Below are 114,604 nucleotides of genomic sequence, written 5' to 3'. Positions count from 1 at the left end.
CGGAATGTTCCGTTCTCTCGATGTAAGCTGGCAAGGTGATTGTAAATGCGTCTGCAAACGTCATTACAGCCGAGGCGAAAGTTTGTGTCTTCGTTCAGTAGGTAAAGGTTGGTCATAATCCTCCTGGTTAAAATGGTAGATCTTCGAGGTCGTCGAAGGTTTCATTCGTTGGTACGGTGAAAATAATCTCGCGTCCATGATGTTTGGTCGCGGTCAGGGAAATAAGTCGGTAGGCTTCTTCTTCATCGCCCATTGTCTCTGTTAGCGCCCATTTCAAAGCAGCATCAACGGGTTCACCATTAGGTTTGCCGATAGCAACACCGCCCCAGGGAAGCTCTGGCTTGTCCTGCTGAATGGGGATCGTTGGTGTTGATTGATAATCAGGGTCATCCCAGACACATGGAATGTCATCATTAGGAACTGAATGTTCCTCTGCGGCCTTCACTGGTTCAGGGGCTAGTACTTCGTCAGACGCTGCTACAGGCTGCGCTGTTAGAGATTCTGGTGGGGTAATGTGAGCATCAGTGATCGGAAAAGTCCGGTAAACTTTGGAACGATAGCCTGGGTTTTTCTCTTTCGTGATTAGCCCTGCATCTTGCAGCTTCTTAATGAGTTTGCAGGTTCGCTCCCTGGATAAATCGATCACCTTTCCAAGCTCTTCCTGACTTTCGTAACAGAAATTCCCTGAATTTTCCCACCCCTGAAAATAGCAGTACAGCTTTTGCGCCTTGGGGCAAAAGTCCATGTAACCATTCTCGAGATTGGGTGAATAAATGCGTGGAATGTCTCGGAAGTAATGCGGGGTGTTGATTGTACGATCTTTTACTTCACCAGTAGTTTTGTCTGTGTACTGGTAATCTGCCTTAATCTGGGCGAGGTTTTTTGCCATTGTTGTTTGCTCCTGTGTATGCTCAGTAAGTTACGAATGCTCTTCATTTGGTTTTCTCCGCTTCTCATTCGTGGGTGGGGGTTAATGCTGGAACGTGGTTATTACGCGCCAGCCTTCGAGTATTTGACCGCCAGACTTTGGCATTCTTCAAGAAGAAGTGCGCTTACACTCATTTTTCGGCGCTTTGCTTCTTTGAACAGAATCTGAAATGTCGCATCCGGGATCATTAACGATGTGGACGGCGGTAGTTTGGTTTTCTTCTCGATCATACTGGTTTCTCCTTCTGGGTTATTCGTTGGTTGTCGTATCAGCCTGTTCAGCTTTCCACTGATCGTAAAGTTCGATCCCCTTACGTAATCGTTCAGCATGTTCTAAGTAACCTTGACGCTGTGCTGCTGCTCTCTGGCTGTTCATTGCCTTGCGGGTCTTATCTCCTGCTTTCAGAGCATCGAAGACAAGCTCTGGATTGAAATACTTAATGTTGGTTCTCCTTGCGTTAGATACACGGAAACACCATCCAGGGAGAACGTTATTAACGTTGCCTGATAGTGCGGTGTGATCTGGATTGTTTGGGTCAGGCTGAATGCCTAAGAAGAGGACGGGATGAATGCTTTCATCACCCGACAAAACTTACTATAGCACGGAATGATCTCAAAGTCAATAGCTTAATGTAAAATTATCCCATCACAGACTATAGCATACTCACCAGTTGTGATCAACCTCCAGTGTTCATCACAAAGCCTCCTGTAGCGCTCTCTGCGGCGTTCTGACACTTTCAGGCTATCATTGAATTCCCTGCCCTGTTTAAATCGCTCTACGGGCTTCCTGTGAAGCCTGGCGGCATTCAGGCGCACCTCTGGCATTTATCCCCAACCCCAAGAACCCATAACACGACTACAGGAGGTAGGAGGGTATGTGAGCTTTAGCCCTGACTTACTGAAACCTTACATGTGAACGTCAGTTCATGAATGGATGGTTTAAGTTAGTCAGACTTAGCATGTAGACGATTACACGGTAGTGTAGCCGGATAGATGGTTAGTCAACCCCGCACAGCGCAATGGTATTAGCCCACGGCGAAATGATCATGTGCAACCGTTTCACGGTGGCAAAGCCATTGCACCATACAGAGGGTGTAACTTGCGTAGCGTCGTGAGCGGAACGGGCCAGCCAACGAAGCCCGAAAGGTAGCGGAGTAAGGCTGCTTGCCATGAGTGACGGCGACACACGCCAGCAAAAGAGATGATGAAGAAGATCATTCTTGCGCGGCGTAGCCTGGCATCAGCCAGCGCAAAAGGCCAAACCCACAAACATAGTCTTATAGATCTTAGTATTATAGTTAAGTAGTCTTATAGAGTGACGTTTCGTCACAGATAACTTGCCTCATGTGTGACGCTGCGTCACAGAAGTAGCTTGTTGATGTGACATTACGTCACAGATAGGATGATTCGTATGTGTGACGCTCGGTCACACAGTCGGGTTTTTCCCGTATGTTCTCACGCTGAAAGTGACAAAACGTCACTCCCCAACGGTAGATCGTCGCCCTGCTCACTGCGTGCCGTCCATGTAACTAAACCTAAGATTAATCGGACTAAAGCGGCGATTAATAGCGGTAAAAGCGCTGGTAATTGGCATGTAAAGAAGCACCATTGACACAAGCAAAGTGTAGCCAAAGTGAACAATCAACTTTCATTGTAGAATAGCTACACTTATGTAGAAGCCTTGCCCCGTGCGGCTTGTCACTGATTGTCACAACGATCATCACTTTGATGTAAGCACATCCTGCTTAACGACTTTTTGTTATAAAGTAACAATTCGATTTTTCCATGCCAAAACTCGCCAATTAGTTAGCATTCCAATCATTTCATCATGCAATCAAATTTAAGTGAATAAACACTGCATACTCCGTGCATACTGGCAGGTAAGCGCCGCCCCCGCCTAAAAACCCCACATTTACCGACATAGAATCAATGAGATAGACAACAACCACACACAACCTCTTGTAGTGTGATGTTACGTTGTTACCGCTGTTCTTCGTGCCGATCTGATGATTTGGCAACGTCCAAACACATGTCTATAAATGCCAAATCTATGATTTTATTTAAGATATTTCAAAATTGTGCAGATTTCGATCTGGGTGCGCCTGATCTTCGCGTTCAGCACTGGACACAACCGCATCATTCACCACACACAACACAGATCAATTTTTGATCATTTATATTGCAACTCACTGAAATTGATCATAAAGTTAATTTAACAAGTTTAGATGTGTGACCTTAAAGGAGGGTGAATTGAACAGAGCAATGGTGTTAGACGAACAGCAAGCCAAAGCGATCAGGGAGTGGCTAAACGCTCATAACAAGAGCCTGATTGCTGATGTGACGTTAATGATGCAAGCCGCCGTACTGCGTGTAGGGGATGCCGTCGCTTTGCGCTTTGACGAAGTGATCAACGGTGAGATTGATATCGAAGAACAGAAGACAGGGAAGCGTAAAGCCCTCACCCTTCCGGCTCCAGTGGTGCAGATGATCGCACGTCGCCGTTCTGAGTTTCCCAATGATGTGCATGTGTTCAGAAGCCAGCGTAACCGCTCGATGAACAAGCAAGCGCCTGTGCGACGCGAAGAAGTGAGCAAGCAGATCGCAGAAGCCGCTAAAGCTATAGGGATTCATGGCACTGTATCGGCGCACAGCTTCCGCAAAGCTGGCGGCAATGCCATTTACAAGCGTTCTGCAAACAACATCGCGTTAGCTATGACCGTACTTAATCACAGCAACATCACCGACACCAGGCGCTATCTGGACTTAGACAAGCAAGCCGTTAGCCGGGTGATCAATGAGATGGACTTATAAGGGGGTAAACATGAAAAACAATTTACTGGTGCTGACGCTGGCACTATTGCCAATAACCAATCGGAGGCGAATTGCCCCCGATGATCTTTAACCGATTAATCGCCTTCAGCTTCAATAAATTTCTGAGCCAAGCAAGGCGGCAAATTCTGAAGATACTGTACAGAATCACGAATCAGTTCATCTACAGTTTCATCACGCTCACGTAAATTTTGAGCCCATCCTCTCCCTGGGTGCATAAAGTCCCAGCGAGGACGTAAGCCAGTGTAACGATGCTTACCTGGATCATGATTGCCAAAACCATCAATAGATGAATTCCAAATCGGTTTAAAGCGAGAGATAACCAGCGATTCTCCCAACGGAATCCAAATGTCATCAACAACCAAAAATCGACAATAAAAATCTTCAATCGAAAGATTTTCGGCTGCACGAAGACTTTCAGCATGCTCTTTCAAGCGTCTAAACAGAACGTTTCCAACCTTATCTGGATTAGTAAGTCCCATCCTCGCTCCTGCTGGTACGGCTTTACCAACATAGATAGGCAATCGAAATTGCCCATCACGATTCAGTTCCGCCAGTTGTCCGTAAGCAGGATGATCGCCAGTGTAATAAATCGCGTAAATCCCTGCTCCTGGAAATGAGGTTAACTCTTCCAGAGGATGAGCATCTTTGCTCAACAAGGCTTCCGCAACACTGGCACCTAAATTTTGCTTATCAAGTGGATTAAATGGAATGACCTTTCCTGTCATGCAGAAGCCCTTTTATTATTCCCACCCTGCTTGAGGATGTTTCCAATTTCAGAGGTCAGTAGCTTTTCCGCTACACTGCTGGCAACGCAATACGCCAGGTGAACCGGCACAGCGTTACCCAACTGCCTCATAGTTTCAGTCCAGCTCCCGTGAAAACGATAACTATCGGGAAACGTTTGAATTCTGGCACTTTCTCGCACAGTAAAATAGCGTACTGAGCCATCATCACGCACGAGCATGTTCTCACCCCCAGGAACACCATGAGCACCTGCTTTGAGCGTTTTAGCTGGCAGATCTAATGGGCTTCCCGTATGACCGGGATAAGTTCGCGCTCCCGCCTGGAACGCATGATTCCGGATCATATTTGCCGCCTTTGTTTCAGGATCTGGCAAATCTGCAATAGCATCTCGAACTGTTTTCCACGGAAGTGTATCGGGCGGATTTTTACGCAATTTTGCGATACGGCTAACCATCTGGCTTGGAACAACTGGCATTTCTAAACCGTGTCGCTTCCAATAATCACCAGTAACCCACTGATCATAAACAAGTGCATCATAACTGTGAGTTGGTTTAGGGAACGACCACTCAATTTCAAGATCATCGCGGAAACCAACAATGAAGACACGCTCACGCTTTTGTGGAATACCGTAGTCTGCTGCATTGACCAACGTAGCCAGAACGTTATACGTAAGCCCCTTCCCTTTGTTCTTTCCACTGGTTTTTTCTTCCTGCAAGCGTTTCAAATGCTCGCTCCAGTCTTCGCCATTTCGCGGCGCTACTTCAGGAAATTCAAGCTGCAACTGGATGTACTGGAAATAACTCGCAAAGGTTGCCCGAGTTAGCCCTTTCACGTTCTCGACGATGAAAGCCTTAGGACGAATTTGTCTGATCGCTTCCGCTGTCGCTGGAAACATATCTCGCATGTCGGAATTAGCCTTGTGCTTACCACCAATTGAAAATGGCTGGCAAGGCGGCCCCCCTGCAAGAAGGTCAATCCCTTTAGGGATTTTTGACCAATCAAATTCTCTTACATCGCCCTCAAAAAGATCCCAATCACACAACAGCGGAAAACCGTTCTTTTTGTTTTCTCGGACGGTATCACAGGCCCATTTATCCCATTCAACAACCGCAAGATGCTCAAAACCAGCAATTTCACAACCCATAGCCAAGCCACCAGCACCGGCAAATAGCTCTACAGATTTCATACTTAATCTCCGCCTCATGGCTTATGGTCTGCATCTTAGCAATTTAATCCGTTCATCGAAACCAGCAGACCAGACCTCATACAGCTGACAATGCCAATCAATGTATGGGCCAAAATTAAACGATAGACCGCCTTTGCGCCGTGTTGGGTACATCAACAAAAGCGCCATAGGCGTATCACCAGGGGTTTTGTCAGTTAACCGCTCTCTTATCGAGTACCGTTCATTTATGGCACGGTGGACACCACGGCAGAGCCAGATCCTTTCCCGATCTGGTTAGGCTTCCCAACATTTGCTCGTTTATCCGTGGCGTGTCATCACGACAGGCTGGAACGGGACACCGCGCTAAGTGTGGAACGGTTAAAAGTTTTTGGTATAGGGTTTAGAGACGGCGGCGCGTCTTCCGGCTTCAAAGGGAAAAGCGATACAAGGTTGAGCCTGGTAACTACTTGCCACTGCGTGATAACATACCAAAGCCATTAACATTCACAGTGGCTTTTGTACTTGATGAGAAACTGACATTTTCCATTATCAAATGAGGTGGATTTTTCACACTAACTCATTGATTTATAAGAAAAAGAAGTGATTGGTGCCGAAGGCCGGACTCGAACCGGCACGTATTTCTACGGTTGATTTTGAATCAACTGCGTCTACCGATTTCGCCACTTCGGCACTGAAGGGATACGGAAACGTTGTGGATTATACCTGTCGATGGCCGCCATGCAAGCGCCAGCATGTGTCAGACTCGCTAAGTGTTGAAAAAAACAGCATTTAGTCTCTCAGCGCCCCGCAATGTACCGCCGCCGCCATCTCCCTCACCCCTCCTTCTGCCAAGCGCCCACTCGCCCGATGCTCTACACTTTCTGTTTATCTGAACCAGGCCAGACAACGCACACTACGCCAAACCAAGGAAACCGTCATGAGCACCATTAAAAGCTACGCCGCCAAAGAAGCGGGCGCCGACCTGTCGCTATGGGAATACGACGCGGGCGAACTGCTGCCCCAGGACGTCGAAGTGCAGGTTGAATACTGCGGGATCTGCCACTCTGACCTGTCGATGATCGACAACGAATGGGGCATGTCGAGCTATCCGCTGGTTGCCGGCCACGAAGTGATCGGCCGCGTCTCGGCGCTGGGCAGCGCGGCGCAGAATAAAGGACTGAAGATCGGCCAGAAGGTAGGGATCGGCTGGACCGCCCGCAGCTGCGGACACTGCGACGCCTGTATCAGCGGCAACCAGATCAACTGCCTGGAAGGCTCGGTACCGACCATCATCAACCGCGGCGGTTTCGCCGATAAACTGCGCGCCGACTGGCAATGGGTGATCCCTCTGCCGGAAAGCATCGACATCGAATCCGCCGGCCCTATGCTCTGCGGCGGCATCACCGTCTTTAAACCCCTGCTGATGCACCACGTCACCGCCACCAGCCGCGTCGGCGTCATTGGTATCGGCGGTCTCGGCCACATCGCCATCAAACTGCTGCACGCCATGGGCGCGGAAGTCACCGCTTTCAGCTCGAACCCGGCGAAAGAGCAGGAAGTGCTGGCAATGGGTGCCGATCGTGTGGTCAACAGCCGCGATCCGCAGGCCTTAAAAGCGCTGGCCGGTCAGTTTGATCTGATCATCAACACCGTCGCGGTAGACCTCGAATGGCAGCCGTACTTTGAAGCGCTGGCCTACGGCGGCAACTTCCACACCGTCGGCGCGGTGATGAAACCCCTGCAGGTCCCGGCCTTTACCCTGATTGGCGGCGACCGCAGCATCTCCGGCTCGGCCACCGGCAACCCGTCTGAACTGCGCAAGCTGATGAAGTTCGCCGGTCGCAGCAAAGTTGCCCCAACCACCGAACTGTTCCCGATGTCGCAGATCAACGATGCCCTGAAGCACGTGCGCGATGGCAAAGCCCGCTACCGCGTGGTGCTGAAGGCCGACTTCTAAGCGCGACGCTCCCCTGCCGGGCGCCCCTTGCGCCCGGCATTGTGCTGCCACTTCATCAAACCGTCATCTCCCCGCCATCCCTTTGCAGTCATTCGTTCCCACAATCCGGGCTTCCACAAACGCCTGAACGAGACGTCTGCCACCATGAGAAAAACCTGGCTCCCCTGGCTGATACTGTCGCCTTCTCTGCTGTTTTTACTGCTGTTTACCTGGTTCCCGCTCGGCCGTTCGGTGTACGACAGCCTGTTCGACACCCGCATGGCCAGCGACGGCGCGCCCTTCGTCGGGCTGGATAACTTCGCCCGCCTGTTTGCCGATAATGTCTTCTGGCAATCGCTGCTCAATAACCTGCTCTACATCCTGCTGACGGTGATCCCCGGCGTCACCCTGGCCCTGCTGCTGGCGGTAGCCCTCAGCGAAAACCACCGCGTGAACCGCTGGCTGCGCACCGCCTTCTTCTTCCCGATGATCATCCCGATGGTCAGCGCCGCTGCGCTGTGGCTGTTTATCTTTATGCCCGGCCTCGGCCTGCTTGACCACTATCTGGCAAAGCTCTTCGGCCCGATGAACACCAACTGGCTGGGGCACAGCAACAGCGCGCTGCTGGCGCTGGCGCTGATTGGCGTGTGGAAGTTCGCCGGCTACTACATGCTGTTTTTCCTTGCCGGGTTGCAGAGTATCCCGGCCTCCACTCGCGAAGCGGCGATAATGGAAGGGGCCACCCGCAGCCAGGTGTTCTTTAAGGTCACCCTGCCGCTGCTGCGCCCGACTCTCAGCTTCGTCATCACCACCGCACTGATCTACTCCATCACCCAGATTGACCACGTAGCGGTGATGACCCGCGGCGGGCCGGACAACGCCACCACCGTACTGCTCTACTACATCCAGAATCTGGCGTGGGATACCCACGACCTCGGTAAAGCCTCAGCCGCCACCTTCCTGACGCTGGCCGGGCTGTTCGCCTTCTCACTGATCAACCTGAAACTGCTGGAGAAAGGAGCGCACTATGAGCGCTGAAGCCTCACCGCCGCTGCTGCGAGAGCAGCAGCAATCGCACCCGCTGTGGCTGCGCCTGCGTCGTTCACAGCCGTTCACCCTCAGCGTGCTGATGGCCTGCCTGGCGCTGCTGTGGGTCAGCCCGCTGCTGTGGATGCTGGCGACCGCCTTCAGCGCCACCACCTTCGGCGAAGACATGGCCTCGCTGCTGCCGCGCCCGCCGCTGACCCTCGATAACTTCCGCGACGCCTGGGCCAGCGCCGACTGGCTGAGCCTGTACGCTAACACCCTGATCTTCACCTTCGGCACCTTCATCGTGCAGCTGTTCACCATCACCACCGCCGGGTACGTCTTCGCCTGCCACGAGTTCCGCGGCAAACAGACGCTGTTCCTGCTGTTTTTGGTGCAGCTGATGATCATGCCGGTGGTGATGATGGTGCCGAACATGCTGACCCTGAAAACCTTCGGCCTGCTCAACACTCTCACCGGGGTGATGATGCCCTACTTCACCTCGGCGTTCGGCGTGTTCCTGATGCGCCAGGCGTTCCTCGCCATCCCCAAAGAGCTGGAAGAAGCCGCCCTGATGGAGGGCTGTCGTTGGTGGCAGGTGCTGTTCCGCGTGCTGCTGCCGATGTCCTGGCCGTCGGTGCTGGCCTTCGCCACCGTCAGCATTACCTACCACTGGAACGAGTATCTGTGGCCGCTAATGATGCTCAACGATCCCGATAAACAGGTGCTCACAGTGGGACTGGTCTCCTTCGCCATGGGCGCCGAATCCGGCGGCCAGTGGGGCACCATCGGCGCCGGTACCTTAATGGTCTGTCTGCCGCTGATGCTGGCGTTCATCCTTTTCCAGAAACAGTTCCTGCGAAGCTTCGGCTTCTCCGGGATCAAATAAGGAGTTATCTATGCTGTTAGCGCAAATCTCGGATACCCACTTTCGCAGCCACGGTCAGAAGCTGTATGGCTTTATCGATGTGAACGCCGCCAACGCCGACGTGGTCTCCCAGCTGAACGCCCTGCCCGAGCGCCCGGACGCGGTGGTGATCAGCGGCGATATCGTCAACTGCGGCCGCCCGCAGGAGTACGAGGTAGCCCGCCAGATCCTCGGCAGCCTGGACTATCCGCTGTACCTGATCCCCGGCAACCACGACGACAAAGCGCTGTTTCTGGAATACCTGCAGCCACTGTGCCCGCAGCTCGGTAACGATGCGCAGAACATGCATTACGCGGTGGACGATTTTGCCACCCGCCTGCTGTTTATCGACTCCAGCCGCGCCGGTACCTCCAAAGGCTGGCTGACCGACGAAACCATCAAATGGCTGGAAGCCCAGCTGTTCGACGGCGGCGACAAACCGGCCACGGTCTTTATGCACCACCCGCCGCTGCCGCTGGGCAATGCCCAGATGGATCCCATCGCCTGTGAAAACGGCTACCGCCTGCTGGGGCTGGTTGAGCGCTTCCCTTCGCTGACGCGCATCTTCTGCGGCCATAACCACAGCCTGACCCTGACCCAGTACCGCCAGGCGATCATCTCCACCATCCCCGGCACTGTCCATCAGGTGCCCTATTTTCATGAAGACAGCCGCCCGTACTACGACCTGTCGCCAGCCTCGTGCCTGATGCACCGCCAGGTCGGCGAGCAGTGGGTCAGCTACCAGCACCCGCTGACCCACCACGCTGGGCCGTGGCTGTATGACGAAAACATTAGCTGCCCAACGGAAGAGCGTTAATCCTCATGCTTAGTTTGCAAAACATCAGTAAGCGCTTTGACGGCAAACCGGCGCTCAATGCCCTCTCCCTCGACATTCACGACGGCGAGTTTGTGGTGCTGGTCGGCCCCTCCGGCTGCGGCAAAAGCACGCTGCTGCGGCTGCTGGCCGGACTGGAGCCGGTGAGCGAAGGCGAGATCTGGCTGCACAACGAAAACATCACCGCCCTGTCGCCGCGCGAGCGCAACTTCGCGATGATCTTCCAGAACTACGCGCTGTTTCCGCATCTGTCGGTGCAGGACAACATCACCTTCGGCATGAAGGTGCGTAAGGAAGACAAGGCCAGCTGGCAGCCGCGGGTAGATAAAGTCGCGCAAATGCTGCAGCTGGAGAGCCTGCTGGACCGCAAACCGGCGAAGCTCTCCGGCGGACAGCGTCAGCGGGTAGCGATGGCCCGCGCCATCGTGCGCAATCCACGTCTGTTTCTGATGGACGAGCCGCTCTCCAACCTCGACGCACGGCTGCGCAGCGAGGTGCGCGACAGCATTATGGATCTCCACCAGCAGCTGAAAACCAGCACCGTCTACGTGACCCACGACCAGACCGAAGCGATGTCGATGGCCGACCGTATCGTGGTGATGAACGGCGGTCAGGTGCAGCAGGTTGGGCGGCCGGAGCACCTCTACGCCCATCCGGCCAACCTGTTCGTTGCCGGGTTTATCGGCTCGCCGGCGATGAATCTGCTGTCGCTGCCCTGTGCCGACGGCCAGGTACAGCTCGGCGACCTGCGCCACCCGCTGCCGTCGCACTCCCGCGACGAATCCCGCGTCTGGTTTGGCATTCGTCCCGAACATATCAGCGATCGCGTGGAAGAAGGCCATATGCGCCTCTCCGCCACCGTGCTGCAACGCGAACTGATGGGCGCCGATTATCTGCTCCACGTCAGCACCCCCATCGGCACCCTGCGCTTTAGTCGCCGCCACCGCGGCACGGTGCCAGAGAAAGGCGACACGCTGACCCTCGGCTTCGCGCCTGCCGATATTCATCTCTTTCATGCTGAGCACCAGCACAACTTAATGAGCCTGTGAATCAGGCATTTACTCCAGGAGATTGACCATGCTTAAAACCCTGACGGCGGTCGGGCTTTCACTCGCCCTCTGCGGCAGCGCGCTGGCGAAAGAGAAGATCGATTTCATGTTCCCGGCGCCGGTCGACGGCAAGCTGACCATGGAGATGACCCGGGTGATCAAAGCCTTTAACGACGCGCAACAGGATGTCGAAGTGCGCGGGATCTTCACCGGCAACTACGACACCACCAAGATCAAGGCCGAGTCGGCGCAGAAAGCCGGGCAGCCACCGGCGCTGGTGATCATGTCCGCTAACTTCACCACCGATCTGGCGCTGAAGGATGAGATCCTGCCGATGGACGAGCTGTTTAAATATGGCGACCAGAAGGCCGGCGATTTTCTGGTACAGGATTTCTGGCCAGCGATGCACAAGAACGCCCAGGTAATGGGCACCACCTATGCGATCCCGTTCCATAACTCGACGCCGATCCTCTATTACAACAAAACGCTGTTCGATCAGGCCGGGATCAAGCAGCCGCCGCAGACCTGGGCCGAGCTGCTGGCAGATGCCAAAAAGCTGACCGACGAGAGCAAGGGCCAGTGGGGGATCATGCTGCCGTCGACCAACGACGACTACGGCGGCTGGATTTTCTCGGCGCTGGTGCGGGCCAACGGTGGCAAATATTTCAACGAAGATTACCCGGGCGAGGTGTACTACAACGCGCCGACCACCATCGGGGCGCTGCGCTTCTGGCAGGATCTGATCTACAAAGACAAAGTGATGCCCTCCGGCGTGCTGAATTCAAAGCAGATCAGCGCCAGCTTCTTCTCCGGCAAAGTGGGCATGGCAATGCTGAGCACCGGCGCGCTGGGCTTTATGCGTGAGAACAGCAAGGATTTTGAGCTGGGCGTGGCGATGCTGCCGGCAAAAGAGCAGCGGGCGGTACCGATCGGCGGCGCCAGCCTGGTGAGCTTTAAAGGTATTTCCGAGGAACAAAAAAAGGCGGCATATCAGTTCTTAACCTATCTGGTCAGCCCGCAGGTGAACGGCGCCTGGAGCCGCTTTACCGGCTATTTCTCGCCGCGAAAAGCCGCCTACGATACCCCGGAAATGAAAGCCTATTTACAGCAAGACCCGCGCGCGACGATTGCACTGGAGCAGCTGAAGTACGCCCATCCGTGGTACTCCACCTGGGAGACCGTCGCCGTGCGTAAAGCCATGGAAAACCAGCTGGCCGCAGTGGTCAACGATGCCAAAGTGACTCCGGAAGCCGCGGTACAGGCCGCCCAGAAAGAGGCCGACGCGCTGATGAAGCCCTACGTCGATAAAACCGCCCTGGCGCAACAGTAGTAATCCCGCCCCCTGAAACTCCCCCGGTGGCGCCGTGCTTACCGGGGATCCCGCCAGCCGTTTGATTTTTCAGCGTAAAAAGGGTACGTTTTCCCTCTTCCCCCTAGCGTGAGCGGTCGTGCATTATGCCTATTATTCAGTCTGTTGAACGTGCCTTGACGATCCTCGACCTGTTTAACGAACAGGCCACGGAACTCAAGATCACCGATATCAGCAAACAGATGGGCCTCAGTAAAAGCACCCTCCATTCGCTACTCAAAACGCTACAGCTACACGGCTATATCGACCAGAACCCGGAGAACGGCAAATACCGCCTGGGCATGAAACTGGTCGAACGCGGTAATTTTGTGGTGGGGACTATCGATATCCGTCAGAAGGCTAAAAGCTGGCTGACCGAACTGTCACAGCACACCGGGCAGACCACCCATCTCGGTATCCTTGACGGTCGCGAAGGGGTTTATATCGAAAAAATCGAAGGCAAGCTCGCCGCCATCGCCTACTCGCGCATCGGCCGGCGCTTGCCGATCCACGCCACGGCAATCGGCAAGGTGCTGATCGCCTGGCTTAGCGAAGCAGAACGCCAGCCCCTGCTGGAAGGCTATCAGTACACGGCTTTCACTTCCGCGACCATCACCTCCCGCGAGACCCTGCTGGCGGCGCTGGCGCAAACCCGCGCCAACGGCTATGCCCTCGATAGCGAAGAGAACGAACAGGGCGTGCGCTGCGTGGCGGTTCCGGTGTGGAACCATGAATCGCGCGTTATTGCCGCCCTGAGCCTGTCAACGCTCACCTCCCGCGTTGATGACGACGAGCTCGCCCGCTTTCGTGCCTTGCTGGAAACCGCCGGGCGCCAGCTGTCGATCGCTCTGGGCTACCCAGCCTGAGGCGTTATCCAGCAACCGGCTCATAGTTGAAGTAGTCAAAATCGGCGTAGCACCCGTCGCCGCTGATATCCTCGCAGTGCAGGCCAACAAAGGCACCGGTAAAGAATCCGCGCCCGCCGATATAGTCATCCGACAGCTTCCAAGCGGCATAATCAACCGGCACGGTGTGCCACTGCTCACCATCAAACGAGTAGCTGTAGCGATAAACAAGATGGTCAACGTCAACCCGCAGCCACACGCTCTGTGCCGTTTCCGGCACCGCAATCGGCTGCTCGTGCAGCGGCCATGACGGCACGTTGTGGTCCAGCTGCAGCACTTTTATCGTCCGCCCCCGGCCTTCTTCGAAATCCACAAAGCAGTAGCTCCAGTTTTTGCTGTTGTAATAGCAGGTCAGGCCGGCGCTCTGCTGGAAGTTCTCCGGGGAAAATTCCATGCGCGTTTCGGCGCGAAAGGCCGGGTGCTGCCAGCGCCGGGCCACCGTCGACTGAGTAAAGGTGGAGTTTAGCGAATCGTTGCCATACAGCCGCAGAAAGCCCGAACGCGCGCTGAGCGAGCCTAAAGTGTCGTCAAACGGGATACGCAGCGTCTGCAGGTGCGGATCGAGAGTCGGGCCACTGAAATCATCCCGCCAGTGCTCGCTGGCAACGGCGCGGCTTTCGGTCATCTGCGGCCCCTGCACGGTTAGCTGCGCGTGCTTGCCCCCTTCCACCGACGGCCAGCCATCGCGCCAGGCGATGCGCGCGATCCCTGTTTCACGCCCGAGCGAGCAATAGCCGCGCCCGCCGGAAGCCAGCAGCGGCACGCCGGGCAAACGCTGCGGACGGCTGGTGAGATAGGCCATGTACCATTCGCCGGTGTGGGTCTCCAGCAGCGAACCGTGGCCGCTTTTCTGCAGTGGGTTCTCCGGCAGATGCCAGCTGGTCATCATTGTGCCGTCCGGGTGCAGCTCATAAGGGCCGTCGATGTTTTTAGCCCGCAGCACCACCACCGCATGCTCGTAGCTGGTGCCGCCCTCGGCGACCAGCAGATAGTACCAGCCATCTTTCTGGTACAGATGAGCGCCTTCGGTGTAACGCAGCGCCGTACCGGTAAACAGGGTTTTGCGCGTTTTCGCCAGCGTCTGGGTCTGGGGGAAGAACTCCTGCATCACGATGGTACAGTGCGGATCGCTGTGGTGACGCGGCCCCCACGGGCGATAAATATAGTATTTACGCCCGTCAGTATCGTGGAACAGCGACGGGTCGAAACCGCCATTGCCCATGGCGACAGGCTCGCTCCACGGCCCTTCAATGGACGGAGCGGTGACCAGATAGTTGCGGCCGTTTTTCCACGGCGAATCCACAATTTTGACATCGGTATACAGCAGCCAGAACTGCCCGTCGGCATAGCTCAGGCACGGCGCCCAGATGCCGCCGGAGTCCGGGTTGCCCTTCATGTCCAGCTGCGACACGCGATCCAGCGGGGTGCTCACCAGCGACCAGTTTTTCAAATCTCGCGAATGGTAAATGCGCACCCCCGGAAACCACTCGAAGGTAGAGGTGGCAATGTAGTAATCCTCCCCCTGGCGACACATCGACGGGTCCGGGTTAAACCCGGTCAGAATCGGATTGGTAATCGTGTACATAGTGCCTCCTTCTTAGGAATTGGATGTCGCGGCGGCGTTGGCAGGAATACCCTCTTCCTGCACCGAGCGATGCTTACGTAATTGCTGGCTGATGGCCTCCACGCGGGCATCGGTCAGCTTGTAGAGTGACAGCATGATGAACATGCCGACGTAGAGCACCACCGGCACCACGCAGAACAGAATTTTGATGGTGGAAAGCACCTCCACCGGCTGCACGCTGTTGCTGGCGGAGTAGTTAACGAAGGCCAGGATCCAGCCCACCACCGCGCCACCGATCGCCAGGCCAATCTTCAGGCTGAACAGATAGGTCGAAAACACCAGCCCGTCGAGGCGCCGCCCGCTGCGGCTCTCTTCGTAATCCACCACGTCGGAGGCCATCAGCCACTGCAACGGCGTGGTGGTGTTAAAGACAAACAGGAACACAATGTTAAGGGCAAAAATCAGCGCAATATGTTCGGCCGGCACCACAAAAATCAGCAGGCTGATCAGCGAGTAAATCACGATAATCGCTTTAAACGCCTTCACCCGGTCGAAGCGGCCTAACAGGCGCGACGAGGCCAGCGAGCCGAACATGGTGGCAATGCTGCCGTACAGCAGAAACTGCATCGCCAGTTCAGGATGGTCCATCACATATTTGACGAAATAGAGTGTCGCCCCGCCGCGTACCACGTTGGAACAGGTCGCCATCATTTTGAAGGTACACATAATGCGCCACTGGGTGTTACCGAACAGCAGCCGGAGATCTTTCGCCACCGACGAACCAGGCTGCACCTCGAAGGTGTAGCGCTCTTTGGTGGTAAAGAAGCACACGTACAGCAGCACCACGCCGGTCAGCCCCAGCACGCACATCGCGCCAAAGTAGCCCAGCTGCTCGTTCCCTTTACCGATGATGCCCACCAGCGGCAGCGCAATCCCGCTAATTGCCAGAGAGCCTGCCGCGGCGAGGAAGAAACGCCATGACTGTAAGGCATGACGCTCTTTGGGATCGGCGGTAATCACCCCCGGCATCGCGCAATACGGCACGTTGACGAAGGTGTACACCAGCGTCAGCAAAATGTAGGTCACGCAGGCATAGATAATCTTGCCCTGGGCGGAAAAGTCCGGCGTGTAGAAGGTCAGCATGCAGACGATACCGAACGGGATCGCCCCCCACAACAGGAACGGGCGGAACTGGCCGTGGCGGGTACGAGTGCGGTCCACCAGCAGTCCCATCAGTGGATCGGTCACGGCATCCAGCACGCGGGAAACTAAAAACAGGGTACCCATAATGCCCGCGGAGAGGCCAAACACATCGGTATAAAAATAGGCCAGCAGGAACATCGTGGCCTGCCAGACAAAGCCACAGGCGGTATCGCCCAGACCGTAGCCGATTTTATCTTTCATGGTTAATTGCATATTTATCCCCAACCCTAAAGAGTGGAATAGAGCAAACGTCAGAGTCCTGAAACAGGAATAAATTTCTGTTGCCACATCAGGAATACACCCATCATTCGTGTGCTTATGGTTCACGTTTTCGTGTTAACAGAGTGTAAGAAGATGCGCATTTTTACGGCAATGACCATTTTTAATTTATGAATTATGTTTTTTGGTTTTTGTGATTACCATCGTTATAAAATGACGTCACGATAAAATAGTTAAGCTTTTATTTTTAACAAGTTATGAAAGAACCAAAATTCATAAAAATATTTATTTTCAGGCAGAAAAAAGCCGCCCGCGGAATATTTCCGCAGACGACTAACGGGCGATATTTTATTTAAATGCCGAGGGCTTTTTTCCCGGCGTTAATCACCTCGATAATTTTATCGGTGTCATATATACAGCCTTTCCAGGTACCGCCGCTGACCGACTGCAACGCCGCCCATAAACGGGTATCGTCCGGTAAAAAATCGTGGGCATGCAGTTCGGGATGCGCAGCGCGAGCCGCCAGTTCCCGCGCCCCTTCTTCCGGGGTCAGCCGCTGCTGCGCGGTGCCGATAAAGTTCACGCTGCCGGTCAACGCCAGCCTGTCGACCGCAATCTCAATCACATCGTTATCGCGCAGTTTGCCGATAGGCCCGCCCGCCAGCGCTTCCGGGGCAACGTGACCAAAGCAGGCGCCGGTCGATACGCCGGAAAAACGGGCATCGGTAATCAACGACACCGTTTTCCCCCACGACACATGCTTTAAGGCCGAGGTGAGCTGGTAGGTCTCTTCCATGCCGGTGCCGGACGGGCCGCCGCCGATTACCACCATGATATCGCCCTGTTCAATCTCGCCGTTTTTAATCGCCTTGATCGCCCTCGCTTCCGATACAAACACCCGCGCCCGCCCGGTATGACGGTAAACACCATCTTCGCCCACCACCGACGGGTCAATGGCCGTGGCTTTGATCACCGACCCTTCCGGCGCAATATTACCCACCGGGAAAGCCACCGTGGAGGTCAGCCCTCGGGCCTGCGCGCGGGCCGGCGGAAGGATCACATCATCCGGGTCGACGCCATCCTGCTCGCGCAAGCACTGGCGGAATTTCTCACGCCGCTCGGAGGTCTGCCACCAGTCGAGATTTTCCCCGACCGTCTGCCCGGTGACCGTCATCGCATCAAGATGCAGCAGCCCCAGATCGCGTAGATGCAGCATCACTTCCGGCACCCCGCCGGCGAGGAAAGCGCGCACCGTCGGGTGGTAGTCCGGGCCGTTCGGCAGCACGCTGACCAGCCGCGGGACCTTACGGTTGATGCGCGTCCAGTGCTCAACGTCCGGAATAGTACAGCCCGCCGCGTGGGCGATAGCAGGAATATGCAGCAACAGGTTGGTGGAACCACCAAACGCCGCGTGGATAACCATCGCGTTTTCAATCGCTTTGTCGGTCAGAATTTCGCGGGTGGTGATGCCGCGGTTATCCAGTTCACTCACCGCTCTGGCCGACTGACGGGAGATTTCCAACCATACATCCTGTCCCGAAGGCGCCAGCGCCGAGTGCGGCAGCGCCAGCCCGAGCGCTTCTGCCACCACCTGCGAGGTGCCCGCCGTTCCTAAGAACTGGCAGCCGCCCCCGGGTGAAGCGCAGGCCCGACAGCCCAGCTCGGCGGCCTCCTGCAACGACAGTTCGTGGTTGGCGTAGCGTGCGCCAATCGTTTGTACTTTCCCGGCATCTTCCCCGAAGGTTGGCGGCAGCGTCGCACCGCCGGGAACCAGAATGGTCGGCAGATCGTGCATCGCCGCCAGGGCAATCATCGTCGCCGGTAGACCTTTGTCGCAGGTCGCCACGCCAATCACCGCCCGGCGCGTTGGCAGCGAGCGGATCAGGCGGCGGAACACAATGGCCGCGTCGTTGCGGTACGGCAGCGAGTCGAACATGCCATGAGTGCCCTGGGAGCGGCCATCGCACGGGTCGCTGACGAAGGCGGCGAACGGGATCCCACCGTTGCGGGTGATCTCTTTTGCCGCCGCCTGCATTTGCAGACCAATCTCCCAGTGCCCGGTGTGGTAACCCAGCGCCACCGGGCGCCCGTCTCCGGCGCGAATACCGCCCTGAGTGCCGATGATCAGCACCTCTTTGCCGGTAAGCTTGTTGGTGTCCCAGCCCATCCCGGCGTTTTGCGTCATGCCGAACAGATTACCGCTCGGCGACTCCATCAGCATTTGCGGGGTCAGCGGCAGCGCCCCCTGTGGGCCGGCGGCATGGGTGATAACCGCGTAAAAAGCATCGTCCTGGGCCGTGAATATCGTCTCAATCGCCATCTTCTTTTTCCGGTTCAGCAGAGTCTGAGCTGTTGCAGCAAGGTTTTAAGCTGCCTTTTTTTGCTTTCGTCCAGCGCCGAGGCCGGCGGCAGTACATGCGTCGAGATCGGACGTCCGCACAGTACGACCGCCTCTTTAATCACGTTCACGAACGGCGTATCCAGCTGGTACATCTGGGGGATCTGCAGCAGCGTCTGATGATACTGTGCCGCCTGCGCCAGGTCGCCATCACGGAATGCCTGCAGCAGCTTCACCGATACCTGCGGGGCAAAGTTGCCGCTGGCGGAGATAGCGCCGTCGCCGCCAAGCAGCAGGGTGTTGAACAGGTGGTCGTCGTAACCGCACAGCACCGAGAAGTGCGGATGCGCGGCTTTCACCGTCTGGACCATGCTGCGCAGATGCGCCACGGAGTCGATGGTGTCTTTGATGCCGACGATATTGCGCCGCGAGTCCGCGAGGGTTTTGACCAGCGTCGGCGTCAGATCCTGGCCGCTCAGCGCCGGGAAGTTATAGAGGATCACCGGCAGAGTGACGCTGTCGGCTACCTGCTGGAAGTAGTGGATCAGATTCTGTTCGGAGACTTTCCAGTAATAGGGGTTAATCACCACGATGCCGTCGGCGCCCGCCTGCTGCGCGTGCTGGCTGAGCTCAATCGTCTCCCGGGCGTTGGTGCCGCCGGTCCCGATGAGCACCGGCACCCGGCGATCCACGTGGGCGACAGCAAATGCCGCAATGGTTTTACGTTCTTCGGCGTTGAGCTGCGAGAACTCCCCGCCGCTGCCCAGAAAGAACAGGCCGTCCACGCCCGCGGAGATCATATCGTCGATCAGCGCGGCGGTGCCCTGAGGATCGAACTGGCCATCGGCGCTAAAAATAGTGGAGACAGGAGGAATAATCCCCGAGAACTGCGCGGTTTGCTGCATGAGATCTCCTTGCTAAATCATTTTGTTCCACATTATAGAACAGCGTTCTTTTATATAAGATTCATACTATGCCGCCGACAAAGGGAAGGTAAATGGGCTGAAAGCCGGAAGTGTGCATTTTTCAGGCTGGATCACAAAATGCTGCAACGTAGATGATTTATAGCCATAAGAAACGCCCTGCAGGCGGCGCGTGGCGCCAACGGGGGAAAATCGGCTCGGTCTGATTAGCGGGTATTGTGGTGATAAGCGTGAAGGGGAAAAAAGCAGGCCACACCGGGGCGTGGCCTGAAAATGGATCAACGATTAGATTCCTGCTGTTTCACGAATGTACTTTCGTGCCTTCAGCGCATATTCGAACGGGTTTGCCAGCGCCGGATCCTGCTCGGCTTCCACCACCATCCAGCCGCGGTAACCAAAATCATCCAGCAGTTTAAATACCGGACGGAAGTCGATCACCCCGTCGCCAGGCACGGTGAAGGTGCCTTTTTTCACCCCATCAAGGAATGATAGCCCTTCACGACGCACCTGCTCAATCACTGCCGGGCGCACATCTTTCAGGTGCACGTGATTGATGCGCGGCAGGTATTTTTCGAGGATCGCCAGCATCGGCGCTTCGCCACCTTCGGAATACCAGGCATGGCCGGTGTCGTACAGCAGGAACACCTTGTCATCCACCAGCGACATAAATTTGTCGATCTCTTCCGTGGTCTGAATACCGGTTCCCATATGGTGGTGCAGACAGACCTGCATCCCTTTTTCAGCGGCCAGACGCCCCAGGGTATTGTAGCCCTCGGCAACCCGCTGCCACTCTTCTTCGCTGAAGCAAGGTTTGACCTCTCCCAGAATCGGCTTTTCCAGCCCCTGGATGCTGCCGCTTTGCTCGGAGCAGCCAATCACCTTCGCCCCCATCGCATGGAGGAAGTTCATGTGATTCACAAACTCGTCGATGGTCTTTTCCCGCTGCCCGTTGGCAAAAAAGGTGCTGAACCAGGCGTTGCAGATCTGGATACCGCGCAGATCGAGCATCGGCTTCAGGACCGCCGGATCGCGCGGGTACTTGCTGCCCACTTCACTTCCGCTAAACCCGGCCAGCGCCATTTCACTAACCGTCTGCTGGAAGGTGTTTTCGCTGCCCAGTTCAGGCATATCGTCGTTAGTCCAGCCAATCGGGGCAATCGCCAGTTTCACATTATCTTTGTTCATGTTAATGCTCCTGCTGCCGCGTCTTAACGACGCAGCAATTCACGTTCGATGAGTTCACGGGTTTCCACCGCCTGGTATTTCATCTTCTCCGGGTAGCCAAACAGCGACGCGGCAACAATCGGCGGGCCGCCGACCTTGAAGGTCTGTTCAGCAAAGTTCATCTCGCGCAGGGTGCGGAACAGCGCGTCAAAATCAACGTCGCCCTCGCCCACGCCAACATGTTGATGAACCGCAGCATCCACTCCTGGTGGATTGACGATATAGCGGCAGTGCCGGGTATGATTTCGGGTATCAGCAATCAGCACGTGGGAGAGATCGTTGCCGGCATAACGCAACATTTTCTCCACCTCTCCCTTCCCTTTGTCATAAAAGAAAGTGTGCGGAACGCTGTAAACGTACTTCACATTCTCGCTGCGGAACGACTTCACAATATCGACGGTTTCATTGTGCTCTTCACAGAAGTCCCACGGATGGGCCTGGATCTCCAGCCGGATGCCTTCACGCTCAATCACAGGCAACAGCTCTTCCATCGAGCGATAGAACATCTCTTCACAGATTTCCGGCTGATTCGGATCGCCGGAAAATTCGGTGTTGATCACCTGCACACCCATTTCCACCGCCACTTCGATCAGCCGTTTCCAGTTTTTTACCGCCGCCTGACGGCGCAGTTCGTCCGGACCGGACCAGCGGTAAACGCAGATAAACGAAGAGATCTCCACGCCGTTATCGCGCAGCGCCTGTTTATATTCGGCGATGATTTCCCGGCTGGCGCGCGGATGCTTGTAGAACGGGTTAATCTGCGGATGGGGCGACTGTTCAATGTACTGATAGCCCCACTCCGCGACCTGCTGGACCATGCGGGTAATCCCGAGATCCCGAATCACATCAACGTCGAAAGCAATTTTCATCGTCGTTACCTGTTCAAAGACGTTCCGAAAGCGAGAAAGGGATTAGCGTTGGTAGAACGCCGGGCACTCAGGCAACGCGACCGCTACCGGCCCGCTGTTCTCCTGGGCCTGCATGCAGGCATCGGCCGCCACCGAGGCCGCATAGCCATCCCACGCCGAAGGCCCCTGCAGCTGACCGGCCTTCACGTCATTGATAAAGGCCTGCAGTTCCACGTCGTAGGCTTTAATAAAGCGGTCTTTCCAGTCGACGAGAATGGCGGTCGACAGGTTGGCGCTCTTACGCATCTGCACCGCAGACGGCTCCGGCAGACGGGCAATGCCCGTTTCGCCGACCACTTCACACTGGATGTCGTAGCCGTACTGGCAGTTCACAAACACTTCAACATCGATCAGGGTGCCTTTGCGCGTTTCGAACGAGACAATCTGCGGGTCTCTCAGGCGCGGATGGGTATGGGAAGTGGAGCGCGGGAAGCGCACCTGCACCGACAGATAGTCGTCATCCAGCAGCCAGCGCAGCACGTCCAGTTCGTGGATCAGGGTGTTGGTGATCGCCATATCGGTGGTGTAATTCTCGCCCACCGACTGGTTACGGTGCGCGCAGCGCAGCATCAGCGGTGCGCCGATATCGCCATCATCGATGACTTTTTTCAGCGCCAGATAACCTTCATCATAAGGACGCATAAAGCCAACCTGCACCAGACGGCGGCCCGCTTTCATTTCAGCGTCAACGATGCGGCGGCAGCCTTCCGCGCTCATCGCCAGCGGCTTTTCACAGAACACCGGCTTGCCGGCGGCGATCGCCGCGAGGGTATACTCTTCGTGCGTCGGGTCCCAGGAGGTCACCAGGATCGCATCGACATCGCCGGCCTTAATCACGTCATGACCGTCGGTGTAGATCTCCGCCTGTACTCCTGGTAACGCCACTGCCGCACGCGCGCTTTCTGCATTAATGTCCGACACCGCCACCACGGTGGCACCCTGTAAGACCTGGGTGCAACGACGGATATGTTCTTTACCGATGGCGCCAGCGCCGATGACACCTAATTTGAGTGACATAGTGGTTTTCTCCGTGATTCTGTAGGGTTCAAGGTAAGCGTTATAGGTTAGTAATCCCGCGCCTGGGCGCGTTTTTCATTAATTATTTCAGCCACTTTGCGAATACGTTCGGACAATGCCGTTTGGGCGATGCCAACGTTCCACCAGCTGCCGTACGAGTGCACCATGGTTTTCGGCAGCACTTTAATATCAATCAGGGTGCTGACCGTTTCGCGGCGCGCGGCATCCAGCGCATGGCGCAGTTCATCCAGGGTGGTGACGCGCCAGGTTTTGCAGCCGTAGCCTGCCGCTATGGTGGCGAAATCGATCGGGATCAGCCCGCCCTGTAGCTGCCCGGTCTGCGCCGAGCGATAGCGGAATTCGGTGCCGAAACTGCCCATACCGTGGCCGATCTGCAGGTTATTGATGCAGCCGTTGGCCATGTTATCGAGCAGTACTACGTTGATCTTCGCCCCTTCCTGTAAGGAGGTGACCAGCTCGGAGTGCAGCATCATGAAAGAGCCGTCGCCGACCAGCGAGTAAACTTCCGTTTGCGGCTGCGCCAGCTTGACGCCGAGCGCGGCGTTCACCTCATAACCCATGCACGAATAGCCGTACTCCACGTGATAGGTGTTGGTGGCCCGGTTGCGCCATACCCGTTGTAAATCGCCGGGCAGGCTGCCCGCCGCTGCCACAATCACGGCCTCTGCCGGCAGCGTCTCATTGAGCACCCCCAGCACGCTGCTCTGGGTCAGCGTGGAGTCGGTAATCTGGCGAAATTCGCGATAAACCGCGTCGCGATCCAGGCGATCGTCAACCTCCGGCACAAAGCCGCTCTCCTGCCACTGCGCCTGATAGACACGCTGCGTCTCTTTTAACTGGCTGCTCTGAACGCTGGCAATCTGCGCGCCCCAGCCAGCCTGCCAGCCGGCGTCAGCCAGCGCCTCATCCAGCGCGGTCAACGCTTCACGGGCATCGGCCAGCAGCGGAATACCGTCCAGCTTCCAGGCATCGAAGTTGCTGACGTTGACGTTCAGATAACGCACGCCGGGGTGCTGGAACAGCCATTTTGAAGAGGTGGTGAAATCACTAAAGCGGGTGCCGATACCGATGACTAAATCGGCCTCTTTCGCCAGCAGGTTGGCGGCCAGGCAGCCGGTCTCCCCGACGCCGCCGACGTTCAGCGGATGGGATGACACCACCGTACCTTTGCCGGCCTGGGTTTCAGCAAACGGAATCTGGTAATGCTCGGCAAAGCGGGACAGCGCTTCACCTGCACCAGCATATTTCACCCCGCCGCCGCAGATAATCAACGGCTTGCGGCTGGCTTTGATGGCGGCAATGGCATCGGCCAGATGCGCCGCGCTGACCGGGCGACGATCGAGCCGGTGTACGCGTCGCGCGAAGAAGGTCTCCGGGTAATCCCAGGCTTCGCCCTGGACGTCCTGCGGCAGGCACAGCGTCACCGCGCCGGTTTCCGCCGGGTCGGTGAGGACGCGCATGGCGTTAATGCAGGCGCTCATTAGCTGTTCCGGGCGCGTAATGCGGTCCCAGTATTTGCTGACCGCCCGGAAGGCATCATTGGTACTGATACTCAGGTCGTAGCTCTGCTCAACCTGCTGCAGAACCGGGTCCGGCTGGCGGGTGGCAAAGACGTCGCCGGGCAGCAGCAGCAGCGGGATCCGGTTGGCGGTTGCCGTCGCGGCGGCGGTGAGCATGTTTGCAGCACCAGGCCCAACGGACGCGGTACAGGCGATAATCTGGCGACGCAGAGACTGGCGGGCAAAACCGGTGGCGGCGTGCGCCATGCCTTGTTCGTTACGCCCCTGGAAAACCCGCATTTCACCGCTGTCTTGTTCCAGTGCCTGGCCTAACCCCAGCACATTGCCGTGACCAAAGATGGCAAAAATCCCTTTAACAAATTTATGCTCTACGCCATCCACTTCCAGATACTGGTTATCAAGGAACTTCACCAGCGCCTGCGCCATTGTCAGCCTCAGTTTGCCCATCTTGCACAATCCTTATTGTTCAGCTTTTGTCTGTGGGTTCGCCGCGTTTCCCGCGCCGCACGGTTTGCACGGTTGTTGGGAGATCGTTAACGTCCACTGGAATACTTTTGGATTATAGGCAAACATTTTTTTCATTAAATAGGAATACAGAAAAAACATTTCATTTTGCGAGAGGGATCAAACTCTCTCTTCGTTTCAGCCATTTCACCGCCCGTCATCCCCCCTTCAGCGCACTTGCCATGCGGTTTTCCGCGTCACTATCCTGTTAAAAATCAGACACAAAGCATTCTCTCATCTGACCACCCACTCCCCGAAGCCATCACCACCGGCGATCCGTTGCTGAACGCGGGCTGGCGCGGCAGAGTGGTAGATCCTTCACACTTTTGGTTTTTTAATTTCGAACAAGTTTGCAAATGAAATATTTATTTCTCACACTAAGAACAACCGTTCACCTTCAGGCTGTTTGTGGAGACCTTGTCGGAATCCCGACCCTTCCGTACAGCAGATATGCAAAAGGAAATCCTCGCTATGAATGCAGCAGTAAAGCGGCTCGACGTCATCTGTATTGGCCGGGTGGCTGTCGACCTCTATGCCCAGCAGATTGGTGCAAGGCTAGAAGATGTGGCCAGTTTCTCTAAATATCTGGGCGGGTCTTCCGGTAATGTCGCCTATGGCACCGCTATTCAGGGGTTAAAATCCGCCATGCTGGCGCGCGTAGGTGATGAGCACAATGGCCGTTTTTTGCGTGAAACGCTCAGTCGGGCCGGGGTTGATACCGAATTCCTGATCACCGATAAACAGCGTCTTACCGCACTGGTGATGCTGGGGATTAAAGACCAGGAGACCTTCCCCCTCATTTTTTACCGTGATAATTGCGCTGACATGGCGCTGGCGCCTGAGGATATTCACGAGGAGTACATTGCCTCTTCCCGCGCGCTGGCGGTGACCGGCACCCATCTTTCACACGCTAATACCCGTGCCGCCGTGCTGAAAGCGCTGGAATACGCCCGCCGCCACGGCCTGCGTACCGCGCTGGATATCGATTATCGCCCGGTGCTGTGGGGGCTGACCTCGCTGGGGGACGGTGAAACGCGTTTCATTGAATCCGATCCGGTCACCAGCCAGCTACAGGAAGTGCTACATCTGTTCGATTTAGTAGTCGGTACAGAAGAAGAGTTTCATATTGCCGGGGGCAGCACTGATACTCTGACGGCGCTGAAAAACGTCCGCCACGCCACCAGGGCGACCCTGGTGTGCAAACGTGGTCCGATGGGCTGCGTGGCGCTGGAAGGTGATATTCCCGATAGCTGGGACAGCGTGCCGCTCCAGCAGGGCGTGCGGGTTGAGGTGCTCAACGTACTGGGCGCCGGGGATGCGTTTATGTCCGGTCTGCTGCGCGGCTGGCTGAATGATGAAGGCTGGGTTCAGGCCTGCCGCTACGCCAACGCCTGCGGCGCGTTGGTGGTTTCACGCCACGGTTGCGCGCCGGCGATGCCGACTAAAGTTGAGCTGGATGACTATCTGCAACGTGCGGAGTCGGTCCCGCGTCCGGACACCGATGCGCGTCTGAACCACCTGCACCGGGTCACCAGCCGCCGTCAGGCGTGGCCGGAGCTGTGTATTTTTGCCTTTGATCATCGCAAGCAGCTGGCGGATCTGGCCCGGGAAACCGGACGAGATGAGTCCTGTATTCCTCCGCTCAAACTCCTGCTGCTGTCCGCCGCGGAAGCCGCCGCGCAGGAGGCCGGGCTCGACCAGCGCAGCGGGATCCTCGCTGACGGCACCTACGGTCAGCGGGCGCTGAACGCCATTACCGGTAAAGGGTGGTGGATTGGCCGTCCTATCGAACTGCCGGGCTCTCGTCCGCTGCGCCTGGAACACGGCAGTATCGGGTCGCAGCTGATCGACTGGCCGCTGGAGCAGGTGGTGAAATGCCTGGTGTTCTATCACCCGGCGGACCCGGCCTCGCTGCGGGCGGAACAGGATGCGCTGCTGCTGGAGGTCTGGCAGGCCTGCAACAAGTCCGGGCACGAACTGCTGCTGGAAGTGATCCTCCCGGAAAACGGCCCGGAAAAAGACGAACGTCATTACTACACCATGCTGGAACACTTTTATCAGCTCGGTATTCAGCCGGACTGGTGGAAGCTGCCGCCGCTTTCCAGCACCTGCTGGCAGCAGATCAGCGCGCTGATCGCCCGTGAAGATAGCTGGTGTCGTGGGATCCTGCTGCTCGGCCTGGATGCGCCACCGGACCGCCTGCGCGCCGGTTTTGCCGAGGCCGCCGGTCACCCCATCATCAAAGGGTTTGCCGTCGGCCGCACCATCTTTGGTCAGCCTTCGCGTCGCTGGATGCAGGGTGAGCTTAGCGATGAGGCGCTGATCGACGAAGTGAAACGTAACTATCTGACGCTTATCGGCTACTGGCGCGAAGCCCGCGGCTAACGTCGATCCCAGCGGCCCGCCCACTTCGGGCGGGCTTTTTGCTGTTTGTTCGTGAAATGAATCGCGTATTTCATCGCAATAAATGAAAAATTCGCTTCATTTGGTACACTGGAAGTTATATTCCTTTCATTTTATCAGAGCGCAATCTATGGCTAATAATCCGACCCAACTGACCATCCTGCAGGATGAAATTCGGCGTCGCTACGATACCTTAAGCAAACGCTTAAAGCAGGTGGCACGTTATATTCTGGATAACAGCAATAGCGTCGCGTTCGATACCGTCGCGTCCATTGCTCAACAGGCGGATGTCCCGCCGTCAACGCTGATCCGATTCGCTAATGCGTTCGGTTTCAGCGGCTTTAACGAAATGAAGCAGATGTTCCGCCAGCATCTGATGGAAGAGACTGCCAACTATACCGAGCGTGCTCGTCTGTTCCGTCAGACCACCAACGATGAAACTTCCCCGCCGGAAACGCCGACGGAAATCCTCAATATGTTTACCATGGTGAACACCCAGGCGCTGCAGCAGCTGGCGATGCAGACCTCCGGGGACGATCTTGAGCGGGCGGTGGGTCTGCTGGCGGAAGCCGAGAACATCTATGTAATTGGCCTGCGCCGCTCGTTTAGCGTCGCCTCCTATCTGACCTATGCGCTGCGCCACCTTGATCGTAAGGCGTTCCTGATCGACGGCCTCGGCGGAATGTTCACCGAACAGCTGAGCCTGGTGGGACCGAAAGACGTGGTGATTGCCGTCAGCTTCTCGCCTTATGCACGTGAAGTGGTGGAGCTGGTAGAGCTAGGCGCCCAGCGTAAAGCGCGGCAAATTGCCATTACCGACAGCCAGGTCAGCCCGCTGGCGGCCTTCAGCGATGTCTGTTTCGTCGTGCGTGAAGCGCAGGTGGACGGTTTCCGCTCGCAGGTCGCTTCCCTGTGCCTGGCCCAGACCCTCGCCGTTTCGCTGGCGTTGAACAGCAGCAAAGAGCCTCAGGCTCAGCAGAACCTCGCCTGACCCCGGTCACTCGCGATACGCAGGCAAAAAAGGGCCGCTAAACCAGGTTTAGCGGCCCTTTTTACATCAATGATATGTCAGTTGTGGCGGGGATAATCAGGACTGTTAATCCACGCGTGATCCTCTTCCCAGGTGAACAGCCATTTGCGTTCCGGCCCGGCCATCACGTTAAGGTAATAGCTGTCATACCCGGCAATCGCGGCGACCGGATGATAGCCGCGCGGCACCATCACCACATCGTGGTTAGACGGCGCCATGCAGGCGTCCAGGCTACGATCGTCGGTATACACCCGCTGGAATGCAAAGCCCTGCGGCGGATCGAAACGGTGGTAATAGGTCTCTTCCAGCTGCGTCTCTTTGCCCGGCTGCGCGGTATCGTGCTTATGGGACGGCCACGAACTGGTGGCCCCCTCATCGGTATAGACTTCCACCACCAGCAGACAATCGGCCTGCGCATTATCCGGCAGGATATTGTGCACCCGGCGCTGATTGCGGCCTTTACCACGATGCTCGACGCCAACATCCTGCGGGCGAATCACCCGCGCCGGCAGCGTCCCTTTGCCCGGGGCGCTGCAGACCGCCAGCTCGAGATCGGAGTCTGCCGTCACCTCAACCTTGTCCTGCGGCGGCACATACACCGACCACGGAGGCGTGCGTTCAAACGGCGACATTCGCTGTCCCAGGTTGGGGAAATCAGCCTGCGTGGTTTTGACCGAGGCCAGCCCGGCCACCAGCACCAGGCACAGTTCGCGGTCGCCGCTCTCCAGCTGGATAGTTTCCCCTTTTTTCAGCATCCACACATCAAACCCGATATAGCGCCAGCCGGCGCTTTGCGGCGTAATGTGCTGGATCTGCCCCTCTTTGCGTGATTTAGCCAGTAACGACATGGCGCTCTCCTTCGCCGATTAGCCTAATGTCGGCATGCTGAATTCAGATACGGTCTGCTGCCCTTCCGGCCAGCGCACGGTGGCGGTTTTCATACGAGTGTAGAAGCGCACGCCGTCAGGCCCGTGGACGTTCAGAGCGCCAAATACCGAGCGTTTCCAGCCGCCAAAGCTGTGGAACGCCATTGGTACCGGCACCGGCACGTTGACGCCGACCATCCCGGCCTGCACATCATGCACGAATTCCCGTGCGGTATGGCCGCTGCTGGTGAAAACGGCGCTGCCGTTGCCAAATTCGTGGCTGTTCACCAGCGCCAGCGCGCTGTGGTAGTCCGCGACCCTGACAATGCCCAGCACCGGCCCGAAAATCTCTTCGCGCCAGATGGTCATTTCCGGCGTGACGTTATCGAACAGCGTCCCGCCAACATAGTAACCGTCTTCATGGCCGGCCACCCGTAGCTTACGCCCGTCGACCACCAGTTTAGCCCCTTCACTGGCGCCTTTATCGATATAGCCCAGCACTTTTTTCTGATGGGTATCGGAAACCACCGGCCCCATTTCGTTTTCGTCTTTGCCGCGCAAGCAGCCCGGCCCGACCTTCAGCGCTTCCACCAGCGGTTTCAGGCGCGCAATCAGTTTGTCTGCCGTTTCATCGCCCACCGCGACCACGACCGGCAGCGCCATGCAGCGCTCGCCAGCAGAACCAAACGCACCGCCCATAATCGCATTGACCGTGGCATCGAGGTCCGCATCCGGCATCACGATGGCGTGGTTTTTCGCCGCACCAAACGCCTGCACCCGTTTGCCATGTGCGCTGGCGGTTTTGTAGATATATTCGGCAACGCCGGAAGAGCCGACAAAGCTCACCGCCGCAATGCGCGGATCGGTATACAGCTGTTCGGCGTCCTCATTGCTGCAGTGCACTACGTTAAAGACACCGTCCGGCAGGCCGGCCTCTTTCAGCAGTTCCGCCATGCGCACCGCTGCGGTTGGCGCCAGCGCCGGTGGCTTCAGTACGAAGCTGTTGCCGCAGGCCAGCGCCAGCGGGAACATCCACATCGGTACCATCGCCGGGAAGTTAAACGGCGTAATGCCCGCCACCACGCCCAGCGGCTGCATCAGCGAATAACTGTCGACCCCGGTGCCTACGTCCGAGGAGTACTCGCCCTTAATCAGGTGCGGGATCCCGCAGGCAAACTCAACCACTTCCAGGCCGCGCGTCAGTTCACCCAGCGCGTCCGACCACACTTTACCGTGCTCGCTGACGATAATCCCCGCCAGCTCTTCCGCATGTTGTTCCAGCAGCATTTTAAAGTTGAACAAAACCCGGGCGCGGCGCAGCGGCGTGGTACGCGACCAGCTTTCAAAGGCCTCACGGGCCACCTGAATGGCGTCAGAGACTTCCTGCGCGGTCGACAGCGTGACTTCGCGAACCACTTTCCCCGTCGCCGGATCGTAAACCGGCATCGTTTCATTGCTGCTGCTGGTGACGGTTTTCCCGCCAATAAAGTTTCCTGTGATCGTCATGTTCTTGCCTCATGGTGTTGGTAGGCCAACGCTGCGGCCCGTCTCCGATTTTGCTGTTATATAACCGTAGTAAAATGAAATGTATATTTCAATGATGATGTGAAATGAAATTCTATTTTGGTGATGACTGTCGCATTTCCCATCCACAAGGCTTCAGTTTTCAGCGGAAAGCGCGATCGATGCGCTTCAGGCAGCGCGCCAGCTGTACCGGAGGGTCGCCTGAGGCTGAAAGCACGATTAATTGCGAAGCAGCTCAAAGAATCACTATTTCAGTTATTGATAATTTTGAAATAAATGTTTTGACTTAAAGGCAATCGAACGAACCCATCCTACCGTTTCCAGGAGAGCCACATGGCTATCGCACTGCAGCGTTTTTGTCTGAATCGTAAGATCGCCCCTTCCCTGAGCATCGAGGCGTTTTTCCGTCTGGTGAACAGTCTTGGGCTGAATAAGGTCGAGCTACGTAATGATCTGCCCTCAGGTCATGTGACCGACGATCTGAGCCATCAACAAGTGCGCGAGCTGGCCGAGCGCTACCACATCGAGATCCTGACCATCAATGCCGTCTACCCTTTCAACTGCTGCACGGAACAGGTGCGTAGCCTTACCGAATCCTTGCTGCAAGAGGCCCGTGCCATTGGCGCAAAATCGCTGGTGCTGTGCCCACTGAATGATGGCCGCGAGGTGTCCGCCAGCGAGACGCTGAACGCGCTGCGCCAGCTATCACCCCTGTTTGCCTTTTACGGTGTGCAGGGGCTGGTGGAGCCTCTGGGCTTCCCGCAGAGTTCGCTGCGTTCCGCCGCCCAGGCACAGGCACTCATCCGCGACGCGCAGGTGCCGTTTAAGTTGCTGATCGATACCTTCCACCACCATCTTTACCCGCAGGCGGAGGCTGAGTTTGCCCAACTGGATGTCGCGGAAATCGGCCTGGTGCACCTATCCGGCGTGGAGGACACCCGCCCGCGGGAAAACCTCACCGACGATCAGCGGATCATGCTGACGGCCCATGACAGGCTGCAAAGCTGTGAGCAAATCAAGCAACTGGAAGCACGCGGCTACCGGGGCGTGTACGCGTTCGAGCCTTTTGCACCGGAGCTGGCCTCCTGGAATGAAGCCGATATCCGCCGTGAGACAGAGCGCAGCATCGCCCTGATTCAACAGCACTGCGGCTGAGGAAAACCGAGATACTCCGTATCAGGATGTCGATTCTTCCCCTCTTTTTATCGCCAGTTTGCCTATAATCGACGCAGGATAGATAAATGGAGGAATCGATCATGAGCACACCCCTGCTGATTGCCCGCACGCGGGAAACGCAGTTACACCTGTTGCCAGGAATGGCCAACCGTCACGGCCTGATTACCGGCGCTACCGGCACCGGTAAAACCGTCACGTTGCAAAAGCTGGCGGAGTCCTTCTCAGAGATCGGCGTGCCGGTCTTTATGGCTGATGTTAAAGGCGACCTGACCGGGATTGCCGAAGCTGGCCAGTCGTCGGAGAAGTTACAGGCGCGGCTGGAGAAGATCGGCGTCAGCGACTGGCAGCCGCATGCCAACCCGGTGGTGGTATGGGATATTTTCGGCGAGAAAGGCCACCCGGTACGGGCCACGGTGTCGGACCTCGGGCCGCTGCTGCTGGCGCGCCTGCTGAACCTCAACGAGGTTCAGTCCGGGGTACTGAATATTATCTTCCGCATCGCCGACGATCGCGGCCTGCTGCTGCTCGATTTCAAAGATTTACGCGCCATTACCCAGTACATCGGCGATAACGCCAAAACCTTCCAGAACCAGTATGGCAATATCAGCAGCGCCTCGGTCGGCGCCATTCAGCGCGGCCTACTGACCCTTGAGCAGCAAGGAGCGGAACACTTTTTCGGTGAGCCGATGCTCAATATCCAGGACTGGATGCGCCTCGATGAAAACGGTAAAGGGGTGATAAATATCCTCAGCGCCGAGAAGCTGTATCAGATGCCGAAGCTCTACGCCGCCAGCCTGCTGTGGATGCTCTCTGAGCTCTACGAGCGTCTGCCGGAAGCCGGCGATCTGGATAAGCCCAAACTGGTCTTTTTCTTCGATGAAGCGCATCTGCTGTTTAACGATGCCCCGCAGGTGCTGCTGGATAAAATCGAGCAGGTGATCCGCCTGATTCGCTCCAAAGCCGTGGGGGTCTATTTTGTCTCGCAGAACCCATCGGATATTCCCGATGCGGTTCTGGGTCAGTTGGGCAACCGGGTTCAGCACGCCCTGCGCGCCTTTACGCCAAAAGATCAGAAAGCAGTGAAAACCGCGGCGCAGACCATGCGCGCCAACCCGGCCTTCAGCACCGAGCAGGCGATCCAGGAGCTGGGCACCGGCGAGGCGCTGATCTCCTTCCTCGATGAGAAAGGCAGCCCGTCGGTGGTCGAACGCGCCATGGTCATCGCCCCGTGCTCACGGATGGGGCCGGTGACCGACGACGAGCGCAACGGCCTGATTAACCACTCCGCGCTGTACGGCAAATACGAGGAAGAAATCGACCGCGAATCGGCGTTTGAAATGCTGCAAAAAGGGGTTCAGGCCAGCGTGGATCAACAGGCGGCACCACCGGCCAAAGGCCAGACGGTCAGCGATGACGACGGTCTGCTCGGTGGACTAAAAGATATTCTGTTCGGCACTACCGGGCCACGAGGCGGCAAGCGGGATGGCCTGGTGCAAACGGCAGCGAAAAGCGCCACGCGGCAAATCACCAATCAGATTGTGCGTGGCATGCTGGGAAGTTTACTGGGTGGCAGGCGGCGCTAGTCAGACGCACGCCGCTGCCGGGGCGATAAGGGTGCCCTTTTCGCCCCGCAGGATAGCTGGCGCGTCACGCAACGCGCCGATGTACGCCGGGTTGCCTGTCATCTCAACAAACTGGATCGCGGCTTCTGCTTTTGGCCCCATTGCGCCATCCGGCACGGCCAGCGGCCGCAGATCGTCCACGGTGGCAGTGCGTAATGCGCGCGCCTTTGGGGTCCCCCAGTCAAGATAAACGGCATCAGCCTCGGTGAGGATCAGCAGCGCTTGTGCCTGTAGCGACTGAGCCAAAACCGACGCCGCCAGATCTTTATCCACCACCGCCTCCATACCCTGATAACTGCCGTTTTCCTCCACCACTGGCGTGCCGCCGCCGCCCGCACAAACCACCACGTTGCCGTCGGCCAGCAGCTGACTAATGGCCTGCCGCTCAAGGATTTTTTGTGGTCTTGGCGACGGCACTACCCGGCGGACATAATCGCCGTCCTTTTTCATCTGCCAGCCATAACGGGACTCGAGCGCACTTTGCTCCTCCGGAGCCCACACCGGACCGATATATTTCCCGGGCTGGCGAAACGCTGGGTCAGCGGCGTCCACTTCGACTCGGGTCAACAGGGTGATGACCGGTGGGATCCCGGCCCGACTTCCCAGCACCTGAGCAATCATATAGCCCAGCATCCCCTGGGTCTCGGCTACCAGCACATCCAGCGGCCACGCCGGGCTGTCGCTGTAGGCCTGATTTTGCAATGCCAGCAGCCCCACCTGCGGGCCATTACCATGCACAATCACCACCTGATACTCCTGGCTTAGACTGGCCACCACATCGGCAATTTGCGCAATATTACGGTACTGATTTTCAGCACTTAACGCTTCACCGCGTGCCAGCAGGGCATTCCCACCCAGCGCAATGACGATGGTCTTTTTCATGTTATCCTCCGGTTAATAATATGGTCTGAAAACATAACGAAATAATCATCACAAAACGTGAGCAATATCATTATTGACCGACTCAAAAGAACAATTTTAAAATTCAACTTAAGCCCACCATGGTTATTAAATTAATTCTAACAATGGTTTCTTTTAAATATTTTTAATAATCAAGACGGCGCGAAGAAAAAAAATCTCACAATCAGGTGAGTGTGATCTGCCTCACCAGAATACCCCTGTTTCTACTGTAGGTTTAGCCGCAGAACACCCGCTGGTACTGGCGGAAGCAACATTATCTACAGGAGACAAACCATGTCTGCACAACTCAATGATGCGGTGGCCCCACACAAAAGAGGGATCCCCGCCTGGTGGGTGACCATCTTTTTATTCTGGCTCGGCTGGATATTTATGTATGCCGATCGCACGGTATTAAACCCGGTAATGGGGGAACTGGAAAAAGAATTTGGTTTATCAGGAACCCAGCTCGGATTAATGAATTCGGTATTTTATTTCTCTTATGCTTTATTACAGGTTCCGGCCGGGATCCTCGGTGATAAAATAGGTAAGAAAAAAGTCCTTATTCCTGGTTTTTTACTGTTTGGGGCCTTTACCGCCGTCACCGGCTGGGCCAAAAGCTGGAGCACGCTGCTGTTCGCCAGGGTAGTCACCGGCGCTGGCGAAGGTACCTACTACGGCCCGCAGTACGGCCTCTCTTCAGAGCAAATCCCGAAAAAATACCGTTCACTCGGCAGCGCCATCATTAATAGCGGCATGGCTTTTGGTATTGCGCTAGGGCTGATGGCCTCCAGCTGGCTGGTGTACGACCAGGGCTACAGCTGGCGTACACCGTTCTTTGCCATGTCAATCCCTACCCTGTTGACCGGGCTGGCTATCTGGCTGTTCGTCAAAGAGAAAAAGCGCCAGCCCGTCGAGGCAGGCGGGGTGGCGAAACCGAAAAGCAAATTCACCGATTTGTTCAAAAACCGCAATCTGCTGCTGGTCTATCTGATGGTGTTTTGCAGCCTGTTTGGCTTCTTCGTGATCCTCACCTGGCTGCCCTATTACCTGCAAAGCGAGCGCGGCATTGCGGGCAGCGAAACCGGCTTTATCACCTCGCTGGTCGCCTGGATTTCAATCCCTGGCGCGCTGCTCTTCTCCTCGCTCTCCGACCGGCTGGGTAAACGTAAACCACTGATTCTGGTGCTGGTGCCGGTAGCTATCCTCAGCATGCTCTCCATCATCTGGATGCCGAACATGACCGGGGTGATCGTCGCCCTGTGCGTTTACGGCCTGGTGGGCAAGCTGGCGCTGGATCCGGTTCTGGTGGCGCTGGTCGCCGACAGCGTCGATGAAAACAACTACAGCTCCGCCTTCGGCCTGTTCAACTTTATCGGTATGAGTTCCTCCATTCTGGCTCCGGTGATTGCCGGTGCCGCTCGCGATATGACCGGCAGTCTTGCCTCCAGCTTCTACGTCTCCGCGGCGTTACTGGTCGTGGGTCTGGTCGGCATGCTGTTCCTGAAAGAGAAGAAATAACCCGAGGTCTGTGATGATTTACGCATTCGTAAAAAAAGGCAGTTTTCAGGACTCCGTCAGCCTGATGCTCATCTCCCGTAAGCTGAGCGCTATTGACGATGTCGAAGAAGTCTCGGTGATGATGGGCACCCCCGCTAACAAAGCGCTGCTGGAGTCGACGGGCTTCTGGCATGAAGAATTTGCCCAGGCAACGCCAAACGATATCTGCGCGGCAATCCGCACCCGTCAGCCGGTCGCCGATATTCTCACCCTGATCCAGCAGCGACTGGACGACGAACTGAACGCCATTGCCCAAGGGCAGAGCAGCGGCCTGCGTCTGCAAAAGGCGCGCCGCTGGGAGAGCGCCTGTACGAAACTGCCGGAGGCAAACCTGGTGCTGATCTCCGTCGCCGGAGAGTACGCGGCGGGTGTGGCTCGTCAAGGGCTGGAGAGCGGTAAAAATGTGATGCTGTTCTCTGACAACGTGCCGCTGGAGCAGGAGCTGGCCCTGAAACAGTATGCCCGCGATCGCGGCCTGCTGGTGATGGGGCCGGACTGCGGTACCGCCGCCATCGCCGGGGCGCCGCTGGCCTTCGCCAACATTCTGCCTGCGGGCTGCATCGGGGTGATTGGCGCCTCAGGTACTGGCATCCAGGAGCTGACCTCACAGGTGGCGTTGCTCGGCCAGGGCGTGACTCACGCGATTGGTTTAGGGGGGCGCGATCTGAGTCAGCAGATCGGGGGCCTCAGCGCCTTGACGGCGCTGGAGATGCTGGCAGCAGACGATCAAAGCAAGGTGATCGCTTTCGTCTCCAAACCCCCTGCGGAATCGGTCAGGCAGACCATTATCAGCGCCATGAAAAAGCTGTCCAAGCCCGTCGTCGCCTTGTTTCTCGGCAGCAAACCCGCCCGGGCACAGGAGGGCAATATCTGGTTTGCCAGCTCACTGGCTGAAGCCGCGCGTCTGGCCGCCATGCTGGCGAGCGTCGAGCAGATAGCAGCTTCACAAGCACCACAAACCGGTAAGCAGATCCTTGGACTGTATGCAGGCGGTACGCTCGCCGCTGAGGCCGCCATGTTACTGGCGGAGCATCTGGGGGTGAAAACCGACGCTCATCATCCAGACGGGGTGATGCTGGAAGCCCAGGGTCATCGCCTGGTCGATCTTGGCGACGACGCCTGGACTGTAGGACGCCCGCATCCGATGATCGACCCGACCACCCGTTCTCTGGAGCTCGAGAAACTCAGTCATCAGCTGGAAACCGGGGTGCTGCTGGTAGACATCGTGCTCGGCTATGGCGCCTGTGACGATCCGGCGGGCGCATTGCTGGAGGCCATTAACACCGTCCGCGACGCCCGTGGCCCTGAGCACCCCCTGACGGTTATCGCCACCGTCACCGGCACCGAACAGGATCCCCAGCCTCGTTCCCAACAAATCGACGCCCTGCTTAACGGCGACGTCATCGTGATGAACACCTTGCAAGAGGCGGTGCTACTGGCGCATTACCTGGTAGCTCCTCGTCAACACCCGGCTCCTGCCACTCCCCCGGCACTGCTCAACGGCGTGCAGGTGATCAATGTTGGCTTACGCAGCTTTGCCCGTGATTTGCAGCAGGCCGGTTGCCCGGTGGTGCATTTCCAGTGGGCACCGATAGCCGGCGGCAATCCGCATCTGGCGGCCCTGCTTAAGCAACTGAACTTTTGACTCTATTTTTGTAAGAGGTAGCTATGTACACCAGCATTAATGAAGCAAACGACGCGGTCATCGCCCGTATCAAAGCCGCCCGCCCGCACTGGCTCGACGTAAAACCTGCCGCCAGCGTTATCCCTGAACTGCGTGAAGGCCGCGTGCTGCTGCATGCCGGGCCGCCAATCCGCTGGCTGGAGATGACTGGTCCGATGCGCGGTGCCTGTCTCGGGGCCTGTCTGTTTGAAGGCTGGGCTGATGATGAAGCCCATGCTTTGCAGCTGCTGGAGCAAGGAGAGGTCACCTTTATCCCCTGTCATCACGTCCGGGCTGTGGGTCCGATGGGCGGTATTACCTCCGCCAGCATGCCGGTGATTGTGGTGCGCGATGCGGTGCACGGCAATGAAGCCTATTGCAACCTCAACGAGGGGATCGGCAAAGTGATGCGCTTTGGCGCTTATGGCCCTGACGTGCAAACCCGTCTGCGCTGGATGCGCGATATCCTCGCCCCGGTACTCAGCGAAGCGCTAAGCACATTCGAAGAGGGCCTCGACCTGTCGGCGCTGATGGCGCAGGCCATCACCATGGGCGACGAATTCCACCAGCGCAACATCGCCGCCTCGGCGCTGCTGATGCGCACCCTTGCCCCGCGCATCGCCGGACAGGAACGAGATAAAACGCAGACCGGTGAAGTGCTGGAGTTCCTCAGCGTAACCGATCAGTTCTTCCTCAACCTGGCAATGGCCTACTGTAAAGCCACCATGGATGCCGCCGCAGAAATTAAAGCTGGCTCGGTGGTGACCGCCATGACCCGCAACGGCCAGATGTTCGGCATTCGCGTCAGCGGCCTCGGCGACCGCTGGTTTACCGCTCCGGTGAATACTCCACAGGGGCTGTTCTTTACCGGCTACAGCCAGGCAGATGCCAATCCGGACATCGGCGATAGCGCGATAACCGAAACCTATGGCATCGGCGGCGCGGCGATGATTGCTGCCCCAGGCGTTACCCGCTTCGTTGGCGCAGGCGGGATGGAGGCGGCCCAGGAAACGTCAGAGGAGATGGGCGAGATTTATCTTCAGCATAATCCGCTGTTGCAGATCCCGTCGTGGAACTTCCAGGGGGCCTGCCTGGGGCTCGATATTCGTCGGGTCGTGGAAACCGGCATCACACCAATCATAAATACCGGCATTGCCCACAAGGAGGCCGGAATTGGTCAGGTGGGTGCCGGAACCGTCCGCGCCCCACTGGCCTGCTTCGAGCAGGCGCTGGAAGCGCTGGCCCAGGCGATGAATATCCAGGCAGCCTGATATGATCCTGACGCCGCTTGCCTCTGGCTGCAGCCATCCGCTCCCGGACGGCGAGTGGCGTTGCCATAGCCTGTTTAGCCAGGCCATTAATCTGCAGCATGAGGATGGCACGCTGTTGACCCTGCTGCGCGGCGGAACAAGCCTGCCGCCCATGGGCTGGCTGCTGCGCTGTCAGGAGTATGATTATCTGCGCAGCACCCTCTCTCCTGACTCCGTGCTCACCCTGTTCGCAGGCGTTTTACACTGGCGGGCGCTGCGATTGCGCACTCCTCGTCGGCATATCACCCCCTCACTCCCTACTCATCCCTTACAGCCACTAGCGGATTTTTTATCAGCTTATCCCCAGAGGACCGGCCTTTGCGGCAGCCTCTCAGCAGCGGTGTGCCATGCGGATGCGCCACAGCAGCGCCTGTTCGCGCTGCTGGACGACGGCTTTGTCGGCGCAGAAACGCTGATCGGACTCGGCCCCGGTCTGACCCCTTCCATGGACGATATGCTGGTCGGTGCGTTGGCCGTTCTGTACTCCGCCGCACCACTTCGCGAGTTGACTCGCAAAATCGAGCAATTCCCCCCGGCCCGGACGCTGCAACAGCTGACAACGACAGTAAGTGCTTGTTATCTTTTGCACGCCAGTCAAGGACGCTTTTCGACCACGCTTATCCATCTCCTGCGTCACCTGGCTGTTGGTGCTCATAGCACAAGGACTCACCACGTCATTCGTCACCTGCTGGCACACGGACACACCTCTGGCGCAGACACTCTGCTGGGAGTGCATGTTGCACAGCAGTGTCTGGTAACGTATCTATCCGGGGCACACTGTAATGATGGACCATGAAACGATCCGCACCTTTATTCGCGTGGCGGAAACCAGAAGTTTTTCCCGCGCCGCCGAGAGCCTGTTCAAAACCCCGGCCGCCATCAGCTACCGCATCAAAATGCTGGAAGAATCGTTGGGTACACCGCTGTTTCTGCGTACCACACGCTCGGTCAGTCTGACCCCTGCAGGTACCCATCTGCTTGAGCGCTGCCTGCAGTGGCTAAGCTGGCTGGAAGCGATGCCCGATGAGCTAAGCCAGGTCAATGACGGCGTCGAACGCCAGGTGAATCTGGTTATCAACAATCTGCTGTACGATAATCTCGCTGTGGCCCTGCTGCTCAGCCATCTGCATCAACGATTCCCGTTTACCCAGTTTCAGGTCTCCCGCCAGGTCTATATGGGAGTCTGGGATGCCATGCTGTATGGCGACTACCACCTGGCGATTGGCGTCACCGGTTCGGAATCGCTCTCCAACTCAATTAATCTGTTGCCGCTCGGGGAAGTCAGTTGGGTCTTTGTGGTGGCACCACACCACCCGCTGGCAGCCGTCGAAGGGGTGATTAACGATGCACCACTGCGTTCTTTCCCGGCTATCAATATCGAAGATACGTCCCGCAATCTCACCAAGCGCGTGGCCTGGCTGCTCTCAGGGCAGAAGGAAATAAAAGTCCCGGACATGCAGACTAAATTACAATGCCACATCACCGGGATGGGGGTCGGCTTTCTGCCGCGCAATGTTTGTCAGCCGTGGCTTGATAACGGCAGTCTGATAGCCAAAGAGGTGGAGAATCGTCGGCAGCCTTCACCGCTGTCGCTGGCATGGAGTAACGAACGGGATGGTAAGGCGGTGAGTGAGATAGTGACGCTGTTCCGTCATCAGGAAAACTGCGTGAAGGGGTTTTTAAACAATATTGACAGATCGCCGGCTCTGTAGCGGCTCCTCCCGATGGGAGGAGCCGTAAGTCATTTACGCCTTACGCATCATCAGCCAGAGGCTGATCAGGAAGAAGCTGGCGCTTGGCAGCAGCGCACCGATAATCGGCGGGATGCCGTAAACCAGCGTCAGCGGGCCAAAAATCTGGTCCAGCACGTAGAAGATAAAGCCAAAGCTGATCCCGGTGACCACCCTCACCCCCATCGCCACGCTACGCAGCGGGCCGAAGATAAACGACAGGGCCATCAGCATCATCACCGCCACCGACAACGGCTGGAAGATTTTGCTCCACATATTGAGCTGATAACGCCCCGGGTCCTGGCCGCTGGACTTCAGGTAGGTCACGTAGTTGTGCAAGCCGCTGATCGACAGCGCGTCCGGATCCAGTGCCACCACGCCCAGCTTGTCGGGCGTTAGCTTGGTTTTCCAGGTTCCGCTGACCATCTGCGACCCGGTGATCTGTTTCGGGTCGGTCAGGTTTGACTCATCGACCTGCGACAGACGCCAGACTTTGGTCTCGTTATCGAATTTCGCCGAGGCCGCATAGCGGACGGTCTGCAAACGACGCTGATCGTTAAACGCGTAAATACTCACGCCGCCCAGCTCATCGTTGCCTTTCACCCGCTCAATATAAACGAAGTTATGACCGTCTTTCGCCCACAGCCCCTGCTGGGTGGACAGCAACGACCCACCGTACATCTGCTGAGCACGGTAATTACGCGCCATCTGTTCACCCTGCGGCGCGACCCACTCACCGATCGCCATCGTCAGCAATACCAGCGGAATCGCGGTTTTCATCACCGCCAGCGCCACCTGTAAACGGGTGAAACCGGAGGCCTGCATGACCACCAGTTCACTACGCTGAGCCAGCATCCCGAGCCCCAACAGTGCGCCAAGCAGCGCCGCCATCGGGAAGAATATCTGTACGTCTTTCGGTATGCTAAGAATGGTATACAGCCCGGCACCGAGCGCGTCATAGCTGCCCTGGCCGGCCTTTTTCAGCTGATCGACAAATTTGATAATGCCCGAGAGCGACACCAGCATGAACAGCGTCATCATGATGGTGTTGAAAATCGTCCTACCGATATAACGGTCGAGTACGCCAAACGCCTGCATCACGCCGCTCCTTTGTTAAAACGGGCACGGAAGCGGCGCATCGGCACCGTATCCCACAGGTTCAGCAGCACGGCCAGCGCGAAATAGAGCAGGTTGATACCCCACATCCAGATCATCGGGTCGATTTTACCTTTACCGCCATTGGACTTAATCGAGGTTTGCAGCAGGAAGAAGACCAGATACAGCAGCATCGCCGGCAGCATTGACAGCACCCGTCCCTGACGCGGGTTCACCACGCTAAGCGGGACCACCATTAGCGCCATAATGAACACCGTCGCCACCAGCGTGAAGCGCCAGTGCAGCTCCGCGCGGGCGCGGTCAGTATCGGTTTTCCACAGCGTGAGCATGTCCATCTGTTCGGTGTCGTCAGGGTCCGAGGAGACCGCCTGATGGCCGATAATTGCCTGGTAATTTTTGAAGTCGGTGATGCGGAAATCACGCAGCATCGCCGTGCCTTCAAAGCGGGTGCCCTGATTCATGGTCACCACCTGCGAGCCGTCTTTCTTCTGCGACAGTTCACCGGAGTCCGCCACGACGACGGAAGGACGCGCATTACCTTTTGGCTTCAGCTGTGCCAGGAACACATCCTGGAAGCGATTGCCGTTGACGTTCTCAATAAACAGGACGGCGCTGCCATCGCTGGCCTGCTGGAACTGGCCCTGGGCCAGCGCAGCCATACCGGGGTTAGCTTTGGCTTCTGCCAGTACTTCGTCCTGATGGCGGGACGACCAGGGGCCAGCCCACATCACGTTGACGGCCGCCACAGCACCGGTAAACAGCGCGAGGATCATCGCCGCTTTTACCAACACGGCCTTACTCAGGCCGCAGGCGTGCATCACCGTGATTTCACTTTCGGTATACAGTTTGCCCAGCGTCATTAGCAGCCCGAGGAACAAACTCAGGGGCAGGATAAGCTGCGCCATTTCCGGTACGCCCAGCCCTAACAGGGAGAGCACCAGATTTGTCGGGATATCGCCATCTACCGCCGCGCCGAGGATCCTGACCAGTTTCTGGCAAAAGAAAATGAGTAGCAGGATGAACAGGATCGCCAACTGGCTTTTCAGCGTCTCACGAACCAGATATCTTATGATTATCACTATAAATACGCCCGTAAAAACCCGTCTTTGCTTGTTATTCTTCACGTTCCAGGTGCGTTGGCTGCATCCGCTCACCTCAGTCACATAGTTAGCTATGTTCCTGAGGGTTCACGGCCTTGCTGCCTTCCTGCAACGCGAATAATTTAGAGCATAGTTGCTGGAAAATTGCTTGTTTCATGGCTTAAACGTCATTTATTCTCTTTGGTCTTCGAAATCATCGCTAAGATTAAATGACTCATTGGTTCCGTGTATCAGTTTTTTTCTGACGAACCAAAGCCGTAATAACGTTAAGATTAACACGAAGTCACCGCAACAGCGGACATGAGTTACGAAAGCTTTCAATTCTATCCGTAGCCACCGTCGTTGTCTTTAAGATTCAGGAGCGTAGTGCATGGAGTTCAGTGTAAAAAGCGGTAGCCCGGAGAAACAGCGGAGTGCCTGTATCGTAGTCGGCGTTTTTGAGCCGCGTCGCCTCTCCCCGATTGCCGAACAACTCGATAAAATCAGTGACGGTTATATCAGCGCGCTGCTGCGTCGCGGTGAACTGGAGGGTAAACCTGGCCAGACGCTGCTGCTGCACCATGTGCCCAACATTCTGTCAGAGCGCATTCTGTTGATTGGCTGTGGCAAAGAACGTGAGCTGGATGAACGTCAGTATAAACAAGTCATTCAGAAAACGATAAATACGCTGAATGATACCGGTTCAATGGAAGCGGTCTGTTTCCTCACCGAGCTGCACGTCAAAGGCCGCAACAACTACTGGAAAGTACGCCAGGCCGTTGAGACTGCCAAAGAGACGCTGTACAGCTTCGATCAGCTGAAAACCAACAAAAGCGAGCCACGTCGCCCGCTGCGTAAAATGGTCTTCAACGTTCCGACCCGTCGCGAGCTGACCAGCGGCGAGCGCGCTATTCAGCACGGACTGGCAATTGCTGCGGGCATCAAAGCGGCGAAAGATCTCGGCAATATGCCGCCGAACATCTGTAACGCGGCTTACCTGGCTTCTCAGGCTCGTCAACTGGCCGACACCTACAGTAAAAATGTCGTCACCCGCGTAATTGGCGAACAGCAGATGCGCGAGCTGGGCATGAACTCCTATCTGGCGGTCGGCAACGGTTCGCAGAACGAGTCGCTGATGTCGGTAATCGAATACAAAGGCAACCCGTCGGAAGACGCGCGGCCGATCGTGCTGGTCGGCAAAGGGCTGACCTTTGACTCCGGCGGTATCTCCATCAAGCCTGCCGAAGGCATGGATGAGATGAAGTACGACATGTGCGGCGCCGCGGCGGTTTACGGCGTGATGCGTATGGTCGCTGAGCTGCAGCTGCCGCTGAACGTGATTGGGGTGCTGGCCGGCTGTGAAAACATGCCTGGCGGGCGCGCCTATCGTCCAGGCGACGTCCTGACCACCATGTCCGGCCAGACGGTTGAAGTGTTAAACACCGATGCGGAAGGCCGCCTGGTGCTGTGCGACGTGTTGACCTACGTTGAACGTTTCGAACCGGAAGCGGTAGTCGACGTAGCGACGCTGACCGGCGCCTGCGTGATTGCGCTGGGCCATCACATCACCGGCCTGATGTCGAACCATAATCCGCTGGCCCACGAGCTGATTGGTGCTTCCGAACTGGCGGGTGACCGCGCGTGGCGCCTGCCGCTGAGCGACGAGTTCCACGATCAGCTGGAATCGAACTTCGCGGATATGGCAAACATCGGCGGGCGTCCTGGTGGTGCCATCACCGCTGGCTGCTTCCTGTCGCGCTTTGCCCGTAAGTACAACTGGGCGCACCTGGATATCGCCGGTACCGCATGGCGCTCCGGTAAAGCCAAAGGCGCCACCGGTCGTCCGGTCGCCCTGCTGTCGCAGTTCCTGCTCAACCGCGCCGGGTTTACTGGCGAAGAGTAAAATCAAGCGTACCCGGCAGGCCTTGCTTGCCGGATTCAGTGCCCCCATTACATTCTATACCTTCTGGATTTCGGGTTGCGTCGCGGCGGCAACCGCACGAATCCCCAGGAGCATAGATAACGATGTAACTGGGGTGACTGGGATGAGCGAGGGCAGCCAACAAAGAGGCAGCCAGAAAGACAATGGGTATAGATTATGAAGAATGCAACGTTCTATCTGCTCGACAATGACAACACCGCCGATGGCTTAAGCGCCGTCGAGCAGCTGGTGTGTGACGTTGCCGCAGAACGTTGGCGCAGTGGCAAACGAGTGCTGATTGCCTGTGAAGATGAACAGCAGGCCATTCGCCTCGATGAAGCGCTGTGGGCGCGCCCACCGGAAAGCTTCGTCCCGCACAATCTGGCGGGAGAAGGCCCCAGAGGCGGCGCTCCGGTGGAAATCGCCTGGCCGCAAAAGCGCAACAGCAGCCCACGGGATATTCTGATCAGTCTGCGGGTTAATTTTGCAGATTTTGCCACCGCTTTCACAGAAGTGGTAGACTTTGTCCCTTACGAAGATTCTCTGAAACAACTGGCGCGCGAACGCTACAAAGCGTACCGCATGGCTGGTTTCAACCTGAATACGGCAACCTGGAAATAATGGAAAAGACATACAACCCACAAGATATCGAACAGCCGCTTTACGAGCACTGGGAAAAGCAGGGCTATTTCAAACCGAATGGTAATGAAAGCCAGGAAAGCTTCTGCATCATGATCCCGCCGCCGAACGTCACCGGCAGTTTGCATATGGGTCATGCTTTCCAGCAAACCATCATGGATACCATGATTCGCTACCAGCGCATGCAGGGTAAAAATACCCTGTGGCAGGCGGGTACCGACCACGCGGGTATCGCTACCCAGATGGTGGTGGAGCGTAAGATTGCCGCTGAAGAAGGTAAAACCCGTCACGATTACGGTCGCGATGCCTTTATCGATAAAATCTGGCAGTGGAAAGCAGAATCCGGCGGCACCATTACCCGTCAGATGCGTCGCCTTGGCAACTCCGTGGACTGGGAGCGCGAGCGCTTCACCATGGATGAAGGCCTCTCCAATGCGGTGAAAGAAGTCTTTGTACGCCTGTACAAAGAAGATCTGATTTACCGCGGCAAGCGTCTGGTCAACTGGGACCCGAAACTGCGCACCGCGATTTCCGACCTCGAAGTGGAAAACCGTGAGTCCAAAGGCTCGATGTGGCACATCCGCTACCCGCTGGCCGACGGCGCAAAAACCGCAGACGGTAAAGATTACCTGGTGGTGGCCACCACTCGTCCGGAAACCCTGCTGGGTGATACCGGCGTGGCCGTTAACCCGGAAGACCCGCGTTACAAAGACCTGATTGGCAAATTCATCGTGCTGCCGCTGGTTGACCGCCGTATTCCAATCGTTGGCGACGAACACGCCGATATGGAAAAAGGCACCGGCTGCGTGAAAATCACCCCGGCGCACGACTTTAACGACTACGAAGTCGGTCGTCGTCATCAGCTGCCGATGATCAACATTCTGACCTTTGACGGCGATATCCGTGAAAGTGCGGAAGTGTATGACACCAAAGGCGAAGAATCCGACGTTTACTCGAACGCGATCCCGGCAGAGTTCCAGAAAATGGAACGCTTTGCCGCGCGTAAAGCCGTGGTTGCCGCTATCGACGCGCTGGGCCTGCTGGAAGAAATTAAACCGCACGACCTGACCGTACCGTACGGCGACCGTGGCGGCGTGGTTATCGAACCGATGCTCACCGACCAGTGGTACGTGCGTGCCGACGTGCTGGCAAAACCGGCCGTGGAAGCGGTTGAGAACGGCGACATCCAGTTCGTGCCGAAGCAGTACGAAAACATGTACTTCTCCTGGATGCGCGATATTCAGGACTGGTGTATCTCCCGTCAGCTGTGGTGGGGTCACCGTATCCCGGCGTGGTATGACAACGAAGGCAACGTCTACGTGGGCCGTACCGAAGACGAAGTGCGTCAGGAAAACAACCTGTCCGCTGACGTCGCGCTGCGCCAGGACGAAGACGTGCTCGACACCTGGTTCTCCTCCGCGCTGTGGACTTTCTCAACCCTCGGCTGGCCGGAAAACACCGATGCTCTGCGTCAGTTCCACCCGACCAGCGTGATGGTCTCTGGCTTTGACATCATCTTCTTCTGGATTGCCCGCATGATCATGATGACCATGCACTTCATCAAAGATGAAAACGGCAAGCCGCAGGTTCCGTTCCATACCGTCTACATGACCGGTCTGATTCGTGACGACGAAGGCCAGAAGATGTCCAAATCCAAGGGCAACGTCATTGACCCGCTGGATATGGTCGACGGTATCTCCCTGCCGGATCTGCTGGAAAAACGTACCGGCAACATGATGCAGCCGCAGCTGGCAGAGAAAATCGCCAAACGCACTGAGAAACAGTTCCCGAACGGCATTGAGCCGCACGGCACCGACGCCCTGCGTTTCACCCTGGCGGCACTGGCCTCTACCGGCCGCGATATCAACTGGGACATGAAACGCCTGGAAGGTTACCGCAACTTCTGTAACAAGCTGTGGAACGCCAGCCGCTTCGTGCTGATGAACACCGAAGATCAGGATTGCGGCTTTAACGGCGGCGACATGGTGCTGTCTCTGGCCGATCGCTGGATCCTTGCGGAATTCAACCAGACCATCAAGAACTACCGCGATGCGCTGGACAGCTACCGCTTCGATATCGCCGCGGGCATTCTGTATGAATTCACCTGGAACCAGTTCTGTGACTGGTACCTGGAGCTGACCAAGCCGGTCATGACCGGTGGTTCTGACGCTGAGCTGCGCGGCACCCGCAACACGCTGGTAACCGTGCTGGAAGGTCTGCTGCGTCTGGCACACCCGATCATTCCGTTCATCACCGAAACCATCTGGCAGCGCGTGAAGGTGATTTGCGGCGTGACCGCGGACACCATCATGCTGCAACCGTTCCCGCAGTACGATGCGTCTCAGGTCGATGAAGCGGCGCTGGCCGATACCGAATGGCTGAAGCAGGCGATCGTCGCCGTACGTAATATCCGTGCGGAAATGAACATCGCTCCAGGTAAACCGCTGGAACTGCTGCTGCGCGGTTGTAGCGCTGACGCACAGCGTCGCGTGACCGACAACCAGAGCTTCCTGCAGTCGATGGCGCGTCTGGAAAGCATCACCGTGCTGTCTGCCGATGATAAAGGCCCGGTTTCGGTCACTAAGATTATCGACGGCGCCGAGCTGCTGATCCCGATGGCGGGTCTCATCAACAAAGAAGATGAGCTGGCGCGTCTGGCGAAGGAAGTGGCAAAAATCGAAGGTGAAATCAGCCGCATCGAAAGCAAGCTCTCCAACGAAGGTTTCGTGGCCCGTGCCCCGGAAGCGGTTATCGCCAAAGAGCGCGAGAAACTGGAAGGCTACGCGGAAGCGAAAAGCAAACTGATTGAACAGCAGGCGGTCATCGCCGCGCTGTAATCCATCTGCCCCTTGCGCAATCCGGCAAGGGGCGTTTTTTATCCGCGTTCCCCGCTTGCGCTTCCCCCGTACAGGGTGTTATTAACAACACCATCCGCTATTTATTTGCTATGAGTCATCGTATGAATACGATCGCGACCACTACATTGTCGCTGCGCCGCATCACCGCTGAAGATAATGCCGCTATTGCTCAGGTTATCCGCCAGGTTTCTGCGGAGTATGGGCTGACGGCAGATAAAGGCTATACGGTAGCCGACCCTAATCTGGACGAGCTGTTTGAGCTTTACAGCCAACCGGGTTCGGCCTATTGGGTGGTTGAACTGGATGGCCGGGTGGTTGGCGGTGGCGGCGTGGCGCCGCTGGCCCATAGTGAAGCGGATATCTGCGAGCTGCAGAAAATGTATTTTATGACCTCCGCTCGCGGCCAGGGGCTGGCTAAAAAGCTGGCGCTGCTGGCGCTGGAGCATGCCCGCGAGCAGGGGTTCAAACGCTGCTATCTGGAAACTACCGCCTTTTTGAAAGAAGCCGTCGGGTTATATGAACACCTTGGCTTCCAGCATATCGACGCGCCGCTGGGCCGTACCGGCCATGTGGACTGCGAAGTCCGGATGCTCAAAGCGCTGTAGCCTCTCAGCACCGCGATCCTCCCCGGGCTACGGGCTCATTCTCTCAGGCGCTGGCCGGCACGCCGCTGTGGAAGCGAAGCTCGGCTTCTGGTGCGAGAATCAGCGCCGCCTCCGCTTCGCCAAGCTGGCGGATACGCTCGCTGATATCCTCGTCGGCAATCTGCTGCGCTAAATCCAGGTAATCCTGATAATGCCGCGCCTCGGAGCGCAACAGCGACAAATAGAACTTCTGCAGATCGTCGTTCAGCCACGGCGCCAGCGCTGCAAAACGCTCACAGGAGCGCGCCTCGATGTAAGCCCCGCAAATCAGTTTATCGATAAGCATCACCGGTTCGTGAGAACGCACCTCTCTGCGTAATCCGCGCGCGTAGTTGCTGGCAGTCATTTTGACGTAAGGGATATCGTGCGCCAGCATCATCTCCCGCACCTGCCAGAAGTGATGCAGCTCTTCTTTAATCAGCAGCACCATATTGTCCACCAGTTGGCGCCCCCAGGGGTCGCCGGTCTGCGGCATCGTGCTTTTATTGATCTGTTTATGCAGCGCGACAAAATCCGGCTCAGGCCCCCAACGATAGGTAAAGTCTTCATACGGCTTCAGGCAGGCCAGCAGCTCATCGGCCCCACTTTTATCGGCGACATATTTGCGCACCAGCAGCAATGCGTTCTGCGCCGCTTTAAGCTCGCAGACCATGTGGTCGGTCAGCAGCAGCGGCAGGTTTTCTGGCTTACGGGCTTCATCAATCCATGCCTGTGGCGTCGGGCAGTGGAGAAAATTGAGTACAGGGGCGAGTATTTGCGGGTAGTCCATTAAAGTTCCTTGCTCTACGCCAACGATACGCAGGATCGATCAGGTACATTAAGGCGAAAAACCCCGACGGCATAGTCGCTATGTCGCCGGGGTTTCTGAGTATCGCCAACAGAGAAGTGCCTGATGGATGACGTGCAGGCTTACTTAGTGACGAACGCCGTCGTCGTCTTCATCGACGAGATCTTCGTCGTCTTCTTCGTCACCGTCTTCGCCGTTAGGGTCTTCGTAGTAGGTTCCCCAACCGTCATATTCAACGCCGAATTTCTCAGCCAGGTTCAGCAGCTGCTCCACCTGGGCATCAATCAGTTCCACTTTCAACGCACTTTCGCTCAGGATATCGCAGCAGATAACCACTTCGCCTTCTTCGACTTCCAGCTCTTCCGGCTCGGTCACTTCGTAGCCCATTTTGAAAGCTTCTACTGCCACTTTCTCCAGAGTTTCAAAGTCATCGGCGGAGAGATGATGCTCGATAGTGTACAGCGCATCAGGGTCGCTGCCGTCTTCGAGCAGTTCTTCGATAATCAGACGCGTTTCTTCACGCTGTTCTTCCAGTAGTTCCGGGTTTGCCATGGCTCGTTCCTCATAATGTGCGACAGATACTTCTATTGTCACATACCGCCGTGATTGCCTCCACCTTTGTGCAAAAGATTTGTGAAACGGGGTTGCAAATGAATATTCATACATATAAATTGAATTTTAATTCAATAAGTGGCTTAAGCCAGCGAGGGAACCATGTCCGCGTTTTATCAGAAACATTTTTTAAAGTTGCTTGATTTTACCCCTGCAGAAATCACTGCCCTGTTGGCGCTGGCCGCCAGACTGAAAACCGACAAAAAAAACGGCATTGAAATCCAACACCTTGCTGGAAAAAACATCGCGCTCATCTTCGAAAAAGACTCTACCCGTACACGATGCTCTTTCGAAGTTGCCGCATTTGACCAGGGCGCCCGAGTGACCTATCTCGGGCCAAGCGGCAGCCAGATTGGCCATAAAGAATCGATTAAAGATACCGCTCGCGTGCTGGGGCGGATGTATGACGGTATTCAGTATCGCGGTCATGGCCAGGAAATCGTCGAGACGCTCGCCAGCTATGCCGGCGTCCCGGTATGGAACGGCCTGACCAACGAGTTTCACCCTACCCAGCTGCTGGCCGATTTGCTGACTATGCAGGAGCATCTGCCGGGCAAAGCCTTCAACGAAATGACGCTGGTGTATGCCGGTGATGCCCGCAACAATATGGGTAACTCTATGCTTGAAGCCGCCGCGCTGACCGGGCTGGATCTGCGTCTGGTGGCCCCGGCGGACTGCTGGCCGGAAGAGAGTCTGGTGGCCGAGTGCACGGCGCTGGCGCAGAAACACGGGGGCAACATCACCCTGACCGAAGATATCGCCGCTGGCGTGAAGGGCGCGGACTTTATTTATACCGACGTCTGGGTATCTATGGGTGAAGCCAAAGAGAAGTGGGCGGAGCGCATCGCGCTGCTGCGTGCCTATCAGGTGAATAGCGAGATGATGGCGCTGACCGGCAACCCGCAGGTTAAGTTCCTGCACTGTCTGCCGGCGTTCCATGACGATCAAACCACCCTGGGCCAACAGATGGCCGAAGAGTACGGCCTGCACGGCGGCATGGAAGTGACCGACGAGGTCTTTGAGTCGCCCGCAAGTATCGTCTTCGATCAGGCGGAAAACCGCATGCACACCATTAAAGCGGTGATGGTCGCAACGCTGAGTAAATAACGTGGCCTATCCCCGGATGGCGTAACGCCACCGGGGTTAACGCCGTTACGCCATCCGCACCTTCACCACCACTTTACGCACTTTGGCCGGTTCGCCCGCGGCGCACAGCGGTTTGTGAACTTCGCCCGGGTAAAACACCACAAAGTCACCTTCGCTGAGAATCACGGTTTTTTCCTGCTCGCCGGCGGCGAGAAACGCAATGTCTTTCCCCTCCAGCCAGTCGGTGTCCGGCGTGCCAGCAGGCTGCGTACTGAAGGTCATCGCCTCCTGACCGCGTAGGACAATCTGGATATCCAGGTAGCGCGCATGGTACTCGGCGCGACGGGCAGCAAATGGCTCGGTGGTGTCTTCCGAGACCAGGTAAAACACATTGTTGCCGTCAATATCGTATTTTCCCGGCAGCGTCTCCTCGGTGACATGCGCTTTAACATGCTCAATCGCCTGACGCAGCGCGTCCGGCAGCCAGGTTTGCAAATGATGAATGTGACCTACGATCATAATAACCCTCAAATATAAAACAGCTTTTCATTTTTATTTTTATACGCCCCTTCGCACTGCCATACCACTTCTTTTTTATGGTTTTTTGCGCTGACGCAGGCTTCCTGAAGCAATCGTTTTCTTGTTTGTGGACTAATCACTTGATCCGAAATTTGAGCTGCGTATAATGCCGGTCGATTTGCCGGGAGGAAGCATGGTCTACTGCGTACGACATTCTGTCTTACCGCGTCTGAACACAGGCGCTGGCGTAGCGTTTTTCTTTCCGTTGCTCAATGAATTCTCGAAGCCCCTTATTTAAGGGGCTTTTTTTTTGCCCAGGCGTCAGGAGATAAACATGGCTAACCCGCTATATCAAAAACATATCATTTCCATAAACGATCTCAGCCGAGAAGACCTCGAACTGGTGCTGGCGACCGCTGCAAAACTCAAAGCCAACCCACAGCCAGAACTGCTGAAGCATAAGGTTATCGCCAGTTGCTTCTTTGAAGCCTCCACCCGTACCCGCCTGTCGTTTGAAACCTCGATGCACCGCCTGGGCGCCAGCGTGGTAGGGTTCTCTGACAGCAGCAACACCTCGCTGGGCAAAAAAGGGGAAACCCTGGCCGATACCATTTCGGTCATCAGCACCTATGTCGACGCTATCGTGATGCGTCATCCGCAGGAAGGGGCCTCACGACTGGCAACCGAGTTTTCCGGCGGCATTCCGGTCCTCAACGCCGGCGATGGTGCCAACCAGCACCCAACGCAAACCCTGCTGGATCTGTTCACCATTCAGGAAACCCAGGGCCGTCTGGAAAACCTCAACGTCGCGATGGTCGGCGACCTCAAGTATGGCCGCACCGTCCACTCCCTGACCCAGGCGCTGGCGAAGTTTAACGGCAACCGCTTCTACTTTATCGCCCCGGACGCATTAGCCATGCCGCAGTACATCCTTGATATGCTGGATGAGAAAGGGATTGCCTGGAGCGTGCATAGCGCCATTGATGAAGTGATGGAGGAGGTGGATATTCTCTACATGACCCGCGTGCAGAAAGAGCGTCTCGACCCGTCCGAATACGCCAACGTGAAGGCGCAGTTTGTCCTGCGTGCTGCCGACCTCGAAGGTGCCCGCGAAAATATGAAAGTGCTGCACCCGCTGCCGCGCATTGATGAAATCACCACCGATGTTGATAAAACGCCGCACGCCTGGTATTTCCAGCAGGCCGGGAATGGCATCTTCGCCCGCCAGGCATTACTGGCACTGGTACTCAATAGCGAGCTGGCTCTGTAAGGGGAAACGACCATGACACACGATAATAAACTGCAAGTAGAAGCCATCAAACGTGGCACCGTTATCGACCACATCCCTGCACAGGTTGGTTTTAAGCTGCTGACGCTGTTTAAGCTGACCGAAACGGATCAGCGCATCACCATCGGCCTGAACCTGCCGTCAGGCGAAATGGGCCGCAAAGACCTGGTGAAAATCGAGAATACCTTCCTGACCGAAGAGCAGGTAAACCAGCTGGCGCTGTATGCCCCGCATGCTACGGTTAACCGTATCGATGATTATGAAGTGGTAGGCAAACTACGCCCTAACCTGCCGGATCGGATCAACAACGTGCTGGTCTGCCCGAACAGCAACTGCATCAGCCACGCCGAGCCGGTCTCCTCGAGCTTCGCGGTCAAAAAACGTGAAAATGATATCGCGCTGAAGTGCAAATATTGTGAAAAAGAGTTTTCACATTATGTGGTTCTGGCCAACTAATTGAGGTTGGTATTGGCTACCCGGCTCCCTATAATGGCCGGGTTCCATACGCGCAATGCTGCAAGCTGCGTCTTTCCCGGCAGCGCGGGCCATTCGCCGCCTGCCGCGACGAGGCAACTCGCAGGATGAAGGGTATATAATGCTGTTATTAAGGAGAACTCATGTCTAAAACTATCGCGACGGAAAATGCACCAGCAGCAATCGGCCCATACGTTCAGGGTGTTGATCTGGGTAGCATGATCATCACTTCCGGCCAGATCCCCGTCGACCCGAAAACCGGTAGCGTGCCGGAAGATGTCGCCGCTCAGGCGCGCCAGTCTCTGGACAACGTGAAAGCTATCGTTGAAGCCGCGGGCCTGAAAGTGGGCGATATTGTGAAAACCACCGTCTTCGTTAAAGATCTGAACGACTTTGCCACCGTGAATGCCGCGTATGAAGCGTTCTTCACCGAACATCAGGCCACCTTCCCGGCCCGTTCCTGCGTTGAAGTTGCTCGTCTGCCGAAAGACGTGAAAATCGAGATCGAAGCGATCGCTATTCGCCGCTAATCTCTGCGTCACAGCCGGATAGCCTGATGGTTTATCCGGCCTGCATTGTTGGCTCAGGCCGGATACATTCACCCCTTCTCGCGCATTACATCACGCCAAACAGTTTCGGCAGGAACAGCGAGATCGCCGGAATATAGGTCACCAGCATCAGCACCAGGAACAACACCGCATAAAACGGCAGCATCGCCTTCACCACCTGCTCTATCTTCTGCTTACTCACCGCACTGGCCACAAACAGCACCGAACCGACCGGCGGCGTAATCAGGCCAATCCCGAGGTTAACCAGCATGATCATCCCGAAGTGAACCGGGTCGATACCCAGCGCGTTGGTCACCGGCAGCAGCACCGGCGTCAGGATCAGAATCAGCGGGGCCATATCCATCAACGTGCCGACCAGCAACAGCATAATGTTGATGCACATTAAAATGACGTACTTGTTATCCGAGATGCTGGTAAAGGCTTCAGTGATGCGCATCGGCAGCTGCATGTAGGTCATGATGGCGCCAAAGGCGGCGGCAAAACCGATCAGGATCATCACGATCGTCACAGTCTTCACCGTGCGATACATCAGCTTTGGCAGCTCGGACCATTTGTAGTCACGGTAGATAAACATGGTGACAAAGAAGGCCCACAGGCAGGCGATCGCCGCCGATTCCGTGGCGGTGAAAATGCCGGAGAGGATCCCGCCCATGATGATCACCACCGTCATCAACCCCCACAGCGTATCGACAAAGATCGTCAACGCCTGGCGAAACGGCACCCGCTCTCCTTTCGGGTAGCCGCGCTTGTGGGCAAAGCCGACGCACATCACCATCAAAGCAAAACTGAGCAGCAGCCCCGGCAAGATCCCGGCGATAAACAGCGCGGCAATTGACACCGTTCCCCCGGTGGCCAGCGAGTAAATCACCGAGTTATGGCTAGGCGGCGTCAGGATCGCCTGGACCGAGCCGCTGGCGGTCACCGCTGCCGCAAAGTCGCGCGGGTAGCCTTTTTTATCCATCTCCGGGATCATCACCGAACCAATAGAGGCGGTATCCGCCACCGATGACCCGGAAATTGCGCCAAAAAAGGTCGAGGCGACGATATTCACCAACGACAGGCCGCCGCGAATAAACCCGACAAAAATATAGGCAAAGTTCACCAGCCGCCGCGCAATCCCCCCTTCGGCCATGATCGCCCCGGCAAGGATAAAGAACGGGATCGCCAACAGCGAGAACTTGTTCACGCCGCTGGTCAGTTGGATCATCACCGCCTCCAGCGGGATATCAATATACCAGGCGCCAACGATCGCGCTGATCCCCACGGCGTACGCTACCGGCACCCCAATCGCCAGCATGATCGCCAGCGTAAAAACGAGAATAAAGGCATCCATCAGTTTTCCTCTATGCAATCGGATCGACGATCAACTGGTTGAGCCCAGCATGACGATAGGACGTTGATACTGGTCACCACGGCAGATCTTTTCGATGATAAACAGCAGCGTGATCGCCGAGCCAATCGGGAGCGGCAGGTAGTTTTCTCCGGCGGTAAGCAGTGGGAATTCCGCAACCGGTTGTTCCCACAGTTCGATACACAGTGAGGAACCGTACCAGAGGATGAAAATACAGATGGCCATCAGGATAAGATCGGCAACGACAGAGCAGAAACGACGCGCGCTATCGCCCAGACGGTCAGTCACCATGCTGACGGCGATATGTGAACCGGCGCGGTAGCTCACCGCCGCCCCGATAAAGGTGAACGTCACCATGCACAATATGGCTATCGGCTCAGGCCATGACAGCGCGCTGTTCATCACGTAGCGCGCAAATATGCCAACCGGGATCACCGCCACCATCACCAGCAGCGCCAGCCCGGCAATCCACATAGAAATTCGATAAAGTATGTCCATTACCGATGAATAATATTCACCCATCATCATTACCTCGACTGAATAATCAGTTCAGGGCGGATGGAATAATCCATCCGCCTGATGAATTACTTCACATCCTGAATTTGTTTGATCAATTCCTGATGGTCTTTACCGTATTTATCCCGCACTGACTGTGTTGCTTTATAGAAATAATCAGTGTCAATGTCATAAAACTTAACGCCCTGCTGTTTCATGGTTTCCAGCGATTTGGTGTTATAGGCTTCCCAGAGCTTACGTTGCTCGGCCTGGGCTTCTTTCGCCAGTTTGATAATTAATTCCTGATCCTCTTTCTTCAGCTTGTCCCACTTTGGTTTAGAGAACAGAAAAAGCTCAGGAATAATAAAATGCTTACTCCAGGTATAATTCCTGGCTACCGGCAGGTAGTTATGCGCCACGAAGGTTGGCGGGTTATTTTCCGTGCCGTCAATCACCCCGGTTTGCATACCGCTGAAGACCTCGCTGGTCCCCATCGCCACCGCGTTGGCCCCCATCGCTTTTAAGGTATCCAGCGCCACTGGACTGGTCTGTACGCGGATTTTCATCCCCTTTAAATCTTCCGGTTTGGCGACCGGATCTTTGGTAATCAGGTTGCGCGTCCCGGCGTCCATCCAGCCAAGGAACACCAGTCGGGACTTGCTGTTCGCGGTCAGCCGGTCACCAATTTCCTGGCCGATCATGCCGTCCAGCACGTGGTGCATATGGTCTTCATCGCGAAAGACATATGGCAAGGTGAAGACGTTAATCTCCGGTAAGATTGCCGCCACCGGCGCCATCGACACACGAATAATATCGATCGCACCAAGCTGCGCCTGTTCAATCATCTGCTTTTCATCGCCCAGCACGCCGCCAGGGAACGTTTTAATATCCAGCCGTCCATCGGTGGCGGCACTGAGTTTTTCCCCCATGTGTTTTACCGCTACGACGTTAGGATAATCAGCAGGATGAACGTCGGCCGCACGCAGCGTTTGTGCCGCGGTTATCTGCGAGGTCAGCAGGAGTCCACACCCCACGCCCAGACTTAAAAGAGTTTTTCTCAGTTTCATTTACCTTCTCCAGAGATATATAAACGCTAATAGCAAACGGTTTACAGAAACAATGACGGTCTGAATGAAAAGCAGCAGGAAGAATCTTGTTATTGGTAATGCCAGGGCAGGTTAGCCTCTGTAACAAATTATTACGATGATTATGTTCACAAAAGAAGGAATAACCGAGATATTTTCAGCACGCTGTTTCATTTTTGCAACGAAGGTCATTTTACGGAAAAAATAATGTCTGAAAGAGAACCATAGTTGTGATCTCTCACACCTTTATCATTTCAAAAAAATAAAACACAACGCGTTGCGGAGATTATTTTGGTGGGAAAGAAAAGAGAAATGGCTGCCGCAGCAGCCATTATTTGAGATTATTGCCAGCCGTAGCGTCGGCTATAGAAACCTTTCACCATTTGGGTCAGCGTCATATAGCCAACCAGAATAGCAATCAGCCACGGGAAGTAGCTCAGCGGCAGCGCCTGCAGCTGCAAATAGCCCGCCAGCGGTGAGAACGGCAGCGCGATGCCCACCACCATTACCACCAGGGTCATAGCAAACAGCGGCCACGCGGCGCGGCTCTGGATAAACGGAATCCGTCGCGTACGGATCATATGCACAATCAGCGTTTGCGACAGCAGCCCTTCAATAAACCAGCCGGACTGGAACAGCGTCTGGGCTTCCGGCACGTTGGCGTGGAACACCCACCACATCAGGCAGAAGGTCAGAATATCGAAAATCGAGCTGATCGGGCCGAAGAAGACCATGAAGCGCCCCAGTTCCGCAGGGTTCCAGCGCTGCGGTTTGCGGATCTGCTCATCGTCGACGTTATCAAACGGGATCGCCACCTGGGATACATCGTACAGCAGGTTCTGGATCAGTAAGTGCAACGGCAGCATCGGCAGGAACGGCAGAAAGGCGCTCGCCACCAGCACGCTGAAGACGTTACCGAAGTTAGAACTGGCGGTCATTTTGATGTATTTCAGCATGTTGGCAAAAGTACGGCGGCCTTCGATTACCCCCTCCTCCAACACCATCAGGCTTTTTTCCAGCAGAATGATATCCGCCGCTTCCCGGGCAATATCCACCGCACCATCCACGGAGATGCCGATATCCGCCGCGCGTAGCGCCGGAGCATCGTTGATGCCATCGCCCATAAAGCCGACCACATGCCCTTCGCGTTTCAGCAGCGTCACGATGCGCTCTTTATGCAAGGGTGCAAGGCGGGCGAACAGCGTGGTGCGTTTTGCCAGCTGGGCCAACTCGTCATCGCTCAACGCTTCAATCTGGCTGCCGATGACCACCTCGCCGGCGTCCAGCCCCACTTCATGGCACACTTTCGCTGCGACCAGTTCGCTATCGCCGGTGAGGATTTTGACGGTAATCCCGCTGGCCTTCAGCGCCTTCAGGGCTGGCGCAGTGGTCTCTTTCGGCGGATCGAGGAAGGCGATATAGCCTTCGAGAATCAGGTCAGACTCATCGGCCCGCTGGTAGTCGCCTTCTCGGGCGGGCAGATAGCGGGTCGCCACCGCCACCACCCGCAGCCCCTGGCGGTTGAGCGTATCGGTCACGCGTTTGATGCGGCGCAGCATGGTGTCGTCCAGCGGCACGATATCGCCGTTGTAACGCACCTGGGTCGACACATTGAGGATCTCCTGCAGCGCACCTTTGCAGATCAGCTGATGCACCCCTTCCTGCTCGCTCACGACCACCGACATCCGGCGGCGCTCAAAGTCGAACGGGATCTCATCCACTTTCTGCCAGCGTTCGGACAGCTGACGCGCCGCGTCGAGTTCGACTCCTTCCAGCACCGCCGTATCAAGCAGATTTTTCAACCCGGTCTGATAGTGGCTATTCAGCCAGGCGCTGTGCAGTACCCGTTCGCTGACCTTGCCGGAGACGTCGGTGTGGTTCTCCAGCACGATTTTGTCCTGCGTCAGGGTACCGGTTTTATCGGTACACAGAATGTCCATCGCGCCGAAATTCTGGATCGCATCGAGGTGCTTGACGATGACTTTCTGTTTCGAGAGCTTCACCGCCCCGCGCGCGAGAGTCGAGGTGACAATCATCGGCAGCATTTCCGGCGTCAGGCCGACCGCCACCGACAGCGCGAACAGCGCCGCTTCCCACCAGTCGCCTTTGGTGTAGCCGTTAATCAGCAGCACCACCGGCGCCATCACCAGCATAAAGCGGATCAGCAGCATGCTGACGCGGCTGATGCCTTTCTGGAAGGCATTCGGCTCGCTCTCCTGCTCGCTGACCCGTCCGGCCAGCTGACCAAACCAGGTGTTGCCGCCGGTCGCAAAGACGATTGCCTGTGCCGTACCGCTCACCACGTTGGTGCCCATAAAGCACAGGGTGTCGCACTCCAGCGGGTTACTTTGCTGTGGGTCACGGCTGTGAACCACTTTTTCAACCGGCAGCGATTCACCGGTTAGCGAGGCCTGGGCAACGAACAGATCCCGCGCCTGGAGGATACGCAGGTCCGCGGGGATCATATCGCCCGCCGACAGCTTGACGATATCGCCCGGCACCAGCTGGTCGATAGGCAGCTCGCACCAGCGGCTTTCTCCCTGCTCGTTGACCACCCGCAGCACCGTCGCGGTATTGCTGACCATCGCCTTCAGGGCATCCGCCGCTTTGGTCGAGCGGGCTTCCTGAATAAAGTTGAGCAACGTGGAGATCCCCACCATCAGCGCAATCACGCCGGCGGCAAACAGATCTTCCGTTGCATAGGAGACGATACCCAACACGGTGAGCAGCAGGTTGAAGGGGTTGCGGTAGCAGGTCCACAGATGCACCCACCATGGTGATGGCTTCTGCGCCGGGATTTGATTGTCGCCGAAGCGGGCGATTTTCTCTGCGACTTCGCTATCGTTCAGCCCTTCCGGGTGGCTGTCGAAGGCGCGCCAGAGTTCATTGTCGTCCATTGCCGCCACGTTCAGGCAGTGTTTGCCTAACGATTCTGGAATCGGCGTACTGGCCAGATGGCGGGCATCCGGTAACGGGTCGCGCTGAACCAGTCGGCGCGGCAAATGGCGGCTGAGCTGTGCAAGCAGCTGCCGGGTCATATTTTTCAGCATAAACAGTCCCTCCGCGTTCGCCAGGGCGAACGCAGCACAACTGACAGGCGCAACAAAACTCTACCTGTCAGGTATTATTTTTTTATGGCAGGGACATCAAGGACGTCACTGCTTTACGCTTCCGGTAAAGCAGTGCTAAGCAGGCTTACCGGAAAAGAGAGTTACTCCATCGAGGATGAGGAGTGGGATCGGGGTCCATAAAATCTCCGGTAAGTGAGGAAAAACGGCGCAAACTATAGCGCAACCAGCGGGCAAGTTGAAGCCGCTGTCGCCAATGATAACCCCGCGTAACTAAACCAGACGTAAACCAGACTTTGCTCATTGCGGTTTGGTTGAGTAGCATTAGGCTCACTACATCGGATGACCACGAGAACCTTGCATGCAAAACCGGCTGACCATTAAAGATATCGCGCGCTTAAGCGGCGTCGGGAAATCGACGGTATCACGCGTGCTCAACAATGAAAGCGGCGTTAACGAACGTACCCGTGAACGAGTCGAAGCGGTGATGCAACAGCACGGTTTCTCGCCTTCCCGTTCCGCCCGGGCGATGCGTGGTCAAAGCGACAAAGTGGTGGCTATTATCGTTACCCGTCTTGATTCGCTGTCGGAGAACCTGGCCGTACAGACCATGCTGCCGGCCTTCTACGAGCAGGGTTTCGATCCCATTATGATGGAGAGCCAGTTCTCTCCGGCGCTGGTCGGGGAACATCTGCGGATCCTCGCCCGCCGCAATATCGATGGCGTGGTGCTGTTTGGTTTTACCGGCATCACCGAAGAGATGCTGACGCCCTGGCGCGAATCGATGGTGCTGCTGGCGCGCGATGCGCCGGGCTTCGCCTCGGTCTGCTACGACGACAACGGCGCGGTCAACCTGCTGATGCAGCGCCTGTACGACAGCGGACATCGCCATATCAGTTTTCTCGGGGTGCCCCATAGCGACGTCACCACCGGGCAGCGCCGCCATCAGTCCTATCTTGATTTCTGCGCGCAACACCAGCTCACCCCGTCCGCCGCCCTGCCGGGGCTGGCGATGAAACAGGGCTACGACAATGTCGCCAGCGTGCTGACGCCGGAGACCAGCGCGCTGCTGTGCGCCACCGATACCCTCGCCCTTGGCGCCAGCAAGTATTTGCAGGAGCAGCAGATTGCCCATCTGCAGGTTGCCAGCGTCGGCAGCACGCCGCTGATGAAGTTCCTTCACCCGGAGATTGTCACCGTCAACCCAGGCTACGCCGAGGCCGGGCGTCAGGCTGCCCAGCAGCTGATCGCGCAGATCGCCGGCCAGACAGAACCCCGCCAGATCGTGATTCCCGCCGCGCTTATTTAAGCTCTGATGGTGGATTTATGTGATCCTCGCTGCGTTTCGGGAACGTTCCCATTTTGAAATTCCCACGAACCCGTTAGGATTCGTCTCAGGTCATTACGCAATCTCTTCCCTCTGTTTTGAGGCCTCAACATGAGTAAAGTGAATCAGCAGGACATCGATAAATTGATCGAACTGGTGGGCGGGCGCGATAACATTGCCACCGTCAGCCACTGCATTACCCGTCTGCGCTTTGTGCTGAACAATCCGGCCATTGCCAAACCCAAAGAAATCGAACAGCTGCGCATGGTGAAGGGCTGCTTCACCAACGCCGGGCAGTTCCAGGTGGTAATTGGCACGGAAGTGGACGATTACTACAAGGCGCTGCTGGCAACAACCGGCCAGGCATCTGCTGATAAAGAGCAGGCTAAACAGGCTGCGCGGCAAAATATGAAGTGGCACGAGCAGCTGATCTCGCATTTTGCCGAGATCTTCTTCCCGCTGCTGCCGGCGCTGATCAGCGGCGGCCTGATCCTCGGCTTCCGTAACGTGATCGGCGATCTGCCGATGAGCAACGGGCAGACGCTGGCGCAAATGCACCCGTCGCTGAAAACCATTTATGATTTCCTGTGGCTGATTGGCGAGGCCATCTTCTTCTATCTGCCGGTCGGTATCTGCTGGTCAGCGGTGAAGAAAGTGGGCGGCACGCCGATCCTCGGCATCGTGCTCGGCGTGACCCTTGTCTCTCCGCAGTTGATGAACGCCTATATGCTGGGTCAGCAGGTGCCGGAAGTGTGGAACTTCGGCCTGTTCACCATCGCTAAAGTCGGCTACCAGGCGCAGGTTATCCCGGCGCTGCTGGCAGGCCTGGCGCTGGGCTTTATCGAAACGCGCATGAAACGCATCGTCCCTGACTACCTCTATCTGGTGGTAGTGCCGGTATGCTCGCTGATTCTGGCGGTCTTCCTTGCCCACGCCTTTATCGGCCCGTTTGGCCGCATGATTGGCGACGGCGTGGCCTTCGCGGTGCGTCACCTGATGACCGGCAGCTTTGCGCCGATTGGCGCCGCCCTGTTCGGCTTCCTGTATGCCCCGCTGGTGATTACCGGGGTCCACCAGACGACGCTGGCTATCGATATGCAGATGATTCAGAGCATGGGCGGCACCCCGGTGTGGCCGTTGATTGCCCTGTCCAACATCGCCCAGGCGTCAGCGGTCGTCGGCATTATCATCGCCAGCCGCAAACAGAACGAGCGTGAAATTTCGGTTCCGGCCGCTATTTCGGCCTACCTTGGGGTCACGGAACCGGCCATGTACGGGATCAACCTGAAATACCGCTTCCCAATGCTCTGCGCGATGATCGGCTCCGGCCTTGCCGGGCTGCTGTGTGGCCTGAACGGCGTGATGGCGAACGGTATCGGCGTTGGCGGGCTGCCGGGGATCCTCTCCATCCAGCCAACCTACTGGCAGGTCTTCGGGTTAGCGATGGTCATCGCAGTGGTCGTGCCGATTGCGCTCACCACGATCGTGTACCAGCGCAAATTCCGTCAGGGCACCTTACAGATTGTCTGATCTTATCTTTCGGGGCGCAGTAGCGCCCCTTCGTTGTAGCAGGAAAGCGATATGAATACCCTTCCCCATTGGTGGCAAAACGGCGTTATTTACCAAATTTATCCGAAGAGTTTCCAGGACACGACCGGCAGCGGCACCGGCGATCTGCGTGGGGTCACCTCACGCCTCGACTATCTGCAAACCCTCGGCGTGGACGCTATCTGGTTGACCCCGTTCTACGTCTCACCGCAGGTGGATAACGGCTACGATGTCGCGAACTATACCGCCATCGATCCCACTTACGGCACCCTGGATGATTTCGACGAACTGGTGGCAGAGGCCAAAGCGCGCGGGATCCGCATCGTGCTGGATATGGTATTAAACCATACCTCGACCGCACACGCCTGGTTTCGCGAGTCGTTAAACAAAGAGAGTCCCTACCGCCAGTTTTACATCTGGCGCGATGGCGAGCCCACCACGCCGCCAAACAACTGGCGCTCAAAATTTGGCGGCAATGCCTGGCAGTGGCACGCCGAGAGCGGGCAGTACTATCTGCATTTGTTCGCCACGGAACAGGCCGATCTCAACTGGGAAAACCCGGCGGTACGGGAAGAGCTCAAAAAGGTGTGCGAATTCTGGGCCGACCGCGGCGTCGACGGTCTGCGCCTTGACGTGGTTAACCTGATTTCGAAAGATCAGACCTTCCCGGCAGATGACCAGGGCGACGGACGCCGTTTTTATACCGACGGCCCGCGGGTTCATGAATTCCTGCAGGAAATGAGCCGCGACGTCTTCACCCCGCGCCAGCTGATGACGGTGGGCGAGATGTCCTCCACGTCGCTGGAACATTGTCAGCAGTATGCCGCGCAGGACGGCCGCGAGCTGTCGATGACCTTTAACTTCCACCACCTGAAGGTCGATTATCCCGGCGGTGAAAAGTGGTCCCTGGCACGCCCTGACTACGTGGCGCTCAAAGCGCTGTTCCGCCACTGGCAGCAGGGGATGCACAACCGGGCATGGAATGCGTTGTTCTGGTGTAACCACGATCAGCCGCGCATTGTGTCGCGCTTCGGTGATGAAGGTGAATACCGGGTTCCGGCGGCGAAAATGCTGGCGATGGTCCTGCACGGCATGCAGGGAACCCCGTATATCTATCAGGGTGAAGAGATTGGCATGACCAACCCGCATTTCTCGGACATCAACGCGTATCGCGACGTGGAAAGCCACAACATGTTTATTGAGCGCTCGGCGCAGGGACAGGCGCCGGATGAGCTGCTGGCGATCCTCGCCAGTAAGTCGCGCGATAACAGCCGCACGCCGATGCAGTGGGATCGCCGCGCCCAGGGTGGTTTTACCACCGGCGAACCGTGGATTTCCCTGTGCGATAACTATCAGACCATCAATGCCGAAACGGCGCTGGCTGACCCGGATTCCGTGTTTTACACCTATCAGCAACTGATTGCGCTACGCAAGACCACGCCGGTGCTGATCTGGGGCGATTATCAGGATCTGCTGGCGGAACATCCTGCGCTGTGGTGCTATCGCCGCCAGTGGCAGGGCAAAACCCTGGTCGTCGCGGCTAACCTGAGTCGCGAATTCCAGAACTGGCATCACCGCGAGATGGACGGCGACTGGCAGGTACTGATGAGCAACTATCCGGAGGCAGCGAACCGCCCTGCGGCCATGACGCTGCGCCCGTTTGAAGCCATCTGGTGGCTGCAGGAGTAACCTTTCCCCGGCCTGTGCTGCGCTCAACCGGGCTGCGGGTGCCGTTCCTGCAGCCTGGACAAGGGCGAATCACGTGACGCTGGCCGGTGCCAGCGTTTTTGCCTTCTCCTCGCCAATTTCCGCTTGTTTTTTAGTCAGATAAATTTACATTCCGCGCGGGTGCCCAGCCTGCGTACTCTCGACTTTTTACTTTGTCCTGCATCAATAAAATAGCAAACATCTTTGATGCAAATCACTACATATAGAACTTAAAATGCGTCCCGGCCCTACATATGGTATCAATCGTCTATTATGTCACCATAGCCCATCGAACTCTGGCGGTGATGGGATGTGGATAAAAAGGGCCGGAACCGGAGCAACACGGCGGCAGGTATAGCCCCAGTGACTTCGGCAAACTTTCCGCCTCTGTGGATAACCTGTTCTATAAAGTATGGAGTGATCATGACACCGCATGTGATGAAACGCGATGGCTGTAAAGTGCCGTTCAAGTCAGAGCGCATTAATGAAGCAATTCTGCGTGCAGCTAAAGCAGCGGGAGTCGATGACGCAGACTATTGCGCCACCGTCGCAGAAGTCGTTAGCCAGCAAATGCAGGGCCGCGCCCAGGTTGATATCAACGAAATCCAGACCGCCGTTGAGAACCAGCTGATGGCCGGTCCGTACAAGCAGCTGGCGCGCGCCTACATTGAATATCGCCATGACCGCGATAGCCAACGTGAAAAGCGCGGCCGTCTGAACCAGGAGATTCGTGGACTGGTTGAGCAGACCAACTCGGCGTTACTCAACGAAAACGCCAACAAAGACAGTAAAGTCATCCCGACCCAGCGCGACCTGCTGGCCGGTATCGTCGCCAAACATTACGCCCGTCAGCATCTGCTGCCGCACGACGTAGTCATGGCTCACGAGCGTGGCGTGATTCACTATCACGACCTCGACTATTCGCCGTTCTTCCCGATGTTCAACTGTATGCTGATCGACCTGAAAGGCATGCTGACCCACGGCTTTAAGATGGGTAACGCCGAGATCGAACCGCCAAAGTCTATTTCTACCGCCACCGCCGTCACGGCGCAGATCATTGCGCAGGTCGCCAGCCATATTTATGGCGGTACCACCATTAACCGTATTGATGAAGTGCTCGCGCCGTTCGTCACCGAGAGCTTCAACAAGCATCGTAAAATTGCCGAAGAGTGGCAGATCCCGGATGCCGAAGGTTACGCCCATTCTCGCACCGAAAAAGAGTGTTACGACGCCTTCCAGTCGCTGGAATACGAAGTGAATACCCTGCATACCGCCAATGGACAGACGCCTTTCGTCACCTTTGGCTTTGGTCTGGGCACCACCTGGGAATCCCGCCTGATTCAGCAGTCTATTCTGCGTAATCGTATCGCCGGCCTCGGTAAAAACCGCAAAACGGCGGTGTTCCCGAAACTGGTCTTTGCGATTCGCGATGGCCTGAACCACAAGTTTGGCGATGCCAACTATGACATCAAGCAGCTGGCGCTGGAGTGCGCAAGCAAGCGCATGTACCCGGATATCCTCAACTACGATCAGGTAGTGAAGGTGACCGGTTCGTTTAAAACGCCAATGGGCTGCCGCAGCTTCCTCGGCGTGTGGGAAAACGAAAACGGCGAAGAAGTTCACGATGGGCGTAACAACATCGGGGTGATTAGCCTGAACCTGCCGCGCATTGCCCTGGAAGCCAAAGGCGACGAAGCGGCATTCTGGACGCTGCTGGACGAGCGCCTGCAGCTGGCGCGTAAAGCGCTGATGACGCGTATTGCGCGCCTCGAAGGGGTCAAAGCACGCGTGGCGCCGATTCTGTATATGGAAGGGGCCTGCGGCGTGCGCCTGAAGGCCGACGACGACGTTTCCGAAATCTTCAAAAACGGTCGCGCGTCGATCTCCCTGGGCTATATCGGCATTCACGAAACCATTAACGCGCTGGCGGGCGAAACCCACATGTACGACAGCGAAGCGCTGCGCGCCAAAGGCGTTGCTATCGTGCAGCGTCTGCGCGATGCCGTGGACCAATGGAAAGACGAAACCGGGTATGGTTTCAGCCTCTACAGCACGCCGAGCGAAAACCTCTGCGATCGCTTCTGCCGTCTGGACACCGCCGAATTTGGCGTGATCCCGGGCGTGACGGACAAGGGCTACTATACCAACAGCTTCCACCTCGACGTCGAGAAGAAGGTCAACCCGTACGATAAGATCGACTTCGAAGCGGCCTATCCGCCAATCGCCAACGGCGGCTTCATCTGCTACGGCGAGTACCCGAACATCCAGCACAACCTGAAAGCGCTGGAAGATGTCTGGGATTACAGCTATCAGCACGTGCCGTATTACGGCACCAACACGCCGATCGACGAGTGCTACGAGTGCGGCTTTACCGGTGAGTTCGAATGCACCAGTAAAGGCTTTACCTGCCCGAAATGCGGCAACCACGACGCCGCCCGCGTGTCGGTGACCCGTCGCGTGTGCGGTTACCTCGGCAGCCCGGACGCCCGTCCGTTCAACGCCGGTAAGCAGGAAGAGGTGAAACGCCGCGTCAAACACCTCGGCAACGGTCAACTCGGCTAATCTCGCCACCGTCCCCCCGGATAGCGCCGCCAGCGGCCTGTCCGGGATACAAAGCTAATCTCACCATCGTCCCCCCGGAGGCGCCGCCAGCGGCTTATCCGGGCTACAACGCACCAGCGTAGGTTTCCTCAAATCAGTTGGCGTTGTAGCAAGGCGGCAAACGAGTCAGTCCCGGGGAGCTTACTGTAGTAAGTGACCCGGGCGGGCGAGCGCAGCCAACACCGCTGCAGCGTCAAATGAGAAGAGGAAACAATGAATTATCACCAGTACTACCCCGTCGATATCGTCAACGGCCCTGGAACACGCTGCACCCTGTTTGTCTCCGGCTGCGTCCATGAATGCCCCGGCTGCTACAACAAAAGCACCTGGCGGCTGAACTCCGGCATGCCGTTTACCCAGGAGATGGAAGACCGGATCATCGCCGACCTCAACGACACCCGTATCACCCGCCAGGGCCTGTCGCTCTCCGGCGGCGATCCGCTGCACCCACAGAACGTGCCGCACATTCTGCGGTTGGTGAAGCGCATTCACGCGGAATGCAAAGGGAAAGATATCTGGGTCTGGACCGGCTACAAACTGGCGGAGTTGAACGACGCACAGATGGCAGTAGTGGATTTGATTAACGTGCTGATCGACGGCAAATTTGTGCAGGATTTAAAAGATCCGGCGCTGATCTGGCGCGGCAGCAGCAATCAGGTGGTTCACCACCTGCGTTGAGTTAAAAGCGGCTGACGCACTCCATCGCCACCGTTTTAAACTCGTCAAAACTGCGGGTGGTGGCAAGCCGGGCCATGGCGCGTTCGCGCAGGAAGGTCACGAAAATATCATAGATCGCCATCGCCTCTTCATACTCGCTCTTGCTGATCGCCAGCAAAAAGACGATGTGCGCGGTTTCGTCGCCCCAGACGATACCGTTGGGCGCAATCACGGTATAGACCACGGTTTTTTGCGCCAGCAGACCGAGGGCGTGAGGCAGCGCAATGCCGTCCCCCAGCATGGTGCTGACGATCGCTTCACGCTCCACCACCGAATCATGGAACCCGGCATCGACAAAACCTTCCTGCTGTAGCTGCTGGCACAGTTCGGCAAACAGCGTCTGCTGGTCGATCGGTGCATCGATCACCCGGAAATGAGCCTCATCGAAATACTTATTCAGCACCCAGGGGCGAGTCCGATCCACCAGCACCAGCTTGCCGATTTGGTCTAGTTGATAATCCGTCGGGAATGGCGCAATGGTTACTACCGGCTTATCTTTTTCGCCGATCCACACGGTGGAGACCACGAAATCTTCCGCAATGCTCTCCAGCTGCTCATATTCCCGCTGCGATAGCGTGGCGGCAATCTCAAGCTGCGGATACTTGCGCTGCAAAATCGCCTCGATCATCCGCACCATCGCGTTACTGGTGTCGCATACCAGCAGCACCCGCGGCTGGCGCTGATAACCGATGTTGTAATGACGCTCCAGCCCGACGCCGACGTGCAGCACCAGGAAGCCAATTTCGTTTTCGCTAATGGTATAGGGGGTATATTTGCCCCAGCTGCTCACCGCCGCGAGGGTCATATCCCACGACATCGGATAGTGCTGCTTAATGTTATCGAGCAGCGGGTTGGGGATCATTATCTGGTAGCGCACCCGGGTGATCATGGTCTTAATGTGGGTCAGCAGGTCAGCATGCAGTTGGGCGTCGTCCAGCAGGTTGTAGTTATACTGGCTGTTGATGTAGTTCAGGATGTAGTTCACCAGCGCTTCGCCATCGTCGGCGCTGATGGTGCCTGGATCGACGTCCTGGACCTGACGGGCGGCAAGGTGGACGCACAGCCACTCTTCTTCCGCCAGCGAGAGGGTTTTCCCCGCCTGCTGCTGCAGGACGGCAGCCAGATCCCGAGCGGCATCCCGTACGTTTTGCGCCACATCTTCAGCGCTAAATTCGGCCAGCGGATAGCCCTGGCTAACGCGATGGACCACCACAGCGCTGTACAGTCGGATAAAACGCTCCCCTTCATCGGTCAGGCGAACATGGTGGCGGGTCAGGATCTCCTGCAACACGCCCCCAAGCTGTTCCTGGACATCCGAATTTAACGCTTTTTCATCCATCAACGGGTTCAACCCACCCTGCTGCACCTGCTGCCACAGCAGATCGGTCAGGCAGGCGCGAATCGACACTTCGCTGCCGAACAAGCGCATACCGTGACGCGGACGCGTCTCCAGGGCCAGCTGATAGCGCTGAAAACGCTCGCGCACCTCGACCATGTCATTTTGCAGGGTTGCACGGCTGACGAACCATTCGTCCGCCAGGTCTTCAAGCTTGATAGAGAACGCCGAGGTCAAAAAGCGCACCAGCAGAAAGTTGATGCGGTCCTGGGCAGTGCGCGGAATATGCTGCGGTTTCGGCGCGCTGGCCTCCAGGGTCTGATAGCGCGACGGATCGTCGATTTTCAGTTGATAGCCGCTGCCGCGGGTCAGAATAAATTGCGCGCCGTAATGCTCTAACAGCGCGTTAAGCGCGGTGATATCGGCGCGAACGGTACGGGTAGAAACCGACAGCCGCTGCGCCAGTTCATCCTGGGGCAGCGTTTCGTTTTGCAGCAAGGTAAACAGTTGCGCTAAACGTTGGTTGGGAAATCGCATGTCAGTTCCTTCTCTTTACGGCTCACGGTTGAGCGGATATCACCATCTGTGACGGGCTGCCTACCGGGGTGTATTCCGGAGCAAAAGTCAGTTTGCCGCTCCTGGCCGCAACGCTAAAACGGGTAATATTATCACTGCGTTGGTTCATGACGTACAGCCATTGCCCCTGATTATCCAGGGTCAACGTACGGGGGTAGTCGCCACGGGTCCAGATATCTTCCTGATGGCTCAGGCTGCCGTCGGCCAGCACGCTAAAATGCGCAATGCTGTTATGTAGACGGTTGGCGACATACAGCTGCTTCCCATCGGGGCTAAGGACCAGGCCTGCGGCAAAACTGGTGCCTTTGTACTCCTTCGGCAGCGCGGAGATCGTTTTGCCCCCACGCAGCAGCCCACTTTTCTTATCCAGATGATAGAAGGTGAGCGTCGAGGCTTCTTCGTTTATCAGCCACAGGCCGTCGCCCTTCGGCGTAAAGACAAAGTGACGAGGCCCGGCCCCTTCCGACGACGCGGCAATAAACGGCGGATCGTTCGGCGTCAGGGTACCGTTGCGATTATCGAACCGGTACTGATAGATACGATCCAGCCCCAGATCGGTGGAAAACACATATTGCCCACTCGGATCGGCGGCGATCATATGGGCATGAGGACCGTTATGATCGCTGATGGCGAAGCTGCCCTCAACGGCCGCTGCCGGGCTTTCCGCACCGGCCGGGCCTTCGTCCTGGTGACTATCCACCGCCTCACCCAGGCTGCCATCGTCTTTCACCGGCAACACCACAACCGACCCGCTAATGTAGTTCGCCACCAGCAGATGACGACCGTCCGGCGTCAGCGACAAATACACCGGCCCGGCCCCCGCCGAAGAGACCTGATTGAGATCGGTCAACTCACCATTGGATTCAATCCGCCACGCCTGTACCACACCCTTTTCGACTTCGCTGGCGGCATAGAGGGTTTTACCATCCCGCGACACGGTCAACTGTGCGACGTTCTGCAACGAACTGACCAGCGCTTTATCACGGAGCGCGCCGGTTTTCGCGTCGATGGTAAACCGGTACAGCCCCTCCCCGTTGGGATTATAGGTACCGACCCAGGCATAATGGGTTTGCGCACAGGCGGTGGTAGCCAGCAGAGAAAGTGATGCAGCAAGCAGGTGACGAGCGGTTGGCATAGCGACTCCTTGAGGGTGCAATGAGGTGTTTCCACGCGCACGTTTAGCGATCGGTACGTGCGCGCAGCGAGGATGACAATCCTACTTAACGAGCGCTTTAGTCATCTCCAGCAACTGGCGAACGTCCGCCGGGCGGGTATGACCGCTTTCTTTATCAATAATAGAGCTATAAATGTGCGGGATAATTTTACTGACCCCGGCATCCAACGCAATCTGCAGGATCTCACTGTAGTTTTCCAGGTCGATCCCGCCGGTCGGCTCCAGCCAGAAATCATGGCGGGCACAGGCCTGCGCCACTGCCAGAAATTCATCACGGTGCTTCAGGCCGCCCATCGGGAAATATTTGATCGAGCTGCCGCCCATATCTTTCAACAGCGCGATGGCGGTTTCCAGCGGCACGATACCGTCTGGTGCCTTGCTGCTCAGCGGGCCGGTTGAAATTTTAACCATACCCGGCGTGCCGGTCGGCGAGACCAGACCGTTGACCACGGTATCATTCTGCCCCAGCAGCGCACGGCTGGTTGCGACCCCGGTAAAGACCTGGTTCACGTGCTGCGGCTGCACCTGCCGAGAAATTTCACTGACCATCGCCGACTGGTTCGGATCTCCCGCACCCAGACCGACCGACAGCGCGTTATCGATAAGCTGCGCATATTCACGCATATCCGCCACCGCACTCGCCACGTCAGGATAGTTCTTGGAGAGCACCCCCACCAGGACGTGACCTTCTGCCGCCTCGTAAATCTCACGTGCGTTCTCTTTGCTGCCCGCCAGGACGTTCAGGCAGACGCGGTCACGGTAAAAATTTGGGGTCAGTTTCATGCTTTTTTCTCCTTGTTCAGAACCTCGGCGATGCGACGAGCGACAATCTCCAGCTGCTGCGCGTTCACGCTGCGGACATCGGCTTCAATAATCCCTTCGTTAGCTTTGTAGCCACGGAAGTAGATAGCGTATTCACCCTGCTTTAATGCCTCCACCAGCTCGCCGGTGGCGATGCCGGTGACGGCCTCATCAAATTTAATTTCGGCACGGGCGATGTCACGCCCGGCGCTGTCCCAGACCACGCGGCCGGTCACGCCCTCAAGGGTATTGAGCTGGTTAATGAACGGCGTCATTTTGGCCACCATCTCATCACCGCTCTCTTTACGCGCCGTCAGGTAGTGTTCGATGGCGCAGGTCAGACCGAGGATCCCCTCTTTGCCCACTTTCATCGCCCGGCCAATGCCCGCCGACTGACGTTTTACCCACTCGACATACTGGGTTTTACCCACCACCAGACCGCTGGTTGGCCCTTCGATCGCCTTCGCGCCGCTGTAAATCACCAGGTCAGCGCCGGCGCGGTAGTAACACTGTAAATCTTCTTCCGCGGCTGCATCGACGATTAGCGGCAGGTTATGCTTGCGCGCCACCACGACCGCCTGCTCGACGCTGAGCATGCTTTTCTGTACGCAGTGGTGCGATTTAATGTACAGAATCGCCGCCGTACGCGGAGTAATTGCCGCCGCCAGCTGGTCGGCAGAACATTCGTTGGCGTAGCCCGCTTCCACCAGCTTGCCGCCCCCCAGCGCCACCATCGAGCCAACCGGCGCGCCGAAGTTAACGTTGTGGCCTTTCGGCAGGACGATTTCATTGTTTTCAATCGGCGTGACGTGCAGGTTTTCCAGCAGCCAGGCGCTGTCTTTCACCAGCACCGCCGCGACCGACTGGGCAATTCCCGCCGAGGCGCAGGAGACAACGGTAGCCCCTTCTACTTCCAGCAGATTCGCAATGTATTCGCCGGTCTTGTTCACCAGATCTTTCATTTCGAAGTAGTGATTCATGCCGCTCATCACCGCATCCACCACTTCAGGACGCGGCGTGGAAACGCCCAGCGCCGTCATGCGACCGGACGTATTAATGACTTGTTTTAGATTGTATTTCTCAAAAATTGAAGGCATTTTCCGCGCTCCCTTGTTCGGTCAGATAGCCCTTGCCTGCGCGAATCGCGGCAAGCGGCACCAGAATATTGTCAGCCTGCAGGCTCTCTTTTTCCGCGTCGACCAGCAGCGTTGGCGTATGCTCGACGGTAAACAGCGTTAAATCGGCATCGAAACCAACCGCCAGCCGCCCTTTGTGCTTCAGACGCAGCCCCTCTGCGGCCCCGGCGGTCACGCAGTCAATGACCTGCGGCAGCGACATGCCGATGGCGAGAAACTTAGACATCACCAGCGCCAGCGAGCGGACCGGACCGTCGATACGGTTACGGCAGTAGATATCGGAGCTGATGGTGTGCGGCAGGATCCCCATCGCAATGGCCCGACGCGCCACCTCAAAGCTGAAGCTGGCGGTGCCGTGGCCGACATCCAGTCGTACGCCGCGCTGTAGCGCGCGGGTGATCGACGCGCGCAGCTCGCCAGAGGGCGCCAGGATGCGGTTCGGTTTGCCGTTATAGCAGTGGGTGATGATGTCGCCTGCACTCAGCAGGTCGGCAATCTCATCGAGGTTCGGTGGGTTATTGCCGATATGCACCATCAGCGGCAGATCGCCGTTTTCCTGCTGAATAGTTTTCGCCCGCTCAAGCGGGGTAATGCCGTTTTCGCCGACCACGCTGCTGCTCATGCGTGCTTTCAGGCCAACGATAAAGTCCGGGTGGCGTTTGACCGCCTGCTGCACCGCATCGGCATCGATATTGGCCATATTGGCCAGTTCGTTCTGGGCAATCAGTCCGACGCGGGAGATATTGAGCAGTGCGTAGACCTCAGTCGCCGCCTCGCGGGTCAGCTGATAAAAATCATCAACATCGTCCGCACCGGTGCTGCCGGCATCGATCACGGTGGTGACGCCGCAGGCTATGCCAACGCTATCCGGCTGGTCGTGATAAATCGGTGAGCTCGGATAGCAGTGGACGTGGGAATCAATCCAGCCGGAGCTGACATAGTAACGACCCTGCAGCTCGATGGTTTTGTGCGATGGCGCGTTAATCTCGCCCAGCGCGGTAATTTTTCCGTCCTGGATGGCAATATCGGTCAGGGTATCGTCGACGAGGCGCGCACGGCGCAGGAGTAAATCAAACATACGTATCTCCTGTTAAGGCGGGCGCCTGAGCGCCCGTGAATATCAAAGCGCAACCGGGAAGATGGAACCTAAAATCATCGCCCCGAGGATCGCGCCGCCGGTAATCGGCTTCTGCCAGATGTAAAACAGCAGCGCCCCGAGCAGAGAACCGATGCCGATAGGAATAGAGGCGGTCATCGCGCTGAGGATAATCAACGGCCCAAGGAAGCGACCGGAGGCATTACCCGCGCCCATCATGACGTCGGCGCCGTAGGTCGAGTTGCTCTGGTTAACCGTGAATTTACGCGCCAGGATAATGATGTAGCCAATGGCCACGCCGATAATCAGGCCGGTTGCCAGGGAAGCGGCAAAATTCGCCACCGGGAAGATGATGCCCGCACCCAGCAGCAGCGCCGGCACCCCGAGGCCAACCCCGGTCTGAATCGCCCCGCCGATATCAAGAATACCGACCAGCGAACCTTCGATGATGCGGGCAAACAGGAAGCTCGCGCCAAACGCTGCCACCGCACCGTACACGCCGGTGTCGATCCCGGATTTCAGCATCGCTACGAAGGCGACTTCGTTAAACGCGCCGATGCCGTAGAGGTAGTACATGTGTGTCCCGGCGAATACCCCGGAAGAGAGCAGGCCGACAAAGATCGGGAATGACCAGTCCGCGTACCAAAAACCTTTATTCTGTTCCATGCGTTATCCCCTTATTTGCCGCTCAGCGCGCTATGCAGCAGATCCAGCCAGTTCGGCACGGTCATGTGGAAGGACTCAATCATCTTCATGTCGAATCCACGGAAGAAGCCGCTCAGCACGAACAGGGCGATAATGGCCGTCATCATGATTTTGGTGACGCGGTTCCAGCCGGCGTCTTCAACGCCTTTACCGATCAGAATGCCCAGGACCAGACCCGGTACGGCGTTACCCATAATCAGCTGCGCGGCGCCGCCGAAAATAGTGGCCCAGAAGCCCGATTTCTTACCGGCATCGATAGCGGCTAGCCAGAAGATAACCGGCATGATGATGTTCACCAGCAGGTTGGCCGCAGGCACCAGCACTTTTACCGCCGTGACCTGTAGCGCTTCCGGTACTGCGGAGGCCGTGGAGTTAAGGAATGCCACCACCACCATGCCGATGAAGCCGCAGGCAATAGCCATTTTCTTCGGATCGTGTAGCGTTTCTGCCACGTTGCGATTTTTGAGCATCAGGGCTGAGGCGCCCCAGTGCGGGATAATGCGGTGGTCGACGTCCTGGGTGAAAGCACCCGCTGCAACGGACGATGCCCAGGCGTTAAAGAAGAAGCCCAGACCAAAGGAGAAATGGGAAGCCGGATCGCCCTCACAGGAATTCAGCTCGCCCAAGGTACGAAACGCCCCCATCCCCTGGGTGGTAGGCGCATGAAACATGCGTGCCGCTCCGGCGCCCACACCGACGCCGACCAGGCCGCCGATAATGAGCGATTTTATTAAAATTATCAGGAACATAGTTTAACCCTATGATGAGATTCAGGTTTGCGTGACAAAATCCACTTGATCGACATTGATGGCCGTCACGGTGACGGTGACATCCAGCTCCACGCTGTAGGTCCGTCGTTCACGGCGCAGAAAGAAGAACAGAAACGCTTCTTTACGCACCGCTTCACGCGCATGAACAACCTTCACGTCCTGTGGCTCAATACGCAGTAAGATCTGCGGTGAAGTACCCATCACCGCTGCCTGTACATGGTTCAGGGCATCGGCAAAGGCGCGCGTTTTGCTTTCGCCTTTGCCCTTGACGCTCACCGTGGTGGTGAATTGTTGTTTCATACTCACGCGCCGTATTTCTTTTTCCAGGCTTCTACCAGGCGCTCGCCCAGCTCTTCTTTATCCATAAAGCCGAAACCCAGTACGTTGTAGCCTTCGTTGATGGCGGTCACGCCTTCATCCACGGAACGCATGCCATATTTCGCTTTATAGCCATGCTTGTTTTGCGCGGTAATCGCCCCTGCACCACCGCTGCCGCAGAAAGAGATGCCAAAGGTGGCATTCTCGGCTTTCATCACGTCACCCAGCTTCATATCCGCGGCAACGCCCGGAACCACCACGGCACGCGCGCCGGCTTTCTCTGCACCTGCAGCGACTTTTTGGCCTTTTCCCAGACGATCGCCGATTACGATAGTAATTTGTTCCATTTTTTACTCCTTACAGGTTGTCTTTTGCGACTTCGAAGTGGACTGACAGCAGCCAGGACTCTTCTTCTGGCAGGTTGCCAAATTCCGCGACCACTTCGCGAGCAAGCATCATTGAATCTTCTGAAATCTCTTCAAACAGGCTGGCATCTACTTCCGGCAGCGGCTCGCCGCTAATCGACCGGTGGGCCATGGCCCGGACGTGGGAAGTCAGCATCTGCTCCTGGACGGCGTTGGGGATGATATTGCGACGACTTAACAGTGCATAAACCTGCTGCAGCATCTTCTCAGCCAGCTGTTCAGTTTGCGTCGCCTGCTCCCCTACGTCGTTTATTACCGCTCCGTTATTCACTTGTGTTACCCCGTTGATGTCTCTGGGGATAAAACTAGCGCCGGGGGGCAGGAGTTTGTAGCGAGTTGTTTTCCACTTCGAAGTGGAAAGGCGGACGGAGGGCGTGATCGATTGCACAAAATTGCGCTGATCGAGGCATTTTCAGCGAAATCACGTGATGGCTATCACAAGAAAATTCCTGCATAGCGGGTCGCGGCGGCTGGGATAACCATGAAAGAAAAAGGGAAAAGTGTGATGTCGATGGGGTTTTATCGCGAGAAAGGCGCAGGAGGCATCGATGGATGCCTCCTGAAACAGAACTTAGCGGTACTTCTTATGGTAGGTGTTGCGGGTCGTTTTAAACTCTTCCGCGGCGGCCTGCGCCTCTTTCACCTTACCTTCGTTAGCCAGCTTCAGCGCTCCGTCAATCTGACCAATCAGAATATCCAGACCGTGGCGGTAATCTTTCATTTCGGCGCTGTCCGCTGCTTTACCTTCCAGCTTTGGCGGGGTGTCTTGCTGCGCATCTACGGCAGCAGTGCGCATCTTAGTTAGCGCCGCTTTCAGTTCGCCCACATCGGAGGTTTTCTGCACCACCTGCAGGTTTTCTGCAAGAGTATCCATATCTTCGCCCAGGTCCGCCGCGAACGCCGACACGGAGCTCATCGCCAGCGCTGAGACAGCCAGCATTGCTAACAGTTTTTTACGCATTGCTCACTTCCTTTTTTATTATTTAAGCACAAGGAAAAGGCGCCTCATGGGCGCCCCTCTACACCGGATTGTTCAATCTGCATCTCGAATGATCCGGTATATCACGCCGTTACTGCCCGGCGATTTTCATCTCTGGCAGCAGCACGGAACCGCACTGAATATTGCTGCGGGTCTCGATATCGTCACCGACGGTCACGATATTACGCCACATATCTTTCAGATTTCCTGCAATGGTGATTTCACTGACCGGATACTGAATTTCACCGTTCTCAACCCAGAAACCGGATGCACCGCGTGAATAATCACCGGTCACACCACTGACACCCTGCCCCATCAATTCGGTGACGACAAGCCCGGTGCCCATCTCTTTAAGCAACTTTTCAAAACTCAGGCCGCGGCCGTTGATCCGCCAGTTGTGGATACCGCCCGCATGTCCGGTGCTGGTCATCCCCAGCTTACGCGCCGAATAGTTGGTCAGCAGCCACTGCGTCAACACGCCATCTTTAATAATGTCGCGGCGTTCAGTCCGCACGCCTTCGCTATCAAACGGTGTGGAGGCCAGGCCTTTCAGCAGATGTGGGTGCTCTTCAATGGTCAGCCACTCCGGCAGGATCTGCTGACCGAGAGAATCCAGCAGGAAGGTCGATTTGCGATAGACCGCGCCGCCGGCAATCGCGCCGACGAGGTGACCAAACAGCCCGGTAGCTACTTCATTGGCAAAAATCACTGGTGCTTTCATGGTCGAAAGCTTGCGCGGCGCCAGGCGCGACAGCGTCCGGCGGGCGCACTCGTCACCGACCCACTCCGGGGTCTGTAAATCTTCAATCGCGCGACCAATGGTGTAGGCATAATCGCGCTCCATGTCACCGTTCTCTTCGGCGATCACACAGCTGGACAGCGAATGACGGGTTGAGCAGTAGCTCTGCAACATGCCGTGGCTGTTACCGAAAACCTTAATACCGTAGTGGCTGTTGAAGCTGCCGCCTTCGGTATTGGTGATACGTTTGTCGGCCTGGAGCGCCACCTGTTCAGCACGTGAGGCCAGCTCAATCGCCTGATCCGGGGTCACTTCCGCCGGGTGGAACAGGTCGAGATCCGGGGCATCAAAGGCCAGCAGGGATTTATCTGCCACGCCTGCAAACGGATCCGGTGAGGTGTAGCGGGCGATATCCAGTGCCGCCTGCACCGTGCGGGCAATAGCCTGCGGGCTGAGGTCGGTGGAGGAGGCGCTGCCCTTGCGGTTCTGATGATAAACGGTGATGCCTAACGCACCATCGCTGTTAAATTCAACGTTCTCCACCTCGCCGTAGCGGGTGCTGACACTGATGCCGGTGGTTTTGCTGACGGAGACTTCCGCACCGTCTGATTTGCCTGCCGCCAGTTCCAGCGCCGTGGTCACGGCCTCTTCCAGCGTCTTACGCTGTTGTGCAACTTGAGAGATGACTTTCATCGCTAATGCCATAATGTAGGAAGGAGTTAATTGAAGTCTAACAGAGAACCGTTTTTCAGTGCGCGCCTTAACTGGTAACATTAGCCTCTTTTTTTAAGGAGCCTGAGATGACAAAGCAGCCCGATGACTGGCTCGACGACGTGCCCGGTGATGACGTTGAAGATGAAGACGATGAAATTATCTGGGTCAGTAAAAGTGAAATTAAACGCGACGCTGAAGAACTGAAGCGTCTTGGCGCCGAAATGGTAGAGCTTGGGAAAAACGCGCTGGATAAGATCCCGCTCGATACCGACCTGCGTGACGCCATTGAACTCGCCCAACGTATCAAGAAAGAAGGTCGCCGCCGCCAGATGCAGCTGATTGGTAAAATGCTGCGCAGCCGCGATGTCGATCCGATTCGCCAGGCGTTAGATAAGCTGAAGAACCGCCACAACCAGCAGGTTGCGCTGTTCCATAAGCTGGAGATGATTCGCGACCGTCTGATTGCCGAAGGCGATGACGCGGTACCGGAAGTATTGAACCTGTGGCCTGACGCCGACCGTCAGCAGCTGCGCTCGCTGATCCGTAACGCCAAAAAAGAGAAAGAAGGCAACAAGCCGCCAAAATCCGCGCGCCTGATCTTCCAGTATCTGCGTGAGCTGGCCGAAGGCGAAAGCTAACACCGCGTCATGTCCGCCAGATTTTCCCGGAGGCGGCGCTTTGCGCCTGTCCGGGCTACCGGATAACGCTATACCTGTAGCCCGGCAAGCGATAGCCTCGCCGGGAATATCCCCCTCAACGCCAATATTCCTCCGTTATTCCCCCTTGCTGTTCGGTCAATCGTTATGATCGAGCACAGCTGAATCGTTAAAGCTAATAACGTTTAAACTCACATATATTCAGCAACACTAATGGTTATTTTCTTATAAAAAGCGATCTTTATAGCATTTAAAAGTTTAAAATTGCGCATTTACTCACCAGGTGAGGCACTTCACGTTTTAATCAGACACTTACAATTAGATTCCCTTCATCGGAAACACAATCGATTCAGCAAAAGGGATGAAAAATGAAAAAAACACTGATTTTTACGGCTATTTCTATGCTTATCTCCGCTCAGGCAGTGGCGAAAACCTGGGTGCTGACAAGCACTGAAAGCAGTACTGACAAAGGAAACTGGCAGATAACAAGCGATCAGCTGAAGATAAAAGATCATGACTTCAGCATTGAGCAGAAGGTCCTCCACGGCGGCAAACAAGAAGGCAGTAAAATTCTCGTAATCCGCAGTAAAAATGGCCTGACTATCACCCTTAGCCCGACCCGTGGCATGAATCTGCTGAAAATTGAAGGTTTCGGCTCTCGAATGGGCTGGGATTCGCCGGTGAAAGAGGTCGTCAACCCGGCCTTTATCAACCTCGAAAGCCGGAATGGGCTTGGCTGGCTGGAAGGTTTCAATGAGATGATGGTGCGCTGCGGCTACGAATGGACCGGCCACCCGGTCACCGCCGACGGGCAGATTTATACCCTGCACGGTAAAGCCGGGAACACGCCGGCATCGCAGGTCGAAGTTGAGGTTGCCGATAGCGCGCCATATGAAATTCGCGTTCGCGGGTTGGTGAAGGAAAGCACCTTCAAGAAAGCCGATTTGCAGACCATGACCGAATTGCGCTATGTCCCCGGCAGCAACAGCTTCAGCCTGCACGATGTCTTAACCAACCACGCAGATTACCCGCATGACTACCAGATCATTTATCACAGTAATTTCGGTACACCGATCCTGGAGGAGGGAGCGCGTTTTCTGGCCCCCATGTCCAACATCAGTCCGTTCAACGACTATGCAAAAGCGGGTTTGAAGAACTGGCAAACCTACACCGGTCCGACCAAAGACTTCGACGAAATGGTCTTTAACATCCGGCCGCTGGCGGATGACAACCACCAGACTCTGGCCGCCGTGCTCAACAAGGCGGGAGATAAAGGGGCCTCCATTCAGTTCGATACCCGCCAGCTACCGGTACTGACGTTGTGGAAAAATACCGATACCGAAAAACAGGGCTATGTCACTGGTATCGAGCCAGGTACCAGCTATGCCTATCCGGTTACCATTGAGCGCGAGCAAAAACGCGTCAAACAGCTTCAGCCAGGGGCCAGCACTCAGTTTGATCTGACCTATACGCTGCTCCACAACACTGAGCAGGTCGCCGATGTTGAGAAGAAAATATCTGAAATTCAAGGCGATACTAAAGTAGCAGAAGATATAACGCCTATTGCAAAAGAGTAATTTAACGCGTTAATCATGCCCCGGGTTGCGACCTCCGCGTCGGACCCGGGCAGCCTGCCTACGCCATCACCACCTGACGTAAATCATCGGCAAAGCGCCGGTAATGCGCTTCATCAATCGCCTGAGGATAGCTCAGCACCAGCAATTCATGATCGGCCAGCCCCGCATGATAGGTCGGATGACAATGCGGCCAGCGGTTGGCATGAAAACCCATCGTTTCATAAAAACGCAGGCGCTTACGGGCAATCTCCGTCGTTAACGGATCGATTTCCAGAATAGTTAACGGCGCACGCTCGAGGATCCCGGCCAGCAGGCGTTTGCCATAGCCGCGGGAGCGCAAGGTTGCGTCAATCGCCAGATGTTCAACGTAGCAGTAGCCGGTAAACTGCCAGCAGCCGCTCAGACCGATAAACAACTCTCCATCGAACCATGCTTCCAGCGCATAGTGCGGATCGCGCAGCGCCTGCTGCTTTGCCGCTGGCTCCCGCTGTTCATGCCACGGAAACGCATTGCCGTACAGGGCATCAACGGCAGGAAAGTGCGGCGCGTCGGTCGCGGTGATGTGTCGCGATATGAGCATAACGGCATCCATTCCTGAGGGACAAAAAGAAATCTGCCCTCACAGGGAGGGCAGAGAGAGGCGCATGTGGCGGTTATTCTGCCGCCGCGGCCTTGCTTGCCAGTTTATCGAGCAGCTTCTGATGAATGCCGCCGAAGCCGCCGTTGCTCATCACCAGAATGTGATCGCCCGGATGTGCGGTTTTGACCACCATATCGGCCAGCACATCAACATCGGCGCTCCAGTGTGCCGGCTGGACGCAGGCTTCCGCCACTTCCGCCACCTGCCACGGAATATGCTGGGGCTGCAGCAGGAACACTTCGTCGGCGCGCCCCAGGGACGGCGCCAGATCGTCTTTGCAGACGCCCATTTTCATGGTGTTGGAGCGCGGTTCCAGCACCGCCAGAATGCGGGCGGTACCACCGACTTTACCACGCAGCGCCTGCAGGGTGGCCAGAATCGCCGTCGGGTGGTGGGCAAAATCGTCATACACGGTGACGCCGTTGGCTTCACCGCGCAGCTCAAGGCGACGGCGGGCGTTGATAAAGCCGCCCAGCGCCTGGGCCGCATCGGCCGGTAACACACCAACATGACGGGCCGCGGCAATCGCCATCAAACCGTTATGCATGTTGTGTTCACCCACCAGATCCCACTTCACTTCCCCGGCTTTCTCGCCGTCGAGCCACACTTCCCACTGCGAGGCATCGGCGTTCAGTTTCTTCGCCTGCCAGCGGCCCTGCTCGCCCACCAGCTCCTGCTCGCTCCAGCAGCCCATTGCCATGGTCTGTTTCAGGTTGATGTCATTTTCCGGCAGGATAATTTTGCCCTGACCCGGCACGATGCGCACCAGATGGTGGAACTGCTTCTGGATAGCCTTCAGGTCGTCAAAGATATCCGCATGATCGAACTCAAGGTTATTGAGGATCAGCGTGCGCGGGCAGTAATGAACAAATTTAGAGCGCTTATCAAAGAAGGCGCAGTCGTACTCATCCGCTTCGATAACAAAGAACGGGCTGTCGCCCAGACGGGCGGAAACGTCAAAGTTACCCGGTACGCCGCCGATCACGAAACCAGGCTTATAGCCACAGGCTTCGAGGATCCATGTTGCCATTCCGGCGGTGGTGGTTTTACCGTGGGTACCCGCAACCGCCACAACCCAGCGATCGCGCAGAACGAAATCATGCAGCCATTGCGGACCAGACATGTACGGAATGTTGGTTTCCAGCACCGCTTCCACGCACGGGTTTCCGCGCGTCATCGCGTTACCAATGATCACCAGATCCGGCCGTGGTTCCAGCTGACTGGCATCATATCCTTGAATTAAATTGATCCCCTGGTTTTCCAGCAGGGTGCTCATTGGCGGATAGACGTTAGCATCCGACCCCGTTACCTCATGACCGAGGGAGCGAGCCAGCATGGCCAGTCCCCCCATAAACGTGCCACAGATACCTAAAATATGAATGCGCATTCGTCGTTTCCCTTTTTCATCTGGGGCACATTTTACCCATATGTACGGCATCAGAGAAATGCATTTCAGGCGATTCCGTTTTTTGCTGGCGCGATTCACCTGTGCGTATTTTTTTTATTCTTTGTTAAGATTGTTGCGTTCGTTTTACTTCACATAAACATGCAGGGAACGGGTTATGAAAACGTTAGGTGAATTTATTGTCGAAAAGCAACACGAGTTCTCCCACGCAACCGGCGAGCTTACTGCTTTGTTGTCGGCGATAAAGTTAGGCGCCAAGATCATCCACCGCGATATCAACAAGGCCGGTCTGGTCGATATCCTGGGTGCCAGCGGTGCTGAAAACGTCCAGGGTGAGGTTCAGCAAAAACTCGACCTGTTCGCCAATGAAAAATTAAAAGCTGCACTGCGAGCACGCGATATCGTGGCGGGGATCGCCTCCGAAGAAGAAGATGAAATCGTTGTTTTTGAAGGCTGTGAACACGCGAAATACGTGGTGCTCATGGACCCTCTGGATGGATCTTCCAACATCGACGTTAACGTCTCTGTGGGGACTATCTTCTCCATCTATCGCCGCATAACCCCGGTTGGAACGCCGGTCACCGTTGAAGATTTCCTGCAGCCGGGCAGTCAGCAAGTCGCTGCCGGCTATGTGGTGTACGGCTCCTCGACCATGCTGGTCTATACGACCGGCTGCGGGGTTCACGCCTTCACCTACGACCCTTCGCTTGGCGTGTTCTGCCTCTCCCAGGAGCGCATGCGCTTCCCGGAAAAAGGCAATACTTACTCCATTAACGAAGGGAACTACATCAAGTTCCCGATGGGCGTGAAGAAGTACATCAAGTTCTGCCAGGAAGAAGACGCCGGCACCCAGCGTCCGTACACCTCGCGCTATATCGGTTCACTGGTAGCGGATTTCCACCGCAACCTGCTGAAAGGCGGCATCTACCTGTACCCGAGCACCGCCAGCCACCCGGAAGGCAAGCTGCGTCTGCTGTACGAATGCAACCCGATGGCGTTCCTCGCGGAGCAAGCGGGCGGTAAAGCCAGCGACGGTAAAGAGCGCATTCTGGATATCGTCCCGACCAGCCTGCACCAGCGCCGTTCTTTCTTCGTCGGCAACGATCATATGGTTGAAGACGTCGAGAACCTCATCAAAGCGTTCCCGGACGCCTAAGTACTCCCTTCCCCTCCCGTCCGGGAGGGGATATCCGCTAGCGATGTGCCGAACCACTCACCCGCGTGACCGGTGAGTTCTGGCGGTTTTCCCACAACACCGTCAATCCGCGCTGCAGCGCGATAAAAATAAACAGCAGAATGCCGATGGCAATTTTCGTCCACCACGAGCTCAGCGTGCCGTCGAAGTTAATGTAGGTCTGAATCAGCCCCTGAATCGCCACGCCAAACAACGTCCCCAACACCGTCCCCACGCCGCCGCTCAGCAGCGTACCGCCAATCACCACTGAAGCAATAGCATCCAGCTCCACCCCGACCCCGGCAAGCGCATAGCCGGCCTGGGTGTAGACCGAGAACACGATCCCCGCCAGCGTCGCCAGCCCGGTGGAAAGCATATAAATACGAATGGTAGTGCTGCGGGTCGAAATGCCCATCAGATTAGCCGAAGTGGCGCTGCCGCCAATGGCATAAACCTCATTGCCGAAGCGAGTACGGTGCGCCATAAATATTCCCGCCACCACCACCAGCAACATCAGCAACCCCATCGCACTCAGGCGTCCGCCGCCGGGAATCATCCACGCCAGGTCGGACAGCGTGTCGTAGACCGGATGGTTAATCGGGATCGACTCCTCAGACACCAGATAGCTGACGCCACGCAGAAAGAACATGCCGGCGAGGGTAATGATAAAGGCCGGAATTTTTAGCGCGTCGATCAGCAGCCCCATAAAGGCACCAAACGCGCAGCCCATCATCAGCACCAGCGGAAAAGCCAGCAGCGGGTTGATCCCCCAGCTGCCAATGGCTTTTGCCAGGAACACGCCGGTGAATGCGATCACCGACCCGACCGAGAGATCGATTCCGCCAGAGAGGATCACAAAGGTCATCCCGACGGCAATGATGCCAAGAAAGGCATTATCAGTCAGGATGTTGCAGATAACCCGCGTCGAGGCAAACCCCGGAAACTGGGTCAGGCAATACAGGTAGCCCAGCACGAACACGGCCAGGGTGATCATCAACGGTAAATTACGTTTTATCATGGCCGCGCACCCCTTTAAGTAAACCAATAAAGCGCGGCGACTGGACGATCAGCACGCACAGTACCACCACCGCTTTTACGACCTGATTCATCTCCGGCGGGAAACCCGACAGCAGGATCCCGGTATTCATCCCCTGGATGATCAACGCGCCCACCACCGACAGCAGCAGGTTAAAGCGTCCGCCCATCAGTGAACCGCCGCCGATCACTACCGCAAGGATCGCGTCCAGCTCCAGCCACAGTCCGGCGTTATTGGCATCGGCGCCACGAATATCCGCCGCCACGATCACCCCGGCGATCGCTGCACAGATGCCGCTCAGCACATAGGCCAGCATCACGACGATCCGCGTATTCACCCCGGCGTTTTTCGCGGCCCGAATGTTGATCCCTACCGCTTCGATAAACATACCCAGCGCCGTTTTGCGGGTGAACAACCAGAACAGCAGCAGCGTCGCGGCGGCAATCAGCACCGGCGTTGGTAGCAGAAACAGCGAGCCGCTACCGAGCCACGCCAGGTGCGGTGAATCAAAGGTGACGATCTGCCCGGCGGTGATCAACTGCGCGACGCCACGCCCGGCCACCATCAGGATCAGCGTCGCCACAAAGGGTTGGATCTTGAGGATCGCCACCAGAATGCCGTTCCACAGCCCCGCCAACGCCCCTGCCGCCAGCGCGGTCAGCAGCACCACCGGCAGGGCATGCCCGGCGACGGTCATCGAGGCCGCCGTGGCACCAGCAATGGCCATCACCGCCCCCACCGACAGGTCAATCCCGCCGGTCGCGATAACCAGCGTCATGCCGATCGCCAGCAGCGCCACCGGCGCCGCGCGATTGAGAATATCAATGGGGCTGCCGAACAGACGCCCGTCCTGCAGCACAATCTGGAAGAAGTGCGGGGCCACAAGGCTATCCACCACCAGTACCAGCACCAGGGCGATAATTTGTGGCATGCCTTTCGGCCAGTTGAAGCGCCGTTTTGGTTGACCGGTTTGGGGAAGAGATCCTGGCATCATGGGTTACTCCTTATGCCGCAATAGCGTTCATGATCGCCGGGACGGAAAGTTCCGCCAGCGGGATCTCCGCGACCTGCTTGCGATCGCGCATAATAATCACCCGGTCGGCGTAACCCACCAGCTCTTCCAGCTCCGAGGAGATCACCAGCAGCGCCAGACCATCGGCACACAGAGTTTCAATCAGGCGAATAATCTCCGCATGCGCGCCGACATCAATACCGCGCGTCGGCTCATCGAGGATCAGGAACTGCGGTTTGGTCAGCAGCCAGCGGGAAAGCAGCACCTTCTGCTGGTTGCCGCCGGAGAGAAACTCGATCGGCTGTTCCGCGCTGGGCGTGCGGATCCCCAGCTGACGGATAAAGCGTTCGGCAATGTCATTTTGTTCGCGCCGTGGAATCGGTCGTAACCAGCCGCGCTGAGCCTGCAGCGCCAGCACGATATTTTCCCGCACCGATGCCGCAGCAATAATGCCGTCGGTTTTACGATCTTCAGGGCAAAAACCAATCCCCAGACAGGAAGCCTGATGCGGCGATCGCAGCCCCTGCGGTTTACCTTTGATCCACGCCGTTCCGCTGTCCGCCGGTTTAATCCCGAAGATCACTTCGGCGGTTTCGGTGCGCCCGGATCCCAGCAGCCCCGCCAGCCCGACGATTTCGCCGGGGCGAACTTCGAGGTCAAACGGCGTAATAACGCCCTTCTTGCCGTAGCCGGCGAAGGCCGCAACCGGCTTGTCACTAAGCAGAGTGCGGCCCGCGCGGTGCAACGCATCATGCTCCAGCTCGCGGCCAAGCATCATCTTCACCAGCTCAATCTGCGGCAGCTCGCGGGTTTCCCGACAGCCGACAAACCCGCCGTTGCGCAGGACGGTGATCCGGTCACTGACGGCATACACCTGGTCGAGGAAATGGGTGACAAAAATCAGGCTGACGCCGTCGTCGCGCAGCTGGCGCATCAGGGTGAAGAGCATCTCCACCTCCTGGGTATCCAGGCTGGCGGTAGGCTCATCGAGGATCAGCACTTTCGCCGACAGGTCAATCGCCCGACAGATGGCAACAATCTGCTGCATCGCGACCGAAAAGCGGTTCAGGGGTTCGCGAACGTCGAGGGAGAAACCGTAGGACTCCATCAGGGCGGTGGCGCGCCTTTCCATCTCTTTGCGCCGCAGCAGGCCAAAACGACGCGGTTCACGGCCGATAAACAAGTTATCCGCCACCGACATATTCGGCAGCAGGTTAACTTCCTGATAGACCGTGCCGATCCCTAGCTGCTGGGCATGTGCGGTATTTTTCGGCGATATTTCCTGCCCTTCCAGCCAGATCGCCCCTCGATCGGCGTGATAGACGCCGGTGAGGGCTTTAATCAACGTCGACTTACCGGCCCCGTTTTCACCGAGCAGAGCCATGATTTCACCGCGTCGCAGGTTAAAATTGACGTTATCCAGCGCTTTGACGCCGGGGAAAAACTTGCTGAGCCCTTCCGTGCGAAGGATTTCCTGATGTGATTCGCCGTTCATGATCTCCCCTCACCTTTACCCTCTCCCGATGGGAGGAGAGGGCGCTCAGCCGTACTGTCGCTATCGGCAAAATCCCGGAGGCGGCGCTGCGCGCCTGTCCGGGTTACCCGGTCCGTAGACGGCGGTGAACCTGGATCCCGGTAAGCAGAGCGCCACCGGGAACATGGCCTGTTTGAGCTACTCAGTAGCCCATATCTTTCTTCTTCTCTAACTCTTCTTTCGCCGTGTCCGGCAGATACAGCGTCGATTTGGTAATGGTCAGCTTTTCAGGCAGCGTGCCGTCTTTCTTATATTTCTCCAGCGCGTCAAACGCCGGCCCGGCCATATTTGGCGTCAGCTCGACGCTGGCATTCGCTTCGCCGGTCATCATCGCTTTATAAATATCCGGTACGCCGTCGATAGAGCCGGTCAAAATATCTTTGCCCGGTTTCAGACCCGCTTCTTTAATGGCCTGGATGGCGCCAATCACCATGTCATCGTTATGCGCGTAGACCATGCAGATGTTCTTGCCGTTGTTCTCCGCTTTAATAAAGCTCTCCATGACCTCTTTACCTTTGCTGCGGGTAAAGTCGCCGGACTGCGAGCGGATAATCTTAATGTTCGACGCCTTCGCTATCGCTTCGGCAAAGCCTTTCTTACGGTCAATCGCCACGCTCGCGCCCACGGTACCCTGCAGCTCGACGACGTTACACGGCTTGCCGTCGACCGTTTTCACCAGCCAGTCGCCAATCAGCTGACCTTCCAGCACGTTATTGGCGGTAACGGTGGTCATGTAGAGATCTTTGTCTTTAACATCAATCGAGCGGTCGAGCAGGAATACCGGGATTTTGGCCTGTTTGGCTTCTTTCAACACCGGCTCCCAGCCGGTCGCAACCACCGGAGCGATAAAGATGGCATCGACGCCCTGAGCAATAAAGGAGCGGACGGCTTTAATCTGGTTTTCCTGTTTTTGCTGGCCGTCGGCAATCTTCAGAGTGATACCGCGTTTCGCGGCTTCCTCTTTCGCCACGTTGGTTTCAGCGGCACGCCAGCCGGATTCAGACCCGACCTGTGAAAATCCTACGGTCAGAGGGGCAGCCATTGCCATAGACGACATAGCTGCGGAAACTGCTGTGACAAGGAGTAAGCGCTTCCACATAAAAAGATCCTCGTAGGGTAACGTTGAGTGAAATCGTCATCTGCGGACAAACTATAGACAACCCGTGATGTAACTGAATGCGTTACATCACACTTCGAAAAAGTAAATTAAATGTTAAAGAGCGGGGTTTATGGCAGCTGAGAGCAGATAAGGCTTCGCGCAGGGCGCGGCCACCGACGTACACGGTGAAATTTTACCCATCTTGAGAAATCAAACAGATACAATGTAAACGGTTACATTAATTTATTCAGGATGCGGCTATGTTTATGGATTTTCAGGTCGTTTTTTGCGGGAAAATTCAGACAACCGGACGCTGTGCGGAACAAAAAGAAGCGAAGACATTCGATGTGAGTTGGCTATAATACCCGGCACTTGTTTGCCATACATTTTAAAGGAAACAGACATGAGCTTACTCAACGTACCTGCGGGTAAAGATCTGCCGGAAGACATCTACGTCGTGATCGAAATCCCGGCGAATGCAGATCCTATCAAATACGAAGTCGACAAAGAGAGCGGTGCACTGTTCGTTGACCGTTTCATGTCCACCGCGATGTTCTATCCGTGCAACTACGGTTACATCAACCACACCCTGTCCCTGGACGGTGACCCGGTAGACGTGCTGGTCCCGACGCCGTATCCGCTGGAGCCAGGCTCAGTGATCCGCTGCCGTCCGGTTGGCGTTCTGAAGATGACCGACGAATCTGGTGAAGATGCGAAACTGGTTGCTGTACCGCACACCAAGCTGAGCAAAGAGTACGATCACATCAAAGATGTGAACGACCTGCCAGACCTGCTGAAAGCCCAGATCACCCACTTCTTCGAGCACTACAAAGATCTCGAAGCGGGCAAATGGGTTAAAGTTGACGGTTGGGACAACGCTGAAGCGGCTAAAGCTGAAATCGTTGCTTCCTTCGAGCGCGCTAAGAAGTAATTCTGCCGCACTCTGGTTAGCGAAAAACACCGCCTCAGGGCGGTGTTTTTGTTTCTGCCACGAGCCGCTTTCCCGGGTGGCGGCTAACGCCTTATCCGGGCTACAAAAAACAACGCCACCCGAAGGTGGCGTTGTCGTTATTAATACTGGTCTCTGTCTAACCAGTTACCGCTCTCTATCAACGTAAAGCCCTCTACGGGCCGCTGATAGACATACATCCACGCACTGCCATAAGGCGTCTGGATCAAGTGACGTGCGTATTCACCGCCTTTGGTGCGCAGCGCATCCAGTTCGGCCAGCGTTGATGCGTCAATACGATACACTTCACCATGTACTGTGCCATTGCCCGGCACCGCGCCTGGATAGTGGCCCAGACTGTACAGCTGATAATCGTTGACACTATGATCGCCCAGCCACTGAGCGTTAGTCATCCAGTGGCTGTTGCCTTGTTTGCGTCGTAAACTGCCGTAAACAAATATTCGCATTGCTAAAACTCAAACTGATAGAGCAAATCGAGAGCCTGGTCTACGCCAGACACCGCTTCCATATATAGCTTAGGCATCAGACGATAACGTAGAGTCAACGTCGCCAGGGAGTCAAAGATACCGACCCCATATTTTACCTGCAGACCTGGCAGTACATAGCCGCTGACTACGACCTGGGAGGAGTCACCTACCCCCTGGGTATCCAACGCCAAATTGCTTACGCCAAACGTCTCGCCGATTTTACCCACAACCTGACCACTTTGTGCAACCCCCAGGCCAACAAGCATTGATGTCATCGCTGCTCCATCACCCTGTTCGCTACTCAATCCCTGGCCACGCAGCAGGTAAGAAAGTGCTTCCTGTTGCGACATCGCCGGGTCAGAGAAGATTTCTGCCTTCGGCTGATCGGCCAGGCCGGTTACCCGCACCCCGGCCACAACGTCATCTTCTGTTGCATCCGGGTTACGAATCGCTTCGATGTTCAGCAGCGGCTGATCCGGTGGCCCGGAGAACAACAGCTCCCCTTTACGCACGATCAGATCCTGGCCGTAAGCGTGGAAACGACCTTCCGGAATATTGATCTGCCCGTTCAGACCCAGACCTTGTTTATCCTGGGCCACTTTCAGATCGCCGGTCAGACGGGCCTTCAGACCAAAGGCATCCAGGCGCACGTTGTTGCCAACATGAATGGTCAGATTGCTGTTGATCGGGATCCCGGCGCTCTGCGGCTTGACCGGCTGCAGATCGTTATTCAGCATGACCTCGTCCGAAGAGACCCCAACAGCGCTTTCCGGCACCTCATTGACGACGATACGCGCCCACGGTACATCCACGCTGCCATCCAGACTAAACAAGCTTGGCGTGGCGGTAAAGACCACGTCAGGCGATACGTCGAGGCGCACCATCGGCGGCACGGTAATACGAACCCGACTGCCCTTCGCCGCAATCTGCGCCCGCCAGTTGTCAATCTGGGTCCAGTCGGCATTACCGCTCAGGCTAATCTGGCCCTGTTTGGTATTTACCGTGCCCTGCAGCGTGGAACGTGTGCCGTTGAAGTTCATCGCCAGCTGGCTCGGCTGCATATCAAACGGCATAAAGTTACCGTCAATATCGATACCGCCCAGTTGCATCTGACCGAACAGCTGCGGGCTTTGCAGATTGCCACCAAGGCGCAGGTGCGCGTTAAGCTTCCCATCCGCCTTTTCTCCCCGCGAGAAGATAGGGTTAATCATCGCCAACGAGAAGTTGTTGATATTCACATTCCCGCCGAGGTTACGACGCCCCTGCGGATCGCTGATCTGGACCTGGCCATCCAGTTGACCGTTGTTGGTCAGGCGAATCAGCCAGCCGAGCTCCGCGCGGTTGTTATGCAGGTCGGCGGTAAGATTCAGCGTATCAAAAGCCACCGGCAGCGGCGCGTCGTTGACCACCTGCGTCACTTTCACATTGCGTCCGTTGAGCGTCACCTTACCTTGCGGCAGCCCCTCTTTGGTGGTGTCCCAGCTGACATCGGCATTGCCGCTAAACACGCCGCTGGCCTGAGTCGCCTCCGGCATAAACGGCTTCAGCATCGCCAGGTCAAAGCGGTTCAGATTCACAACCGCCCGCCCGCTTGCTCCCGCATCAATAGTTTGCGGTACGCACAGCTCCGCATTCGGGTTGCTCCAGCAGTGCGGCCCGATACTGATTTTTTGCTCAAGGTTGCGATAATCCAGCGCGATGTTGCGCGTCAGGGAGACCGGCCCGACCGGGGTCTGGAAGCGGGTATTACTCAGCGTCCCCTTCCAGCGCTCCTCTTTACGGTCAAAGCTTCCCGCCAGCGACAGCTGCCCGGAAACCGGTTCGCCCTGGACTTTCAGCTGCAGGTCATGTTGCTTCTCGTTACCTTTGGCGTTCAGCTGCACCAGGCTGATATTGACCCCTGGCTGGCTGATACGGTCTACTCGCACATCCAGATTGCCACCAATCTGGTCGCTGGACTTCACATCACCCTTCACATTGACCTGCGCTACCGTCAGTTCCTGCCAGCGTAGCGCACGGGCGGTGATATCAGCCAGCAGCTGCGGCGCGTCGACGGTACCGCGGACTTTCAACAGCCCTTTCGCCGTGCCGCCAAGGCCCGGCAGCGCATTATCCAGATTCGGTGCATCAATGGTGGCGTCGAGGTTCAGATCTTTGACCCCCAGCTCGCCTTTCACGTCGGCGCTGTTCTTACCAAGTGCCAAATGCAGGCCGGGGATTTTCCACTGCATGTAGCTGTTGCCCTGCAAGGAGCCGCTGACGTCGACCTTATTCTGTTTCACGTTACCGGTGATTTTCAGCTCCGGAACCGACATCTGCCAGCTCCCACCGTACAGGCTACCCTGGGTTTTGATCAGCCCGTTCAGTTTTGACGGCCAGTCCGGCACCTCTTTGGCCGTATTAATGCCGTCGAGCGTCAGCTCACCGCGCCAGCTGATCGCCTGCTGCCAGTCCAGCAGCGCTTTCAGCTCGGTTTTCCCTTCCAGCGCCGCCACCGTCAGCTTATCGAGGTTTAGCTGCTGTTCGTTCCCTTTAGCATTGAGGGTGATCTTCGCCGGCGGCAGCGACTGCCCCTTCACCGCGGTACTGAACGCCATGGTGTAGTCGGTCATCTTGCCGTTAAATTTCAGCAGTACATCGTCGGCCTGGAACTGTTTTTCGCCGCTAAATGGCCAGTACAGCTGCTTGCTCTTCAGCTCCATATTCAACGGCAGCCCGGCTTCCGCCAGCTGTGCGTCGGCACGCAATGTCATGGCGACGGAGCCGGCTAAATCTACGGCAACGTCCAGCTTTTTACGCACCTCGCCGCCGACTTTCAGCATCACCTTCTCGCCTTTCAGCGGATCGATGTTCAGCGTGCTGTTGAGGGTGATATCGACCGGCCAGTTATCCTGCAGCTGCGCGCTACCCGAGGCGTTGACTTTGCCCTGATCGGAATCGACATCCAGCGCGTCCAGCTTCATATGTCCGTCGATGCTGCTGACTTTCAACAGCAGGCTGTAGACGGTCATGTCGGTATCGCCGGTGACCCGTAGTTGCTCGCCACGGAACTCCTGAATATTCAGATTCAGCGGCAGATGCACGTCGGCCATTTCCGGCAGCACCGGCTTCGAGAAGAGATCTTTCATCGTCTCGCCGAGCGGTTTTTCTTGCGGCTGCGGGTTGTCAATCTTCGGCTCAACCACCTGCTCCTGCGCCACTTTCGCCACCTTCGGCAGCGCAATCAGCAGCCCCTGCAACGAGGTCGGCGTCAGGGTCAGATTCTTCTCCTGCCAGTTCAGGCCGGTCGAGAAGTCCCGCACCGACACGGCGGTGTTATCAATCTTGACGTTCACGTTTTGCAGCGCAATACGGCTCAGGGTGATGGGATACGGCGTCGAGAGATTCAGCGGTCCCGTGTCTTCTTCTTCCACCGGCGCAGAAGGCGGCATTTTGCTGGTATCAATCGCCACATAGATATCGCGCAGCGACAGGTCATTCACACACAGGCTGCTATCCCACAGGCACCGGACTTTGACCGCCAGGTGGAACTGCCCGGCAGTGACCGCCACGCCCGGTTGTTCAAAGCGCACGTTTTGCAGCGTCAAATCACGCCAGCCGCCGGTGACCTTGCCGATCTCCAGGCCGGGAACCCAGCGGTCCGCCGCCTTCAGCACCAGATGCAAACCGCTGGTCGTACCGACCAGGAACGCCACGGTCCCCAGCAGCAGGACCACAAAGATCAGTACTCCGAGGCTTATCTTCTTCCATAAACTCATAATTCAGGCCCCAGACCGATGTAAAACTGTAAACCATGCTCGTCTTTGTCGCCGACCGGCGCGGCAATATCCAGCTTGATTGGGCCAACCGGCGACTGCCAGCGCACGCCGACCCCGGCACCGGTTTTAAAATCGCTCTTACGGATATCGCTCACCGCTTCGCCGCTGTCGACGAACACGGCACCCCACCATTTTCCGCTGACGTTGTACTGATACTCCAGCGAGCCGGTGGCCAGCTTGGAGGCACCGATTAACTTGCCATCGTCATCTTTTGGCGAGATCGATTTGTATTTATAGCCGCGGATGCTGCGATCGCCCCCGGCGAAGAAGCGCAGGTCCGGCGGAACTTTGTTGAAGTCATCGGCTTCAATCCAGCCGAGATTGCCACGCACCACAAAACGGTGGCGGTCGTAGAGCGTACGGATCCACACATCCTGCGCCTGCGCGACAATGAAGTTAATATCCGAGCCCCACATGGTGTTGGAGTAGTCCACCGAATAGCGCTGAGAGTCGCCCCAGGTCGGCATCAGACCGCCGCGCGAGCGGGTACGGTTAACCGACACGCCAGGATAGATCAGCATCGTGGTGTTGGTCACGTTGGCCTGGGTAAAGTGGTCGAGACTCCAGCGCAGGTTGATGGCGCGCTGCCAGCCGCTGGAGAGCTCCCAGTAACGCGATACCGCCAGCGTTGAGGAGTCAGCTTTGGTGTCGTTGAGGTCCGTGCGCTTAAAGCCCCCCTGCATCAGGTAATACTGTTCAAGCGGGTTTTTTAACAGTGGGACTTTGTAGCTAAAATCGAGCTGCTGTTCCGGTGCGGAGAGGCTGAGGCTGGAGGTCAGGCTATGGCCATAGGAGTTCATCCATGGCTTTTTCCAGGTTGCTTTGACCCGCGGACCGACGTCCGTCGAATAACCAACCCCGGTTTCAACGGTGTTCTCTTTGCGAGGCGAGACCACGCCGTGCAACGGCAGCACTTTGGTCTTACGTGATTTATCAAACTCCGGCGCCACCACCACCGAGCTAAACCAGCCGGTGGCCGCCAGACGGCGGTTAAGCTCTGCCAGATCCTCAGAGGTGTAGTAATCCCCTTGTTTAAAGGGCACCAGGTTTTGCAGATATTCGTCGCGAATTTGCGACCCGCTGAACGTTACGTCACCAAAACGATAGCGCTCACCGCTGTTGTAGTCGATATCCCAGAACGCCTGGTGACGACCAAGCGCGATGCCAAGCTGGCTTTTATTGAATTCGCCGTCGAAGTAACCTTTGCGCAGCGCAACATGGGTCAGGGAACTTTTGAAACCGTCATAATCGCCTTGATTAAGCACGGTGCCGATGGCCGGGCGTTTTTTGAGTAAATCCAGATAGTCACGGTCAGTCCGTGCCCCACCGCGCAGAATCACCTCCGTGCCGCCAATGCGCACGGGTTCACCGGGCGTGACCTTCGCAATCAGCACCTGTCGGCCTTTTTTCGGTGGCGGACGGAGATCGAAGTCGATCGTCGGCTCGTAGTAGCCCAGGGCTTTCAACCCTACGCGAATGGCATCATCCACACGCGCACGAAATCGACGATCCGGCGTAACTTCATCGCTCTGGATCGTAGAAAGTTGAGCCCGGACGTTTTTTTCCAGCTCTCCGGACAACCCCTCAACCTGCAAACGCACGTTTGCGGCGCTAGCGACCCCGCTGACCAGCAAAAGGCTGGTGACACATAACTGGCGGATTTGTAGCACATTTTCTCCTGAATATCCTTGTTTCCCCCCGCAGGAAACGAAAGCGCCGTTCCACGGCTTAACAAAACCCCAACAACGTAGGGTTGAAAAAGTGACGCGAACCCAAATAATTCTTATATATAAATCTAGACGTATCGAGCGCGTTTATTGTGTAAAAAGACACGCTTCGTTACAACCTTAACCACAACTTATGTTTTTGAGAGGCCAACCGTGAGTCTATTTGATAAAACGCATCTTGTCGCCCAGGCGGATGCGCTACCAGGACGCAACACGCCCATGCCGGTGGCAACACTTCACGCAGTCAATGGCCACTCGATGACCAATGTCCCTGACGGCATGGACGTTGCGCTGTTCGCGATGGGCTGTTTCTGGGGCGTCGAACGCTTGTTCTGGCAGCAGCCTGGCGTTTATAGCACCGCTGCAGGCTATACCGGCGGCTACACGCCGAACCCAACCTATCGTGAAGTCTGTTCGGGTGAAACCGGTCATGCCGAAGCGGTACGTATCGTTTACGATCCGCAGGTCATCAGCTACGCGCAACTGTTGCAGGTGTTCTGGGAAAATCACGACCCAGCGCAGGGGATGCAGCAGGGTAACGACCATGGCACCCAGTACCGCTCGGCGATCTATACGCTGACTCCGGAACAGGATCAGGCGGCGAAGGCTAGCCTGGCCAGCTTCCAGGCGGCGATGCGTGACGCCAACGATACCCGCGTCATCACCACGGAAATTGCCCCGGCGAAACCGTTTTACTATGCCGAGGACGATCATCAGCAGTATCTGCACAAAAATCCGCACGGCTACTGCGGCCTTGGCGGGATTGGCGTCTGTCTGCCTCCGCAGGCCTGAAATGGTGAATCGCTGAAGTGAGTAATTAACGCTCTGGCGGCTTTACAGTAGCTTACGCTATACTACCCTGTGTTATAGCCGGTCCAGTGCCTTCGGACCGGTTTTTTATGTATGCCACATTAGAGTTATCAACTTCCCTTCCGAGGATCTGGCCACACGGCTAGATAAACTATGTTAAACAGTATTTTAGTAATACTTTGTCTGATTGCCGTCAGTGCATTTTTTTCGATATCGGAAATCTCACTGGCCGCCTCACGTAAAATCAAACTCAAACTGCTGGCCGATGATGGCAATGTGAACGCGCAGCGCGTTCTCAAAATGCAGGAAAACCCTGGGATGTTTTTCACCGTCGTGCAAATCGGCCTGAACGCGGTGGCCATTCTCGGCGGTATCGTCGGCGATGCAGCATTTTCACCGGCGTTCAACAGCCTGTTAAGCCGCTATATGTCAGCGGAACTGTCCGATCAGCTCAGCTTTATTATCTCCTTTACCCTGGTCACCAGCCTGTTCATCCTGTTTGCTGACCTGACTCCGAAACGCATCGGTATGATTGCGCCAGAAGCGGTAGCTTTGCGCATCATCAACCCGATGCGCTTCTGCCTGATGGTGTTCCGCCCGCTGGTGTGGATGTTCAACGGCATGGCCAACAATATCTTCCGCCTGTTTAAAATACCGATGGTGCGCAAAGACGATATTACTTCCGATGATATTTACGCGGTGGTCGAGGCCGGCGCGCTGGCGGGGGTGCTGCGTAAGCAGGAGCATGAGCTGATTGAGAACGTGTTTGAGCTGGAATCCCGTACCGTTCCGTCCTCCATGACCTCGCGTGAAAATATTATCTGGTTCGATCTGCACGAAGATGAGCAGAGCCTGAAGAGCAAGGTGGCGGAACATCCGCACTCCAAGTTTCTGGTCTGTAATGAAGATATCGACCATATCATCGGCTACGTTGACTCAAAAGACCTGCTCAACCGCGTGCTGGCAAACCAGAGCCTGGTGCTGACCGGTGGCGTACAGATCCGTAATACGCTGATTGTTCCGGATACCCTGACGCTGTCAGAGGCGCTGGAAAGCTTTAAAACGGCGGGTGAAGACTTCGCGGTGATCATGAACGAATACGCGTTGGTGGTGGGAATTATCACCCTTAATGACGTCATGACTACCCTGATGGGCGATCTGGTCGGCCAGGGGCTGGAAGAGCAGATCGTGGCGCGCGATGAGAACTCATGGCTGATTGACGGCGGTACACCAATCGACGACGTGATGCGCGTGCTGGATATCGACGAGTTCCCGCAGTCCGGTAATTATGAAACCATCGGCGGCTTTATGATGTTTATGCTGCGTAAGATCCCAAAACGCACCGATGCGGTGAAGTTCTCCGGCTATAAGTTCGAGGTGGTGGATATCGACAACTACCGCATCGACCAGCTACTGGTGACGCGGATCGACAACAAACCGACGGTGCTGGTCCCAAAGCAGGCCGAATCCACGGATAGCGAAAAAGAACCCGCATAACCCCCTTCCCTGAAACGAAAGGCAGAGATTCTCTCTGCCTTTTTTATTTGCCGAATGTGAAGCTGCTCACGCCACTCAGCCGATAGCAGATTTTTACTGCTCCATAGCGAAACGTTCATGACTCCCTTTTGCGCAAAGGGGTAACTTTGCTCGCGTCTCTACAATCATATTCCGATTTTCAGGAAACGAGGGTTACCATGATAGAAGCAAATAAAAATTACTATATCAGCTGTCTGTTCTTTCTCTTTTTCTTTATAGGCTGGGGGTGCTGCTACCCCTATTTATCATTATGGCTGACCGAAACCATCGGTATCAATTACACCGACGTCGGTCTGGTATATTCCTTTACCGCGATTATTGCCGTCTGCGTCCAACCGTTATTTGGGTTTGTCTCCGATAAATTAGTTTATCGTAAAAACCTGATGTGGATGCTGGCCATTATTATTACCTTATTCGCCCCCTACTGGATTTACGTCTTCGCGCCATTATTAAAAATTAACGTCTTTCTCGGGGCGTTGGCCGGCGGCATCTATATTGGCATGGCCTATGGTGCCGGTTGCGGCATTTGCGAAGCCTATATTGATAAAGTCAGTCGCGCCTCCGGGTTTGAATTTGGTCGTGCCAGAATGTTTGGCGGCATTGGCGCCGCGATCGGCACCTTTGCCGCCGGCAAGCTCTACGGTATCGATCAGAACATGATCTTCTGGCTGGCGAGCTGCGCCGGGGTGTGCCTGCTGGTGATTGTCTGGAAAATGCAGATTAGCCCTCGCGCGCAAGGGGCAATGTCATCAGGAAAAGTCACGCCGGTGACCCTGCAGGACGCGACATCGTTGCTGAAGATGAAGAAATTCTGGTTCTTCGCCATCTACATGATCGGGGTGGGTGCAGTGTATGAAACCTACGACCAGCAGTTCGCCATCTACTACAGCCACTTCTTTGAAAGTAAAGCGCGCGGCGCGGAAGTCTTTGGCTATTTAACCACCGGGCAGATTTTCCTCGATGCCGTGGTGATGTTTTTTGCACCGTGGTTTGTGAATAAAATCGGCCCGAAAAACGCCCTGCTGTACTGCGGGATGATCATGAGCCTGCGCATCATTGGTTCGGCCTGGGCCGTTGGCCCGGTCTCTATCAGCCTGATTAAACTGCTTCACGGCTTTGAAAGTTCGGTATTACTGGTTGCTGCATTGAAATATATCACCGCCAACTTCAATCCACTGCTTTCCGCCACCGTTTATTTAATCGGCTTCCAGTTTTCGAAAAGCTTTAGCTCTATTTTCCTTTCCACCGGTATCGGCCATATGTACCAGAGCATGGGGTTTACCAGCAGTTATATCGTGCTGGGCAGTATCGCCTTGTGCTTCACCCTGATCTCGGCCATTACGCTGAACAACGCGCGCATTTTTGCTCCGCAACCGGCGCCCGCTCATTAATTCAAGGAGGTAACCTGCATGTCGACATTATTTTATGGCGTGGCTTATTACGACGAATATATGCCGGAGGATCGTCTGGCGAAAGATATCGCCTTAATGCGTGAAACGGGGATTAACGTCGTGCGCATTGCCGAGTCCACCTGGAGTACCCTGGAGCCTCAGGAGGGCGTCTACAACTTCTACCATATTGACCGGGTGCTGGACGCAATGCACGAAGCCGGCATTGCGGTGATTATCGGCACGCCCACCTATGCCGTCCCGGCCTGGCTGGCGGCGAAACACCCGGACATTATGGTCACCACCGTCGAGGGGCAGCAGAAATATGGCCCGCGGCAAATTATGGATATCGTCAACCCGACCTTTCGGCGCTATGCCGAGAACATTATCCGTACCCTGATGGCGCATGTTCAGCATCACCCGGCGATAATCGGCTGGCAGCTGGATAACGAAACCAAGCACTACGATAATATTGGCCGCTATATGCAGGAAGGGTTCGTGCGTAGCCTGCGGGAACAGTATCCGGACCTCGACCAGCTTAATCACGATTTTGGTCTGAACTACTGGAGCAACCGCATCGACAACTGGCAGGATTTCCCGCCGGTTGAAAACACCATCAACGCAAGCCTCGCCTGCGCGTTCTCGCGTTATCAACGTCAACAGGTGACGGAGTATCTGGCCTGGCAGGCGGAGATCGTGCGCGAGTATGCGCAGCCGCAGCAGTTTGTCACCCATAACTTCGATTTTGAATGGCGGGGCTACTCTTATGGCGTTCAGCCGCGGGTCGATCACTTTGCCGCCGCGCAGGCGCTGGATATTGCCGGGGTCGATATCTATCACCCCAGCCAGCAACACCTCACCGGGAGGGAAATCGCCTTTGGCGGCGCCATCACCCGTTCGCTGAAGCAAGGGCAGAACTACTTCGTGCTGGAAACGCAGGCTCAAGGGTTTGCCCAGTGGACGCCGTTCCCGGGCCAGCTCCGGCTACAGGCCTTCAGCCATATTGCCTCCGGCGCGACGATGGTCTCCTACTGGCACTGGCATTCGATCCACAATTCGTTTGAGACCTACTGGAAGGGGCTGTTAAGCCACGATTTTTCACGTAATCCCACCTGGCAAGAGGCCACCACCATCGGCGCCGACTTTGCCCGGCTGGCCCCGCAACTGGCCGAGCTGCGGGCGGAAAACGACGTCGCCCTGCTTGTCAGCAACAACGCGATGGACGCCCTGAATCAGTTCCGTCCCGGTGATGCCCAAGGCAATGTCTATAACGATATTTTCCGCCGCTTCCATGATGCGCTGTACGACCACAACATCAGCCTCGACATCATCCACGATGTCAACGAGGAAACCTCGCGCTATCGCACGTTGATTGTGCCGGGTCTTTACGCTGCTGATGATGGCCTGTTAACCCGTATCAATCGCTATATCGCCCAGGGCGGCAGAGCGTTGATTGGCTTTAAATCAGGCTTTAGCGATGAAAACGTCAAGGTGCGTCACAGCACGCAGCCGGGGATTTTGCATCAGGCCTGCGGCGTCAGCTACAGCCAGTTCACCCTCCCGGAAGAGACCACCGTGGCATCGTGCTGCCCGCATCTTGATTGTAGCGAGCACAACCAGGCCGAACTGTGGATGGAGCTGCTGACCCCAGAGGCCAACACCCGCACGCTGCTGCGCTATCAGCACCCCGCCTGGGGCGAATATGCCGCCGCCACTGATGCAGACTATGGCCAGGGCCGCGCCATCTATGTGGGCTTCCTGCCGCACAAGAGGCTCATCAGCCAGCTGTTTGATTTGCTCACCACCGACCAGACGCTGCGTTCGCGCACGTCGGCATACCGCTATCCGTTGGTGGTCAAAAAGATGCGCAATCGCGACGGCAACCTGGTGAATTTTCTGTTCAACTACTCCGCTGACCCGCTGGATATCATCAGCGAGACCGCCGGAGAAAATTTACTGAGCGGCGAAAGCGTTCACGTCGGCCAGCCGTTGCGTCTCAAGGCCTGGGAATTTAGTATCATCGAAAGTTAACTGTATCGCGGCGCTCAGACGAGGAAACAATGGAACTGGATATCAATGAGCTATTGAATTTCTCGCCGTTGATGAAGACCTTTACCTTCAACGCCTGGGTTGTCGCGGGCTTTACGCCCATCACCCGCGGTTCAACGCTGGATTATTACATTAACCGCCCGCAGGGGATGAAAGGCTACATTATTAATTTCACCCTGCGCGGCCAGGCCCGCGCCAAAGCCGGTGACGGCTCCCTGCTGTGTCGCGAAAACGATATGCTGCTCTTCCCGCCCGGCGTTCCGCATCATTACGGGCGGGATGAACACAGCGATCACTGGGACCATCTGTGGATCTACTTTATCCCTCGTCCCTACTGGATAGACTGGCTGAAATGGGACCAGACGACCCATAATATTGGCAAAACCACGATTACCGACCCCGAACAACAGCAAAATCTGCGCGATCTGTTCTATGAGGTCATTCGCCACCATTCTGCCAGCGCCCCGCTGTCGGAAGCGCTGGCCATGAATGCGCTGGAACGCCTGATCCTCAACTGTTTTCAGCTGCAGCCCATCAGCAATCGCCACGCTCACGACCCGCGGATTAACGCCGTCTGTGCGTATCTCAACGAGCACATTGCCCAGGAAGTGAAAATTGAGACTCTGGCAGCGATGGTCTTCATCTCACCGTCAAGGCTGGCCCACCTGTTCAAAAATGAACTCGGGCAGACGGTGTACGCCTGGCGCGAGGCGCAGCGCATCAACCGGGCAAAATGGCTGATTCAGAGCACGTCACTGCCGTTGAACAAAATTGCGCTGTCGGTCGGTTACGCAGACCCGGTCTATTTCACCCGGATTTTCCGCAAACATAACGACATCCCGCCGGGCGAGTACCGTAAACGTTATGCAATGATGAAGGACTAGAAACATCAACGGCTCCCGTGGGGAGCCGTCTTTTTTTACCGCATAGCTACATCGTTTTTCAGGTTACGCCAGCTCGGTTTGCAAACGCAGAACCTGACGATTAACCTCAGACATCACAGACAAATGCTGCTTGTCCTTGACCTTCGGGATAAGGATTTTTCCCTTATCAAACTCAAAAGCGCCAACATCCTTGATGTATAACCGTCCGCGGAACAGGATCTTCACGTACTTCGCCACTTGCAGCGGATTGTAGCGTTGGAAAATTTTCATTGTTGTCTCCTGCCAGGGTTACGCTCTTGTGGTGCCACACTTAGCCCACGATTCTGGAGCGCAAATTTAATGCCCTAAAACTATAGTTCAGAACCTTTGTAATACCCAGCATGCATAAGTTTATTTACCTTTTGATGACAATAATTAAGAACTATCGTTTCAAACATACGTAGAAATGAGTATAAGTGGCCGATTTTCTTCGAATATGTGCGTTAACACGCAAACTGGCCTTCTGATTGCGTGTCACACCGATAAATCGCACTTATGCTTAAGTCAGACCAAGTGGTCGGATCACCTGCATATAATAAGGACCCATCATGACCCTACGTACATTTCTGGCGGCTTCCTGCCTCCTGTTCCCGCTGATAGCATCAGCGCATAACTTTGTTGATGGCCAGCGCGTCGCGCCGGTTGGCATTGCCGACCGGGGAGAATTAATGCTGGATAATGATAAGTTTAGCTACAAAAACTGGAATAGCTCGCAGCTGGCAGGAAAAGTTCGCGTGGTGCAACACATCGCCGGCCGCACCTCGGCGAAAGAGAAAAATGCCACATTGATCGAGGCGATAAAGGCGGCGAAATTCCCGCACGACCGCTACCAGACCACCACCATCGTCAATACCGATGACGCCATCCCAGGCTCCGGTATGTTCGTGCGCAGCAGCATTGAGAGCAACAAACAGCTCTACCCCTGGTCGCAGTTTATTGTCGACAGCAACGGCCTGGCCCGCAAAGCCTGGCAGCTGCAGGAAGAGAGCTCAGCCATTGTGGTGCTGGATAGCGAGGGCCGCGTGCAGTGGGCCAAAGATGGTGCACTCACTCAGGAAGAAGTGCAGCAGGTGGTCGCACTGCTGCACAAACTGCTTAGTAAATAGAGACCCGGAAGCCGGGGTTGAGGAACGATTCACGCGGCGTGTAGTCCAGAGTACGCCCTTGCCAGTCGTGAACGTGCGCCCCGGCAGCAACCGCAACCGCATGGCCGGCAGCAGTATCCCAGGTGCTGGTCGGCCCGAAGCGCGGATAAAGCTGGGCCTGACCTTCCGCCACCAGGCAAAACTTCAGCGATGAGCCGATGGAAGTCGTTTGATGTTCGCCGAGCTGCTCCAGGTACTCCTGCAGCTCAGGGTCGTTACCATGGGAGCGGCTGATGACCACCAGCGGCGGTCGGCCATCACGCACCTGAATTTGCTTACGCCGTCCACACTCATCTTTCCAGGCTTTGCCGTTTTCCGCGCAGTACAGCACCTTCATTACCGGAGCATAGACCACGCCAAGCACCGGTTTGCCGTTTTCAATCAACGCGATATTGACGGTGAACTCACCGTTACGTTTGATAAATTCTTTGGTACCATCCAGCGGATCCACCAGCCAGTAACGCTGCCAGTGTTGACGCACATCCCAGCCGGGCGGGTCTTCCTCAGACAGCACCGGGATGTCCGGCGTCAGCGCCAGCAGGCCGCTCATAATCACGCTGTGAGCCGCGAGATCCGCCGCGGTAACCGGAGAATCATCTTTCTTGCTGGTTACGTCCATCGGTTGCTTCCCATCATAGACATCCATGATGGCATCACCTGCACGCCGTGCAAGCTGACATACTTGTTCTAACATTCTCCACCTCGTCTGGTTACAGTGGCGTTAACTCGTTGTTTTAGTTATATCGCATCGGTGCGAGTTCCGCTATCTGTGATAGTAATGGCGGTTTCATGGCTCAATTTTCGGCATGATTCACACTTCTGTAAGCAACAGAATGTACATACATTTTCTACTGTGCCATTGCTCATGAAAAGGATGCCTCTGATGATGAAGTTTAGCGTAACGTTACTGGCCACGCTGGTCGCGGCCAGCGTGAACGCCGCCACCGTCGATTTGCGGATCATGGAAACCACCGATCTGCACAGCAATATGATGGATTTCGATTATTACAAAGACGCCGCCAGCGAAAAATTTGGTCTGGTTCGCACCGCCACGCTTATCGAGAAAGCCCGCCAGGAGGCGAAAAACAGCGTGCTGGTTGATAACGGCGACGTTATCCAGGGAAGCCCGCTGGGCGACTATATGGCGGCAAAAGGACTCAACAAAGGCGACGTTCACCCGGTCTATAAGGCAATGAATACCCTGGATTACACGGTGGGCAACCTTGGCAATCACGAATTCAACTACGGCCTCGATTTCCTGCACAAGGCGCTGGCCGGGACGAAATTCCCCTACGTGAACGCCAATATTATCGATAGCAAAACCGGCCAGCCGATGTTTACGCCATACCTGATAAAAGAGACCCAGGTTCAGGACAGCGACGGCAAAACCCAGACGCTACGCATCGGCTATATCGGTTTTGTGCCGCCGCAAATTATGACCTGGGATAAAGCCAATCTCAGCGGCAAAGTCACCGTCAACGACATCACCGAAACCGCGCGGAAATATGTGCCGGAAATGCGTGAAAAAGGCGCCGATGTGGTGGTGGTCATTGCCCACTCGGGGCTCTCCGCCGATCCGTACCAGGCAATGGCGGAAAACTCGGTATACTACTTAAGCCAGGTGCCCGGCGTGGATGCCATCATGTTTGGCCACGCGCATGCAGTATTCCCGGGGAAAGATTTCGCCAGCATTAAGGGCGCGGATATCGAAAAAGGCACGCTGAACGGCATTCCCGCCGTAATGCCCGGCATGTGGGGCGACCACCTGGGTATCGTGGATTTGGTGCTGAACAACGATACCGGCCACTGGCGGGTCGCGCAGGCCAAAGCCGAAGCGCGGCCGATCTATGACGCGGTGGCGAAGAAATCGCTGGCGGCAGAAGATGCGAAGCTGGTGCAGGTACTCAAAGCCGATCACGATGCGACCCGCGAGTTCGTCAGCAAACCCATCGGCCAGTCTGCAGATAACATGTACAGCTACCTGGCGCTGGTACAGGACGACCCCACCGTTCAGGTGGTGAACATGGCGCAGAAAGCCTATGTCGAACACTATATTCAGGGCGATCCGGATCTGGCGAAACTGCCGGTGCTCTCCGCCGCCGCACCGTTTAAAGTCGGCGGCCGTAAGAACGACCCGGCCAGCTTCGTCGAAGTCGAAAAGGGCCAACTCACCTTCCGTAACGCCGCCGACCTGTACCTCTACCCCAATACGCTGGTGGTGATGAAAGTCAGCGGCAAAGAGGTCAAAGAGTGGCTGGAATGTTCTGCCGGACAGTTCAATCGCATCGACCTGAGCAGCAGCAAACCGCAGTCATTAATCAACTGGGACGGTTTCCGCACCTATAATTTTGATGTGATTGATGGCGTGAACTACCAGATTGATGTCAGCCAGCCGGCACGCTACGACGGCGAATGCCAGATGGTTAACCCGCAGGCGGAACGCATTAAGGATCTGACCTTTAACGGTAAACCGATTGACCCGACCGCCACCTTCCTCGTGGCTACCAATAACTACCGCGCCTACGGCGGCAAATTTGCTGGCACCGGCGATAGCCATATTGCGTTTGCGTCCCCTGACGAAAACCGCTCGGTACTGGCGGCCTGGATCGGCGCCGAATCGAAAAAAGCCGGTGCCATTCACCCGTCTGCCGATAACAACTGGCGCCTGGCACCGCTTCACGGCACGGTGCCGTTGGATATTCGCTTTGAGACCTCGCCGGGTGAGAAAGCGGCGGCGTTTATCAAAGAGAAGGCGCAGTATCCGATGCACCAGGTTGCCACCGACGATATCGGCTTTGCCATTTACCAGTTGGATCTGGGTCAGCCGAAACCTTAAGCCTCAGCCACCTGCTCGTGGTTCGCCAGAACCGCGGGCAGGTTCAGCTCGATCCAGTCGGCCAGCGCCGCCACTTTCTCGCTCACCTGCTCACCAAGCGGCGTCAGGCTATACTCGACGTGTGGCGGCACCACCGGTCTGGAGAGCCGATTGATAAAGCCATCCTGCTCCAGCGCCTGCAGCGACTGCGCCAGCATTTTTTCACTCACGCCGCCCATCTTACGACGCAGCTCGCTGAAACGATGGGTGCCGCCGCGTAACGCCACCAGAATGAGTACTCCCCAGCGGCTGGTCACATGTTTGAGCACGTCGCGTGACGGGCACTGCTCGGCAAACAGGTTACCGTCGCGCATCTGTTCGCTCAGGGTGGGATTCACGTTCTTCATACTTACCTTTTTGTACGTACTTACTAAAAGTTAGCCAAGGTGTTAGCTTACCACAACTGCCACTGAACACGAAGGAGAAGACCCATGATCGCGATTACCGGCGCTACCGGCCAGCTAGGCCACCTGGTACTACAAAATCTGTTACAGACCACCGAAGCCAGCCAGATTGTGGCCATTGTGCGTAACCCGGCGAAAGCCGATTCCCTGAGCCAGCAGGGCGTTGTTGTTCGCCAGGCCGACTACACCGACGAAGCCGCATTTACTGCTGCCCTGCAGGGCGTGGAGAAGCTGCTGCTGATCTCTTCCAATGAAATCGGCCAGCGTACGCCGCAGCACCGTAACGTCATTAACGCCGCGAAAGCGGCCGGCGTGAAATTCATCGCCTATACCAGCCTGCTGCACGCGGATACCTCTCCGCTGGGCCTGCACGTAGAGCATGTGGAGACCGAGAAATTACTCGCCGACTCCGGCATCCCTTACGCACTGCTGCGCAACGGCTGGTACACCGAAAACTATCTTGCCAGCGCCCCGCCGGCACTGGAGCACGGCGTCTTTATCGGTGCCGCTGGTGAAGGAAAAATCGCCGCAGCAACCCGCGCCGATTATGCCTTAGCGGCAGCGCGCGTGATCGCCGAAGAGGGCCACGCCGGGAAAGTGTATGAGCTGGCCGGCGATAGCGCCTGGACCCTGAGCGAACTGGCCGCAGAGCTGAGCAAGCAAAGCGGTAAAAACGTGATCTATCAGAACCTGAGTGAGGCCGATTTTGCAGCGGCACTTAAGGGTGTTGGCCTGCCGGCTGGACTGGCGGAGATGCTCGCCGATTCAGACAGCGGCGCCGAAAAAGGCGGCCTGTTTGACGACAGCCGTACCCTGAGCAGGCTGATCGGCCGCCCGACCACATCGCTGGCAGAAAGCGTCAGCGGCATTCTGTAACCGTTGCAAAAAGGTTAATTTTTGTAGCATCCCGGCGGGTCATCCCCAATAATAACAGGAGATCCGTCGGGAGTGACTCAATGCAGGGCGTACCGGAACAGTTCAACGATGAGAGAGACAGCGCGCGCTTTCGCCATCTGGCGCAGGTGCCCGGCGTTGAGCTGTATCATGCCCATATTTCCCGCTACGCCTTCGAACCCCATACCCATGAAGCCTTCGGTATTGGCGCGATAGAGCTGGGCGCCGAGCGCTTTCGCTATCGCGGCAGCCAGTACGTCGCCCCGGTAAACTCCATCGTCACCATGAACCCCGATGAGCTGCACACCGGTGAAGCGGCGACCGCCGACGGCTGGCGCTACAGAATGGTCTATCTGGAGCCTAAAAAACTGGAGGAGATAACCGGGGTACGCCACTGGTGGTTTAGCGAGGTGGTACGCCAGGATCCCCGGCGCTCGCAGCAGCTGTGCCAGCTGATTTATGGCTTATGGCATACCGATGACCCGCTGGCCCAGCAGGGACTGTTGCTGGACCTGATCGATACCTTCCGCCCGCTGGCCCATCATGCGCCGGTGCTGGCTGAAGCAGCTCACCGCTTCGAGCGGGTGCGCGACTATCTGCACGACAACTACATGCACGCCGTCTCGCTGGATGAGCTGGCACAGGTTGCCGCCCTGAGCCCGTATCATTTTCAGCGCCAGTTTAAAGCCCACTTCCACGTCACACCGCATCAGATGCTGATGGCCATTCGCCTGTGGCGTGCCAAAGCATTCCTCACTCACGGTATGCCCGCCGCCGAAGTAGCCGCCGCCGCTGGCCTGACCGATCAGTCGCATCTGACCCGCGCCTTTACCCGCCGCTATGGCATCACTCCGGTGCGCTATCAAAAGCAGGTCGCCCGGCGCTAATGCGCAACCTCATACAATATTTCCGCCCCGCCCTCTTCTACACTTTACGCCAACTGAAACGAGTGCGGATGATGTGATGATTAGCGGTGTGTTGTATGCCCTGTTGGCAGGGCTGATGTGGGGACTGATCTTTGTTGGCCCGGTGCTAATACCGGAATACCCGGCAGTCCTTCAATCAATGGGGCGTTATCTGGCGCTGGGGCTGATTGCGCTGCCGCTGGCCTGGCTGGGTCGTGCGCGACTGCGTCAGCTGTCAGGACGAGACTGGTGGACGGCGCTGGGCCTGACCATGATGGGCAATCTTATCTATTACGTCTGCCTTGCCAGCGCCATCCAGCGCACCGGCGCGCCGGTATCGACCATGATTATCGGCACGCTACCGGTGGTGCTGCCGGTGATGGCAAACCTGCTCTATAGCCAGCGTGATGGCAAACTGCCGTGGCGACGCCTGTTCCCGGCGCTCTCCTGCATTGCCATCGGCCTGGTGTGCGTCAACATCGCCGAACTTCGCCAGGGCCTGCCCAATTTCAGCGTCTGGCGCTATGGTTCCGGCATTGGGCTGGCGTTGATCTCCGTAGCCTGCTGGGCGTGGTACGCCTTACGCAACGCCCGCTGGCTGCGGGAAAACCCGGACAAGCACCCGATGATGTGGGCGACGGCGCAGGCGTTGGTGACCTTACCGGTGTCACTGGCGGGCTATCTGGTTGCCTGTGGCTGGCTGCAGGCTCAACAGGCTGACTTTCCGCTGCCCTTCGGCCCGCGACCGGTGCTTTTCGTAACGCTGATGCTGGCCATTGCCGTACTCTGCTCGTGGGTGGGCGCCTTGTGCTGGAACATCGCCAGCCAGAAGCTCCCCACGGTGATCCTCGGGCCGCTGATCGTCTTCGAAACGCTGGCCGGCCTGCTGTATACCTTCCTGCTGCGGCAAAGCATGCCACCGCTGCTGACCCTGAGCGGCATTCTGCTGCTGGTGATCGGCGTGGTCTACGCGGTGCGCTCCCGACCACAAAAATTGCAGGTGCTGGAGCCGGTCTGCGGACATAAAAAATAGTCTGGTATCCCAAAGGGGTATTCCTTTATCCATAAGATGCATTTAATATGCATCTTATGTTTTTAAAGACGAGGTATCCGCTATGGCTTTTCGTGACCAACCTTTAGGCGAACTGGCGCTGACTATCCCACGCGCCTCCGCGTTATTCCGTAAATATGACATGGACTACTGCTGCGGCGGCAAGCAGACGCTGGATCGCGCGGCAACGCGCAAAGACCTGGACGTCGCGGTGATTGAAGCCGAGCTGGCGCAACTGGCGGAAACACCGGTAGAACGCGACTGGCGTGTCGTGCCGTATGCGGAAATCATCGACCACATTATCGTGCGTTACCACGACCGCCACCGCGAGCAGCTGCCGGAGCTGATCCTGCAGGCCACCAAAGTTGAGCGTGTGCATGCTGACAAACCCAACGTGCCCGTCGGCCTGACAAAATACCTGACCATGCTGCACCAGGAGCTCTCCAGCCACATGATGAAAGAGGAACAGATCCTGTTCCCGATGATTAAACAGGGCATGGGGACGCAAGCCGCCGGGCCTGTCAGCGTCATGGAAAGCGAACACGACGAGGCAGGCGAACTGCTGGAGGTGATTAAGCACGTCACAAACAATGTGACTCCGCCGCCGGAAGCCTGCACTACCTGGAAAGCGATGTACAACGGCATCAATGAACTGATCGACGATCTGATGGAGCACATCAGCCTGGAGAACAATGTGTTGTTCCCGCGCGCCCTTGCCGGAAACTAACAAAAAAGGCGCCCGCAGGCGCCCTCGACAGTGTCAGTCTTATTGGCCACCGCAGTGGCCTTTTTTATGACGAACCGTTGCAAGCAACGTTAAAAATCTCTCCCGAAGATTTTTTATTTCGCCAGGCGCTTCTTACCGGCAAAGAACCAACCCACCGCCAGCAGAATGAACCACAGCGGCGTCACAATCAGTGCTTCGCGAGTGTCAGTTTCCAGCGTCAGCAACACCAGAACGAAGACGAAGAAGGCCATACAAACCCAGCACATCAGTTTGCCCAGCGGCATCTTGTATTTCGACTGCTCATGCAGCTGCGGACGCTTTTTGCGGTAGACCAGGTAAGAGCACAGGATAATGGTCCAGACAAACATAAACAGGATCGCCGACACCGTAGTAATCATGGTGAACGCCGCAATCACGCTCGGATTAACCATCAGCATCACCACACCGCCCAGCAGGCACATGCAGGAGAAGGTCAACCCTTTCGCTGGTACTGCACGCTTCGACAGTTTGGCAAACATCGACGGCGCCTGACCATCCTGCGCCAGACCGAACAGCATACGGCTGGTCGAGAACACGCCGCTGTTGGCAGAAGAGGCGGCAGATGTCAGTACCACAAAGTTAATCAGGCTGGCAGCAGCCGGCAGGCCCACCAGCACAAACAACTCAACGAACGGGCTCTTGCTCGGTACCACGGAGCTCCACGGCGTCACCGACATAATCACAATCAGCGCGAAGACGTAGAACATAATGATACGCAGCGGGATAGAGTTAATCGCGCGCGGCAGGGATTTCTCCGGATCTTTGGTTTCCGCGGCGGTGGTGCCCACCAGCTCAATACCCACGAACGCAAAGACCGCGATCTGGAAGCCGGCAAAGAACCCGCTGAGGCCTTTCGGGAACCAGCCGCCGTCATTCCACAGATGGGCAAACGAGGCTTCGACACCGGTCGGCGATTTGAAATGCATCATCACCATCACCAGGCCGACAACAATCAGCCCCACGATAGCGACGATTTTGATCATCGCGAACCAGAACTCCATTTCACCGAACATTTTCACGGTGGCCAGGTTAAGGCTCAGCAGCAGCAGGATAACCGCCAGCGAAGCCACCCAGTCGGACAGACCGGGGAACCAGAACTGGGCGTAGGCGGTAATGGCCACCACGTCGGCCATCCCGGTTACGACCCAACAGAACCAATAGGTCCAGCCGGTAAAATACCCTGCCCATGGCCCCAGAAGGTCGGCGGCGAAATCGCTGAACGATTTATATTCGAGGTTCGACAGCAGCAATTCGCCCATGGCGCGCATGACGAAAAACAGCATAAAGCCGATGATCATATAAACAAAAATGATGGACGGACCGGCAAGACTGATGGTTTTGCCGGAGCCCATAAACAGCCCGGTACCAATGGCGCCACCGATAGCAATAAGCTGAATATGTCGATTCGTAAGATTTCGCCGTAGCGATTGTTCAGTCGGAGCCTGCTCTGCGGCAGCGACTTTAACCTGATCTACCATGTGATTTTCTTCCTGTTGTACCTGTCTGTGTTGTTCAGGCTCTGATGGCCCGTCATTCGTTATTACCCTGAAAATGGGCTTATCGATATTAGGTAAGAATCGGAGGGATGAATACTATGATTTAGATATAATGTTAAATATATGTTTAAAGTGAGTGTTATATCACTCCTGTCACGCGAAACAGCTCACAAAAATACACCTAAAACGCGACTGCGCAATATAAAACACCAGCAAACTCTCAACTTAAGTTTTTTACGCTATTTTTAGTCGCTTCCTCCCCCAAACGGGAGAGGAAGCCCCTGCTGTTTAGATAATATCCAGCAGTTCAACTTCAAAAATCAGGGTGCTGAACGGAGGAATAGAGGCACCAGCACCGCGCTCGCCATAGGCCAGGTTGTGCGGAATAGTCAGTTCCCATTTTGAACCGACCGGCATCAGGGTCAGCGCTTCAATCCAGCCGCCGATTACGCCGGTTACCGGGAATTCAGCCGGCTCGCCGCGTGCCACAGAGCTGTCAAACACGGTACCGTCGATCAGTTTACCGGTGTAATGCACGCGTACGCGGTCGGTACGTGCCGGGATCGCGCCTTCGCCCTGGGTCAGAACGCGGAACTGCAGGCCAGATTCGGTGCTGTTCACGCCTTCACGCTCGCGGTTTTCGTCCAGGTATTTCTGGCCATCAGCCGCCATTTCCTGGAAACGTTCGCGGCGCACGGCATCGGCACGTTCGTGGATTTCACGCAGCGCGCGGTGAACGGCTTCCACCGGCACCTGCGGCTGATTGCCTTCCAGCGCATCGGCAATGCCGGCAACCAGTGCTTCCGGCAGCAGCCCCTGCAGGCCAGATTCGCTCAGCTGTTGTCCAACCTGCAAGCCGATACCATAACTTGCCTGCGCTTCAATCGTGTCAAAAGTCGGGGTTGCCATCTTTGTTCCTTTGTTGGGTGAGAGTTTCATACTCCACGGCTTCATGCGACAGCAGCGGAAAAAGCCGAAATAGATACCCTAAATAATTCGAGTTGCTTGTAGGCGGCAAGACCGTAAATCCCCAGGAGCTTACTCAAGTAAGTGACTGGGGTGCACGGGTGCAGCCAATACCCAAGCAACTTGAAGGATGAAGGGTATAAAGTGGTGGGAAGCATATCAGCCATAGCACGACGGGTAAAACTTTGTCGCGGAGATGATGACAAATCTAAGGGAAACAGAAACAATAGGAGATATCAGGTTAACCTCACGAAACATATCTTTGTCTCGGCCATCAGGAAGTTAGCCATCTATACTCTACGAGCAGGATAAAAATATGCGGAGCAGGAGGAAAGCCATGCCCGGGCGCTTTGATATCACACCTACCCTGGCGAAGATCTGGCACGCCCCGGATCATATTCGCATCATGGATCCGCTGCCGCCAATGCATCGCCGGGGGATTATTGCCGGCGCGTTGCTGGTGATTATCGGCATACTGCTGCCTTCAGAGGATAACAGCAGCCCAATGCAAAACGGCCGCGAAGCCAGTATCGACCTGCAATCACAGTCCCAACCGCAGTCGACCCAGCAGGGCATGCCGCTGCCGCCCATAACCAATACGCCGACGGTCAGTGATGCCGACCAAATGGCTCCGGTGGCACCTGAACCTGTTCAGGATGAGCCGATGGACCAGAGCCAAAGCCAGGCCTACTCTCAGCCACAGCAACAGCAGCAGCAATCCGCTCCGGGGATTGAGCAACAGTGGCGCACCTACCGCATCGAAGCGGGTAAAACGCTGGCTCAGCTGTTCCGCGACCATAATCTTCCGCCGACTGACGTCTACGCCATGGCCCAGGTCGAAGGCGCTGGTAAGCCGTTAAGTTCGCTGCAAACCGGGCAGACGGTACAGATTCGCCAGAATGCGAACGGCGTAGTGACGGGTCTGACGATTGATACCGGCAGCGGGCAGCAGGTGCTATTCACCCGCCAGGCGAATGGCAGCTTTATCCGCGCACGATAACGCGAGATAAAACACGTGGTATAGCCGGGTGTGTCACCCGGCCTGCTGTGATTTTTTGGCGCGCGGCGTGCCTTCTCTGTTCACCCACCGAATCCCGACACAAACCAGCACCAGCGCAATCACAT

General features: G+C 56.4%; 102 protein-coding genes and 1 tRNA gene (2 of these 103 cut by a window edge). 48 read left to right on the top strand and 55 right to left on the bottom strand.

What is annotated here, in order from left to right; all coding sequences use genetic code 11:
* The 4 genes from ACMYSO_RS16655 to ACMYSO_RS16640 form a co-directional block, all read right to left on the bottom strand.
* Nucleotides 1–116: the start of a hypothetical protein gene (locus tag ACMYSO_RS16655; RefSeq protein WP_174561990.1), read on the bottom strand. 166 nt of this gene lie to the left of the window's left edge; the window shows 116 of its 282 coding nt (coding positions 1–116); it begins with the start codon at nt 114–116; the stop codon falls past the left edge of the window.
* An 11-nt stretch (nt 117–127) separates the two neighbouring features.
* Nucleotides 128–889 (bottom strand): MarR family transcriptional regulator, encoded by a 762-nt coding sequence (locus ACMYSO_RS16650; protein WP_434666053.1) that lies wholly within the window; start codon nt 887–889, stop codon nt 128–130.
* A 101-nt stretch (nt 890–990) separates the two neighbouring features.
* The gene (locus tag ACMYSO_RS16645; protein WP_007851184.1) at nt 991–1,158 is read right to left on the bottom strand and encodes a hypothetical protein; all 168 of its coding nucleotides are present in this window, start codon (nt 1,156–1,158) and stop codon (nt 991–993) included.
* Between the two features lie 19 nt (nt 1,159–1,177).
* On the bottom strand, nt 1,178–1,516 hold the full coding sequence (locus ACMYSO_RS16640; RefSeq protein ID WP_434666051.1) for a hypothetical protein: 339 nt from the start codon (nt 1,514–1,516) through the stop codon (nt 1,178–1,180).
* A 1,661-nt stretch (nt 1,517–3,177) separates the two neighbouring features.
* Here ACMYSO_RS16640 and ACMYSO_RS16635 point away from each other — a divergent pair.
* Entirely contained in the window at nt 3,178–3,738 is a 561-nt protein-coding gene (locus ACMYSO_RS16635) for a tyrosine-type recombinase/integrase (RefSeq protein ID WP_434666048.1), read from the top strand.
* A 95-nt stretch (nt 3,739–3,833) separates the two neighbouring features.
* Here ACMYSO_RS16635 and ACMYSO_RS16630 read toward each other — a convergent pair whose 3' ends face one another.
* The 3 genes from ACMYSO_RS16630 to ACMYSO_RS16620 all read right to left on the bottom strand — a co-directional run bounded on the left by ACMYSO_RS16630 (nt 3,834) and on the right by ACMYSO_RS16620 (nt 6,358).
* Entirely contained in the window at nt 3,834–4,484 is a 651-nt protein-coding gene (locus ACMYSO_RS16630; protein WP_434666045.1) for an Eco29kI family restriction endonuclease, read from the bottom strand.
* Nucleotides 4,481–5,689 (bottom strand): DNA cytosine methyltransferase, encoded by a 1,209-nt coding sequence (locus ACMYSO_RS16625; RefSeq protein ID WP_434666042.1) that lies wholly within the window; start codon nt 5,687–5,689, stop codon nt 4,481–4,483. The genes ACMYSO_RS16630 and ACMYSO_RS16625 overlap by 4 nt, the downstream gene beginning before the upstream one ends.
* Before the next feature lie 584 nt (nt 5,690–6,273).
* Nucleotides 6,274–6,358, bottom strand: a tRNA-Leu gene (locus ACMYSO_RS16620).
* Between the two features lie 247 nt (nt 6,359–6,605).
* On the opposite strand from ACMYSO_RS16620, the gene ahr reads away from it, so the two are divergent.
* The 7 genes from ahr (at nt 6,606) to ACMYSO_RS16585 (ending at nt 13,635) form a co-directional block, all read left to right on the top strand.
* A complete protein-coding gene (gene ahr, locus ACMYSO_RS16615) occupies nt 6,606–7,625 on the top strand; it encodes an NADPH-dependent aldehyde reductase Ahr (RefSeq protein WP_434666039.1) in 1,020 nt (339 codons plus the stop codon).
* 144 nt (nt 7,626–7,769) lie between these two features.
* Nucleotides 7,770–8,642 (top strand): carbohydrate ABC transporter permease, encoded by an 873-nt coding sequence (locus tag ACMYSO_RS16610; RefSeq protein ID WP_123757941.1) that lies wholly within the window; start codon nt 7,770–7,772, stop codon nt 8,640–8,642.
* Nucleotides 8,632–9,519, top strand: a complete 888-nt coding sequence (locus tag ACMYSO_RS16605; protein WP_434666036.1) for a carbohydrate ABC transporter permease — start codon at nt 8,632–8,634, stop codon at nt 9,517–9,519. Before ACMYSO_RS16610 ends, ACMYSO_RS16605 begins: the two co-directional genes overlap by 11 nt.
* Before the next feature lie 10 nt (nt 9,520–9,529).
* On the top strand, nt 9,530–10,354 hold the full coding sequence (locus ACMYSO_RS16600; protein WP_434586557.1) for a phosphodiesterase: 825 nt from the start codon (nt 9,530–9,532) through the stop codon (nt 10,352–10,354).
* A gap of 5 nt (nt 10,355–10,359) precedes the next feature.
* Nucleotides 10,360–11,421 carry an ABC transporter ATP-binding protein gene (locus ACMYSO_RS16595; RefSeq protein WP_434666034.1) on the top strand — a complete coding sequence of 354 codons (1,062 nt, stop codon included), beginning with the start codon at nt 10,360–10,362 and terminating at the stop codon, nt 11,419–11,421.
* Nucleotides 11,422–11,449: 28 nt separating this feature from the next.
* A complete protein-coding gene (locus tag ACMYSO_RS16590) occupies nt 11,450–12,751 on the top strand; it encodes an ABC transporter substrate-binding protein (RefSeq protein ID WP_434666031.1) in 1,302 nt (433 codons plus the stop codon).
* A 125-nt stretch (nt 12,752–12,876) separates the two neighbouring features.
* The gene (locus tag ACMYSO_RS16585) at nt 12,877–13,635 is read left to right on the top strand and encodes an IclR family transcriptional regulator (RefSeq protein ID WP_434666029.1); all 759 of its coding nucleotides are present in this window, start codon (nt 12,877–12,879) and stop codon (nt 13,633–13,635) included.
* A gap of 4 nt (nt 13,636–13,639) precedes the next feature.
* On the opposite strand, the gene ACMYSO_RS16580 is transcribed toward ACMYSO_RS16585, so the two are convergent.
* The 8 genes from ACMYSO_RS16580 to iolD form a co-directional block, all read right to left on the bottom strand.
* Nucleotides 13,640–15,259: a glycoside hydrolase family 43 protein gene (locus ACMYSO_RS16580; RefSeq protein WP_434666026.1), complete on the bottom strand. Its 1,620-nt coding sequence runs from the start codon at nt 15,257–15,259 to the stop codon at nt 13,640–13,642.
* A gap of 12 nt (nt 15,260–15,271) precedes the next feature.
* Nucleotides 15,272–16,654, bottom strand: coding sequence for a glycoside-pentoside-hexuronide (GPH):cation symporter (locus ACMYSO_RS16575; RefSeq protein WP_434666024.1), 1,383 nt, complete (start codon nt 16,652–16,654; stop codon nt 15,272–15,274).
* Between the two features lie 358 nt (nt 16,655–17,012).
* The gene (locus ACMYSO_RS16570) at nt 17,013–18,980 is read right to left on the bottom strand and encodes a YjhG/YagF family D-xylonate dehydratase (protein ID WP_434666022.1); all 1,968 of its coding nucleotides are present in this window, start codon (nt 18,978–18,980) and stop codon (nt 17,013–17,015) included.
* A gap of 14 nt (nt 18,981–18,994) precedes the next feature.
* Nucleotides 18,995–19,903 carry a dihydrodipicolinate synthase family protein gene (locus tag ACMYSO_RS16565; protein ID WP_434666020.1) on the bottom strand — a complete coding sequence of 303 codons (909 nt, stop codon included), beginning with the start codon at nt 19,901–19,903 and terminating at the stop codon, nt 18,995–18,997.
* A gap of 303 nt (nt 19,904–20,206) precedes the next feature.
* Nucleotides 20,207–21,106 carry a myo-inosose-2 dehydratase gene (gene iolE, locus ACMYSO_RS16560; protein WP_434666018.1) on the bottom strand — a complete coding sequence of 300 codons (900 nt, stop codon included), beginning with the start codon at nt 21,104–21,106 and terminating at the stop codon, nt 20,207–20,209.
* A gap of 23 nt (nt 21,107–21,129) precedes the next feature.
* Nucleotides 21,130–22,014, bottom strand: coding sequence for a sugar phosphate isomerase/epimerase family protein (locus ACMYSO_RS16555; protein WP_434586568.1), 885 nt, complete (start codon nt 22,012–22,014; stop codon nt 21,130–21,132).
* A 42-nt stretch (nt 22,015–22,056) separates the two neighbouring features.
* Nucleotides 22,057–23,070, bottom strand: coding sequence for a Gfo/Idh/MocA family protein (locus tag ACMYSO_RS16550; protein ID WP_434666016.1), 1,014 nt, complete (start codon nt 23,068–23,070; stop codon nt 22,057–22,059).
* 47 nt (nt 23,071–23,117) lie between these two features.
* Entirely contained in the window at nt 23,118–25,058 is a 1,941-nt protein-coding gene (gene iolD, locus ACMYSO_RS16545; RefSeq protein ID WP_434666013.1) for a 3D-(3,5/4)-trihydroxycyclohexane-1,2-dione acylhydrolase (decyclizing), read from the bottom strand.
* A gap of 528 nt (nt 25,059–25,586) precedes the next feature.
* On the opposite strand from iolD, the gene ACMYSO_RS16540 reads away from it, so the two are divergent.
* Together ACMYSO_RS16540 and ACMYSO_RS16535 are read left to right on the top strand one after the other, a co-directional pair.
* Complete coding sequence (locus tag ACMYSO_RS16540) at nt 25,587–27,500, top strand: bifunctional 5-dehydro-2-deoxygluconokinase/5-dehydro-2-deoxyphosphogluconate aldolase (RefSeq protein WP_434666010.1); 1,914 nt, start codon at nt 25,587–25,589, stop codon at nt 27,498–27,500.
* A 148-nt stretch (nt 27,501–27,648) separates the two neighbouring features.
* A complete protein-coding gene (locus ACMYSO_RS16535) occupies nt 27,649–28,509 on the top strand; it encodes a MurR/RpiR family transcriptional regulator (protein ID WP_434586573.1) in 861 nt (286 codons plus the stop codon).
* A gap of 77 nt (nt 28,510–28,586) precedes the next feature.
* Here ACMYSO_RS16535 and iolB read toward each other — a convergent pair whose 3' ends face one another.
* Both iolB and ACMYSO_RS16525 read right to left on the bottom strand, forming a co-directional pair.
* Complete coding sequence (gene iolB / locus ACMYSO_RS16530; protein WP_434666007.1) at nt 28,587–29,396, bottom strand: 5-deoxy-glucuronate isomerase; 810 nt, start codon at nt 29,394–29,396, stop codon at nt 28,587–28,589.
* A gap of 18 nt (nt 29,397–29,414) precedes the next feature.
* A complete protein-coding gene (locus tag ACMYSO_RS16525) occupies nt 29,415–30,920 on the bottom strand; it encodes a CoA-acylating methylmalonate-semialdehyde dehydrogenase (protein WP_434666005.1) in 1,506 nt (501 codons plus the stop codon).
* A gap of 351 nt (nt 30,921–31,271) precedes the next feature.
* Here ACMYSO_RS16525 and ACMYSO_RS16520 point away from each other — a divergent pair, with 351 nt between their 5' ends.
* Nucleotides 31,272–32,093 (top strand): TIM barrel protein, encoded by an 822-nt coding sequence (locus ACMYSO_RS16520; protein WP_434666002.1) that lies wholly within the window; start codon nt 31,272–31,274, stop codon nt 32,091–32,093.
* Nucleotides 32,094–32,194: 101 nt separating this feature from the next.
* Nucleotides 32,195–33,697 (top strand): helicase HerA-like C-terminal domain-containing protein, encoded by a 1,503-nt coding sequence (locus ACMYSO_RS16515; protein WP_434666000.1) that lies wholly within the window; start codon nt 32,195–32,197, stop codon nt 33,695–33,697.
* Here ACMYSO_RS16515 and ACMYSO_RS16510 read toward each other — a convergent pair whose 3' ends face one another.
* Complete coding sequence (locus tag ACMYSO_RS16510) at nt 33,698–34,618, bottom strand: carbamate kinase (RefSeq protein WP_434665997.1); 921 nt, start codon at nt 34,616–34,618, stop codon at nt 33,698–33,700.
* Between the two features lie 312 nt (nt 34,619–34,930).
* On the opposite strand from ACMYSO_RS16510, the gene ACMYSO_RS16505 reads away from it, so the two are divergent.
* Genes ACMYSO_RS16505 through allS form a run of 5 tightly spaced genes read left to right on the top strand, consistent with a single transcriptional unit; the run spans nt 34,931 to nt 40,878 of the window.
* Entirely contained in the window at nt 34,931–36,154 is a 1,224-nt protein-coding gene (locus ACMYSO_RS16505) for an MFS transporter (protein WP_015585294.1), read from the top strand.
* 13 nt (nt 36,155–36,167) lie between these two features.
* Nucleotides 36,168–37,838, top strand: a complete 1,671-nt coding sequence (fdrA, locus tag ACMYSO_RS16500; protein ID WP_434665994.1) for an acyl-CoA synthetase FdrA — start codon at nt 36,168–36,170, stop codon at nt 37,836–37,838.
* A gap of 23 nt (nt 37,839–37,861) precedes the next feature.
* Complete coding sequence (locus ACMYSO_RS16495) at nt 37,862–39,127, top strand: DUF1116 domain-containing protein (protein ID WP_434665992.1); 1,266 nt, start codon at nt 37,862–37,864, stop codon at nt 39,125–39,127.
* Nucleotide 39,128: 1 nt separating this feature from the next.
* Nucleotides 39,129–39,962 (top strand): DUF2877 domain-containing protein, encoded by an 834-nt coding sequence (locus tag ACMYSO_RS16490; RefSeq protein WP_434665990.1) that lies wholly within the window; start codon nt 39,129–39,131, stop codon nt 39,960–39,962.
* The gene (gene allS / locus ACMYSO_RS16485) at nt 39,949–40,878 is read left to right on the top strand and encodes an HTH-type transcriptional activator AllS (protein ID WP_434665988.1); all 930 of its coding nucleotides are present in this window, start codon (nt 39,949–39,951) and stop codon (nt 40,876–40,878) included. Before ACMYSO_RS16490 ends, allS begins: the two co-directional genes overlap by 14 nt.
* A gap of 33 nt (nt 40,879–40,911) precedes the next feature.
* Here allS and lptG read toward each other — a convergent pair whose 3' ends face one another.
* A complete protein-coding gene (gene lptG / locus ACMYSO_RS16480) occupies nt 40,912–41,994 on the bottom strand; it encodes an LPS export ABC transporter permease LptG (protein ID WP_434670826.1) in 1,083 nt (360 codons plus the stop codon).
* On the bottom strand, nt 41,994–43,091 hold the full coding sequence (lptF, locus tag ACMYSO_RS16475; RefSeq protein ID WP_434586579.1) for an LPS export ABC transporter permease LptF: 1,098 nt from the start codon (nt 43,089–43,091) through the stop codon (nt 41,994–41,996). Before lptF ends, lptG begins: the two co-directional genes overlap by 1 nt.
* Nucleotides 43,092–43,482: 391 nt before the next feature.
* Here lptF and pepA point away from each other — a divergent pair, with 391 nt between their 5' ends.
* The 4 genes from pepA to ACMYSO_RS16455 all read left to right on the top strand — a co-directional run bounded on the left by pepA (nt 43,483) and on the right by ACMYSO_RS16455 (nt 49,114).
* Nucleotides 43,483–44,994, top strand: coding sequence for a leucyl aminopeptidase (pepA, locus tag ACMYSO_RS16470; RefSeq protein ID WP_123757919.1), 1,512 nt, complete (start codon nt 43,483–43,485; stop codon nt 44,992–44,994).
* 195 nt (nt 44,995–45,189) lie between these two features.
* Nucleotides 45,190–45,633, top strand: a complete 444-nt coding sequence (gene holC, locus ACMYSO_RS16465; RefSeq protein ID WP_434665986.1) for a DNA polymerase III subunit chi — start codon at nt 45,190–45,192, stop codon at nt 45,631–45,633.
* Nucleotides 45,633–48,488, top strand: a complete 2,856-nt coding sequence (locus ACMYSO_RS16460; RefSeq protein WP_434665983.1) for a valine--tRNA ligase — start codon at nt 45,633–45,635, stop codon at nt 48,486–48,488. The genes holC and ACMYSO_RS16460 overlap by 1 nt, the downstream gene beginning before the upstream one ends.
* Before the next feature lie 122 nt (nt 48,489–48,610).
* Nucleotides 48,611–49,114: a GNAT family N-acetyltransferase gene (locus ACMYSO_RS16455; RefSeq protein WP_434665980.1), complete on the top strand. Its 504-nt coding sequence runs from the start codon at nt 48,611–48,613 to the stop codon at nt 49,112–49,114.
* A gap of 43 nt (nt 49,115–49,157) precedes the next feature.
* On the opposite strand, the gene miaE is transcribed toward ACMYSO_RS16455, so the two are convergent.
* The gene (gene miaE / locus ACMYSO_RS16450) at nt 49,158–49,922 is read right to left on the bottom strand and encodes a tRNA isopentenyl-2-thiomethyl-A-37 hydroxylase MiaE (RefSeq protein WP_434665978.1); all 765 of its coding nucleotides are present in this window, start codon (nt 49,920–49,922) and stop codon (nt 49,158–49,160) included.
* A 144-nt stretch (nt 49,923–50,066) separates the two neighbouring features.
* Nucleotides 50,067–50,492 (bottom strand): ribonuclease E inhibitor RraB, encoded by a 426-nt coding sequence (rraB, locus tag ACMYSO_RS16445; protein ID WP_123757915.1) that lies wholly within the window; start codon nt 50,490–50,492, stop codon nt 50,067–50,069.
* A 162-nt stretch (nt 50,493–50,654) separates the two neighbouring features.
* On the opposite strand from rraB, the gene argF reads away from it, so the two are divergent.
* Nucleotides 50,655–51,659: an ornithine carbamoyltransferase gene (argF, locus tag ACMYSO_RS16440; RefSeq protein WP_434586585.1), complete on the top strand. Its 1,005-nt coding sequence runs from the start codon at nt 50,655–50,657 to the stop codon at nt 51,657–51,659.
* A gap of 45 nt (nt 51,660–51,704) precedes the next feature.
* Here the strand turns inward: argF and ACMYSO_RS16435 are convergent, their stop codons facing one another.
* The gene (locus tag ACMYSO_RS16435; protein ID WP_174509855.1) at nt 51,705–52,157 is read right to left on the bottom strand and encodes a YhcH/YjgK/YiaL family protein; all 453 of its coding nucleotides are present in this window, start codon (nt 52,155–52,157) and stop codon (nt 51,705–51,707) included.
* A gap of 193 nt (nt 52,158–52,350) precedes the next feature.
* On the opposite strand from ACMYSO_RS16435, the gene ACMYSO_RS16430 reads away from it, so the two are divergent.
* From ACMYSO_RS16430 to ridA, 5 genes are all read left to right on the top strand, one after another.
* Nucleotides 52,351–52,455 (top strand): pyrBI operon leader peptide, encoded by a 105-nt coding sequence (locus ACMYSO_RS16430; RefSeq protein WP_015585298.1) that lies wholly within the window; start codon nt 52,351–52,353, stop codon nt 52,453–52,455.
* Nucleotides 52,430–52,489 (top strand): pyrBI operon leader peptide, encoded by a 60-nt coding sequence (locus tag ACMYSO_RS16425; RefSeq protein WP_112150686.1) that lies wholly within the window; start codon nt 52,430–52,432, stop codon nt 52,487–52,489. The genes ACMYSO_RS16430 and ACMYSO_RS16425 overlap by 26 nt, the downstream gene beginning before the upstream one ends.
* A gap of 2 nt (nt 52,490–52,491) precedes the next feature.
* The gene (gene pyrB / locus ACMYSO_RS16420; RefSeq protein ID WP_434586587.1) at nt 52,492–53,427 is read left to right on the top strand and encodes an aspartate carbamoyltransferase; all 936 of its coding nucleotides are present in this window, start codon (nt 52,492–52,494) and stop codon (nt 53,425–53,427) included.
* Nucleotides 53,428–53,439: 12 nt separating this feature from the next.
* Nucleotides 53,440–53,901 carry an aspartate carbamoyltransferase regulatory subunit gene (pyrI, locus tag ACMYSO_RS16415; protein WP_123757911.1) on the top strand — a complete coding sequence of 154 codons (462 nt, stop codon included), beginning with the start codon at nt 53,440–53,442 and terminating at the stop codon, nt 53,899–53,901.
* 161 nt (nt 53,902–54,062) lie between these two features.
* A complete protein-coding gene (gene ridA / locus ACMYSO_RS16410; RefSeq protein WP_123757910.1) occupies nt 54,063–54,449 on the top strand; it encodes a 2-iminobutanoate/2-iminopropanoate deaminase in 387 nt (128 codons plus the stop codon).
* 85 nt (nt 54,450–54,534) lie between these two features.
* Here the strand turns inward: ridA and ACMYSO_RS16405 are convergent, their stop codons facing one another.
* From ACMYSO_RS16405 to mgtL, 5 genes are all read right to left on the bottom strand, one after another.
* A complete protein-coding gene (locus tag ACMYSO_RS16405; RefSeq protein WP_434665975.1) occupies nt 54,535–55,821 on the bottom strand; it encodes a TRAP transporter large permease in 1,287 nt (428 codons plus the stop codon).
* A 30-nt stretch (nt 55,822–55,851) separates the two neighbouring features.
* Nucleotides 55,852–56,361 carry a TRAP transporter small permease gene (locus ACMYSO_RS16400; RefSeq protein ID WP_123757908.1) on the bottom strand — a complete coding sequence of 170 codons (510 nt, stop codon included), beginning with the start codon at nt 56,359–56,361 and terminating at the stop codon, nt 55,852–55,854.
* A 62-nt stretch (nt 56,362–56,423) separates the two neighbouring features.
* Nucleotides 56,424–57,401: a TRAP transporter substrate-binding protein gene (locus ACMYSO_RS16395; protein ID WP_434665973.1), complete on the bottom strand. Its 978-nt coding sequence runs from the start codon at nt 57,399–57,401 to the stop codon at nt 56,424–56,426.
* Nucleotides 57,402–57,760: 359 nt separating this feature from the next.
* Nucleotides 57,761–60,469, bottom strand: coding sequence for a magnesium-translocating P-type ATPase (gene mgtA / locus ACMYSO_RS16390; RefSeq protein ID WP_434665971.1), 2,709 nt, complete (start codon nt 60,467–60,469; stop codon nt 57,761–57,763).
* 145 nt (nt 60,470–60,614) lie between these two features.
* The gene (mgtL, locus tag ACMYSO_RS16385) at nt 60,615–60,668 is read right to left on the bottom strand and encodes a mgtA regulatory leader peptide MgtL (protein WP_227540168.1); all 54 of its coding nucleotides are present in this window, start codon (nt 60,666–60,668) and stop codon (nt 60,615–60,617) included.
* 180 nt (nt 60,669–60,848) lie between these two features.
* On the opposite strand from mgtL, the gene treR reads away from it, so the two are divergent.
* The 5 genes from treR (at nt 60,849) to nrdG (ending at nt 68,348) form a co-directional block, all read left to right on the top strand.
* Nucleotides 60,849–61,796 (top strand): trehalose operon repressor TreR, encoded by a 948-nt coding sequence (gene treR / locus ACMYSO_RS16380; protein WP_434665968.1) that lies wholly within the window; start codon nt 60,849–60,851, stop codon nt 61,794–61,796.
* Between the two features lie 129 nt (nt 61,797–61,925).
* On the top strand, nt 61,926–63,344 hold the full coding sequence (treB, locus tag ACMYSO_RS16375) for a PTS trehalose transporter subunit IIBC (protein WP_434665965.1): 1,419 nt from the start codon (nt 61,926–61,928) through the stop codon (nt 63,342–63,344).
* Nucleotides 63,345–63,395: 51 nt separating this feature from the next.
* On the top strand, nt 63,396–65,051 hold the full coding sequence (gene treC / locus ACMYSO_RS16370; protein WP_434665963.1) for an alpha,alpha-phosphotrehalase: 1,656 nt from the start codon (nt 63,396–63,398) through the stop codon (nt 65,049–65,051).
* Nucleotides 65,052–65,492: 441 nt separating this feature from the next.
* Nucleotides 65,493–67,631 carry an anaerobic ribonucleoside-triphosphate reductase gene (nrdD, locus tag ACMYSO_RS16365; protein ID WP_434665961.1) on the top strand — a complete coding sequence of 713 codons (2,139 nt, stop codon included), beginning with the start codon at nt 65,493–65,495 and terminating at the stop codon, nt 67,629–67,631.
* Between the two features lie 252 nt (nt 67,632–67,883).
* A complete protein-coding gene (nrdG, locus tag ACMYSO_RS16360; RefSeq protein WP_434665959.1) occupies nt 67,884–68,348 on the top strand; it encodes an anaerobic ribonucleoside-triphosphate reductase-activating protein in 465 nt (154 codons plus the stop codon).
* 1 nt (nt 68,349) lies between these two features.
* Here the strand turns inward: nrdG and ACMYSO_RS16355 are convergent, their stop codons facing one another.
* The 12 genes from ACMYSO_RS16355 to pmbA form a co-directional block, all read right to left on the bottom strand.
* A complete protein-coding gene (locus ACMYSO_RS16355; protein ID WP_434665957.1) occupies nt 68,350–70,260 on the bottom strand; it encodes a BglG family transcription antiterminator in 1,911 nt (636 codons plus the stop codon).
* A gap of 22 nt (nt 70,261–70,282) precedes the next feature.
* Nucleotides 70,283–71,434, bottom strand: coding sequence for a lactonase family protein (locus ACMYSO_RS16350; RefSeq protein WP_434665954.1), 1,152 nt, complete (start codon nt 71,432–71,434; stop codon nt 70,283–70,285).
* Nucleotides 71,435–71,515: 81 nt separating this feature from the next.
* Nucleotides 71,516–72,256: a 2-dehydro-3-deoxy-phosphogluconate aldolase gene (dagF, locus tag ACMYSO_RS16345; protein WP_123757898.1), complete on the bottom strand. Its 741-nt coding sequence runs from the start codon at nt 72,254–72,256 to the stop codon at nt 71,516–71,518.
* Nucleotides 72,253–73,371 carry a DgaE family pyridoxal phosphate-dependent ammonia lyase gene (locus tag ACMYSO_RS16340; RefSeq protein ID WP_434665952.1) on the bottom strand — a complete coding sequence of 373 codons (1,119 nt, stop codon included), beginning with the start codon at nt 73,369–73,371 and terminating at the stop codon, nt 72,253–72,255. The genes dagF and ACMYSO_RS16340 overlap by 4 nt, the downstream gene beginning before the upstream one ends.
* On the bottom strand, nt 73,355–74,488 hold the full coding sequence (locus tag ACMYSO_RS16335) for an amidohydrolase/deacetylase family metallohydrolase (protein ID WP_434665950.1): 1,134 nt from the start codon (nt 74,486–74,488) through the stop codon (nt 73,355–73,357). Before ACMYSO_RS16335 ends, ACMYSO_RS16340 begins: the two co-directional genes overlap by 17 nt.
* Before the next feature lie 42 nt (nt 74,489–74,530).
* Entirely contained in the window at nt 74,531–75,172 is a 642-nt protein-coding gene (locus ACMYSO_RS16330; RefSeq protein WP_434586603.1) for a DUF4310 family protein, read from the bottom strand.
* 11 nt (nt 75,173–75,183) lie between these two features.
* A complete protein-coding gene (locus tag ACMYSO_RS16325) occupies nt 75,184–75,960 on the bottom strand; it encodes a DUF4311 domain-containing protein (protein ID WP_123757894.1) in 777 nt (258 codons plus the stop codon).
* A 21-nt stretch (nt 75,961–75,981) separates the two neighbouring features.
* Nucleotides 75,982–76,281: a DUF4312 family protein gene (locus tag ACMYSO_RS16320; protein WP_434586607.1), complete on the bottom strand. Its 300-nt coding sequence runs from the start codon at nt 76,279–76,281 to the stop codon at nt 75,982–75,984.
* A gap of 2 nt (nt 76,282–76,283) precedes the next feature.
* Entirely contained in the window at nt 76,284–76,646 is a 363-nt protein-coding gene (locus ACMYSO_RS16315) for an SFCGS family glycine-rich protein (protein ID WP_123757892.1), read from the bottom strand.
* A gap of 10 nt (nt 76,647–76,656) precedes the next feature.
* Nucleotides 76,657–76,995: a glycine dehydrogenase gene (locus ACMYSO_RS16310; RefSeq protein ID WP_434586608.1), complete on the bottom strand. Its 339-nt coding sequence runs from the start codon at nt 76,993–76,995 to the stop codon at nt 76,657–76,659.
* Nucleotides 76,996–77,295: 300 nt separating this feature from the next.
* Complete coding sequence (cybC, locus tag ACMYSO_RS16305) at nt 77,296–77,685, bottom strand: cytochrome b562 (protein WP_434665947.1); 390 nt, start codon at nt 77,683–77,685, stop codon at nt 77,296–77,298.
* A gap of 109 nt (nt 77,686–77,794) precedes the next feature.
* Nucleotides 77,795–79,147 carry a metalloprotease PmbA gene (pmbA, locus tag ACMYSO_RS16300; RefSeq protein WP_434665944.1) on the bottom strand — a complete coding sequence of 451 codons (1,353 nt, stop codon included), beginning with the start codon at nt 79,145–79,147 and terminating at the stop codon, nt 77,795–77,797.
* A 95-nt stretch (nt 79,148–79,242) separates the two neighbouring features.
* Here pmbA and yjgA point away from each other — a divergent pair, with 95 nt between their 5' ends.
* Together yjgA and ACMYSO_RS16290 are read left to right on the top strand one after the other, a co-directional pair.
* Complete coding sequence (yjgA, locus tag ACMYSO_RS16295) at nt 79,243–79,794, top strand: ribosome biogenesis factor YjgA (RefSeq protein WP_434586611.1); 552 nt, start codon at nt 79,243–79,245, stop codon at nt 79,792–79,794.
* Between the two features lie 386 nt (nt 79,795–80,180).
* On the top strand, nt 80,181–81,389 hold the full coding sequence (locus ACMYSO_RS16290) for an aldose 1-epimerase family protein (protein WP_434665941.1): 1,209 nt from the start codon (nt 80,181–80,183) through the stop codon (nt 81,387–81,389).
* Nucleotides 81,390–81,447: 58 nt separating this feature from the next.
* Here ACMYSO_RS16290 and ACMYSO_RS16285 read toward each other — a convergent pair whose 3' ends face one another.
* Both ACMYSO_RS16285 and mpl read right to left on the bottom strand, forming a co-directional pair.
* Nucleotides 81,448–81,969, bottom strand: a complete 522-nt coding sequence (locus ACMYSO_RS16285; protein ID WP_434665939.1) for a GNAT family N-acetyltransferase — start codon at nt 81,967–81,969, stop codon at nt 81,448–81,450.
* A 73-nt stretch (nt 81,970–82,042) separates the two neighbouring features.
* A complete protein-coding gene (gene mpl, locus ACMYSO_RS16280) occupies nt 82,043–83,416 on the bottom strand; it encodes a UDP-N-acetylmuramate:L-alanyl-gamma-D-glutamyl-meso-diaminopimelate ligase (protein WP_434665937.1) in 1,374 nt (457 codons plus the stop codon).
* A gap of 175 nt (nt 83,417–83,591) precedes the next feature.
* Here mpl and fbp point away from each other — a divergent pair, with 175 nt between their 5' ends.
* The gene (gene fbp, locus ACMYSO_RS16275) at nt 83,592–84,590 is read left to right on the top strand and encodes a class 1 fructose-bisphosphatase (RefSeq protein ID WP_434665936.1); all 999 of its coding nucleotides are present in this window, start codon (nt 83,592–83,594) and stop codon (nt 84,588–84,590) included.
* Between the two features lie 37 nt (nt 84,591–84,627).
* Here the strand turns inward: fbp and yjfF are convergent, their stop codons facing one another.
* From yjfF to ytfQ, 4 genes are all read right to left on the bottom strand, one after another.
* Complete coding sequence (gene yjfF, locus ACMYSO_RS16270; protein ID WP_434665933.1) at nt 84,628–85,626, bottom strand: galactofuranose ABC transporter, permease protein YjfF; 999 nt, start codon at nt 85,624–85,626, stop codon at nt 84,628–84,630.
* The gene (ytfT, locus tag ACMYSO_RS16265) at nt 85,613–86,638 is read right to left on the bottom strand and encodes a galactofuranose ABC transporter, ATP-binding protein YtfT (RefSeq protein ID WP_123757883.1); all 1,026 of its coding nucleotides are present in this window, start codon (nt 86,636–86,638) and stop codon (nt 85,613–85,615) included. The genes yjfF and ytfT overlap by 14 nt, the downstream gene beginning before the upstream one ends.
* Before the next feature lie 10 nt (nt 86,639–86,648).
* The gene (gene ytfR / locus ACMYSO_RS16260; RefSeq protein ID WP_434586620.1) at nt 86,649–88,151 is read right to left on the bottom strand and encodes a galactofuranose ABC transporter, ATP-binding protein YtfR; all 1,503 of its coding nucleotides are present in this window, start codon (nt 88,149–88,151) and stop codon (nt 86,649–86,651) included.
* A gap of 181 nt (nt 88,152–88,332) precedes the next feature.
* Nucleotides 88,333–89,289, bottom strand: a complete 957-nt coding sequence (gene ytfQ, locus ACMYSO_RS16255; RefSeq protein ID WP_434665929.1) for a galactofuranose ABC transporter, galactofuranose-binding protein YtfQ — start codon at nt 89,287–89,289, stop codon at nt 88,333–88,335.
* A gap of 403 nt (nt 89,290–89,692) precedes the next feature.
* On the opposite strand from ytfQ, the gene ppa reads away from it, so the two are divergent.
* Entirely contained in the window at nt 89,693–90,220 is a 528-nt protein-coding gene (gene ppa, locus ACMYSO_RS16250) for an inorganic diphosphatase (protein ID WP_005134479.1), read from the top strand.
* Between the two features lie 140 nt (nt 90,221–90,360).
* Here ppa and ACMYSO_RS16245 read toward each other — a convergent pair whose 3' ends face one another.
* The 3 genes from ACMYSO_RS16245 to tamA are packed head-to-tail and all read right to left on the bottom strand — an operon-like array spanning nt 90,361 to nt 96,214.
* Nucleotides 90,361–90,705, bottom strand: coding sequence for a gamma-glutamylcyclotransferase family protein (locus ACMYSO_RS16245; protein WP_434586624.1), 345 nt, complete (start codon nt 90,703–90,705; stop codon nt 90,361–90,363).
* A 2-nt stretch (nt 90,706–90,707) separates the two neighbouring features.
* On the bottom strand, nt 90,708–94,484 hold the full coding sequence (gene tamB, locus ACMYSO_RS16240; RefSeq protein ID WP_434665926.1) for an autotransporter assembly complex protein TamB: 3,777 nt from the start codon (nt 94,482–94,484) through the stop codon (nt 90,708–90,710).
* Nucleotides 94,481–96,214, bottom strand: coding sequence for an autotransporter assembly complex protein TamA (gene tamA / locus ACMYSO_RS16235; protein ID WP_434586626.1), 1,734 nt, complete (start codon nt 96,212–96,214; stop codon nt 94,481–94,483). The genes tamB and tamA overlap by 4 nt, the downstream gene beginning before the upstream one ends.
* A gap of 210 nt (nt 96,215–96,424) precedes the next feature.
* On the opposite strand from tamA, the gene msrA reads away from it, so the two are divergent.
* From msrA to araC, 5 genes are all read left to right on the top strand, one after another.
* Nucleotides 96,425–97,063 (top strand): peptide-methionine (S)-S-oxide reductase MsrA, encoded by a 639-nt coding sequence (gene msrA, locus ACMYSO_RS16230; RefSeq protein WP_434665923.1) that lies wholly within the window; start codon nt 96,425–96,427, stop codon nt 97,061–97,063.
* Between the two features lie 171 nt (nt 97,064–97,234).
* Complete coding sequence (locus ACMYSO_RS16225) at nt 97,235–98,578, top strand: hemolysin family protein (RefSeq protein ID WP_434586629.1); 1,344 nt, start codon at nt 97,235–97,237, stop codon at nt 98,576–98,578.
* A 197-nt stretch (nt 98,579–98,775) separates the two neighbouring features.
* Nucleotides 98,776–100,008 carry an oligosaccharide MFS transporter gene (locus tag ACMYSO_RS16220; protein WP_434665920.1) on the top strand — a complete coding sequence of 411 codons (1,233 nt, stop codon included), beginning with the start codon at nt 98,776–98,778 and terminating at the stop codon, nt 100,006–100,008.
* Nucleotides 100,009–100,026: 18 nt separating this feature from the next.
* Nucleotides 100,027–102,036 carry a beta-galactosidase gene (locus ACMYSO_RS16215; RefSeq protein ID WP_434665917.1) on the top strand — a complete coding sequence of 670 codons (2,010 nt, stop codon included), beginning with the start codon at nt 100,027–100,029 and terminating at the stop codon, nt 102,034–102,036.
* A gap of 29 nt (nt 102,037–102,065) precedes the next feature.
* Entirely contained in the window at nt 102,066–102,938 is an 873-nt protein-coding gene (araC, locus tag ACMYSO_RS16210; protein WP_434586632.1) for an arabinose operon transcriptional regulator AraC, read from the top strand.
* A 63-nt stretch (nt 102,939–103,001) separates the two neighbouring features.
* Here araC and ACMYSO_RS16205 read toward each other — a convergent pair whose 3' ends face one another.
* Entirely contained in the window at nt 103,002–103,208 is a 207-nt protein-coding gene (locus ACMYSO_RS16205; RefSeq protein ID WP_088883510.1) for a DUF1107 domain-containing protein, read from the bottom strand.
* Nucleotides 103,209–103,525: 317 nt separating this feature from the next.
* Here ACMYSO_RS16205 and ACMYSO_RS16200 point away from each other — a divergent pair, with 317 nt between their 5' ends.
* A complete protein-coding gene (locus tag ACMYSO_RS16200) occupies nt 103,526–104,083 on the top strand; it encodes a YtfJ family protein (RefSeq protein ID WP_123757871.1) in 558 nt (185 codons plus the stop codon).
* Here ACMYSO_RS16200 and cysQ read toward each other — a convergent pair.
* A complete protein-coding gene (cysQ, locus tag ACMYSO_RS16195) occupies nt 104,073–104,816 on the bottom strand; it encodes a 3'(2'),5'-bisphosphate nucleotidase CysQ (RefSeq protein ID WP_434665915.1) in 744 nt (247 codons plus the stop codon). The two genes, ACMYSO_RS16200 and cysQ, sit on opposite strands and share 11 nt — an antisense overlap.
* A 189-nt stretch (nt 104,817–105,005) precedes the next feature.
* Between cysQ and ACMYSO_RS16190 the strand changes: the two genes are divergently transcribed.
* Nucleotides 105,006–106,958: a bifunctional 2',3'-cyclic-nucleotide 2'-phosphodiesterase/3'-nucleotidase gene (locus ACMYSO_RS16190; RefSeq protein WP_434665912.1), complete on the top strand. Its 1,953-nt coding sequence runs from the start codon at nt 105,006–105,008 to the stop codon at nt 106,956–106,958.
* Here the strand turns inward: ACMYSO_RS16190 and ACMYSO_RS16185 are convergent.
* Nucleotides 106,955–107,344 (bottom strand): winged helix-turn-helix transcriptional regulator, encoded by a 390-nt coding sequence (locus ACMYSO_RS16185; RefSeq protein ID WP_434586638.1) that lies wholly within the window; start codon nt 107,342–107,344, stop codon nt 106,955–106,957. The genes ACMYSO_RS16190 and ACMYSO_RS16185 overlap by 4 nt on opposite strands.
* A gap of 84 nt (nt 107,345–107,428) precedes the next feature.
* On the opposite strand from ACMYSO_RS16185, the gene ACMYSO_RS16180 reads away from it, so the two are divergent.
* The 4 genes from ACMYSO_RS16180 to ytfE all read left to right on the top strand — a co-directional run bounded on the left by ACMYSO_RS16180 (nt 107,429) and on the right by ytfE (nt 110,978).
* Nucleotides 107,429–108,277 carry an SDR family oxidoreductase gene (locus tag ACMYSO_RS16180; RefSeq protein WP_434665911.1) on the top strand — a complete coding sequence of 283 codons (849 nt, stop codon included), beginning with the start codon at nt 107,429–107,431 and terminating at the stop codon, nt 108,275–108,277.
* An 80-nt stretch (nt 108,278–108,357) separates the two neighbouring features.
* A complete protein-coding gene (locus tag ACMYSO_RS16175) occupies nt 108,358–109,182 on the top strand; it encodes an AraC family ligand binding domain-containing protein (RefSeq protein ID WP_434665909.1) in 825 nt (274 codons plus the stop codon).
* Between the two features lie 76 nt (nt 109,183–109,258).
* Nucleotides 109,259–110,233 carry a DMT family transporter gene (locus tag ACMYSO_RS16170; protein WP_174509884.1) on the top strand — a complete coding sequence of 325 codons (975 nt, stop codon included), beginning with the start codon at nt 109,259–109,261 and terminating at the stop codon, nt 110,231–110,233.
* A gap of 82 nt (nt 110,234–110,315) precedes the next feature.
* Nucleotides 110,316–110,978, top strand: a complete 663-nt coding sequence (ytfE, locus tag ACMYSO_RS16165; protein WP_123757864.1) for an iron-sulfur cluster repair protein YtfE — start codon at nt 110,316–110,318, stop codon at nt 110,976–110,978.
* A 113-nt stretch (nt 110,979–111,091) separates the two neighbouring features.
* Here ytfE and cycA read toward each other — a convergent pair whose 3' ends face one another.
* Nucleotides 111,092–112,495, bottom strand: coding sequence for a D-serine/D-alanine/glycine transporter (gene cycA / locus ACMYSO_RS16160; RefSeq protein WP_434586644.1), 1,404 nt, complete (start codon nt 112,493–112,495; stop codon nt 111,092–111,094).
* 306 nt (nt 112,496–112,801) lie between these two features.
* Nucleotides 112,802–113,422 (bottom strand): FKBP-type peptidyl-prolyl cis-trans isomerase, encoded by a 621-nt coding sequence (fklB, locus tag ACMYSO_RS16155; RefSeq protein WP_015585317.1) that lies wholly within the window; start codon nt 113,420–113,422, stop codon nt 112,802–112,804.
* Nucleotides 113,423–113,816: 394 nt separating this feature from the next.
* On the opposite strand from fklB, the gene ACMYSO_RS16150 reads away from it, so the two are divergent.
* Nucleotides 113,817–114,479, top strand: coding sequence for a LysM-like peptidoglycan-binding domain-containing protein (locus tag ACMYSO_RS16150; RefSeq protein WP_434665908.1), 663 nt, complete (start codon nt 113,817–113,819; stop codon nt 114,477–114,479).
* A 33-nt stretch (nt 114,480–114,512) separates the two neighbouring features.
* On the opposite strand, the gene ACMYSO_RS16145 is transcribed toward ACMYSO_RS16150, so the two are convergent.
* Nucleotides 114,513–114,604, bottom strand: partial view of a DMT family transporter gene (locus tag ACMYSO_RS16145; protein WP_434665906.1) — the 3' portion only. It continues 859 nt past the right edge of the window; 92 of the gene's 951 nt are visible here — the last part of the coding sequence; its start codon lies off the right edge, out of view; it ends in the stop codon at nt 114,513–114,515.

Source organism: Klebsiella sp. B345, from assembly GCF_051131735.1.
Classification (GTDB): domain Bacteria; phylum Pseudomonadota; class Gammaproteobacteria; order Enterobacterales; family Enterobacteriaceae; genus Klebsiella.
Note: the sequence above shows the minus strand (reverse complement) of the source record. Positions and strands in the feature narration are given on the sequence as shown.

Excerpts from the sequence above, each read along its gene's own strand:
- ACMYSO_RS16650 (WP_434666053.1), bottom strand. The coding sequence starts at position 889 with ATGGCAAAAAACCTCGCCCAGATTAAGGCAGATTACCAGTACACAGAC.
- ACMYSO_RS16645 (WP_007851184.1), bottom strand. The coding sequence starts at position 1,158 with ATGATCGAGAAGAAAACCAAACTACCGCCGTCCACATCGTTAATGATC.
- ACMYSO_RS16630 (WP_434666045.1), bottom strand. The coding sequence starts at position 4,484 with ATGACAGGAAAGGTCATTCCATTTAATCCACTTGATAAGCAAAATTTA.
- ACMYSO_RS16625 (WP_434666042.1), bottom strand. The coding sequence starts at position 5,689 with ATGAAATCTGTAGAGCTATTTGCCGGTGCTGGTGGCTTGGCTATGGGT.
- ahr (WP_434666039.1), top strand. The coding sequence starts at position 6,606 with ATGAGCACCATTAAAAGCTACGCCGCCAAAGAAGCGGGCGCCGACCTG.
- ACMYSO_RS16610 (WP_123757941.1), top strand. The coding sequence starts at position 7,770 with ATGAGAAAAACCTGGCTCCCCTGGCTGATACTGTCGCCTTCTCTGCTG.
- ACMYSO_RS16605 (WP_434666036.1), top strand. The coding sequence starts at position 8,632 with ATGAGCGCTGAAGCCTCACCGCCGCTGCTGCGAGAGCAGCAGCAATCG.
- ACMYSO_RS16600 (WP_434586557.1), top strand. The coding sequence starts at position 9,530 with ATGCTGTTAGCGCAAATCTCGGATACCCACTTTCGCAGCCACGGTCAG.
- ACMYSO_RS16595 (WP_434666034.1), top strand. The coding sequence starts at position 10,360 with ATGCTTAGTTTGCAAAACATCAGTAAGCGCTTTGACGGCAAACCGGCG.
- ACMYSO_RS16590 (WP_434666031.1), top strand. The coding sequence starts at position 11,450 with ATGCTTAAAACCCTGACGGCGGTCGGGCTTTCACTCGCCCTCTGCGGC.
- ACMYSO_RS16585 (WP_434666029.1), top strand. The coding sequence starts at position 12,877 with ATGCCTATTATTCAGTCTGTTGAACGTGCCTTGACGATCCTCGACCTG.
- ACMYSO_RS16580 (WP_434666026.1), bottom strand. The coding sequence starts at position 15,259 with ATGTACACGATTACCAATCCGATTCTGACCGGGTTTAACCCGGACCCG.
- ACMYSO_RS16575 (WP_434666024.1), bottom strand. The coding sequence starts at position 16,654 with ATGCAATTAACCATGAAAGATAAAATCGGCTACGGTCTGGGCGATACC.
- ACMYSO_RS16570 (WP_434666022.1), bottom strand. The coding sequence starts at position 18,980 with ATGGCGATTGAGACGATATTCACGGCCCAGGACGATGCTTTTTACGCG.
- ACMYSO_RS16565 (WP_434666020.1), bottom strand. The coding sequence starts at position 19,903 with ATGCAGCAAACCGCGCAGTTCTCGGGGATTATTCCTCCTGTCTCCACT.
- iolE (WP_434666018.1), bottom strand. The coding sequence starts at position 21,106 with ATGAACAAAGATAATGTGAAACTGGCGATTGCCCCGATTGGCTGGACT.
- ACMYSO_RS16555 (WP_434586568.1), bottom strand. The coding sequence starts at position 22,014 with ATGAAAATTGCTTTCGACGTTGATGTGATTCGGGATCTCGGGATTACC.
- ACMYSO_RS16550 (WP_434666016.1), bottom strand. The coding sequence starts at position 23,070 with ATGTCACTCAAATTAGGTGTCATCGGCGCTGGCGCCATCGGTAAAGAA.
- iolD (WP_434666013.1), bottom strand. The coding sequence starts at position 25,058 with ATGGGCAAACTGAGGCTGACAATGGCGCAGGCGCTGGTGAAGTTCCTT.
- ACMYSO_RS16540 (WP_434666010.1), top strand. The coding sequence starts at position 25,587 with ATGAATGCAGCAGTAAAGCGGCTCGACGTCATCTGTATTGGCCGGGTG.
- ACMYSO_RS16535 (WP_434586573.1), top strand. The coding sequence starts at position 27,649 with ATGGCTAATAATCCGACCCAACTGACCATCCTGCAGGATGAAATTCGG.
- iolB (WP_434666007.1), bottom strand. The coding sequence starts at position 29,396 with ATGTCGTTACTGGCTAAATCACGCAAAGAGGGGCAGATCCAGCACATT.
- ACMYSO_RS16525 (WP_434666005.1), bottom strand. The coding sequence starts at position 30,920 with ATGACGATCACAGGAAACTTTATTGGCGGGAAAACCGTCACCAGCAGC.
- ACMYSO_RS16520 (WP_434666002.1), top strand. The coding sequence starts at position 31,272 with ATGGCTATCGCACTGCAGCGTTTTTGTCTGAATCGTAAGATCGCCCCT.
- ACMYSO_RS16515 (WP_434666000.1), top strand. The coding sequence starts at position 32,195 with ATGAGCACACCCCTGCTGATTGCCCGCACGCGGGAAACGCAGTTACAC.
- ACMYSO_RS16510 (WP_434665997.1), bottom strand. The coding sequence starts at position 34,618 with ATGAAAAAGACCATCGTCATTGCGCTGGGTGGGAATGCCCTGCTGGCA.
- ACMYSO_RS16505 (WP_015585294.1), top strand. The coding sequence starts at position 34,931 with ATGTCTGCACAACTCAATGATGCGGTGGCCCCACACAAAAGAGGGATC.
- fdrA (WP_434665994.1), top strand. The coding sequence starts at position 36,168 with ATGATTTACGCATTCGTAAAAAAAGGCAGTTTTCAGGACTCCGTCAGC.
- ACMYSO_RS16495 (WP_434665992.1), top strand. The coding sequence starts at position 37,862 with ATGTACACCAGCATTAATGAAGCAAACGACGCGGTCATCGCCCGTATC.
- ACMYSO_RS16490 (WP_434665990.1), top strand. The coding sequence starts at position 39,129 with ATGATCCTGACGCCGCTTGCCTCTGGCTGCAGCCATCCGCTCCCGGAC.
- allS (WP_434665988.1), top strand. The coding sequence starts at position 39,949 with ATGATGGACCATGAAACGATCCGCACCTTTATTCGCGTGGCGGAAACC.
- lptG (WP_434670826.1), bottom strand. The coding sequence starts at position 41,994 with ATGCAGGCGTTTGGCGTACTCGACCGTTATATCGGTAGGACGATTTTC.
- pepA (WP_123757919.1), top strand. The coding sequence starts at position 43,483 with ATGGAGTTCAGTGTAAAAAGCGGTAGCCCGGAGAAACAGCGGAGTGCC.
- holC (WP_434665986.1), top strand. The coding sequence starts at position 45,190 with ATGAAGAATGCAACGTTCTATCTGCTCGACAATGACAACACCGCCGAT.
- ACMYSO_RS16460 (WP_434665983.1), top strand. The coding sequence starts at position 45,633 with ATGGAAAAGACATACAACCCACAAGATATCGAACAGCCGCTTTACGAG.
- ACMYSO_RS16455 (WP_434665980.1), top strand. The coding sequence starts at position 48,611 with ATGAATACGATCGCGACCACTACATTGTCGCTGCGCCGCATCACCGCT.
- miaE (WP_434665978.1), bottom strand. The coding sequence starts at position 49,922 with ATGGACTACCCGCAAATACTCGCCCCTGTACTCAATTTTCTCCACTGC.
- rraB (WP_123757915.1), bottom strand. The coding sequence starts at position 50,492 with ATGGCAAACCCGGAACTACTGGAAGAACAGCGTGAAGAAACGCGTCTG.
- argF (WP_434586585.1), top strand. The coding sequence starts at position 50,655 with ATGTCCGCGTTTTATCAGAAACATTTTTTAAAGTTGCTTGATTTTACC.
- ACMYSO_RS16435 (WP_174509855.1), bottom strand. The coding sequence starts at position 52,157 with ATGATCGTAGGTCACATTCATCATTTGCAAACCTGGCTGCCGGACGCG.
- ACMYSO_RS16430 (WP_015585298.1), top strand. The coding sequence starts at position 52,351 with ATGGTCTACTGCGTACGACATTCTGTCTTACCGCGTCTGAACACAGGC.
- pyrB (WP_434586587.1), top strand. The coding sequence starts at position 52,492 with ATGGCTAACCCGCTATATCAAAAACATATCATTTCCATAAACGATCTC.
- pyrI (WP_123757911.1), top strand. The coding sequence starts at position 53,440 with ATGACACACGATAATAAACTGCAAGTAGAAGCCATCAAACGTGGCACC.
- ridA (WP_123757910.1), top strand. The coding sequence starts at position 54,063 with ATGTCTAAAACTATCGCGACGGAAAATGCACCAGCAGCAATCGGCCCA.
- ACMYSO_RS16405 (WP_434665975.1), bottom strand. The coding sequence starts at position 55,821 with ATGGATGCCTTTATTCTCGTTTTTACGCTGGCGATCATGCTGGCGATT.
- ACMYSO_RS16400 (WP_123757908.1), bottom strand. The coding sequence starts at position 56,361 with ATGGGTGAATATTATTCATCGGTAATGGACATACTTTATCGAATTTCT.
- ACMYSO_RS16395 (WP_434665973.1), bottom strand. The coding sequence starts at position 57,401 with ATGAAACTGAGAAAAACTCTTTTAAGTCTGGGCGTGGGGTGTGGACTC.
- mgtA (WP_434665971.1), bottom strand. The coding sequence starts at position 60,469 with ATGCTGAAAAATATGACCCGGCAGCTGCTTGCACAGCTCAGCCGCCAT.
- treR (WP_434665968.1), top strand. The coding sequence starts at position 60,849 with ATGCAAAACCGGCTGACCATTAAAGATATCGCGCGCTTAAGCGGCGTC.
- treB (WP_434665965.1), top strand. The coding sequence starts at position 61,926 with ATGAGTAAAGTGAATCAGCAGGACATCGATAAATTGATCGAACTGGTG.
- treC (WP_434665963.1), top strand. The coding sequence starts at position 63,396 with ATGAATACCCTTCCCCATTGGTGGCAAAACGGCGTTATTTACCAAATT.
- nrdD (WP_434665961.1), top strand. The coding sequence starts at position 65,493 with ATGACACCGCATGTGATGAAACGCGATGGCTGTAAAGTGCCGTTCAAG.
- nrdG (WP_434665959.1), top strand. The coding sequence starts at position 67,884 with ATGAATTATCACCAGTACTACCCCGTCGATATCGTCAACGGCCCTGGA.
- ACMYSO_RS16355 (WP_434665957.1), bottom strand. The coding sequence starts at position 70,260 with ATGCGATTTCCCAACCAACGTTTAGCGCAACTGTTTACCTTGCTGCAA.
- ACMYSO_RS16350 (WP_434665954.1), bottom strand. The coding sequence starts at position 71,434 with ATGCCAACCGCTCGTCACCTGCTTGCTGCATCACTTTCTCTGCTGGCT.
- dagF (WP_123757898.1), bottom strand. The coding sequence starts at position 72,256 with ATGAAACTGACCCCAAATTTTTACCGTGACCGCGTCTGCCTGAACGTC.
- ACMYSO_RS16340 (WP_434665952.1), bottom strand. The coding sequence starts at position 73,371 with ATGCCTTCAATTTTTGAGAAATACAATCTAAAACAAGTCATTAATACG.
- ACMYSO_RS16335 (WP_434665950.1), bottom strand. The coding sequence starts at position 74,488 with ATGTTTGATTTACTCCTGCGCCGTGCGCGCCTCGTCGACGATACCCTG.
- ACMYSO_RS16330 (WP_434586603.1), bottom strand. The coding sequence starts at position 75,172 with ATGGAACAGAATAAAGGTTTTTGGTACGCGGACTGGTCATTCCCGATC.
- ACMYSO_RS16325 (WP_123757894.1), bottom strand. The coding sequence starts at position 75,960 with ATGTTCCTGATAATTTTAATAAAATCGCTCATTATCGGCGGCCTGGTC.
- ACMYSO_RS16320 (WP_434586607.1), bottom strand. The coding sequence starts at position 76,281 with ATGAAACAACAATTCACCACCACGGTGAGCGTCAAGGGCAAAGGCGAA.
- ACMYSO_RS16315 (WP_123757892.1), bottom strand. The coding sequence starts at position 76,646 with ATGGAACAAATTACTATCGTAATCGGCGATCGTCTGGGAAAAGGCCAA.
- cybC (WP_434665947.1), bottom strand. The coding sequence starts at position 77,685 with ATGCGTAAAAAACTGTTAGCAATGCTGGCTGTCTCAGCGCTGGCGATG.
- pmbA (WP_434665944.1), bottom strand. The coding sequence starts at position 79,147 with ATGGCATTAGCGATGAAAGTCATCTCTCAAGTTGCACAACAGCGTAAG.
- yjgA (WP_434586611.1), top strand. The coding sequence starts at position 79,243 with ATGACAAAGCAGCCCGATGACTGGCTCGACGACGTGCCCGGTGATGAC.
- ACMYSO_RS16290 (WP_434665941.1), top strand. The coding sequence starts at position 80,181 with ATGAAAAAAACACTGATTTTTACGGCTATTTCTATGCTTATCTCCGCT.
- ACMYSO_RS16285 (WP_434665939.1), bottom strand. The coding sequence starts at position 81,969 with ATGCTCATATCGCGACACATCACCGCGACCGACGCGCCGCACTTTCCT.
- mpl (WP_434665937.1), bottom strand. The coding sequence starts at position 83,416 with ATGCGCATTCATATTTTAGGTATCTGTGGCACGTTTATGGGGGGACTG.
- fbp (WP_434665936.1), top strand. The coding sequence starts at position 83,592 with ATGAAAACGTTAGGTGAATTTATTGTCGAAAAGCAACACGAGTTCTCC.
- yjfF (WP_434665933.1), bottom strand. The coding sequence starts at position 85,626 with ATGATAAAACGTAATTTACCGTTGATGATCACCCTGGCCGTGTTCGTG.
- ytfT (WP_123757883.1), bottom strand. The coding sequence starts at position 86,638 with ATGATGCCAGGATCTCTTCCCCAAACCGGTCAACCAAAACGGCGCTTC.
- ytfR (WP_434586620.1), bottom strand. The coding sequence starts at position 88,151 with ATGAACGGCGAATCACATCAGGAAATCCTTCGCACGGAAGGGCTCAGC.
- ytfQ (WP_434665929.1), bottom strand. The coding sequence starts at position 89,289 with ATGTGGAAGCGCTTACTCCTTGTCACAGCAGTTTCCGCAGCTATGTCG.
- ppa (WP_005134479.1), top strand. The coding sequence starts at position 89,693 with ATGAGCTTACTCAACGTACCTGCGGGTAAAGATCTGCCGGAAGACATC.
- ACMYSO_RS16245 (WP_434586624.1), bottom strand. The coding sequence starts at position 90,705 with ATGCGAATATTTGTTTACGGCAGTTTACGACGCAAACAAGGCAACAGC.
- tamB (WP_434665926.1), bottom strand. The coding sequence starts at position 94,484 with ATGAGTTTATGGAAGAAGATAAGCCTCGGAGTACTGATCTTTGTGGTC.
- ACMYSO_RS16225 (WP_434586629.1), top strand. The coding sequence starts at position 97,235 with ATGTTAAACAGTATTTTAGTAATACTTTGTCTGATTGCCGTCAGTGCA.
- ACMYSO_RS16220 (WP_434665920.1), top strand. The coding sequence starts at position 98,776 with ATGATAGAAGCAAATAAAAATTACTATATCAGCTGTCTGTTCTTTCTC.
- ACMYSO_RS16215 (WP_434665917.1), top strand. The coding sequence starts at position 100,027 with ATGTCGACATTATTTTATGGCGTGGCTTATTACGACGAATATATGCCG.
- araC (WP_434586632.1), top strand. The coding sequence starts at position 102,066 with ATGGAACTGGATATCAATGAGCTATTGAATTTCTCGCCGTTGATGAAG.
- ACMYSO_RS16205 (WP_088883510.1), bottom strand. The coding sequence starts at position 103,208 with ATGAAAATTTTCCAACGCTACAATCCGCTGCAAGTGGCGAAGTACGTG.
- ACMYSO_RS16200 (WP_123757871.1), top strand. The coding sequence starts at position 103,526 with ATGACCCTACGTACATTTCTGGCGGCTTCCTGCCTCCTGTTCCCGCTG.
- cysQ (WP_434665915.1), bottom strand. The coding sequence starts at position 104,816 with ATGTTAGAACAAGTATGTCAGCTTGCACGGCGTGCAGGTGATGCCATC.
- ACMYSO_RS16190 (WP_434665912.1), top strand. The coding sequence starts at position 105,006 with ATGATGAAGTTTAGCGTAACGTTACTGGCCACGCTGGTCGCGGCCAGC.
- ACMYSO_RS16185 (WP_434586638.1), bottom strand. The coding sequence starts at position 107,344 with ATGAAGAACGTGAATCCCACCCTGAGCGAACAGATGCGCGACGGTAAC.
- ACMYSO_RS16180 (WP_434665911.1), top strand. The coding sequence starts at position 107,429 with ATGATCGCGATTACCGGCGCTACCGGCCAGCTAGGCCACCTGGTACTA.
- ACMYSO_RS16175 (WP_434665909.1), top strand. The coding sequence starts at position 108,358 with ATGCAGGGCGTACCGGAACAGTTCAACGATGAGAGAGACAGCGCGCGC.
- ACMYSO_RS16170 (WP_174509884.1), top strand. The coding sequence starts at position 109,259 with ATGATTAGCGGTGTGTTGTATGCCCTGTTGGCAGGGCTGATGTGGGGA.
- ytfE (WP_123757864.1), top strand. The coding sequence starts at position 110,316 with ATGGCTTTTCGTGACCAACCTTTAGGCGAACTGGCGCTGACTATCCCA.
- cycA (WP_434586644.1), bottom strand. The coding sequence starts at position 112,495 with ATGGTAGATCAGGTTAAAGTCGCTGCCGCAGAGCAGGCTCCGACTGAA.
- fklB (WP_015585317.1), bottom strand. The coding sequence starts at position 113,422 with ATGGCAACCCCGACTTTTGACACGATTGAAGCGCAGGCAAGTTATGGT.
- ACMYSO_RS16150 (WP_434665908.1), top strand. The coding sequence starts at position 113,817 with ATGCCCGGGCGCTTTGATATCACACCTACCCTGGCGAAGATCTGGCAC.